The following is a 115,343-nucleotide window of genomic DNA, read 5'->3' as shown; positions in this document are numbered from 1 at the left end:
TTGACGTCTTTTTCAGATTTCGTCATGATTGATGCTATTGATGAAATGGGGCGAGACAAATGACACGGATTGGTTGCCATCTCAGTGTGGCGAAAGGCTTCACCAAAGCAGTCGAAACGGCACCAAAACTCGGCGCCAACTGCTTTCAATACTTTACGAAAAATCCTCGTGGATTTCGGGGGGCAAAACCGCTCAATATCGTGGACGCCGAACGAGGACGCGCTTTAATGACAGAACTCGACTTAGTGGCTATTGGCCATACCCCTTATTTAATAAATTTGGCGACAGCCGATGATGAATTGTGGCATCTTTCGATTGATGCCCTAATACAAGATCTGGTTATTGGCGAAGCACGCGGCAGCTATGGGGTCGTTGTTCATTGTGGCAAGCCCAAAGATAAGGGGATAGACTACGGCATTCAACGCATGCGCGACGCGATTGCCCAAGTCCTGGATCAAAACACCACGACCCAGACTATGCTGCTTTTAGAAAATACGGCGGGCCAAGGTTCTGAGATTGGCACCACGATCGAACAGCTATTAGCCATAGCCGATCCCTTTCCCGCCAACCAAGTCGGCTTCTGTCTAGATACCCAGCATGCTTTCTCTGCGGGTATCTTGGAAGCAGGCAATCTTGACGGCTTTTCGGGCTTTAAGCACCCGGAGTTCATGGCGCGCTTGAAGGCCATTCACCTTAACGACAGTAAAGTCCCCTTTGGCGGGCGCAAAGATCGTCATGAATTGATTGGCCGCGGATATCTTGGCCTGGAAATGATTGGTTCGTTATTGAATGACCCGCGTTTGCGAGACATTCCGTTCTATTTGGAAACACCCGTCGAGTCGGAAGCGCAGTATGCTGATGAGATTCGCGAATGCCGAGCACTTTTGACCCCAAGGCAGGAACTTGCGCCTTGATCGCGAATCTAAGGTAGGGAATTTGGTGAATTGGGGGAATCCCGGTAGTTATGGCAGCGCGGATCATTTTTAATCCGGCGGCAGGCAACGGCAAAGCCGTCAAGATACTCGAATCAGTCAAGCCTTATTTAAGGGATCAAGATATTGAAATTGTGACAACTAAAGGTCCAGGACACGCCACCGAACTGGCTCGAGAAGTCGCGAACGAAGAGGACCTGACCGTCATCTCGTTAGGTGGGGATGGCACCCATCATGAAGTAATTAATGGGCTCATGCCTATGGGCAAAACGATCTTCGGAGTGATTCCCGCAGGCACCGGTAATGATTTTGTACGCGTCTTGCATTATCCTGCCAGTCTTGAACAGATGGTACATACGGCGCTATATGGGCCTAATCGGTGGTTTGATCTCGGCGCCATTGACGACCAATATTTTTTGACGGTAGCAGGCGCAGGGTTTGACGCCGAGGTCGCCGGCTGGGCCAACAAACATAAGAAACAGGGCAACGGCACGTGGGTCTTCATTCGCGGCATACTATATAATGCGCTGGGATATCGTCCCCAGCCCATGACGGTTACCATCGATGGCCACAGCACAACGCAAAATACCTTTATGATTGCGATGGGTAACACGCAATATATCGCAGGAGGAATGAATATCTGTCCTCAGGCTGATCCCCATGATGGGCAGTTCGAAATCATGTGGGTTGAAGGGATCAAGCCGTGGCAAATTCTTCCGTTATTAACCCGTGTTTTTCGCGGCACTCATGTCAAAAGGTCTGTCGTGAAAACCTTCCCGGCGCGCGAATTGACGGTCGAGGGTCCCTCTGGCTTGTGGGTCCATGCTGATGGAGAACTTATCGGTCATTTGCCCGTGCACGTGAAGACTATTCCCAAAGCCATTCGGGTCCACATGGGAATTTAAGGCGAGGAATTCAGCACATGATACATTGGCCCACCGATCTACCCCCATTCTTATGGGGCGCTGCGACATCGAGCCACCAGATCGAAGGTAATAATCACAACAGTTGGACACAGTGGGAAGAGGCAGGACGGCATCAAGGCCGTATAGCGTCCGGGCAAGCCTGTGACCATTATGCACGATTTGCGCAAGATTTGCCCTTATTTCACAGCCTGGGCATCAATGCCTACCGCTTTTCTATTGAGTGGAGCCGAATCGAGCCTGAACCCGGACAATTTGATACGCGTGCTCTCAATCATTACGAGGCCATGATTGATTTATGCCATGATTTAGGAATGGAGCCGGTCATGACCTTGCACCACTTTACCCTCCCCATATGGTTCGCTCAGGCGGGCGGGTTTCTTCAACCCCAGGCTCCTGCTCTCTTTGAACGTTTTGTCCAACAGGTGGTCGAGCACCTTGGCCCCAAAGTACGTTTCTATGTCACGATTAATGAACCTATGATCTATGCCGTCATGGGTTATGGCATCGGCACCTGGCCGCCTGGGCACAAACGTTTACGAGACATCTGGGCACTGGGTCCCCAACTTATCAAGAGCCACCGCCGTGCCTATCACGTCATTAAAACCCGGCAGCCAGGCGCTCTCGTCGGACTAGCCCATCATATGGTGGCCTTTGAGCCCTTCGATCCCCACTCGGTGTGGGACCGTGCGAGCAGCAAGATGCTCCATTACTTGTTCAACCGTCGCTTCTTGCAAGCCGCAGATAGTACGCAAGATTTTATTGGCATCAATTATTACACACGCCAATACACCCATCGTCCGCACGTGCTGGTCCCTATTGCCTCGAAACCCGGGGCCTTCGTCACCGATATGGGATGGGAGATTTACCCCCAAGGGCTCGAACACTTTCTTAACGAGCTGAGGTCCTTTGGCAAGCCCATCGTGGTTACGGAAAACGGCATCGCCGCCGACGACACCGTTCGTCAACAATTTATTGCAGATCATGTGGCCGCTGTGAGCCGAGCCCAACAACAAGGTGCAGATGTCCGGGGCTATTTTTACTGGTCAGCGTTGGACAACTTTGAATGGGCCGAGGGCTTTCGGCCTCGATTTGGATTAATTGAAGTCGATTACTCGACACAAGAACGGACCTTACGCCCTAGCGCCGCCTTTTACCGTCAGCTGATTGCAACCAATGCTCAGGCCTGGCCCATTAGCGTACCATCAAAACTGGCACCACCGGCTTCTCATCCTTAAAGCATTGCACGTAGTCCTCCGGGGAGAGCTTCTGCTGCGCTCCCAACGTTTCTAACCACTCGGGCGTAATGACAGGACGTTGTCCCAAGGCCCCATGATAATACTTTTCCAAGGCCACCTGGGTCAAAGGCGGCATAGGCAAATCCACAATCGCCTGCCCTAGAGCCGAGCAGGTTGCCTCATCCAGCACATACGGCTCCCGGGGTGCCTCGTCTAAGAGCCCTGCCGCACGCAATATTTCCATCGCCGCATCATAATCCACCCGACCCTTCCGGTAGCTCACGCGCACAGCATGTACGCCCACCTTCAAAGGAAAGGCCTCGGGCGGCCATGACGCCAACTGACTTGTTAGCGTCTGCCGCAACTGCTGCTCTTCTAATTCCAGCTGTTTTATGGTGCGACGCACAGTAGCCAAACGCAGAATATCTTGCGCTATTTCGGGTGTTAAGGGGGGTATGTCCATGCGTGCCTCCTTGCTCTTTGTCCTAGTCAATGCATAGAAGGCAAGCAGAAGATTTAGACCAAAAACTTTTAAGGCTTTATTGTTTTAAGCAGTCAGCGCAGAGTAATTTGGGGAGGACATCGAGTTCATGCTCAAAACTGCGTAGGAGCCGCTAAGATTTTTTGGGGATCTAACACAAAAGGGCCGTCACGTTCCACCCGTAATGACACCGGTTCATCAGGGCGCAAGACTACGGTCCGTTCGCCATCTAAGGCTACTGATCCTCCTTGGGGCCGTGACCACACCACGGGGCTGTTCAGATCCACGGTAGCAGAAGCTTTTACATAAAAAGGCACCACGAGCCCAGGCGCCATCACCGCCAGAACCGGGCGCTGACCCATCGTCTCGTCTCCTAAGGTAAGATGTAATGCCACATCATCATCGGCATAGATGGGCTGAAAAAATCCCCCGACATTTGACAAACCGGGACGAACGGGATCGGCCATGCTCAAAAACAATTGTTCCACATCCTCGGGACGCCGTAATCCTGCTTGAGCCACGTTACGCTGCGTCCCGTCTCCCCCCACGGACACGACAACACGCGCTCCCTCATCTTGCAAGCGTCTCGCCCAATCTGTCGTCGACGCTCCATTACTGGGTTCCTTTTCTGCTGCGACTAGGCGTACGGGTAAGAGTTCGCCCAGTTCGTGTAATGCATAGCGCCCAAAACCCTCGTAGTCATTGACCATCACCACTTCGGTGTCTGGGACCGCGGCCATCCCCGACAACAAGCGGCGCGCGGTCAACATCTTCTCAGGTGCCGACTGCAATGATGCGGCCGCCACCAAACGCCGAATATCACGTCCCGCCATCGGATTGATAATCAGGCCAATTGTCGTCATCAACGTATCACCTGTTTTTCGCCATTGATTCCGGCGGAATCAGCTTGTTCAAAAGCCCAATCAATTGGTCTTGTTCCTCCGGCGTCAACCGTTCATCCGCGCGTTGTGCCAAAAACTCGACATGTTCACGCCGTTCCCGTGTCAACAACGCTTCTCCGCTTTCCGAGAGCCTAAGCCACACCATACGGCGGTCTTGAGGGTCACGGTCTTTAGACAATAACCCTTTTTGCGCTAAAGCATCCACCGCCCTTGTCGCCGTCGGAGCCGATACCTGCAAATGCTTGGCCATGTCCATAAGCGTCAATGTCCCTTGGTCTCGAATCATGTACAGCGTATGGTATTGAGTAGGGGTAATATGCCATGGGGCTCGGTCACGAGCAAACTGACGCCCCATCATGCGCAAGACGCGAAACGCCCCATCAAACAAAGATTCTGCCTTTTCTTGATCCACGGCCTTGTGTCTCACTCCTTCTGCATAGCATACCATCTGAGACGCATAAGCGGTAGATTTCCCGCCAAAAGAAGCCCGTTTTCTCAACAAAATGGACGGCGGAGGCATTGAGCCCCCGCCGCCATTTAGCCTGCTGTTTGGCTGTGCGGTGGCCGTAGGATATGGAGCACCTCTTTCTTATAGCGCAAAAATTCCGGAGAAAGCACCATATCCCAATTGCGTGGGCGGCCTAACCCAATATCAATCACCTGCGCAATCCGCCCAGGTCTAGGTGTCATAACGATAACACGGTCCGCCAACACAATGGCCTCTTCGACGTCATGCGTGATAAAGAGAACCGTGGGCCTTAAGCGGTCCCAGATGGTCAACAGAAACTTTTGCATGTCGGTTCGCGTTTGCGCGTCAAGAGCGCCAAAAGGCTCATCCATGAGAAGCATTTGCGGTTCTGTAATCAAGGCCCGCGCAATCGCCGCCCGTTGACTCAATTTGCGCATCAAAATCATCCACCGCCAGCACGGGCTTCCCCCCTTTTTGCGTGGGGGGGTAGAACTTGCTGACATTTTGCAGTGATATCACCGTCTTTCCCCCTTACCCCTGATGTTCTTGGTGATAGACCGTCTCGCAATAACTCGGATCGACGTATTGACTAAGATTGGGGGGGACGCTGGAAATTTGACCGGTCTGCTTCAACCACTGCGCCGCTGAAGTTAACGAGCGCGTCACAAGGGAATCTTTGACGGTACTGGCCGTCCCCAAGCGGCGGGGTGTCAATTCCTGGGCCAGCGTGGTAAAGCTGAGGCCTGCCGCCTGGCTACGCGCTTCGGCAGGAGAAATCCCATTGAGTTTAGCAATGTCTTCAAACGATTTCGTTGGGTGTTGGTAAAAGAATTTTACGCCGTCCTCTTCGGCCTTCACGAACTCATCGACTAGCTGGGGATTTTTAGCGGCAAAGTGCGCATTGACCACCGCTAAATTAAAAATCGGCGCTTTGTCCACCTGATCCTGGTCATAAATCAGAATATGTCCATCATCTTGCTGCATTTCATTGAGAAATGGCGCCCACACATAGGCGGCATCAATGCGGCCCGTTTTCCACGCGGCCACCATATCCGGCGGTGACATATTGTTGATTTGCACCGATGATACGGGCAGATGGTGCATGGCCAGCGCCGTATCTAGCTCAAAAGGCGAAGTGGAACCGCTTACCAATGCCACCGTCTTCCCCTCTAAATTTTGCAGCGAATGGATATGACTGCCGTTTTTCACCACCAATCCCTCGGCCGTCGTATAACGCTCCATGGCCCATACCACTTTAAGCGGCACACCCCGAGCAATCGCCGCTGCTGTTGGAGGATTGCCCAGGGTTGTCATAAAGTCCAAGGATCCTGATGCAAGTGAGGTCAGCGCGTCAGGGCCGGAGGAAAAATACTTCAACACCACGTGGGCATGCATCGTCTTTTGAAAAAAGTTTTGTTCTATCGCCACAGACTCCGGATCGGGCGCATTTTCGTAGCCAATCGTCACCGTCGGTTCACTGGCTGCCCCAGACGTGCCGCACCCGGCCACGATGGCCATTAATGGCAACACCATTAATCCGGCCAGAAACGGCTTCAAGGTCTTCTTTTTCTCCACATAACATCCTCCTTCATTTTATGGCTGTGGGTTTTTGCCATCTTGATTGTGTTTATGCTTTCCCCTTCCACGGTGTGACACGGTGCTCAATGGAGCGAATAATCAACTCCATGCCGTATCCCAACAACCCAATCATGACGATGCCGACAAAGACTACCCCAATTTGTAATTCATTGCCGGCCGACTCAATCATCCATCCTAGGCCCTTGGAGGCAGCAATCATTTCCGCTGCCACTAAACAGGTCCAGGCAATTCCAATGCCAACCCGCATGCCCGTAAAGATTTCTGGAAGCGCTGAAGGAAAGATGACATAGCGGAAAATCTGACGCTTGTTAGCGCCTAAGCATTGCGCTACGCGAATGCGCGTTTCTTGAACACTCTTAACGCCTGACATCGCGCTGATGATGATAATCGGGATGGTGCAGAAGAAAATCAAAACCACCTTGGACGTCTCCCCAATGCCAAACCAGACAATCATGACGGGGATGTACGCCAAGGGCGGAATCGGCCGCAAAAATTGCAACAGCGGATCAATCGCTAAGAACACCCAATCCGTGGACGCCATCCAAAATCCAATCGGCACGCCCACGACCACTGCTGCTATAAATCCGGTCGTAATCCTCCCCAAACTGTAAAGCGTACTGGTTAACAGTGGCTCCCCACTATAACCGACCGTCGCGACGGTGATAAAGTCATGGACAACGGCCCCTGGTGAAGGCAAGGCCGTTGGAGGAAAGAGATTCAGGGCCGTCACTCCCCACCACAAGGCTATCATGATAACGGCGACGAGCCATGGAACGTAGCCACGATAGGGCTTTTTGTCTTCCTTCCACACTTTTTGCTCCAGTGCGCCTTCGGCGCTTTCAGCGTCAAGCTCATCAGACGCCATATAGCTATACCCCATGTCAACAGCCTCCTTGCAAATGCATAATCTCTTCTCATCTCCTATCCAACTGAACAGTCGCCCCATCAAAGAAAAAACCGGGCTAAAGCCCGGGCATAGTCCAAGCCTTCCAAGCCGACGAGGTAAGCTGACGGGCTAGGGCGGATGGCTGCCCCCTTGCGTACGCCCCGAAAATTGGGTCCCCCGTTCGTGTGATGACACGATTTGGCGATTGATTCAATTGGCACGCCGCTCTCTAGCCTAGAATATGCTGTAGATGCAACGCTTGTGCTCTTTAAGGCTACCATGGATAAGCGGATGTTGGCAATTTCGACCTATACTGACAAATATCGCAACCGAAAATTTAAGCTCCCCATTCTTCCCCAAATTGGGTAAGATAATGGGCATACCTGATTTTCCAGGAGGTTCTGTGTTGCCCTCATTTGCAGATATCATACTCATTCGACATGGTGAAAGCGAAGCCAATGCCGCCGGTCGCTTTGCCTGTCGCTCATGGGATCCAGCCCTTACGGCAACAGGACGGGCTCAAGCACAACAACTGGCCCACCAATGGCATAACGCGCCCATACGCTATTTGGTTACAAGCCCGTTGCTCAGAGCCCAAGAAACGCTAGCCCCTTTAGCCCAAGATCATGACTTGACTCCCGTGATTTTGCCTGATTTAGCCGAAGTCAATCTAGGCCAATGGGATGGAAAGCGCCTGCGCGATCTTGAGGAAGCGGAGTCCCCGTCCTTTATCGCATGGCGTCAAGACCCTGATCGCAATCCACCCCCTGGCGGCGAAAGCATTCGGGCGGTGGGGCAACGCGTGTTGAATGCGCTGGCCCACTTTGTGGAACCCCGAGAACGCCATACCTTGACGATTGCTGCCACCCATGCGGACTGCATTAAAGGCGCGGTAAGTCCCAAGCAATACGCCGGATCATATCCGCGGTTTTCAGCATATCCTCGGTGCAAAGGCCGGCCCACAAGTAAAGCGGCGGTTGACCAGGAAGGCGATACTCGTGTACCCACCCCCGCTGAGTCAAGGCGGTTAACACGCGGGCAACCACGCTGGGATCAAGCCGTGCGTACCCAGCCAAGGTTCCAATTGCCGCTGCGCGCCTCTGAACCCATAGAGCCGCCAACACTTGCGGCATCTTTTGTGCGTCGCCATTTTCATCCCACATGCTCACCGCCTCCTTTGTGTTCTTAAGCAATGGATATGCGTCGACAACATGGTCCGTTCGTCCCTTTTTCTTGTGTTTACCAGCTATTCAGCATACACTTCCATTATGGCAAAGAATTCTTTGTAAAAATTCGTGATGTAAGGAGAAAGATCTGTGATTCGCTTGTCATTAGCATGGCGTTTAGCTGTTCTCGCCCTAGGATCCACCCTTATCGCCGGTTGCGGAACCACCCCAAGTGCCGCTGCCCCCAACCACGTGTCTCATAGCATCCGGATTGTAGATGACACCGGACGCACGGTAACCTTGCCGAAACCGGCAACACGGATCGTTACTATCGATCCCAGCAATACCGAGATTGCATTAGATTTGGGATTAAAATCGGACATTGTCGGCACCGATTCCTCGACGTTCCAGTATGCCCCAGCGCCTTGGGCATCAGAGCTCAAAGGGCTACATGACATTGGGTCCTCGTATCCTGGGGTCAGTGTCGAACAAATCGTTGCGACCAAGCCAGACCTCGTCTTGGCCATGCCCGGCATTAAGGGGCTCTCGGCGCTCAGCCGGTTTCACATTCCTGTTCTTATCTTGAGTCCTCAAAGCATCGCCGGTGTGTATCACGACATTGAGATTGTGGGTCAAGCCACGGGGCGCGTCCATCAGGCGAGCGCGATTGTCGCCCATCTCAAAAGCCAACTGACAACCCTTGAAGACCTGGTCAAAAAGAATACTCACCATACGCCGCGGGTTTTTCTTGACCTCGGGCAATTATATACCGCTGGGCCCAACAGTTACCTCAATAGCTTATTAACCATGGCCGGTTCTCAAAATGTTGCGGCAAGCTTTAGCCACACCGCCTATCCACAAGTAACACCCGAACAGGTCGTCAAAGCCGATCCGCAAATCATCATTTTTGACCCGGCTGATGGCAGCACCCAGGTTATCGATCAATTGCCCGGCTTTTCTCAACTGGCCGCTGTCAAAAATCACAAGGTCCTAGCCATTCCCCAAGACTCTTATGTCGATGAACCCTCCCCTGCCGTAGCCATGGGGCTGGTAGAACTGATTCAACTCATCCACCCGCATCTGGCGATTCCTCATGACCTCATCCAGAATTTTTAGGATCAGCATGGGCATCGCCCTGCTTGCGGCCGTGATCTTCCTAGGGCTCACCTATGGGCCCGTGACACTTTCCTGGCAACAAGTCGGACAGAGTCTCATTCATCCCTTCGGTTCCTCCATTCCCGCCATCATTATCTGGGATATCCGTTTACCGCGATTGATTGCCGCCGCCCTCGTGGGCGGCGCTTTAGGTACCGCAGGGGCCGTCATGCAAGCCTTGTTTAAAAATCCTTTAGCCGATCCCTATATTGTGGGGGCGTCAGCCGGCGCCGGATTTGGCGCGATGCTCTTAAGTCTCTTGCTGCCGGCATCGGGTCTCATGGGAGTGGGCGCATTTATTGGCGCGATTACAGCGGTTTTTGCGGCCTATCTACTGGCCCGCGGGCAAGGCCGCGTCCATATGCTCACCTTGATTTTAGCGGGATATGCCTTAAGTTTGGTCTTAGGTGCGTTAACCACGTTTGTCATGCTAGCGCATCAAAAGACATTGACGCAGGTTCTATCGTGGGAACTTGGCGGCATTCATGGCATTGGCTGGCATGAACTGTTATGGCCGTCCATTATGATCATCGTGGCGCTAGTGGCCACGTGGCCCTTTGCTCCGGAGTTAAACGCCTTTTATCTCGGAGAAGAACAAGCGCACTATCTTGGCGTCAACGTGATGCGTGCGCAAACGCTCCTGCTAATTCTGGCCAGCTTGTTAACCGCCGCCTCTGTCTATCTAGCGGGTTTAATCGGCTTTGTCGGATTGGTCATTCCCCACATTATTCGCAGGTTGCAAGGCTCGAATCACCATTTGCTGCTTCCCCTCTCGTTTTTTGCCGGCGCTATCTTTTTAGTCGGTGCCGACATTTTAGCTGAACAAATCCCGTGGATTGGCACGGTCCCGGTCGGCTTGGTCAGTGACTTAATCGGCGGTCCTTATTTCGTCTATATTCTCTTCAAAACTCGGGTGGTGTCAGGATAATGTCTTTTGAGAGACTCCATTGTGAAAACCTCCAATATATTTGGCCGTCATCCACGGCTTCTTTTGGACCATTAACCGGCTCATTTCAACCTGGCGCGATTACGGCCTTGATTGGGCCCAATGGAGCGGGTAAATCCACCCTCTTGCGTCTGTTAGGAGGTTACTTGAAACCAACCAGCGGATCGGTCTATTACGGCGACAGCGCCCTCTTGGATATAGCTGCATCAGCACGGGCTAACTTGGTGACCTTAGTGTCTCAATTGATGCCCTTGGGATTTGACCTGACGGTTGCCGAAATTTTAAATTTAGGCAGTCTCCCCAGCATGTCGTGGAAGACCCGCATAACCGGCGACACTGCCCCGCAGATTGGTCCCGTGCTCGAGCAATTGGGTCTGAGCGCTTTTCACGACCGATCCTACCGGTCATTGTCTGGCGGCGAACAGCAGCGCACCTTACTCGGCATGGCGCTGGTTCAAAATACGCCCGTGCTACTTCTTGATGAACCCACGGCCCATTTAGATCCCGGTCATGCTCAAGCCATCATTCATGTCCTCGAAGACCTCGCCCACGTTCACGGTAAGACCGTCATCATGGCTTACCACGATTTAGCCACAGTGGGCCTGTTTGCTGACCACATATGGCTGATGCAGCACGGGCAGGTATCCCTTGCGGCTTCCCCTGAACAGGTTTTGGTATCCCCCCTCTTAGAGCAGGTCTTTCACACCACGTTGCAGCGCATCAGCCATCCGGTGTCTGGCAAAATGATTGTGCTGGCTTTATAACAAATATCAAACTTAACCGTCCTTATTTTTTCTTCCCCAAGCGACCATGGCCTATCATAAAATCAAGACGTGTCAGATAAGGGAGAGATCGTGTGGATTTTGAGATTACCATCTTGCAGCCCGATAATTACATTCATTCGCTAGCCTTCGCTGAAGTATTGGAATCCTTGGCTTATGGGCTAGATTCCTTAGGCCACCGCGTGCACGTGACCAAAAACCACATTGACTCTACGCATCCCACAATTATTTTAGGGGCGAACTTGTTGCAACCTCAGCACATTGCCGCTCTTCCGGCTGAAGCCATCGTTTACAACCTTGAACAAATTACCCAGAGTTCTCCTTGGATGACCCCACAGTGGCTTCAATCCCTCCAAGGACGTGTAGTATGGGAATACAGCCTCCAGAATATGCCTTACTGGCAAGCCCATAATGTCCATGCTGTGCATGTGCCAATAGGCTATGTGCCTTCATTAACACGTATTAACCGAACTGGGGAAAAAGATATTGACGTCGTATTTTATGGGTCGCGCAACGAGCGGCGCACGAAAATCTTAGAGGCCCTTGCCGCTCAAAATCTTCGCGTGGTCCCCTTGCATGGAGTTTACGGAGCCCAACGCGATGGTATCATCGCCCGGAGCAAACTAGCGATTAACATTCACTTTTACGTTCCGAACATTTTCGAAGAGGTTCGCGTCAGTTATTTAGTAGCCAATCAAGTGCCGGTATTGTCTGAGCGCAATGCTGATACCTACGTCCCGGATCAGTGGGAAGCTCTAGCCTATTGGGCCCCGTATGAGAAACTCGTCGATGTTTGCCAAAACCTGCTCACGCATCCGGATTTAGAACTCGAAGCCGCCAAACGACAACATACCTTTATGCAAAACACCACGGCGCGCATCCTTCTCCGGGCTCTCGAGATATACAGTCCTTAAGATGACTCCTGCCTAGACTAAAAGCGGCACGATATTCTTGGCTTGATCATAAAACATATAGGACTCCAGGCGCGTATCAAAACCCACAACGGTCGCGTGGAAATTCTTTGCACTCGAACCCAAGAGGTCAACGGTCTCTTTACGGCTATGGGTGACTCTAACCACAACGGCCGAGGATACCTTGACCTCGCGCAAAACCGGGGTTAATAAGGAGGCAGGCCCAAGCAACAAGGTGGGCTCCGTCGCATTCGTCAGGCGCTCGATGGCTATGACGTTGTAAGAAAACATAGTCGATATGAGAAGAAAAAGAAACCGCGAATGCGCATGATTTAACAGATGACTTTTCCAATGCGCATCATGAGATTGTAGCAGTGCAATCCACGTCATTAAATCCAGGCGCAGTCGGCCCTGGTCATAGGTGTTGATATAATCGTCATTCAACACCGTTTGTTCTAGCATGTACAAGGCCTCTGATTCGCGGTGTTCTTGAGATGCAGCAGCGGCCATCAGTAAAAGAAGACCACAATGGGATGCAAAGGCTTGCCGAATGATCGGTGGTGATACCAAAGCCTCCTCGCGAATCCTGCGCAGCCAATAATAGCGCATATGAACTTCCGCATCATCAAAGCCGCCCGATGAAATCTGATTTTTGTGTCGGCGGTACTCCACGAGTTCCTCGGCCAAAAGGACCGCATCGCCTTGCTTGGCCACCTTCCAAATAGCATACCAATCAAAACCCCAGTCTCGGTGCAGCAAATCCTCTCCCGGATCCTCATATAACCCACATGCTTCAAAGGCATCCCGCCTGATAGCATGAGCCGAAGGTACCCATGCTGGATTCCAACCAAGGATATTCGCCACGAAAAACCGTGTAGATTCTAGAAATGTCTCACTCGCCACCGCTCGTGTCAGCCCAACTGTCTGTCCGCGTTCATCAATTGTCCTTGTCGCTGCGCCTACCACAACAGCTGACGGATATTGCTGAAATGCTCGGTAATAAGATTGCAAGGCGCCAGGTAGGAGACGATCATCAGCATGCAGCACCTTGACAATATCAGCCTGACTTTCGCGTATTCCTACGTTATGTGCCCCGATTTGGCCTTGATGGGCCGTTACGTTGATAAGGCGTACGCGTCCGTCGCGTACGGTATAGGCTTGCACAATCTCTTTGGTATTGTCCGTCGACATATCATTGACCACAATCAGTTCCCATGCATCAAAGATTTGCATGATGATACTATCAATGGCCTCGGCAATGAACGCTTGAGCATTAAAAGCCGGCATGACCACACTAATTAACGGCTTCACGGGAGCCCCCCAACGCTTGATCGATATTCTGAAGTGCTTGGATTCCTTGGGCAAAATAGTCGCTAATTTGATAAAGGTTGTGGATATGGTGTGCTATCAAGGCCTTAACATCGCTTCTCTTGACTTGAGCGGCTATGCCATATAGTTGGATTTGTTCAGAGATCATCAACGGATTTTTTGCAATGGCGTCTTTGGCAATCTCCAGCGCATCAGGCGTCGGCCCACTCACTAATGTAGCCGCCGCATATTTATACCAAATGGACGCCCAGTGCGGCATCATATGAAGTGCCAGCTGGTAGTCTTGGCGAGCTTGCGCCCATTGCTGCAAATTCTGATAGCAATCTCCGCGCAAGACGAGAATTCTGGAAAAAAAACTCGACCGTAATTTATCAAGATGACCGACTCTTAAATCGCTAAACACTGACTCGATGTCGCTTCGAAATTCGTCAAAACCGGCTAAGGCAATAGCGCCCGCAAACGCTTGCCGCGTATTGGCCTTTGTTATCGCATCGAAGGCGCTTGGAGCCGTGTCAATCACAACCTGATACTGACCTAAAGAGAAGGCTAACTGCAACTGATTGAAATAGACAGCAATATTCGTGGACCATTTTGCCAGAGCAGACTGCAGTAGCATGCGGACCCGTTGCCAATACTCACCCGGAATTGTTACCACAAAATTAGGCTGAGTAGCCGCGTAGCCAATTAAGCTTGCCGCCAAGCTGTTTAAAAATAGGGATTCATCTTCACTCGCCACCTCTTGCGCGATGGAATCGCGAGTCATGGAGCGGGATGTGATGGCATACTTATCTTGCGTCACAGACCAGAGTCTTTGTTCTTGCAATCCTATCTCGGCACGAAAGGTGCGAGTTCCTCTAGCCCGCGGCACCCGGTCCGTAATGAGGTCTATAATACGCGCAGCATGCGCCTTATACGATTCCGAAGGGACAATGCGTTCATGCCCTCTAACCGCCATTTCTTGAAGTTTTTCCTCATTAGAAAGTAGATTAGCCACCACTTCTTCAAAATTCTCCACAGTATATGTCTGATACTCAATGTTTGGTTGCATAACCCATGGGGTTTCATCATTATCTTCTTCTAACAACAACACACTACCGGCTGCTGGAGCCTCATAGCAGCGAAGATTCATTTCTGAACGGATGGTTAGATTAAATACCATCTTGCAACTTTGAAGAAACCGCCAATACTCTTCGCGGTATACGCCTGTGGCAACTTTAACAACCCATCCATGGCGCTTGTGAAGATAAGCTAATCGGTCGATCCAAATCGCACGCTGCCTTTGCACATGGCCATTTAAATTGCCAACAAATCCAATATCAATAGGGCGTTGCAAAAGATCATCCGGTGCGTGAACCATACCGGGTTCGTAACTATAAAGGGGCGCGTATTCCACGTTGGGGTATCCCAAATTCTTAAACCGCCTAGCACCTTCACGGTCCATGAGCACAAGGTCGTAGAGATCTAAATGGTTCAAAATGGCACGGGTCCCGAGGTTCCAGTCACTAATAGCAGCTACCACAGGCACTCCACACGCAAACAGCCCTTCCGGCAACGCATGAAACTCCGGCCAGAAGACAAAAATCAAATCCGGCTGAAATGTACCGAATACCTGCAAAACCTTGTCTATATCAAAGTTTTGAACAGAAAGAACCAAATCCGCATCAGAGTCCCACGACACCACACGAAAATCTACCAAATCGGCGAAAAAACTCGTCGCTAACGCCCTGGTTCCATTAATCACCAAATATTTAGGCCGCATCTCATCCTCCGGTATTCATACCGCTGATGTTTTGACTTGCTCTAGACATAATCTCAACAAATTCTCCTCAAGCGGCGTCCGGTGAAAGACCATTTGCAAGGCACCAGCGAGGGCCCTGGGCGAAAGCACAAGACATAACCGCTGGAGAATCGCCTGGGGTTCACTGGCTGCTAACATTTCAATATATTCGTGCAGGGCTGGATAAAAAGCCGTTTTCATTTGTATCGTCTTGAGATAGTAGGCTTCTGCTTGCGTCATCTTCCCCTGCATGCGCGACACACGCGCCATTTGCCATAATGCTTTAAAGGTCCCGACACCCAACTCGGATTGCAAATACGCCTTCGGCACGCCTAATTGCAGGGCGTGTTGAAAGGACTCCCAAGCCCGGTCCCAATTGCCCTCATTGATGTAAACCATGCCTTCCCAATACACAAAGTCGGTATAATCGGGAAAAAGTCGCAATCCTTCCCGAATTGTCTGATGCACCTTGCGAAAATCTTTTTTGACCGTATAGACCTTGGCCAACGTCAACCAAAATAGCGGTTGCAAAGGCGCGGTGGGATGCATGAGAGCGATGGCTTGTTTCATATCTTTGGCCGCATCATCTAACCTCTGCAAGGCCATAAGGGTTTGCGCTCGCTGCCAAAACATGTAGGCTTTCCAATCGCTCGTACCCCGTTCTTTGATACTCAGATCCAACAAATCAAGGTTGCGCTGTAACTTGTCACGGCTGGTCATAACCTCATTGAGGTAGCCATAATGCATCAGGCGCACATCCAACGGGCCTAAATTAAAGCCCGCTCGCCCTATCGAGGGAATAATCTGTTCATGAATCCGCCCTTCCCAGCGGATACGAGGATCCGTCCGAAAAAGGCGCGTCACCCGAGCTTCGGACAAATCTTCCGCACGGTCTGTTAAAGAGACAATGCGAAGATTGTATGCATCGGCGGTGGGCTGAGTCACCCCCGCTAAAAGGTTAGGGATGTCATCAGCCAACAGTACCTCATCGGCATCCAGCATTAACGTCCATGGAGTTTTGACTTCCTCAAGCGCCCAATTGCGGGCTCTGGCAAAATCTTTCGGCCACGGCCTTGAAAACACGCGAGCGCCCTCACGTTGTGCGATGCTAATGGTATTGTCGTCACTGCCTGTATCGATGACGACGATATCATCCGCTATGGCGTGAACCGATTGCAAACATTGTTGAATAAAGCGTTCTTCATTACGTGCAATTAAAGCTACGGTAATCCCACTCATCCGGACCAACCTAATACGGCAGGCTCTTGGGATACCGGCTTTTGTAACCGGTAGTCGAGCTGATGAATCAGCTCGGTAATGGTTTGGGTTAAATCCGCCAACGTCCCCGCATCATGTTTGCGAGTACTGTCACATCAGGAATCAAATTGGTAAAAAGATTGGTCGTGTTTTGCACCGTCGCCCCTTGGAATTGAACGACGGCAGGCTCTGCCACTTGCACCGAGTTCACCGTGTATCCTGACGATGTGCTAGTCAGAATGCCCACGCTTGCCAAGGCGGCGCTTCCCCCCGTATAACTAATCGCTTGGTCGGTGACCGTCCCGTAGAGTTTCAAATAATAATCGCTTCCCGACTGTGCGGCCTGCGCTTGAACTGGCGCCCCACTTTGATTGATATCCGTCACTAACTGGTCCAAAGTGGTCGTCGACGTGACGGCAATCGACACCGAAACGCCGCCAATCGAAAACGCCACCGTCGTCGCCGCAAGTCCTAGGGCAGCCGTGGGGTCGGTGATGGTCATGGCTGTCGACGCATAGCCATCAATTTCTGACGTAGCCAATTGGCTCACATCAATCGCATAAGTCCCGGGTGGTGCATTGCCATCCGCCGCGGCCGTGGCCACCGCCGTATTCGAAGACACCGCCTCCATGGCTTGCAAGGCGGTACTCGAGCCTAGGGAATTCAGCCCCGATTGAAACGCCGCCGCATCCCCTTGTAACGTAGTCCACGCCGCACTATTGTTTTGCAGGGCTGTTAATTGCTGTTCCAGCGTATTGAGTTGTTGCGTCAACGGCTCAATGGCCATACTTTCCATCTCGTTTAAGGAGAGATCCGATAACATTTGAGCCGCCACATTATTCGTGCCATAAACGGCCGTCCAGTTAACCGCTATCCCTGACATGGCCACACCCCCATGCCAAAGCTCGCATCACACGCCTTTGAAATCGTGACATTCATGGACAACTTCCTCCTTGAAGTGAAATACCCGGTCCATCGGGCATAGAATGACAGATTCGCTACTGCAATCAGTGTACATGGACCTCCATATGGAAACAAAATTTATATCAACAATTCCTCTCAAGAATTTGGTTTCCGCAAGAAAAGTGCGTATGATAAGCATGGGAATTGCACCGAAAGGGTTCCTAAGACAACGGTTTCGAAGGAACGAAACCTGACCATTCTCAAGGAGGAAAAACCCATGATTATCAACACAAACGTTTCGGCTCTCTTTGCTGAGAACGCGGTGAATAACACCACCAACGCCCTATCGAATTTAGAACAGGAAATGTCTACCGGATATCAAATCAACTCGCCGGGCAACAACCCTGCAGGACTCGCGATCTCCACGTTAATGAGCGGCGAGCTTGGCGGGATTAACGCCAGTGTCAACAACGCGAACCAAGCGCTAAACTTGCTTGACACGGCTAACGGCGGAATACAAAACGATGTACAGATTGTGACGCAGATTCAACAATTAGCCACGCAAGCTTCAAACAGCACCGAAACGTCTCAGGACCAACAAGATTTTTCGTATTAGGCACCTCGAATGACTCTAATGCGGTGAGCAATGCGTCGTTTGTGGTCAATTTTGACCCATCTGCAGTTTCTGCCTCGACGTCACCCACGGTTCTGAGTTTCTCGGTCGTGGCGGCCACCAATCCGTTGACCTTCCAGGTCGGTCCCAATGACCAGCCCGCAGACCAAGTCAGCACCAATTTGGGTACATTCAACAGTGTGACGTTAGGACTCTCCAACATCAACGTGGTGGGTACTCAAAATGCCCAATACGGCATTACCTTGGCGAACAACGCCTTGTCGATGTTGACCAACGCCCAAGGCCAAATTGGAGCTCAGCAAGACCAGTTGAATTACACCATTGAGAACCTCAACACCGAAAATACCAACCTGCAAGCCGCCCAGTCGACCATTATGGACGCCAATATGGCGGAGGTCACGAGCAGCTTTGCTAAAGAGCAAATTCTGCAGCAAACAGGACTGCAAGCCCTGGCTTCCGCAAATTCGCTGCCTGGCATGGTGCTAAAGATTTTGGGTTAATTCATCCCCATCCCAGCACGCACACAATAAAGCCCGCTGTTATCATGCGGGCTTTATTGTGTTGTCAAGACAGCAGATCCTCATCTTAAAAGTCGCCTCTCGCCATCAAAAGACGGGAGAAAAATCTCTCCCCGGTTCCATACGGTAGTCTCTGTAGGCCGTAATCAGTCCCCCATTCAAAGGCCTTTGCGCCTCTAAATGAAAAGCCTCGGTTGTCACGGGTTCCACCTGCTCAGCAGAAAATCCAAACTTACGAGCGATACGAACGGTCAACTCATACCGTGATAAGCGTTCGGGCCCGACCACATGCAAAACCCCTACAAAATCGTCGACGACGGCCTGCCATGCCATTTTCCCTAAGCCGTCACTGGGCGTCGGCGTATTCCACTGGTCCGTAACCGCTTTCACGACAGCGCCTTGTTTCAGCTGTTGCACCACTCGGTATACAAAGTTGCGCGGATTGGCATCTTGGCTATAAATCCAAGCTGGGCGGATAATCACACTACGCGGAACATTTGACAGTAAAAAGTTTTCGATTTCGGCCTTATGGCGTCCATAGACTTGCAGGGGATGGACCTCATCGCCTTCGGAATAGGGACCATTTTCCCCATCAAAAACATAGTCTGTCGAGAAGAAGACCACCTTAGCGCCCCTCTGCGCTGCAAGCTCAGCCACCCGCCCAGGCGCTTGAACATTCAAACGGTAGCTGACATCAGGTTCCCGCTCACAACGATCGACATCCGGCAATGCCGCGGGAATCCACACCACATGAGGGTGCTCCCCATCTAGCAGCTGGATGACTGCCTTCTCATCTTCCATATTTAAGGACCGCAGGCCCGGTGCCGTATGAGTCCAACTCGTTCCCACGACCGATTCGTGACGCGTGGCCAACTCCTTGAACAAATACCCACCGACTTGGCCTGAGGCGCCGATAATCACATGTTTCATCCTGACTGTCATTCCCCCGTCTCAGAAAACACAAGGGCGATGAGGATCGCCCTTGTGTTCACGCCTCTTTGGCTAAGCGCTCCACGACGGCGCGGGCATTTCCCTCAACACCCAGATACACCTTAAGCCGCATAGAACCCAACATGCGCTCCATTCCTGGCCCCATGTGATTAGCCGCCACGTCGGTCACATGGTGGTCCATGAGAAAGCGGGCAATACGCGCATGGTGTTTGCCCTCGCCTCCTTCATCATGGAGCGTATCCCAATGCACGTCTTCTTCAGTCCAATCCGCAATCTGGTGACCCTCGACAGTAGCCAATGCCACCCGAGGAGCTTTTCCCCACCTGGGCTCCACTTCACCCGATACGGTCACCGGAATACAAATGATACGCGCCATCATACATCACCCCTTCTATAATTTTCCAGCAGCTTTCTTCTGTATGTACACCAAAATCCCTTGGGCATCTAACATCATGTCCAAAGCGAGCGGATTCACGTTTTGGACATGATGCCCTTGCCGTTTAATGTCTTGCAGAACAATCTGCTGCAAAGCTTCATGAATCATAGAATACTCCACGTTATCTGGCAATTGTTCGATTAATGCGCGAATATACTCCACACCCCGCCGCGTGAAATGAAATGCCTCCGCGGCCGGCGTGGTCTCCCCAAAATGCGTGTGAAATATTCTTTGAGGCTTTAACTTTTCCATTCGGGCGAGCGACTCAAGCATCACCTCCGGATCAAAGTCGACCGGAGACGTCGTGGGAAATCCATAGACAAAGTCCCACCCGGTATATTCAGGACGGTAACGAATCCCCACCATATCCCCACTAAATAAGCCTTGACTTTCGCTGTCCCAAACACACAAATGATGCTTAGCATGGCCGGGCGTATCATAAAAGGTCAGGGTATGCCGTCCAAGCTTTAAATGCGCGCCATCCCCTTCAACCACAACCCGCCGCGCCTCGATCGGCACCAGTGTACCAAATAACTCATCGGTCCGTTCGCCATAAACAGCGCGCACTCCTTGAGCCAGCCGAGAGGGGTCAATCAAATGCGTTGCTGCCCGAGCATGGGCATGAACCACAGCGCGGGGACTTGCTTGCATCATTTGTCCGGTCCCTCCCGCATGATCTAAATGCACATGGGTTACTATGATGTGATCAATGTCTTGAGGGCTGACGCCCACTTCCTGCAAGCCCGCTAAAAGCGTCTCGTGACTTCGTGCAGACCCCGTGTCCACCAAAGCCAGTTGCTTGTCTTTAATCAGGTAGGCACTCGAGCGAAATGGCTTCCCTTCTTCCAACAGATCAATCGCGTAAATACCTGATCCATAGTCAATGACCGCCATAACTATCCCTCCCCCTCTATTTTCTCCTGCTGCAGCCTATCTGGCAATTCTTCGTCGCGTCAGGACATTTCACTGCCCTATTCTGTTCGAGTTCCGCGGTTTCGTGGCATAAGGCTCAGACATTGCAGCAATAAGAGGGAACGGTGATGAGGGAGGTAACAAGCCTGTCGTCTCTCACAGGGGATTGAAGTCTGCCCCTCCCGCCTTGTGAGAACGATCGATTAAGAATGCTATTCTTTATTCGCCAAAAGCCGCACACGGTCGTTGCAATTTTTGCCACAACTCCAAGGTCCTTCGCGCATCAAAGGCGTGACGGGCTTGCAAGAATCCGTCCATCGCTTGCAGGAAATATTTCTCGGCGTCATCGTGTTTGCCCATGCGCGCACTCTTCTGCATTTGCCGACGATGCGCCAAGGCACGCACCCGGACGGCATGAATCTCATCGGCAATCTTCATCATGCGCGCAATCGTTTCATCAGCCTTGCGCCAAAAACCCCGCAGAATATAGACATGGGCGAGATCATCTAAAATGTACGCCGCCGATGCACTCTCCTCGCCGAGATACTCCACCGCATTTTCAATCAAGCGCTGAGCCAAGCCAAGCTTTCCTGCATAGAGATAGTACGCGCCACGGTCATGCACTGCCGCTGCATAAACGGCCACATTGTCCATTTCGATCGCTAACTGCTCGGCACGGTCTAAGTAGGGTAAAATAGCCGGCACCGCCTGGTACTGTTCAAGCTCAACCGCTGCTAAATTAATATAGGTCCATGCCAACCAAAAGGGCTCTTGCAGTTCGTCAGCAATTTCCAAAGCCTGCCCATAAAGGTGGCGGGCTTGCTCAAACTCTCCCATATTCATATAGCACGTTCCGCTGTTGAGCAGCATTTTGATGGCCGTCACGGAATCTGTCGTCGGTTCATTAAGGACTTCATCAAACAAATCAATTGCCCTGGCAAAATCATTAATGCCCATCATGGCCGCCCCCGTACGAATCAACACATCACGGCGCGCCTGACAGAACCCAGGCGGCATACAGGTCACCGCGTGCATGCCGACACGTACAGCATCTTCTCCCCGACCCGATAACGACAAGACCTGTAATAACGTGGGGACACTTTGGGGCAGCAAGTCATAAAATTGATAGGCCATGATCATGTCATATGCCTTCATGAGCATATCCGCCGCGTTGGGCTGATCACCGCGTTCATTGCACTTTAGTCCTTCATCGCACAACAACTGGGCCGCATGGTACATCGACTGGTTAGACGTCTGACTAGAGAAGACCGGTAAGCCAAAAACTTGGGCAAAATGATTCAGCCACTCTTGAGGAGGCCAGCATAGATTCTTCTCAATGAGATCAATCACCTGAACCGGAATGCCATCGGTGGCCAAATCTTCCTGCTCTAGCCCCTGACCGAGGCGTATAGCGCGAATCGCGTCACCAACCGTCTGCATTGTCGCAATATCCACTTCTACACCTCGTGAGACTCGATTTGACACGTTGTGTGTCAATGATAGCAGATGCTTGCCAGAGGATAAAGATTTTACAGTCTTTTTCAAGACACTATTTTCCATTTTCGGCGTACATGTCTAATTTTCCCTGCATTTTGCCAGAAATGCACCGCTATCGTCTGCAAATCGCGCCAATTTTGAAAGCGTTGGCGCGATCCGGTCACCGCAAATAGCGTATAATACGCGCTTTGCCACAGCGCGACCTTGATCGGGTAATACTTCCACAACAACCGCAAACGCGCTAGTTCGGCGAGTCGCTGGCGCTCGCCTTGGTCTTTGGGATCTGAGTGCCCGGGATGATGGAGCACGGTAGCATCGGGATTGAACAGCACCTGATATCCCAAGCGCCTAATGCGCAACCCAATTTCGGTATCGTCATGCCATTTGGGAAGCGCATCATCGAGTGGCCAAACCGGTTCTAAACCATCACGGCGAACGACCATGCCGCATCCCATGGGATAGTCGACAGGTTGTCCTCGCCACTGTTCCAGCACCTGCCGGAACGGTTCTAAAGGTTCTCCCCAGAGGCGATCTCGCCCGTGCCCAGAAGAATCTAACACCGATCCTGCCCCATTAATCGTCGTCCCGTTGTTCATTAAGACTAAAGGCGCAATGGCCCCAGCCCTCGGCGCGTTTTGCAGCATGGCTAACGATCCAGGCAACCACGTGGCTGTAGCTTCCCCATCACTGTCTAAAAACGCTAAAATTTTCCCCGACGCTAGTGCCACTCCCGCGTTGCGTCCCCCTGCCACCCCATGGTTGGTGGGCAAAAGCACCCGTTTAATGAGAGGCTCATGCAGGCCCTTTACAAACTCCCGGCTATCATCGGTCGAGCCGTTGTCTACGATAATTAATTCCCCGGGCTGATGCTCCAGGCGTAAGATAGAGGCCACCGCTCTCGGCAGAACATTCGCCCCGTTATAGTTCACGATAATGACCGACACGTCTGATAGGTTCATGTCTGGGCGACCTCCCGGTATAACGCATAATGCAGACGCCTGGTCTCCCTCCATGTCGGCAGTGCGTCACGAACCCCAGCACGCGAGAGGGACGTCGCCTGCTGCATGGCATGCGCCCATACCGCCACGTCACGGGTCTCAACGACCTGTAAGCCGGCCACATGCACATCACGCACGGCTCCCGTAGGCGACGCCACGGTAGGCACCCCAAACCACAAGGCTTCTAAGGCCCCTAGACCAAATCCTTCATAATGGGAGGGCTGAACATAAACGGCCGCATCCTGATAGAGTTGTACGCTCTGCGAGTCATCTACATATCCCAAGACATGAACCCGGTTCGCCACAGGAGATTGGCGCAAAGCCTCCCAAAAATCTTCGTTGTTCCAGCCCCGCGCCCCTGCCAAGACCAAATGATGAGGAAGATGGCCGTCTTTTACCGCATAGGCGAAGGCTTCTAACAAAAACGTCAAGTTTTTTCGCGGTTCAATCGTGCCGATATGCAAAAAATAGGGCGCATCCAGCCGGTAGCCAGAGGTAGGGGAAACATGTGCCAACCGGTCCGCTCCTAAGGGAATAACTCGAATGCGAGAAGCCGTCTTCGGCCACAACTTGACTAAATCAGTCTCCACTTCGTGGGAGGGTACAATAATCGCCGCCGCATGATGCACAGCATATTTGACCACCCGCTGTAAATAATGAACGGTGTCCGCCCGCACCGTGTGTGGCATGCGCATAAATGCAACGTCGTGCACCGTCACGACTCTTTTGACCCAAAAAGACGGCGGAATGCTAAATGCGGGTCCATGAACGACATCGAATCGCTTCCGCACCAAATGACTGGGCAACAACACACTTTGCCATGGCACACCGGGCACCAGACGAATCACGTCAATGGGCACTTTCCCCACCCGGCACTGTTCTTGTTCATACGACAACGCGGTAACGGCAACATCAGAAACGTCTTCGCCATCCCTTAGAATTTCTGCAATATATTGCGCGACTCCAGCCCTTTGTACTTGTGCGGAGAGCACACGCGCATCCACGCCTACCCGAATCACCCTCGCCCGCCTTCTTCCTTCCGCCATTGTTTGACCCACCGTACAAGTCTCGGCGGCGCAAGGCGCGCCATACCTCTTAACCATGCGGGGCGCAAAAGACCATACGGCTGCGATGGATCCTTTACGGCAATGAGGGTTGCCAAGCCACTTTGACCCAGCAACTCGGCATGCTGCTCCCACATGAGCCCGATCTTGTCATCGTCTACCCTCAGGCCGCGGACACTCGTTGTCGGCAGCAGCTCCGCCTTTAAGCCCTGCATCGCCAAAGAAATCAGCATATCCCACTGTGGCAGTACGCCCGCTGGTGCGTCCTCTGCAGGAGCCGCCAATACTTTTTTACGCACAACCCCCCGAGCCCAAGCTTGGCTTGGCACCAGCACGCGCGTGAGGTCAAGATCCTCTGGCACCTCCAATATGCCTGCATCGGTTTCAACCCAACCGTACACCGCACTCAGCTCTGGGACACACGCCAAGGTCTTCACCGCCTGCTCTAGAAAATCCCATGCCCACTGCTCGCCATTGCCTATGACCACCACAAAATCTCCTAGCGCATTTTCTGCTGCACTCCACGGATCACGTGCCTCCTCACGCCACACGACATGATCGGGAAGAGAAAGCGCCTTAGGCCACTGCGCGACCATTGGGGTTCAATAATCACGCTCAAACGCTGGGGGTAAGGGGGTATGCCACCTTTTCGGGTTGGCGGAAGCTCCTTCACAATCTTGGCTAACACCGCATCCGGATCCGCTTGTAAGGCGACCACCCGAGCTTGAGCGGCTTCCGCCAATGTGTTCGCCAACTCGGAATCGGTCAATACCTGCGCAATGGCGACGGAAAAAGAGGGCTGGTGCTCGGGATTAATCAAAATGCCAGCGCCCTCCTCCAACATTTCTCGCATTCCCCCCCATTTCGACCCAATGATAGGCACGCCCATGCGCATCGCTTCCAAACAGACATTCGGCCAATTTTCAAAACGGCTGGGAAACACCACAGCATGGGCCTGAGCATAATAATCACGCAGAGCCTCGCGGTTCACCGTCCCGACAAACTCCACCCGGTCCCAAAACTCTGAAGGCAGGCTGGACAGCAAATACCGTTGAAAAGACTGACCTCGGTAATGGGTATCTTGACCGATGAGTTGGAGCCGAAAATCCATTTGGCTCTCCCACAATGGAAGGCATGCCCTGAGCAGTAAATCAATCCCTTTTCGGTATTCCAAGCGCCCCACATAGACCAACGTCGCCGGCCCTTTTCGCTCGCGTTTTCCCGCCAAGGGCTGCCAGTTGGGTAATGGGTGACGCGTGACCAAAACGTTCCGTTTAAATTGGTCTTCATAGATTTCAGCCAAACCAACGGAAGGCGCCGTCAGCACATCACAATACTGCATCGCGTAGCGCTCTAACGCATAAATCCGCTGTCTATCGCTACGGGGGATTTCTTGGTTAATGCGATCACACAGCTCCAAGGACATGTGTCCATGGACCCTTAATGTGGTGCGAGCAAATTGACCCAAGAGACGTTTGGCCTTAATGGTAAAATATCCCTCGGCCAGGTAGTCGGGAAACTCAATAAGATCCCACGGTTGAGAAGAGGTCAACGCTAAAATTTTTTCATATAAGGCAAAAGCGTAGCCCATAGCCTCATCGCGAAACCTGGGATCGGCTTGAACGAAGTCGACCGCGACTGAATCAATCATCGTGCCTTGGGACGCAAGTCCTTTACTCAAAATCCGCACCTCATGGCCCGCCTGCGCCAGATCCTGGGCCCACTGACGCACATAGACGCCAATGCCGCCCGATGCCGTAACGCCTTGCAATTCTCGACTGGCGATCAGGATATTCACCGATTCGCCACCTCATGCAGCACTCGTTCATAGCCTTGATGGGTCAATTCCGCCGTCTTTTTCCATGAAAACGCACGAACCCATGCTTGTCCTGCTTCAATCAGTTGCCGTTGCTTTACCGGATCTTGCACAATGCTTAAGGCCGCTTCAGCCAGAACCTGGGGATCGGAGGTATCTACTAATAAAGCGGCAGGCCCCGCAATTTCGGGAAGAGAACTGTTCTTGCCCGTCACAACTGGACATCCCAAAGCCATAGCCTCGAGCACGGGCAGTCCAAAGCCTTCATAAAGACTGGGATATAAAAAACATCCTGCCTGTTGATATAAATGCGCCAATGTGGCATCGTCCACCATTCCCAATACTTCCAAGCGCGCATTGCCAGAAGCCGCATCCTGCAAGGGTGCCAACGCTTGACGCTCGACCCCCACGATCTTGACCGCTATCCCTTGGGCCGTGATGTATCTTGCCGCTTTCACAACAGCCGCTGTGTTTTTGCGCGGGTCGGCGGCGCCTAATGCCAGCACATAGGGCTCTTTAGGCCATGAGGCCGGGCGTATCGGATATTTCGGTGCTAAAGGGGTCACCACAATGCGGTCGGCCTTCACCCCCAATACTTGATGAATATCGCTGGCCGCATGGTGAGAGACCGTAAAGATGAGAGGAGCCCGCCGCGCAAGCCACTGAAGGGCATTCATCCGGTACAATCGGCTGATATGATGGCGCAAGGGAATTCGCCCGCCAAAGACCTGGCCGCGTTTGAACTCAATCACGTCATGCACCGTCATGATGACCGGGACCCGTGACACCAACGGCGCCATATTGGCTGTGCCATGTGCCAGCGCATAGGCACGAATGGCTGCCGGAAATGCCTGCTGTTCCCAGAGAAAAAAATTGGGTGCCCGCAAAATGTCGACACGGTAGTAGCTTCGCAAGGCTTGAACCACTTGCATATCGGCACTCTCGTCGCCAAAGAGGTGAAGATCGTAGCGGCGAGGCATATCCCCTAAATGCTGCAAGGTTTGAAACACATATTCGCCGATACCGCGTCGGGGACTCTGCAGCCCATAGCGTGCATCCATGGCAATGGTCGTGGTCACGTCAATCCATCCTCCATGTGTGCGGCAACACCAAGAGCCCGGGACTATTGCGCAAGGCCTGAATTCGCACAGGCAATACGCCCGGCCATTCGTCGAGTCTGCGGCCATTTTGGTCATAAATGGCCACCGTCACATCATAGGCCCCGCTCGTGAGAAATAACTGCGCCATATCCACGCTCACCCGGTTCATTCCTGGCTTGAGGCGAATGGGGACGCCATCGAGCACCGTAGAAAATGTTGCTAACTCTAATCCATCGGGGCGCCTGAGCACTAAGCTCACGTGTCCCACAAATTCCTCGGCGCTGTCATTGCGCAGATCTAATGTCACCGATACCGGATCTCCAGAGACCAATGCATCCACTGCTTTGCCCTGGCTTTTCAAAAACGCCTGGGCGACTTGGATAGGCCCTGGATGCGCCACCGTAGCTTCTGGCTCTGGAGTCCCTTGCGAAGTTTGGCCCATCAAGCTTTGCCGGTAAGCCAAAACGACGTCTCGTGGGGCCCCCGTTTTCTGCATAACGCCTTTGTTAATCCATACCGCTTGGTCCATTAACCGTTCAATAGACGACAAGTCATGGGACACAAGAAGAATGCTCGTACCTTCGCGCTTCATATGAAAAATGCGGTCCATACATTTTTGTTGAAACGCTTCATCCCCCACGGCCAGAATCTCATCCACGATGAGAATTTCGGGATCCACGCTCGTCGCGACGGCAAAGCCTAGCCGCGCATGCATTCCAGACGAATAATATTTGACAGGCGTATCGATGAACGGACGAATTTCAGCAAAATCAATGATCTCTTCCATTTTCGCCTCAATGGCCTTGCGCCCAATCCCTAAGATCGATGAGCGCGTCAATTCCATGCCCAATAGCAATTGGTGCCAACCAGTCTTCCACCTCGATAACAGGCTTTGAATGGGAGATAGGCGGGGTGCCCTAGCCTCCTGATCCTCAATTCGTACAGAATGTGACACCATGTTCGCCCCTTCGCGTTGTCGCATCTTCGCTCAGATGATACATTATTGGACAATCGTAACCAACAGTAAAAAACCGGTTCAAGCCCTACTTTGATGCCAACACGCCTTATCTTGACGCTATGACGTCAAACACGACCACGCCGCCTTTGTCGAACACAACCCGTGCGCGGCGCTTGTTAGCCATCAATGCTGATAACGTGCGGTAGACCGAAGGGGGCGTCGTATCATCGTGAAATTGTGTATCCCAGATGACCGCTGACCCGATTGGTACATGGGCAAGATTGAAGCGTTGCAAAGGCACTTGGTTGATAATAAACCCCAAATGAGGCAACACATTATTCTGCGCATAAATGGGGTGGTTCTTCGGTACAGCGACTAAAGCTTGTTCGATGGCCATTGTGTTGTTCGGCCGCACTTTCCACGCAGAATGATAGAAATCAAAACCCATGAGAACCAACAAGCCCATTGTCGCAAAAATGCCAGCCGCTCGAATTTGAAATGGCCAAGGTCGACGATCACGTGCCGCGACATCTAAAAGCATCAGTAATAAAAAGGGGGCGATGAGAGCCGACTTTTGATCAAAGGGAGAGGTGGACGCGGGCAGGGCCGACAGCATATTGCCCCCTAAATAGAGCAAGGCCAAAACTCCGTAAAAGCTCCACGGAAACGCTTTTCTTTGAACACTCAAGGCTCCGAGTACGACCAGAAACGGCGCAAGCACCCAGAGGGCGTAAAGGACGGCGCGAATCGTTAGCGTGTGCGAGACCGGTACGGTTATCCAGCCCAGAGCACTCAAACGGTCTAAGCGGATGTTAAGTCCCCAGAACATCCATGCCAAGACGCCGCCTATCGCCACCAAGCCCACCCACCATGTTTGACGCCGCACGGCAGCGATGAGCGTAACCATCAGAACCGCGATCGCCGCTTTACTGCCACAACCAGTTAAGAGCACCAAAAAGGCAACGAACTGCCCCCAATGGCGTTCCATCAATGCCTGCACCGCATACAGCACCAGCGGCACGGCCAAAACACTCATATGAAAGTCATACAGATTACCGGCAATCACCAACGGGCTCAAAAGATAAAGCGCTCCCACAAACGCCGCCACCTCACGGGGCACCGTCCACGCCCGTGCAATGCGCATCAAAGGAAAATAACCCGACGCTAACGCCAGCGTTTCGACGAGAAATAAGAAACCGGTGCCCAACCACGTCGCCGGATACGCCAAGACCACCAACAACCACGCATGATTTTTGGCTAAAACCGCTTGCCCTGTGTATGTCGAACGCGCACCTAACCCGTCATGCACCAACGCCGCCATGCCTTGTTGATAGTAGCCCAAGTCAAAACCATGCGCGACAAAGAGGCCCCACCGCAAAATTTGCGCAGAAACGACGAGAGCGGCATACGCCAATATCCGCGTCCAGGCGCTAAGCCCCATTTCTTCTCCGCGTTTCTCCTGCTCCGGCCTTATCCAGACATCTTCAACCATGTTCCGCCTCTTTCAGTGCTTCAATCCATAAAAACGTAGCATACCGCCACAAGGGCGGACGCTCTCTGCCCGTCTTGAAAAGCTACGATTCCCACGCCACCGGATCGACACCTTATTTACATCCCACTTCTGTGATTCTGTCACAGGTCAAGCGGACCAGCAAGACGCCGAAAAATCCCATTTTCGATTTCGATATTTTTTAATACGCGTTGATCATTTTCGTAATCAGCGGTTATAATGGGTTTTACCGAGTTTAATCTCGGTTGATAAGCGTTCAATACGTCAAGACGAGAATCCAAAAACGAACTAGTTCTTTCGAAGTGGAGCATAGTGTCACATTTCTTACATTTAAGAGGAGGGTACCGTATGCCGCGTCCAATTGTGGCCATTAATGACGCCAAAATTGTCAATCAACCTTCGAGTTTTAACATGTTTGAATCAGTAGGTCCCAAGGTCTGCATGGTGACCGCCAATCATTCCGGATTTGTTGGGTTTCAAAACCACGTGCAAATCGGTGTATTCCCAATGGGCGGACGATACGGTGCCGCAAAGATGGACATGCACGCAGAGCTAAACCCGTTAGGCATTCGCCAGTACACGATGTGGAAAAACTGGCAGGACCATGAGGAAATGCACTACGAGCAATTCGACAGCATTTTTCGGCTCTGTGCTAACTGCTTAGGTATGATTATTGAAGGACCATGGGAAAATCTGTACGAAATCACCAGTTCTGATTTGCCCGATAACATGGCGATGACCGACGTCCCCTCCAGGCTCGGCGCGGCCTTTATGGCCGGGCAGACGCCCGATGCGGTTTCGATGCCTTACGGCCAACGCGTCATTGCGGGGTCTGACCACCGCATTATCCCTGGTCGTGAGCAAGAATTTGAAACGGCCATCGAGGACCTCATGCAAATGTTTAAAAAAGCTCCGGGCTTCTTAGGCTACATGGTGCTGAAACAAATTGGCGCTTCCGCTATCGGCAGTTTTCAGTTAAATCCCGAAGGTCTTCACCAAGCTCTGCAAACCACCGGTGAATACCCGCCGCGCAATAAAGAAGGCAATTTCCAGTTACTCGATGCCAAAGCCACGCCTACTGAATATATTGTCCACATGGAGTGGCAAGATCTGAATTCCGCCATGATGGGTATTTCTCGTGTGGTCATTAATACGAAATACCGTGCGCAACACGACCGCGTGTTAGCCACCCTCGTTCAAGGACCCTATGTGACGTTATGGAATCCCTTGATGGAGGACACCTCGTGGCGTGAGTATCTTCACGAATAGGAGTTAACCCTTTCATCCAAGCTCCCCAGAAATTCTGGGGAGCTTTTTTGCGTGTGTCCAATGGATGAGCGCCACACATTTCAAGGAATTTCGCTTCTGCCGTGACGAAGAAACTGCAAGAATTTCGTATAATGGACAGCGTAAATATCCATTACCAGCGCGTGATCTATTACAGATGTCAGAGAGGTCTGATTTTGATGAAACCCGCCGACCGGATTACCCGTCTGCCCCAGCAATTTTTTGCCGGATTGGTCAATCTTGCCGTCGAACTGAAAGCCCAGGGCCGTCCGGTCATTAATCTGGGCCAAGGCAATCCCGATCAACCCACGCCGGAACCCATTGTCGCTGCCCTAAAGCGAGCAGCTGACAATCCCCGGTACCAACGCTACATTCCCTTTACAGGCTTGCCAGAACTCAAGCAGGCAGTGGCCCGTTGGTATGCGAGACGTCACGGCGTAACCTTAGACTGGAAACGGGAAGTCGCCATCTTAATCGGCAGTAAAATTGGCCTGCAAGAAATCTCCCTGGCCGTTTTGAATCCCGGTGATATGGCCTTAGTGCCTGATCCAGGGTATCCAGACTATTGGTCCGGAATTCGCTTGGCTGGCGGTCAAATGATTCCGTGGCCTTTGTCGCCGGACTCTTGGCTACCTGACGTGGACTTCCTCACGGATCAGGTGCGCCTCGCCTTTTTAAACTATCCCAACAACCCGACTGGTCAACTCGCCCCGGCTTCGTTCTTGGATCGCGTCATTGCCCGTGCGGAAGCGACCCATACGGTCATTGCCCATGACTTAGCTTACGGCGACATCGTCTATGATGGCCAACAAGCGGTTAGCCTATTAGCGCGGCCAGGCGGCAAAAATGTCGGAATAGAGTTCACCACGGTATCGAAATCCTACAATATGGCAGGATTCCGGTTGGGTTTCGCTGCCGGTCATCCCGACCTCATTGCCTATTTGGAAACGCTACAAGATCACTTGAACTGCAGTCAGTACGGCGCCATTCAAGAAGCGGCCATCACCGCGCTCGACTCGCCCCCTGAATCGGTTGCTGCGCTACGCGACCTCTATCAAAGGCGCCGTGACCGCTTTCTTACCGCCCTAAGCGCTGCTCACTGGAATCAAACCCCAAGTCAAGGGTCCATTTTCCAATGGTTGGCGCTTCCTGCTGGCACCTCGTCCGTTGCGTTTGCAGAACAGCTTGCCATGCACACCGCCGTTATCGTCGCACCTGGACGTGGCTTTGGGGAACGGGGCGAAGGCTATATTCGTGTATCCCTGACGGAAAATGAAGACACCCTAGCCCACGGATGCACGCAGGGGACATCAAAGGAGGATATTTTGTGATTCCGACATTTTCATTTACCGTCAGTTTTCTGGAACCGGGACTCCACGTCTATCATCTCACTCTTAAAATTGACCAATTGCCCAAAGGACGCCACACGCTCTCGTTACCCGTATGGACTCCGGGATCCTATGAAGTAGAAGATTATGCCCGTCATCTCTTCGATCTCACCGTAAAAGCCAACCAGCAAGACGTTGGCGTTCACCACGCGTCCAAAAATACTTGGGAATTCGAACTGTTTGAAGACCAAGCGGTGGAGGTACGTTACAAAGTCTACGCCTTTGAACTAGGGGTTGCGACCAGCCATCTAGACCAAAGTCACGCCTACTGGAACGGCGCCCAACTCTTCTTGTTGGTCGATGATTATAAAGCCGCGCCGTACTATGTCAGCCTCGAGGCGCCGCCCAGCTGGCAGGCTTCGACAGGTCTGGACCGGGCAGATGATGTCTGGGGACAATACCGCGCCGCCGATTACGACGTCTTAATTGATAGCCCCTTTGAAGTAGGAACCCACACCGTATGCACATTCGAAGTGGATGACAAACCGCACACCATTGCCGTATGGGGTCACGGTAATGAAGATCTGGACAAACTCACGCAAGATGTTAAGCGCATTGTTATTGCCCAGCGTGATCTTTTTGGTTCGTTGCCCTACGAGCATTACACGTTCATTTTACATTTAATGGACAAGTCTACCGGCGGATTAGAACATCTCAACTCGACAACCTGCGGTGTGGAGCGGTTTGCCTTTCGTCCGTGGAAAAATTATCGGCGGGTTTTAGGTCTCATTTCCCATGAGTTTTTCCACCTTTGGAACGTCAAACGCATTCATCCCGACATGCTAGGGCCCTTTGATTACAATAAAGAAGTCTACACGCACCTTTTGTGGGCCATGGAAGGCTTCACCGACTATTACGCGTATTTGACTTTGCGGCGCTCAGGTCTTTACTCTGTCAAAGACTATCTTGACGGGCTAGGAAGAAAAATCGCAGCGTATGAAAAACAGCCCGGTCGATTCGTGCAATCGCTGACCGAATCGAGTTTTGATACCTGGATTAAACTGTATAAGCCCGATGAGGATTCGGTCAATCGCACCCTGTCCTACTATCTCGGGGGAGACCTTCTCGGCACCTGCTTGGATTTAGAGATTCGCCAACGCACGGACAATCAAGCATCGTTGGACGATGTCTTACGTAGACTGTATGATCGTTATGGCGCCCATGGCATTGGTTTTCCAGAATCCGTCTATCAAGAAACCGTGGAAGAAGTCGCGCAGAGTTCCTTTGAAGACTTCTTTGCGCGCCATATCCATAAGCCTAATCCATTGCCTTTGGAAGACGCGTTACTCACCGCTGGTCTGAAGATTGAACGCTCTTACACACCCGGCGACGATGCGGAAGAAAGCCATGAATCCAATAATACGCAAAGCCCTCGGCCGTGGCTGGGCATTGAAACAAAAATTGTCGATGGGCATCAGCTTGTCGTCAAATCCGTTTATGCCCCAGGACCGTCTCAGACCCTGCTCAATGCAGGAGACCACATTATTGGTTTAAATGGATACCGTATCGCCTCAGCAGATGATCTCAAACACCGTATCCAATACGACCATCACGTTGGGGATACCGTGGTCGTGAACTTCTTCCGCCGGGGCCAATTGCAGTCCGTATCACTGGTCTTAGGGACGCAGCCGTTTGACAAGGTGCAACTCGTGCCTGTTAAAGAACCCAGTCCCCGCCAAACAGCCATTTTTGAGAGCTGGATGGTCGCCACATGGGATTCCGGTCTATCCTCAAGCGACCGTCCTTTATAAGCCAGGAGGCCTTTTTGTGCGTGTACTCATGATTTCCAAAGCCTGCGTTAGTGCAAGCTACCGAACCAAGCTCGAATACCTCAATCAACTAGACAATCAGGTTGAAGTGGGGCTTGTCGTACCACCGGCGTGGGGTTCACTCACTTTCGAACCCCGGCCTCAAGATCATAGCTATCCGCTGTTCATTGCGCCTATCAGACTTAATGGACGCAATCATTTCCATTACTATCCCGAGCTCTTGTCGATTATCCGCCGCTTTCAGCCCGATCTTTTACACATCGATGAGGAACCCTATAGCAGCGTCACCTATCAAGCGGTTCGTATTGCCAAGAGGCTTGACATTCCCTCGATCTTCTTTGCCTGGCAGAATATCTACAAGAACTATCCGTGGCCTTTTTCGTTGATGGAACGAACGGTGTTTCAAACCGCCCGCGGCGCGATAGTCGGCAACCAAGAAGCACAAGACGTCATCCGCCGCAAAGGATTTGACAAACCCGTGTGGATTATTCCCCAATTCGGATGTGATGTGGGTTTGTACCAGCCGCATGATCCAGAGACGGCCAAACGGATCTGGAACCTTGATGGGCAATTCGTTATCAGTTACATGGGTCGGCTCATCGAAGAAAAGGGACTGGATGATCTGTGGATGGCCGCAGCTCCGCTGTTAGCTCAACATCCCCACATGACCCTGTTATTCGTAGGATCTGGACCGTGGCAAGCAACCGGGCAGAAACTGGCACACGAGGCGCATTTAGACAATCAAGTACGCTTTGTGCCCTGGGTCTCAACTGGTGACATGCCCCAAATCTTGAATGGGGTCGACGTGTTGGTTCTGCCCTCGCGAACCACGGCTCGTTGGAAAGAGCAATTCGGACGCATCTTGACCGAAGCCATGGCCACCGAGGTGCCGGTGATCGGGTCGTCTAGTGGAGAAATCCCGCAAGTGATTGGAGACGCTGGGCTGGTTGTGCCGGAGCAGTCTCCCACAGCCTTGGCGGAAGCTCTTCAGACGATTTTTGTTGATGGGGATTTGAGACGAAGCCTAGGAAAGAAAGGCCGCCTGCGCGTTCTGAACCATTTTTCTCAAGAAGTCATTGCGACCAACACCATGGCCGCTTATCATCAGCTATTGTCGTAAAAGGAGGAACCTGTATGAACGTCGCGGTTTTCGGCGCGGGCTACGTCGGTCTCGTCACGGGGGCGGTACTCGCCGAGCTTGGCCACCGCGTGGTCTTAGTGGATGTCAATGAACAAAAAGTCGAGTACATCATGGCAGCCGTCCCCCCCATTTTCGAACAGGGGTTATCAGAATTGCTCACGCGGGTGCGTGGTACCGACCGCCTGCAAGCCACCACCCAAGCCAGCCAAGCTGTCGCATCATCTGAAATCATCTTCATTGCTGTAGGGACACCCCCTCTTGCCGATGGATCTCCGAATCTGGAATATGTGCACCAAGCGGCGTTAGCCATCGGTCAAGGCATGGTATCTGGTGCCTCCTACGTCATTGTCAACAAAGCTACTGTACCCATCGGATCGGCCAACTTGGTTGAATTATGGATTGAAGAGATTTGGACATACGCTACAGTATCGATGGCTCCGCAAGTGGTGCTCACCGATACGAGTTCCCCAAGGAAGCGCGACACTTCGATGGGCATTCGCAAGGAAGCGCGCTTGGGGTATTGGCCGTTAACGAACCAAAATCATGCATTTGAGGAGATACTGACGATGAAAACTGCAATTGTCACCGGCGCAGCCGGCTTTATGGGAAGTCATCTGGTGGACAAGTTGGTCGCTGAAGGGTATTTTGTCGCCGCCATCGATAACTTGTCGACGGGAACTTGGGACAACCTTGAGCAACATGGACCAGAGCATGTGCTTAAACTGACCTGGGATATTACCGAATATCCCGATGAGACCATATTGCCTTTATCCGAGGTCGACGTAGTCATTCATCTGGCCTCCGCGGCGTCCCCCGTCCATTACAGGCGTCTGGCCCTGGAAACTTTGCGCGTCAATTCGATTGGGACCGAAAATGCTTTAAAATTGGCCAAACGATATCATGCACGATTCGTCTTAGGCTCTACCTCAGAGGTCTACGGCGACCCACAAATCTCACCGCAGGTGGAATCCTATTGGGGCCATGTCAACCCCAATGGCGTTCGCGCCTGCTATGATGAAGGAAAACGCTATGGAGAAGCCATTGCGATGGAATATCACCGCCAATTTGGCATTGATCTGCGGATTTTGCGCTTCTTTAATTGCTATGGTCCCCGCATGCAATCTGAAGATGGCCGGGTTGTTCCCAATTTCGTGCGTCAAGCTTTGGAAGGCCAAGCGTTGACGGTCTACGGAGACGGAATGCAAACGCGCAGCTTTTGCTATGTTTCAGACGAAGTGGCCGGAATTTATGCCGCAGCAACCCGCGAAGGGCTAGCCGGAGAAGTCTTTAACATCGGAAATCCTGAAGAGCGCACCATTATGAATTTTGCACAGGCCGTGGCGAAGGCCGGCGGTGTGCCCTTGCACACAGAATTTCGCCCGCTCCCGCCCGATGATCCCACCAATCGTTGTCCCGATATTACCAAAGCGCAGACGTTACTGGGCTGGTCACCTAAGGTGTCCTTGGAAGAAGGCCTCGAAAAAACGTTCGCCTACTTCCGGTCAAAAATCTAACAAGCATCGACCATGACGCGCGCCGCGCCAAGCCAAAAAGCCCCCTTAAGAAAGTTCGGGAACCGAACAAGCGGGAGGGTGTAACAAGGCTTGGCGCACCAGCGAGTCGGTCTCACACAGAGTTTTAAGCAGGTCCTCTAATCCTTGGCCCAAAGCAAACATGGCCGCATTCAGCCGGTAATAAATCCATTGCCCGTGGCGGGTTTCACAAATCAGGCGCGCCTCTTTAAGACGCGCCATATGCCGCGAAATGGCCGGTTGGGAAATTCCAAAAATATCCACCAATTCACAGTTGCAGTACTCTCTTTGGCTCAGTAAGGCCAAGATACGCAGCCGTGTCACGTCGCCTAACGCCTTAAATTGTGCTCCGATTTCTTCCGCTGTCATCATACGCTGCCCGTCCTTTAGTCGTGTTATACCCATACTATTATATAGCACGCCCTTCTGGACAGTAATCATTCTCCTAGCAGAGCAGCCCCTGTGCCAGTTGTTCACCAACTGGGCTGCCCCATCCCGTTACGGCGTTCCAGCCAGGGGTACACTCATAGCCCACCACCCCTGCATAAGAATTGTTGCCCTGCGTAATTGGACGAAAGGCAGGCGTAGGGCCTAACAGGTAAAGACGGGGATTCACATACCCTAACACCGTTCGATTCGCAACGAGGCCTTCTTGCGCAATACGGGCGAACAACGCTGCCCAAATGGGTGACGCGACAGACGTCCCCCCGACGATGGTCCATGCGCCCTGAAAGAGGACGGCATAGCCCGTGTCGGGATCGGCATTAAGAGCCACGTCAGGCACCCCGCGCCCTCTCTTGTAACCGGGTTTGACAGGCAATCGAATTCCTTCTTGGTAGCTGGGTACAGGAAAAATTTGGCTAATCCCTCCACCCGAGGCGCCATTGTTATTCGTATCGGTCCAGCCCGTCTCCTGCGCGATTTGCCCCGCTGCATTGACCACAAGGTGTGTTCCGCCTACGGCAACCACATGCGGGCAATTAGCTGGCGCATCCACATGGCAAATAGGGCGTCCGGGTCCTCGAAGGCCATAGGCCCCTTCATCACCAGAGGCAACAAAGACTGTCATGCCGATAGCCGCGCTATTACGAACCACGCTGTCCCAAGCGTGCATGGTGGCGATAGGAAAGCGGGTTTCACCATCGCCATAACTGATGGACAGAATGTTGGGATGGTTAACCGTGTCATTACGGGCATACTCCAAGGCCTTCAGCACCGACAGTGCAAACGCAGCATCCTGGTTGCCCGCGCTCGCCTCGTAAACCACCAGAGAAGCCCCCGGTGCCATGGCCCCACTCCATTCAATATCCAAGGTCGCTTCCAGATCCCATGAATTGACGCCTCCATCATTGGGTGTGCCATCCACTGAGACAAACGTCAAGGAGAAATTGGCGCAGGGAAAAAACGCACCGCCGCCTCTTTCACGAAGGCATCCCAACCGTAATCCTGCACCAATTCCTCGCGCGTTAAGGGTCTGCCCGACAGCAGCCGAGCCTCAAGGCCTGCTTCATCAGCGGACCTCCATACCATCGCAAACTCGACGGTCCTCTGTGGGTCAAGCCGATCATGATATGAGGCCAATGATTCTCCAGGCACGATATGGCCCGGCACTTCGCGTAAAATCTGTGGCATTTCCACACCCCTCCTCTCTAACCATATTATGCCATGTTAAAGAGGGATGCCCCACGGGGTCAGCCGGAAAATATTTGACGTCATGCATTTAGGGCACAGTACACGCACTTCGATTTCCCCTCGTGAATCGGGAGGCAGGGCATTGGCTAATCCTTCGAGCAATTCGCCTGCTGGCACCAGCTGCTGGCACGTTGGACAGCGTCTTAACGTCACGTCCCACGGTTCTTCTGCTGCGGGCCACACACCAGGTATGTCTTCGGGGGTAATGATGATACTTTGTGCGGTTTGTCCTTGTGCCAAACGCTTAGTAATAGCTACCTGCCCAATTTTCTCCATCAGTGTAATCTCAGAAGAAAAGGGATCGTGACGCGTCATTTGCATCCACAAAGACCGTGGAATAATCATGGACATCAGCACCGTGTCCTCGCCCCGTGATACGGAAAAGACACTCCATGGCCCTTCTGGGGCGTCTCCAATCACATGTAATAGATCAATTTGTATGCTTTCCACGTCCTATCCTCCATCTTGCGCGATGCATTGCTGGTTCATTTTTGAAGAACTGTTTAAACCCATTAGCCTTCAAAAAAGCGCAGGACAGATCCGGCTGGATCTGTCCGCTGCAAGAAATTAATGTGCGCCTTTTTGTTGCAACACAGCTGGTATGGTCTTAACTAAAATCTTAAAGTCCAGTCCCAAAGACCATGAGTCAATATATTCCATATCAAGCTGCATCCACTGATCAAAGTCAATGTCATTGCGCCCCGAAATCTGCCACAAGCAGGTGATACCGGGACGAACCGATAACCTTTTTCGGTAGTCATCTCCATAGCGTTCCACTTCTGTCGGCAAAGCCGGCCGCGGTCCCACAAGGCTCATATGCCCTAACAGCACGTTGACAAGTTGTGGAAGCTCGTCCAAACTTGTCTTTCGCAAAAACTTGCCCATGCGTGTAACCCGTGGATCATTGGGTACTTTAAAGACAGGCCCACTCATGACGTTGAGATGCTCAATTTGCGAACGCAACGCTTCAGCATTCGGCACCATGGTTCGAAACTTGAAGCAGGGAAATTCCCGTCCGTTGAGCCCTACGCGAGATTGAACAAAGAATACGGGACCCGTTGGATCATCGAGCTTAATCAAAATCGCGATGACCGCCATCACCGGGGACACGAGGACCAAGCTGATGGCCGACAATAACACATCCACCAAGCGCTTGGACAGTCTGCGCGCCGTTTGCGGGGACTTAACCCCATTGACGACTAAAACGGAGTTCCCATAGAAATCATACAAGGCCGATTTCGTTGCGTAGGCGCCCACCTCATCCAAAATCATGCGCACTTCCTTACCCTGCTGACGGGCCATCCCAATGGCCGCCATCATGACGTCATCGGCTACAGGCAAGGCTAAGACCACCGTATCGATAACCGTAGAATGCAGTAACTGCCGTAAGGTGTTCAAGGCTTTTTGACCCGCCTCGGCAGACCCCAAAGGAATGAGCAAACGATCTACCACGACCATGCCCGCCTGCGGAACCGTGTCCACGGTTCGTGAAAAAATGCGCACCCGCTTGGGATACCCCATCACCACAAGCCGACGTAAGTCTTTCTTGCCTACCCGCAACCGATTAATGCCGATCTTGGTCACAACGTGGATACCAAATTGCAGGGTAAAAGCGGTCAGGGGCATCAACACAAAAATCAGACGGGAGAACCACGTCGCTTTCATAAAGAAAATAAGCAGGGCCATCGCCAACGTGCTCTCGAGGTTGGACACCATAAGCATTTTCAATTCAGCTGGCAATTGATTCCATCGCCGTGAATAACCATTGAAGTTGAACTTCAGCACGAGCCAATTGAGTGCTAAGAGCACAGGTGAAAAGGAAAAATACAACGTCACGAGCTGCACGGTCGTCACATCAGGGTTGATCCACGTCAGATACACATGTACCGCCAGCAAGTAAGCCAAAAAGGCTGCCCCAGTATCAACCAGAACGGCCAGCTCATCCCATCTATTGGTCCAGTGTTTGAACACATTCACACCCCATTTTGAATACCAATATTATAGCAGGTATCATGGCGGTGAAAACCACCGAATTTTGGGAGCGAATGCTCTACTGGATCTGTAACTGAAAAGGATTGGGTGCGGAGTGGGCATTGGGAACCACCTCAATCCATGTTTGCCCCGGAACAAACCGAGCCAGCTGGCCGTTCGCATCATAATACTGCGTAGGCTGGCCCGAGCCCGCATTTTTCCATGTTCCTCGCTCGATTTTGTCTCCTAAAATTAATAATGCCGGGCCTGATCCGTGCGTTTGAATTTGAATCCATCCGGTCCCTGCCGGATCCGGAAGATATTCTTCCTTCGTATATTGAATGACAATGTTGGAGGCCACGACCGGTTGATGGCTATTCAGTCCCATGACTTGGGTATATTGATTGTCAGGACATTCCGGACACTTCACCCACCTGGTCCACCCCCGCCGTGATCCATCCCAGCGCCACTGCTCGATCGTGTTATGCGTATTCCATGTCAGGGTAATGGTCTGATCCTTCGGTGCAGCCGATCCTGGGGGCCCGCCGAACAGCCAATGAGGTGTGACAGGAGGATTGCCCCAATTTTGTTGGGCCATGGCCGCAGCTTGCGGAATCGAGACAAATAAGTTATGAGGCGCTGGCCGATTCGGCGAGCGGTATCCTAAACCGTAAGCATTGGCATCAACATCTAAGTTATGTATTTGATCTTTCTGAATGGAGACGTAGCCGGGATCGGACGCCCCAGCATGAACATAGGCAGCTTGCGGCCACCCGTGGACCCAACTCACGAAATAGGGCCGTGCTGACCTTACCGGCCCGACTTTATTGGGCTCATGGCCATAAAATAGTAGCAAGTAACGCGAGTAATAGAAAAACTCGGTATAAGCTTCATAGACCACGTCCGCTGATTCTAGTCCGTACTGAGGCCTACCATACTCGGTGTTTTCGACCATAATCGCCACCAAAGGCCCATGATCCGGTTCAGGAAGACCGGTAAGTGGGTCATCCCCTTTGGTAAATGTCGTGCGCGATGCCGCCTGCGCCTGCGGCGAAACGTGTTTGACGGGTGCCGTCGTTTTCACCGCGCCACACCCCGTCAACACGGCTGCGCCGATTGCGACAGATGCTATGTGTCTTGTTTTGACCATCATTAACCTCCGTATACCATGCGCGTCTAGTTTATGCCCGGTTCACATACAGTGTGGATAGGGAATGTGCACCGTCCCCGCCTGTCTTTCTCTCATGATACACTAAGGTGACACGCACTAGGTGCCAAATAACCCCTTTTTCAAGGAGGCTCTTTTTCATGGACGACGTCGTGATCATTGGCGCAGGGCCAGCTGGCTCTACCGCTGCTAGACTTTTAGCCCAGCAAGGATTTCATGTACAGGTCCTCGAACAATCCGCTTTTCCCCGTGTCAAACCGTGTGGAGGAGCCATTACATCTCGCGCTGTCGATTTGTTGCCTCAAGGTTTTTTCCAGCAAGTCCGCTCAGCCCCTACCCAATGGACGTTTCGCGGACGCACGGGAGCTCGCACCATTACGACCAAGACGCCTTATTGCTATACTGTCGAACGCCGCTCGTTCGATTCTTGGCTCGCTGAAAAGGCTCAAGATGCTGGTGCCCGCTTTGCCTTCGAGGAAAAGGTCACGAGCATCCACGAGGAGGACGGCTATTATACGGCCACAACCGCCCAAGGGCACAGATTTCAAGCGCCTTGGCTGATTGGAGCCGATGGCGCAAAAGGGGTCAGCGCCCGCTTTTTGGGCATTCCCCGTCCTCATCATGGAGCGGCTATTGAAGCAGAAGTGCCTGTCACTGGCGAACAATTTGCCGCGTGGCAACACCGTGTGGAAATTGATGTGACCCGCTACCCATGGGGCTATGCCTGGGTCATCCCTAAAGACGGAATCTTGAACATTGGAGTCGGGTCATTTAAAGCCGGTAAACTGCCTCCTTTAAAATCGTTAATGGGCCAGTACCTCCATCAGATTGTGCCGAATCCCCCAAAGGACGTCCCCATGCTCGCGCACCCTTTACCGTACCGAACCCGATATACGCCCTTAGCCACCACCCATGCCCTTCTCATTGGCGATGCCGCTGGCCTTATGGACAGCTTTTCCGCCGAAGGGATTTATTCGGCGTTGGCCAGCGCCCACATCGCCGCCAACACCGTTAGCCAAGCCCTTCGCCACAATATTCCCGACACATTGCCTTATGCGCACGCCATCCGGGAACAATTTTGGACGCAATTGCGGCCCGCGGTTAAAATGTCGCACTTGTTTTATCCCCTTGCCGGATTTTGGGCCGATTGGTTTGTCGGTCACACCCAGTTGTTAGAGGAATATCTACGCGTCACACAAGGGCAATCCACCTATGATGCGCTTCTACGCCAAACCGAAGCCACATTGTTGCACCAATTGCATCTGCGCCCTTTAAGCCGTTAAGGGCCACGCTCCCGCATAAAATCACAGGCCTTTAAAGGGAGAGCCTCTTGCGGAAATCGATGTCAAACAATCGTTTCGGTCACCCTTTAGCGTTGGGCTTCTTTTTCACGAAAATAATGCCATGTGGCTTCTAATCCGTCCGTCAGGGGGGTAATGGGCTCAAAACCCCATAGTTTGGCCTTGTGTTGGGATAGCAAGCTATCTGTAATGTCGCCCGGACGTTTAGCCCCCACCCGGTAACTCTGTGCCGAAACCCCTGCGGCTCTTGCCAGCATCTCAAACAACGCACGCACCGAAGTACGCGTTTGGGTGCTGACGTTGTAGACCGACACAGGCCCTGGGTCGGCGAGACGATGCAAAAACGCACGGGCCACGTCCCCTACATACACGAAATCGCGCGTTTGCTCGCCATCCCCATGGATTTCCACGGTTTCGTTACGGGCTAAAGCTTCACAAAAAACAGCGACGACGCCGCCTTCGCCTTGGGTGCGTTGCCGTGGGCCGTACACGTTGGCCAAACGAAAAATAATGGCTTGCATGTGATTGAGATCCGCAAAATGCTTGACATACTGCTCAGCCGTATATTTGGACCATCCATAAAAACTGATGGGCCAAGCAGGGCCGTCTTCTCTAAGCGGCAGTTGGTCAACGTTCCCATAGACCGCTGCCGACGATGCCGTGCGAAATTGCGACGCGCCCAATGTCTTTGCTACCGCTAGCATACGCAAGGTCCCTTCCAAATTAAGGCGCAAATCGGTTAGCGGATCGCTTTCCGACGCCGCCACGCTAATTTGCGCAGCTAAATGGATGACCGCGTCCACTGACCCCACTTGATCCACCCAAGACTCCGGCGACAAAATGTCCCCATAGACAAAGCGTGCGCCCGCAGGAACATTTTCACGCGTGCCATGACTAAGATTATCGATCACCACAACCTCATGCCCCATCTCAAGCGCCTGAACATTAATATGCGAGCCAATAAAGCCCGCACCTCCCGTTACAAGAATTCGCATCGTCTTCACTCCTATTTTGAAAACATCACCCGTTTAGGGGACAAGACGTTGGTATAAGCGATCATATTGCCGGGCGACTGTTTCCCAATTGAAGTCTTCGGCTCGAGCGCGGCCCCGTGCGGCCATTTTCTGCGCAAGGGCTGGAGTATCCAACACTTTATTAATGGTCTGCACCCACGCATCGACGTCTTGCGGAGGCACAAGCAGGCCAGAATCTCCTACCACCTCGGACACGGCCGGCGTAGACCCTGCCACCACAGGAACTCCCATAGCCAATGCTTGCGCTGGAGGCATGCCAAACCCTTCATAGGTGGAAGGAAATACGAAGAGATCAGCCGTCTGGTAAAGGGCCACGACTTCCTGCCGAGTGAGGTAGGGCGTTGTCACGACCCTTTCTTGCAAATGCAAATCGGCTATCTGATGCTGAATGGTCAGGTCCGTTTCCGCTCCAATCAATACCAATTCTCCTCCCGTATGGCGGGCAAAAACCTGTTGGCAAGCCTTAAGAAGCGTGGAGACATTTTTTCTGGGATCATAGCCGCCTATATAAAGCAGCCGTGGATGGCGCACAGGACGGTACCGGGATGACAACCGTTCCATTTGCTCAACGGGCACGGGTCGAAAAAAATCCGGGTGCACCCCATTGGGAATGACAGTAACTCGGGCGGTCAGTTCGGGGAAGAGTTCAGCAATGTCTTGGGCAGTCGCTCGCGAAATGGCCACAATCTGACTGGCATGCGGCAAGTATTTTCGAATTTGCCCAAAGTACAAGCGTTCTTTCCACCTGGCATGATAGGCGGAAAGACGGTACGGAATCACATCATGCACCGTCACGACGGTCGGTATCGACAAGGCTACTGGTGGATACATCATGTAGGGAATGTGAAGGAGATCGACATCCTGTGGCGTTTTGATAATACTCACATTTTCCCACCACAATTTTTCCCATAAAGGCCTTTTAGGACGAGACGCCAACCCAAGACATGGTTGGTCCGGCAATAACGCCTGGCCCCGGCGTCCGACTCCCACCACACCCGTTCCCAGGCGGCTTAGCCCCCATATCAGGCCTTCGACATACTCTTCCGTCCCCGTCCGGCATTGTTCAATAATGGACACGTCCATGGCAATCTTCATACCAATCGGTCAAAATCCCCTCTACGCATCGTTTCGGCTATCATACCGCATCATGAGCGCCATGGGTACTATCTACCGTCCGTCCAGCGCAGTTTGGATGATCTGCGCCATGCGCGTTTCGAAAACAGCCGGACGAAACTGCTCGGTATGCTGTCTAATGGCTTGGCTGTCCCATGTAATAGTTTCGGCCCGCCGAATGGCCGCAATGACCGCATCTATCTCCTGGCGGTCAAAAAAGACGCCTGTTTTCCCGTCAATCACGGTATCTTTAACTCCGCCTTGCCCATAAGCGATCACCGGACGACCCGCGGCTTGCATTTCCACCGGGACAATGCCAAAATCCTCTTCACCCGGAAAAATTAAGCCCTTGGCCCCCGTCATCAGAGCGGACGCCTTCTCATCATCGACCGCCCCCACAAACTCCACATGACGACTGGCCAAACGCGCTAATCGCTCTCGTTCCGGACCATCTCCGGCCACAACCAGTTTGATTCCTAACGCATTCGCGGCTTCTATCGCGAGGTCCACCCGCTTATACGCGACAAGGCGTGAGAGAACCAAATAGTAGTCCCCCGGATGGGGGGCAGGCTGAAATCGGTCAATATTGACCGGCGGAAACACAACCTCTGCGGAGCGGCGATAATGTTTGCGGATGCGCTGCTGCACGGTATGGGAATTGGCCACCAAAACATCGGCCCTGTCGGCCGACAGGCGATCCCAAAGGCGTACATAATGAAAAACGGGGCCCATCAGCCTTCGCGTCAGGCCTTTGGCTTCACGATTATGGTAATCGTGATACAAATCCCAGGCATAGCGCATCGGCGTGTGAATATAAGACACATGCACAGTCTCCGCCCGCGTCAACACGCCTTTTGCAATCGCGGCACTCGATGAAATGACCAAATCATAGCGCGATAGGTCGAATTGCTCAAACCCATACATAAGCAACGGCAAGTAGCGATTATACCAGCGCTTGGCCCGGGGCAACCGTTGAACAAACGTTGAATAAATGGTCCGTTGTTGCAAATATGGGGAGAGGCGAGAACGATCTAACACTCCCGTATAAATGGGAGCATCCGGATACATATGAGCCAAGGTCTCTAAAACACGTTCGGCTCCTCCCATCGTTACCAGCCAATCGTGGACAAGAGCCACTTTCATGATCGATGCCTTCCGTACCGTTCCCACGCCACACTCACCGCTGCCAACGCCAAAAGCAAAGGTAGAATTACTCCTTGGTCAATAAGAAAATCAACCCAGTTGTGAATCACGAAAGCCGTCATCGTTCCAAAGGCTCCGACCAAAAGCGCATACCAATAAGGAGACAAGGCGGCGGTTTTCTCCCGTACAAGGCGCACTGAAGACGCTAGCCACGACCATTCTAGCCACAGCGCAGCCACGATGCCGCCAATTCCCATATCCGCCCCCCACTCTAAATATAAATCATGGGCCATAGGCGGGATGCCCGCCAATCCCTTGGGCGGATGCTGCTGAATGAAGAGATGAAAGTTACCCAATCCTACCCCTAACAGCGGATGTTGACGAATGGCACTCAAAGCCGATTTCCAAATCAGAAGCCGTTGATCGGTATCAAAATGTCCCGCAGGATTAATCACAGCCGTAACCGTGGTTGTCAAACGTTCAAGGGTATTTTTATGAGCCCCGACATACAAAGCCGTATGACTTAAATCGGTTTTGCCCAACAAAAAGACCACGACAAACATCACAATCGGGACGAGAATACCGAACGATGCAAATCGCTTAAGAGCCTGACGTCCGCGTGTTAGGGCAATCAATACCCCCATAAAGAATACGCTGCCCGCATCCGCGACCCAAGAACCTCGCGAATAAGAGATCACGACGCCTAAAGCCGTCAAACCTAAAGCGACTTTCAGCCAGCCTTGACGCAGCGAGGGCGGACCTAATGCCACCAAAGCCGCTAATAACGGAAAGGTCTGGTCACTAAAGCCACCAAAAACATTGGGTTGCCCAAAAAATCCTGTCGCTCGAACATGGTGGCCGTCCACAATGTTATAAACGGGACCTAATTGCAGCATAAATTGATAGAGTCCGTAGAGAACCATGACGCTCACCACCACAAATAAGGCGGCTAAATACCAATTCCATATCGCGTTGTTGTCCCCATATTCCCGAAACACCGCCACCATGACAACAAAAAACTCGAGATATTCCAAGATTTTGATGACCGTTCCGAAATGGCTGAGACTACTGGCCAACGAAAGAATCGCCATGATAAAGAGAAATACCAACGGCCACCGGTACGGTTGTGGAAAGAAGCGGCGCGCCAATCCCGTTATGCCTTCAACCCAGTGGTCGCGAATTAATTTCAAGGCCATGACGATCGCCATAAAATCAGCCGCATAAAATTTGTGATGATGGAAAACAATCCCTAACGGAAACGGTGCGGCCACAATGTATAAAATGGCCGCAGCAGGCAATGAGACCCATGTCATCCAAATATAGCCCACAAAAAAAATAGCAGCTCCGATGCCCCCCCAGCGCACGGCAATCAGAGCCCCCAGTAAAGCGATTGCCAAAGACGGGAGCAGTTTCTTTGAAAAAAGCGGTTGATCACTCGACACTGCTTCGGCCTGCATGATTGGTTCCTCCCCGGTATCGTCGCCCCATTATTATCGTGCCACTTGTAAATAAACCGCACGTGTTTGCAAAGCCGTTTGGCTCCACGTATAAGACTTGATGTGCTCGAGCCCCTTCTGCGCCCAGATGTCGTGGTGCTCGGGATGCGTCCACAGTTGTTCCATGTGCGCTGCGATGTCTTCAACGCTTAAAGGATCGACAATCATCGCCGCGTTACCCGCAACTTCCGCCAACGCTCCCCGATTAGAGCATATCACGGGAGCTCCCCAGCCCATCGCTTCGAGCACTGGCAATCCAAAGCCTTCATACAAGCTCGGATACACCAAGGCAATGGCATGACGATATAAGGACGCTAAGTCGTCTTCGGAAACATAATCCAAGAATCGGACCTGTTCGGCAATCCCTAACCGACTTGGCGCTTCGAGGACAGGCTCGTAAAGCCATCCTTTTTTACCCGCAATTAACAGATCCACTTGTCCCCTTAACTTCTGCTTGTCCACTAATTGGGCAAAAGCTTCAATGACGCGTTGAAAATTTTTTCGGGGCTCAATCGTCCCCACGGCCACAAAATAGGGACGGGAATTCAAGGACATCGCAGACGGAATGCCGCGACGAATGACGCCATGCGGCACGACCGTCACTCGCTCTCTTGGCACCTTAAGAATCTCATGAAGATCATCTGCAGTCGCTTGACTCGGTACAATAATATGATCCGCAGCACGAACCGACCATGCCAGCATTCGCCTTTTCACTTGCGACTTAGCCCACGGAAACATTTGGGGATACTTATATGCCACTAAGTCATGCACCGTTGCCACACTGTGCCGAACGCGCCTGAGCACTGGCACTTGATAATCGGGAAAATGGACCACATCATAGGACGTCTGACGCAACCACTTATGCAACTGCCACTGTTCAAACATCATCCGTTCCCGACTGTGGTGAAGATTGCCTGGGGGCACCACCATCGTCCCGCCCGGAAGCACTTGGCCCGGCAAGCCAATGGCCATCACCTGATCGACCATGGCGAATTGCGCCACATAGGCCTCCACCAGCGACGCAATATACCGTCCAATACCCGCAGACTGTGGATGATACAGTAAGGCGTCGACCACGACTTGCAGCAATATCCCTCCCGTCGTCACATCCCACATTGGATTTTATCATACGTCAAGTCTGTGCATTTGTCTTACCGTATGTCCTAAACGCGGCCATCATCTGGCATCTCGTATTATTCGACATGCATTCCCCACAGATTGCAAAGTCTTGGCGCAAATAGAGGAGTTTGGCAGGAGCACGCCGTATAGATATTGCAGAGAACCTTTGACGTGTCGGCTTATGTTGTTTTGATGTTGTTTTGATGTTGTTTTGATGTTGTTTTGATGTTGTTTTGATGTTGTTTTGATGTTGTTTTGATATGGATCTTTTTAGGAGGCCTTTATAACCATGAGACAAACCCGGGCCCGGCGCCATCGCCATTCCCAGTTTTTACATCGTCGCCCCCGTAACCGAACCGCTAATCCTGCTTTAGCCTTAATTTCCTCAGCATTGCTATTCGCGAGCTTGCCCGCGGCGGCTTATGCGCAAAGTGCTGTCGTGCTCTCCAGCTATACCCTAAATGCTGGAGATACCACGATGACCTTAACAGGTCAAGACTTTGGCTCAACCGCTGCCACGGTCACCATTGACAACCAACCTGCGCCCGTTACGAGCTGGACCCCCTCGTCCATTACTGTCAGCATTCCTGCCGATGCGGGCCCTGGCCCGATTCAAGTCACAACCGCTCAAGGGATTGTCTCCAACGATTTGACATTTGCCGGCGTCAGCCGAGGATCGTATGCCCTCTCCAGCAATGGTACAGTTACTCCCTCTGGCAACGTGCCCTTTTACGGAGATCTGTCGTCCATCGGCGTATCGTCTTCCTCACCGGCCGTGCAACTCATTCCGACAGCCAATTACCAGGGATACTGGATTTTGACTCAAAACGGCCAAGTCTATGCGTTTGGCAACGCCACGCCTTTCACCTCGAACATTCCTGCTACATCCCCCGCAATTAGCATGGCGGCAACCCCTTCAGGTCAAGGCGCGTTTGTCTTAACGCAAAATGGAACGGTCTACGCCTTAGGAAATGCGCAGACGTATGGCAATGCCACAGGATCATCCCCGGTTAGCATTGCCAGTACGCCTAATGGTCTGGGTTATTGGGTTGTCAGTGCATCAGGCGTTGTCCAAAGTTTTGGTGATGCACAAAACTTTGGCAGCTTGCCGCAAACTGCTCAGCCACAAAGCACTTCCGTATCGTACCCCAATGGCACGTTACTGCGTCAAAACGGAACAAGTCCCGTTTGGGTGGTTGAAAACGGCACACTTCATCATATTCCCAATCCGACCATCCTTTTAGGCATGGGCCTGTCTTGGAGCCAAGTGCAAGTGGTTTCCTCGTTATCCGGTCTTTCGGTAGGAGCTCCATTAGTGACCCCCTACACGTCTGGGACATTGCTTCAACAAAATGGTCAAAGCGCCATTTATCTTGTGATGAACGGCATATTGCGCCATATTGCCAGCGCGTCGGTATTTACGCAAATGGGCCTTTCGTGGTCCTCTGTGGTCCATGTCAATGAAATCAGCCCCAATTGGCCAATCGGCCCCGCCCTAACGGTCCCCGTCGCGTATTACCCCTCGGGCACGTTATTAAAAGCTCAGAACAATCCTGCCGTCTACATGGTCAATAATGGGACCCTGGAACACATCATGTCAGGCTCCGTGCTTTCAGCCATGGGCTACCAATGGAGCGATATCACCGTTGTACCCACTTTACCGAATTTGCCTATCGGGCAGAATCTAACGACCCCGATGCGCGCCTTTCCCACCGGCACTTTGGTGAGACAAGCAAACGAAGCGGCCGTGTATTTGGTCCAAAACGGCACATTGCGCCATATTGTCAATCCCCAGGCGCTTTATGCCCTAGGATTTACCTTTGCTCAAGTTGTGGTCGTACCGACCCTAGAAGGGTTGCCCACCGGATCTCCCCTGGACAGCACCTCAGATCCCACGCAGGCGCCGTCTACAACCCCTGCGGCTTCAACCAATGATCCCCCCACAGTGGTCGGCTTTACCCCGACGTCTAATGGTCAAGGGTATTGGATTTTGCAATCCAATGGCGTTGTGACAACCTTTGGCAATGCCCAAAATTTTGGCGAGCCCCCGGCGGGCACACAAGCCACACAGCTTGTCGTCAGTGTGGACCAACAAGGGTACGACGTTATCACCGCCGATGGCCAAGTTTTGACATTTGGCGATGGCCCCGCGTTAAGCGTGCCTTCGTCACCCGTTTCCGTGATTGATTCACCCATGCCAGCCAATGTCCCCGCTGCCCCCTCGATTGCGCCCTCTGGCTTTTTATCCATGGGCTACGGGTTTTTTGTCGATAACTTCCCCAACGGCGTGAATAACTCATCGTACGAAGACTTGCTACAACACGGCAATTCATTGTCCGCCATTAATCCCGCCTGGTTCAACTTGGCCCAAAATGCGGATGGATCGTGGCAAATTACTAGTTGGTCAACCACAGGCCCCTATGCTGCGCCCGACATCAATGGCCTCAACAATATTCAAGTCGTCACCGCTCAGGCCCAACAAGAAGGCGTCATGGTTTTACCCTCTATTGGCAGCTATTATAATCCCGCCAATGGGCCCATTACCACGGCGGCCGACGACGCCAACCTGGTCCAACAAATCGTCTCCCTTGTGACCCAAGATGGATTTAATGGCATCACGATTGACTTCGAAAACAATGGATACGGAGGCTTAGGCGTCTCAGGGGCTTCAACCCAATACACGACCTTTATCCAACAGCTGGGTACAGCATTGCACGCCGTCAACAAACTGTTGATGGTCGCTGTCTATCCTTCGTCATATCCCAACACATTGTACAACTATCAAGCCATTGCCCCTTATGTCAATTACATCAATATGATGACCTACCCTGAAGACAACTCCAGTACGTTTCCTGGTCCCACAGCTGGGTTCCCTTGGGTTGAGTCCTTAGTCCAATCCGCCATAGCAGGCGGCGTGAATCCCCAGCAAATTATCTTGGGCCTAGCGCCTTATGGCCATGAATGGACGGTCACCAATCAAGGCGTGACCGGCGTCGGCGCTGTAAGCAACCGAGCCGTTCAAAGTCTTTTGCAGCAGCAAGGAATTTCCCCGTTATGGGATCCGACCCAAGATGAAATTGTCTTTACGGCGGGGCCGTTAGCCCAATTGCCTCCTGCAGGGTACTCGATCGCCGATGACAATCAATCCCTGCCGCAAGTGGCCAATTTGCAAAACCTATTAAATTTCGTTCTGCTCAAATATGCGATTGACAACAATCAAACGCCGCCGGCTCTCTTGCCGACTGACGGCTATTATGGGCCGCTTACCACGGCTGCAGTCACCGCTTTCCAGCAGGACTTCAATGTCCAAGGCGCCACGGCGGGCGTCTATGACACCGCCACAGCTCAAGCTTTGCAGCAGCTGATTACCCAGTGGAATATTGGCCAAGACATTTATTGGGATGAAACATCCCAGTCCATCGCTGACCGTGTGCAACTGGCCTTACAAAACAATTTAGGAGGCGTCGCCGCGTGGCGCTTACCCTTTGAAACCCCCGGCTACTGGACCGCTATCGGCCAGCTGACCCCTGTCGCCCACCTGCAGCCATAAATGGGCCCGTCATGGTATGATCGGGAAAGAACTCAATCGGTGGAAGGAATGGTGCCGTTTATGAATCCTCGAAAATCTGTCAAGTGGTCTATTCTTTTGTCATTGCCCTTGGCGCTCGCAGGGTGTGGGTTTCACCACGCCGCCAGCGCCCCCAATACGTCTCGTCCTAAGACGTTGCGCCAAACGTCACCCAGTCCGTCTCCATCCCCGTCTGCGTCGCCTAGCCCATCTCAGACGCCGTCATCACCTTCGACGTCATCATCATCATCACCCGCAACGCAGTCTGTCCAGGCCCCGCCTCCGCCAGGCGCGGGGCCCTACACGGGGTTAAAAGTCGCGGTGGTTGCGGCCGTACCAGAAGGCACGTCAACCGTATCGGGCCAGCGGCTCAATGTCTATCGCCTCACCGTAACGGTCGATAACCCAACATCAGGGATCATTGGCTTGGCGCTCGATGACTTAGCAGTTGATGCCAATGGTGCCTCTTACGCTTGGAACGATTACGTGCAGCAAGGCCTCACGGCGTCCAATTCGCTGTTTGCCTTTCCTCTCACTCCAAAGAGCCCCGCGTCAGACGTGACTCAGATTCTACCAGGTCGCCCTTTAACGGCAGAATTGACGATCCAAGCCCCTTCTGCTTCGCAATATGTTCTCGTGTGGAATGGTACGTCCACACCCACCGGGCCCCAGGCTACATTTCATTAACGCCATTCTTGGGGATGAGGAGCATTGACAATGGAAGAAAGGCTTTTAGGAAAAACCAAACAACCTGTCTCCCTGATTGGATTTGGCGCTCTAGAAGTAGGCCGCACGTGGGGATTAGGTTCGCCTCAGGACACCGAGCGACCCAACGAACAAGACGCAACGACACTGCTTCATCATGTGCTCGATTGCGGCATTACCTTAATCGACACCGCCGCCGCGTATCATGCCAGCGAGGCACGCATTGGCCAAGCGCTAACTCACCGGCGTGCGGAGTATTTTTTGGCCAGCAAATGCGGAGAGCATAACAGAGAACCCGGTACCTATTATGATTTCAGCGAAGAGGCGATTCGCACCTCGATTGACGAGTCCTTAATCCGCTTGCAAACGTCCCAAATCGATTTAATGCAAATTCATTTCGGCCCCGATCCCACCCGCGTATTACGCGAAGGATTTACGGTCAAAGCCATGCGAGATGCTCGCGAGAAAGGGCTCGTACGCTTCTTGGGCGCCTCGTGCGAACCAGATATTGTCCCTGCCATTATCTCGCTCCAAGATTTCGATGCCATCCAGTTAACCTACAACCTCTTGGACCGCCAAGCCGAAGACGCCATCAAACGCGCTGCGGATAACGAGTTGGGCGTCATGATTCGCTTTCCCTTAGCTATGGGCTTTTTAACCCCCAAACGCCACGCAATATCCCAAGACTCTCCTAAAGCGCAATGGGCGGCCCAATATTTGCAAATCGCCCATAATGACGATGCCCTCTTGATTGCGCTGGCATTGCAATTTATCGCCCGCATGCCAGAAGTCTCATCGATTCTTGTGGGAACCAAAAATCCTTTGCACTTGGATACAGCCATTCAAGCCCTGACGGTGCCGCTTCCTTCAGGCATGCTAGATGAGGCCATACGCCTTAAAGCGACGGTCTAGGCCTTCTCGCATAGGCGGTCTAGGTCAGCTAAGACGCTTTGGGCGCGGTGATCCCAGCTGTGGGCTTGATGTACTGCGTCGTAGGCATGCATGCTCAGCTCCTGCCGATATTGAGGAGACGATATGACAGCTATGAGCGCTGCGGCCAGCGCGCGAGCATTGGCTGCTGCATGAATTCCGACGCGGTAGCGCTCCACAAATCGCGCAGCTTCCGAACGATCCGTCACGACAACCGGAATACCATAAGAGAGATAGTCCATCAACTTCACGGGCCACGCTAACCGGGTATACGCCGTATCAGGTCGCGGGATCACGGCTACGGCAGCCTTTTCATACCATGGCAAAAGCGAGGGCCCTGCCGCTTCTGTCACGGTGATATACTCAGGAATCCTAGCTTGTGGCCATTCTGCACGCCGCATTATCAATGCCAACCGTGCTTCAGGGCATTGCCGATGAACGTGACCCATCGCCTCGATTAATAACTCTACCCCATCGTACGGGCCCCCAGCGCCGACATAAAGAATCCACGGGGCTGAGGAAGTCTCATGGGGTCGTAAGGAAACAGGTGTCACGGCCCCTGGTGGCAATAGACGGACTTGAGCAGATCCTTTAGGCAGCAAATCGCCCAAGCCCTGGGTGGGGACATAAAGAATGTCGGCCCAAGCCCCATACGCCCGTAAAGTCAGCCCATAGAGTAGTGCCATTATGTAGGATTTCGCACCGTGCAAGGGATAGAGATCAGGAAATTTTTGGTAATAGTCGCGCACAAATACCGCTACCGGCAGGTTTTTTTGCGCAGCATGGCGTAAAAACAGAAGGTCGCGGACCGTCGCCGTAGAACTCGCACTTTCCACGTACACGGCGTCTACCGCATTCAAGAGGTTGTGACGCCATGCTTCCGTTAACCATGGCCCACGTTGACGGCGTGTCCCTGTAATTAGCGTGACCTGAACATGCCGCGCAAAGGCCTCTGCCATTCGGTAAATGCGCACTTTGGGGGCGCGATCCAAGGCATCAAGCGGATAATGGCCCACCATCAGCAAATGCTTTATCGTCATACGTCGCTACCAGGCTCAAAACTTTTCAGCCACTTCTCCGCGATCCGTTGCCATGTATAGTGGTCTCGTACAAAGCTCCACCCGGCTTGTCCCATTGCGGTCCAAGCATCCTCAGGCATATCCGCCAGCTGCAAGACGGCTGCTGCTAACGCGTCCCCATTTTCGGGCTCGGCGACGACGCCCCCCTTAGCCCGGTGAATAAGATCAGCCATTTCCCCCTCGCCCACATAAATGACCGGCACCTGGGCCGACCATGCCGGAAAGACTTTAGAAGGCCTTGCCCCCTTAAACAACGAGTGGCGGCGCAGCGGCACCACAACAGCCCGTGCTAAACTGAAATAAGCGGGCATGTTCTCGACCGGCTGCAATGCCTCAAACCACACATTGGTCAACTGGGCTGCCTTGACCTGTTCCATTAAATGAGCTTTTACAGGGCCGTCCCCAACCAGCAAAAAGGCGATATCCGTGCGGTCCCGAAGCCGCTTGGCTGCTTCAATAATGACGTCCAAGCCTTGGGCATAGCCCATGGTCCCCGGGTAGAGAAACACCTTTTCAGTCCCCTTACCCCACCTTGCACGCAACGCGGTGGGCATCTCGACGCGTGGAAACTGCGCTAGATCCACCCCATTTGGAAAAAAGAGCACGCGCTCTGGAGGAATTTGCCCTGTTTCGCGAATGGTTTGTTGAATGCCCTCCGTGACCGCAGAGACATAGGCGGCATGAGCATACAACGACAACTCCAATCGCCTTGTTAGGCCGACAAGCCAAGGATTGCGCACCAATCCCAAGGCGACTGCCGATTCTGGCCACAAATCTGATACCGACAAGATATAAGGAACCTTAAACCAGCGTGAATACAGCCGCGCAGTCATCCCTAAAAACAACGGGGGCGATTCCACTAAAAGATAGTCGGGACGCGGCAGTTTACGCAAGCCCCCAAAACTTGTCACCACAAAGGAAAAATAATTCAGCAATCGCCACCAAAACCGTTTATTGGGGGGCACGCGCCAGATCCATGTCCGAATCACAGGAATTCCTTGCACTATTTCTTGCACGTGAAACGCAAAACGTCTGGAACCAGACGCCCCTAAATGGTGGGGCATTGCTGCCACCACCGAAACATGATGGCCTTGACGCATCAATTCATGCGCCATGGCCTGCAACCGTATGGATGCCGCTCCGGGCTCAGGCGGGTAATATTGCGTTAAAAAAATAAAGTGCCGTCCGCGCTGCGCCAATGTGTCTCCTCCGCACAATAATATTTGGTCTATTCATCATACCTGAATTAACGTCATTCTCCCATGGCTCATCCCTAAAATGCGCACGCAAAAAAGCGAGGGAGGCTCCCTCGCTCGCTTAGAGCATTGTACAAGGCTCCTCGCACCACCCTCGCGGTTACTTCGTCAGCAAATAGCCAACATAATCTAAGAGTTCTTGCGCACAGTGATCACAATAGCCCATGTCTTCAATGAGACGGCGCTTGACTTCCATCACACGATTCTTCTGTTGGTCATTCAACACTTTCGTCGACGTCGTCACTTTGACTAAATTCGCCACATCGGCAAATAGCTTCTTTTCGATCGCTTCTTTCATCTTGGGGTGTGAATCCCAACTCAGCGATTGGCCCCTGCGAGCCATGGCTCCCGATTTATTCACCATTTCCTGGCGAAAGGCGGTCGCTGCTGCGTCGCTGATCCCCAATGCCTTTTCCAAGTCTTGCAAGATCTTTTCGTTCGGCTCGACTTCTTCCCCGGTTACCGGATCTTTCACCGTCGTGTGCATAATCCGTGCCTCGGCATGCTCGAGATAGTTATCATAAAGCAATTGCGCCGCATCTTGAAATGAATCGACAAAAGCCCGCTGAATTTCATTTTTCGCAGCTTCGTCATATAACTCATGGGTCGCCTTCAACGCTTCAAGCAGATCCTGGTTCTTAACTTGAGTGATATGCTGTTCAAAGCTTTCGCGAATTGCGCGCAACATAGCTGTCGGTGTCACACACACATCTTTGTCACTCGCCATGGCGTACGACAAGGCGTCCAAAATGTGCCGCGGCGAGATGCCTTGAAATCCCTCTCCTTGCTTACGCGCAAGTTCCCGCACCCGATTGATTTCCCGCTGCTGCACATCAGGCAGTTCTTTGCCATCGTACAGCGTGAGCTTTTCTTTGACGGAGAATTTGGCATCGCGGCTTAGGCGGGTACCAACGCCAAACATCGCTGCCACTTTCAACGTATTAGGCGCAATATGCTTGCCTAAATCAGCCCCTGTCAAGTTCATCATTTTCTGGTATGTCCGCATTTCCTGACTCACGGTCAGATTATACGGCACCTTGATCAACAAGACCCGGTTATGCAAGGCCTCATACGCTTTGTTACTAACAAACCGCTCAAACTCGTTTTCGTTAGTATGCGCAATAATGGCTTCATCGGCATCAAACAGACCAAACCGTCCTACCTTGATCTTCCGCTCTTGCGCCAAAGTCAACAGCCCATGCAGGAAATCAGGCTGGGCTTTCAACATTTCAATGAACTCCATAATGCCCCGGTTCGCCGCATTAAAGGCTCCATCAAAACGGTACGCCCGAGGATCTGACTCCGAACCATAGCGAGAAATGGTCGACAGATCCATGGATCCCACCAGTTCACTGATATCTTGCACCTTGCTGTCGGAGGGGGCAAACGTGCCAATGCCAATCCGGCGGGATTCCGAAATTAAGACTCTTTTAACCGGCACTTCTTGCAAACGCCCTTGATATTCGTGATCCACCATCCACTGGCAATAGGGACAGAGGTCGCCTTCGATGCTCACCCCCGTCGCCTGCATAAATTCCCGGCGCGCCGCCTCAGGCAGCAAATGTAACGGTTCTTCCTGCTGGGGACAGAAGGAGATAGCAAATAAGGCGCCCGCATCCGTCCGCGAATATTCTTCCATGCCTTTTTTAAGAATGGCGGTAATGGTAGACTTCCCTGTGCCAGGACTTCCCATCATCAACAAGATTCGGCGACGAATGTCCATGCCGCGGGCCGCCGCGGCAAAGTACTCGACGATTTCATTTATCGTGTCATCAATCCCAAAAAGCTCTTGACTGAAAAATAGATACCGGGGTGTCTCCTGATTTTCCGGCTTTTCGACTCCATGAGACATAATCATGCGATAGATGCGGGCATGGGCGAGATCAGCGATGGAAGGAGTCTCTTGCACCTTTTGAAGGTAGTCGGCAAATGTTCCTTCCCATGTCCATGCCCCCGCCGGGGGTTGGTGCAGGCTAAGCCATCCCGTATCAAACTGTGCCATATCAATCCCTCCTTCTCCAATCCGCTTCGTTGCCGTACCAGATTTTGTGTAGGCTCGTAAGCATCACGTCGCCGCCCCACAAATAGGCAATGGCATTGAGGACGTCCTGGGTATATTCCTTGTGCAACGGCTTCTCGCCATGATACACAAGATCGAGGCGATGGTTTTGTGCATCAATCTGCTCGACAAAAATTTCTGGTGTGTCCGGCATAAAAGCCTTTTGCACGTCGCGAGCGAGATCTTGGGCCGGATAATATTCCATGCCCTTGGACGGGTCATTGGGATCGCGCGGCCGTTCTAGCGGCCAAACATTGCGGTCTTGGGCCAACTTCACGAGGTCTGGAGTAATCCATTGATTGACCCATTGCTGGTCCGTTTGGTCCTCCACAATTTGAAAACATGTCGCTAAGCCGTGCATCTCCGCAATGAGTTCCCACAAGGTCCATCCGAAATAATAGGGATTAAAGAAATGATGGCTTTGGGTCACCAACGCATGCATCCGCATAGCCTCAATATGGTCTTGTTCGTCCCAAAGGGAGAACTCTCGCGTCAACCGCACGTGCCAAAATGTCGCCCAGCCTTCGTTCATATACTTCGTTTGCGCTTGAGGCTGAAAGTAAAGCATTTCTTCGCGCAACATGCGTAATGCCATCCGTTCCTCTTCGCCTAAGTGGCCTAAATCCGCGACAATAGCCAAGACGTCCTGCGTTGCAGGCCACATCTTATATCGCGGAATATAGCTGCTGTCATCTTCCGTATCCGGTGGTTCCTCGTCGTAGAGCTGCTTGACCCAGTCAAATGAGGGAGAACGCACAGGCGAAGCTGGCGGCATGGTCTGCAATTCGGGCGCTCGGTAATAAGGGTCCACGAGTTGACTTAGGGTATGCGCCGCATCAATCAGTTTCTCCACCCGGGAAAAACTGCGTTGACGATGCAAATTTTCCAGCCACTCGGCATGTTCGCGAAACCACATGCCCACATTGGTCCTCCGAACACGGCTAAGATGCCGATTTCGTGCAAAGAAGTCCGTGTGTCCTAAGACATGACCGATCACTAAGACGTTATAGGCATCCGCGTTTTTGTCCAATAGATAGGCTAACGCCGGGTCTCCGTTAACAACCAGCTCATAAATGCGTCCCATGCCTTGCTCATCGCGCTGCTTGGCGATCCAGTACCGTTCCCCATGCGTCCAATGCCGATAACGTCCCGGCACAAAATACGAGGACAACGTATAAATGTCTTCATCGGACACCATGTGAAATTCAGTCGGCAAAGGTTGCAGCTGGTGCGTATGCACGAGCTGATCCATCTCTGCGACCCAGTCTTCAAGGGTTCCGTGGACCATTGCACTCACCTCCAGGTCCTGCAGACGGTCATCGCGTTATTGTAGACGGTTTTTCTCATCAATGACCATACGAATGGCGGGAAGAATGTGATCTTTGTGGTCAATTTTGGCCATTCTCATGGCCGGGTGAAAATGCCCTTGGTACTCGGCACTTTTGCGAAAGAGAGACCAAAGAGGGGAAACCCCTTTATGGCCTTCGACTTCAAAGTACCCCAAAATAGACGACGTCGCCAAAATCGCTTGAATCGTCTCGATTAATTCCCGGCCATAGTCGGACCAGATATCGCCATCCGAAAAGTGCAACAAATACCGGTTCCAATCATCATGGGGAAACTCGTCGTCCCATAACTGCAAGATTGTCTGATACGTGGAGAGGATTGCTGTACCGCCCGTAATTTCACGGTTGAAAAAATCCTTTTCGTCAACCGCTACAGGCGTTGTGGTATGCAAAAAATACCGTATTTCGGCGTGCTGATATTGTCTGCGAATCCATTGCACGAGCCACCACGCCGCCGACTTGGACAAATAGCGCTTCGACTCATCCATAGACCCCGAGGCATCACGCACTAAGGTAATCACGGCCGACGTAATCGGTTTGGGATAGGTTTTCCAACTTCGGTAACGCAAATCATCTTCTTGAAGGTAGTCTCGGCCTGCCTTTGCCGCCTCGTACAAGCTGCGGCGCTTGTCAATATTCGCCCACGGTCCATGGGTCGTGACATCGTCATAACGGTCTTCTTCGCCATGTAATACACCCCGAGGTTTATCTTCCAACCGCGGCAATTTGAGGTCATCCAGCAATAAGTCCATAATTTCTTCTGTGGTCAGCTCAATCCATACCACGTCTTCGCCACCATCATTGCCAGGCCCCGTTCCCTTCCCCTGGCCCTGTCCTGTCGGAGGTTGGTAGCGGAAATCCGGTTCTTCTAGCTTCCTAACCGCGATACGGATGCGCTGATCGGGAGCGCTGCCCATGACTGCCTCTTGTGTGATCAATTCCGGCAGTTTTGCCTTGATAGCTTGGTTGAGTTTACGCAAATACCACTGACGATCGAGCTCGCCTTTCTGATCATAAAGATTCATGGTCATCCCTCCGTTCACGGGAACAGAAACAGAGACCGGCAGAGTAAAGGAAAGAGGAATTTCACGAGGGAAGGTGCTACAGGTTGCTTACAGTATACCATACTATTAATAATTCCGACAGTTCGAAATCGGAATTCAGCCTCCCGCCCAAAGGTTGATTACCTGCGCTTTGGCCCCATCCTTCTAGCTGCGAGCTTCCTCCCTTTAATATATCGGAAGCGTGGCTTGTATTAGAATGCCTGTGCAAAGATAAATGTCACAACAGTGCCTGAGCCCATGCACATCGGGGCCAACACAAACATAGCGTGCAAAAAGATCTTGTTGACCGTTTTCGAAAGAAGGTGCTTGTCATGCTGACATGGTCGATGCTAGGAACAACCGCGGGCCTGGTTATTCTTGTCCATGCTATCCTCTTTTTGGTTCGCCGTCTTTGGCCCCACGCCTCCCCCACCTTGACCGCCATTTTGGCTTCAGAGGCCTTGGTCTGGATCTACGGCTTAACCACCCGTCTTGTGACCGCTCCCAACGCGCTGCTCTGGACCTGTGACGGGCTAGTCATTGCCGCCATTGCTTTAGGTGGCTTGTCTGCCATCAAAATTGAAAATCCCTCATAATGATGGATGAACCCCGCGACAAAAAAAAGTGAGAGCAGGCGCTCTCACCAGACTTCGCATGGGCTATTTCGCTTGGCGACGTAATGAGCGGACAGCGTCTGCTTTGTCGGCTCCTTTATCCTCGGGCGAAGACACCCGCGTCACCGACGAAGGTCCTAAAACGGCATGCAGTTCGTGTTGGGCCAACTGCACCAAGGCGCGCTCTCCCGCGCTTAACGCGTTCCACGATTTGGTCGACAACAACCGCTTGGCTTCTTGTCCTAACAAGATCGCTTCCACCAACCTTGGGTCCACCGCCTTCGTCTTGGACCCTGAACCGCGCAGAATGGATAAAATTGTGGCCAACAAGGCAATGCCCGCCATCACCCAAAACGCCAAGTGCAGTCCTTGAATAAAGCCTGTAACCGAAGCAGCGCGTGCCCCTTGAGGAATGCCTCGGACAGTGCCAGCAAAAATCGCCAACATCGCGGGACGAGGAATACTGCGCGTCACCAAGACTAACGAAAAGGCTATCGAAATCAACATACCGGTGTTGGTAGTTAACGACCGAATCCCAGAGGCCTCTCCACGGTGTTTGATGCCCACGGCATTCATAATGTTGCTGGAGTTAGGCGAATTAAAGAGTCCCGACCCAAAACCTGAAATCAGCATCCACAGCGCCAAGTGCCAATAAGGCGTGTCAAGACGGATGTCGAGGGCCAAACCGCCTAAGCCCACGACCGTTAATACCGTTCCTAAGGTTGTTGGCAATAACGGGCCAAAACGGTCCGACATCCAGCCTGAAATGGGCGACAAGACCAACATGCCCAAAGCCAAAGGGATGGCCAAGATTCCCGCTTTTAACGCGGTATCGCCCTTTGGTCCCTGGAAATAGAAAATTAACAAAAACAAGATGGCCATGCGGGCAATGGATAGCAAGGAAGCCGAGAGATTGCCAAATCCAAACGTCCGATTGCGAAACAGTCCTAAATGCAAAATAGGAGCAGAGGCCCTCGCTTCATTCCATAAAAACCATGGCATGAACACAATAAAAGCCCCAAATCCTACATAGACAGCGGGATCCTGCCAGCTTTTTACGGCTCCCCACGTCAAGGCAATAAGAAGGCCCGTGACCCCAATGAGGTATGTTATAACCCCCATGGTATCAAAGGTCTTGGGTTTTCCTTCTCCGCGCGCGTTGGCCCATCCCAGCACCAATAGCGCCAGAATGACCGCAATGATTCCAAATGGCACATTAAACCAAAACGTCCATTGCCACCCATAATCGGTGGTCAGCCAGCCGCCTAACACAGGACCAATAATCTGGCCCACAGCCACAACCATTACATTGATGCCCAACGCGCGGCCCAATTCTTCTTTCGGAAACGCATCCGCAACAATGGCGGCACTGTTTGCCATAAGCATGGCCCCACCAATGCCTTGAAACACACGCAACACGATTAACCATGGCGCCTGATCCACAAACCCTGCGGCCAAGGACACCACCGTAAAAATCATCATCCCCACAATGTACAAGCGCCGCCGCCCAAAGCGGTCAGCCAGGCTGCCCGCCATTAAAACCATCACTGTTTGGGCTACCATGTACGACATCATAATCCACATCGCGGATAATAAGGATATGGACAAACTACGAATAAGATCCGGCAAGGCAATAATCAAAGTGCTGAAATTCAATGCCGAAAGCAAGGCGCCCAAACTTGTGACCGCCAGTACATTGTATTTGCTTCCTCTGTTACCGGTCATACCGATCCCTCCTGGCTGCGGATATGTGCCGCCAATTCCTCCTCTAACTCCGCATACCGCGTTAGTTTCGCTTGAAGCCGCTGGCGCATTTGGGCAAGCCGATCTATGCGTTCTTCGACTCTCGCCAATTGTCCTTCAATGATGCCCGTGGCTTGTTTGACAACCGCCAACCGCTCCTGATCCGTACGAGACTGACGATACTGGCTTCTCAAGCTTTCTACCGCATCTTCTGCTTGCACGACTCCGCGCACTTCTTCTAAGGACCAGCCTAATAATTCCTTGAGCTCTTGAATATGACGGATACGCGTCACCGTTTCCGGTCCATAGACACGAAATCCGCCGTCGAGTCGCCGCAGTGGCTCGATAAGCCCTATGTCTTCGTAATATCGGAGGGTGCGTGTCGTAGTTTGACAAATCTGGGCCAGTTCCCCGATCTGCATTTCATGAGTGGGTTCCAACCCCAACACCTCCTGTTCGGCGCACTATCTTATCTATATCATACTCTAACGTTAAGGTTAATGAACACGCAAAAACACTACCGCAAGAACAATGCACCAGAGATCATGGAGGCCACAATGACCAATACTGGTGACAATTTCAGCCCCCGAATCGCAATAAACCCTACAATAAAAAACACGAGTGGCAGAATATAACGATGTTTCGGGAAGGTTCCAGGAATAAAATCCAAAATAATACTAAGCAACAAGACAATGACAATGGGCTTGACCCCGCGAATGATACCCACGACATAGGGATTAGACTTATTCGCCAGCATAAATTGATATAAGCCCAGCATCAGCAACAATGAAGGCAATATCACTCCGGCCAAGGCACTTATCACGCCCACAACCCCGCCAACCTGCCATCCAATGGATGCCGCTAACTTAGTCGCAATGGGGCCTGGCAAGGCATTGCCGATAGCCAGCATCTCTGCAAATTGGGTATTGTCCATCCAGTGATAACCATTCACGGAAATGGCTTGAATGAGTGAAATTGAACCGGGCCCGCCGCCATAGCCCAATATGCCCACTTTAAAAAATCCCCAAAACAATTGCAGCCATTTATCCATTGCCTGATATCCCTTCACTGTCTCATTTCGGCCAAAAAATGTTCACCGACCAAGATACCGTATAATGCGGTCGCTGGCTATAGTGGATTCCCACGCCGCCTGGTTAATACGCCCCTTGTCTTTTAAAGACCGAGGCAATGGTGCCGAATAAAATCCTCACGTCCAACCACAGCGTCCAGTGCTCACAATACCAGAGGTCCCACTGAAGCGTTTCCTCTAAGGTCAGATCGCCTCGTCCCATAATTTGAGCCAGCCCCGTAATCCCTGGCTGAACGTTATGACGAGCATGCGCATACGCCGGATACAGCGCCACCATTTCAGGAATTTCTGGCCTTGGTCCCACCAGGGACATGGAACCGGTCAAGACATTCCACAGCTGCGGCAATTCATCCAACGATGTGCGCCGCAACCACTTGCCAAGGCGCGTAATGCGCCAGTCCTGATGATCTTGAAATCGGTAGGTCAGCGCCTCATCAGGGCTGGGCGCCGTCCAATGGATATCCGCGCCAACTTGCATGGTACGAAATTTCCACATCTTAAATGGCTGCCCGTGGCGCCCAATACGCGTTTGGACGTAAAAAGCTGGCCCCTTTGAATCCCACCGAATCCATAACGGTGTGAGTTTTGCCAATTGTACACGTCCCAAGCTGGCTTGAATGTCAGTCATGTTATATTTAAATCCGGCGGCCTCCACGCTATACACCCATGATCCCGATTCGCCATACCGGTTCCACGCATGATGCGACATCCCGTGCAAAGACAAGACGCGGATTTTCTGGGCAAGCTCTTCATCTGGCACCACGAGTGCCCCCCCTTCGCCAGTGGTGAGGTTTTTCGTGGCATAAAAAGAAAATGAGGTCAGATTGCCAAATGTCCCCACCTTTTTCCCGTCATAGGTGCTGGCTAAAGCATGGGCCGCATCCTCAATAATGGGAAGATGATAAGTGTCACGCAAGCGGTTCAATGCCGATAGATCAACCGGATGTCCACTATAATGTACTGGCAAAATCGCTTTGGTTCGTTCGGTCAGCGCATCTTCGACCTGCGCCATATTAATGTTAGCGGTGTCCTCTTCGACGTCTACTAACACCGGCGTTGCGCCTGCATGAATAATCACATTGACAGATGCTGCAAAGGTATAAGGCGTGGTAATCACTTCGTCTCCAGGGCCAATCCCTAGTGCCAATAACGCCAAGTGCATACCTGCAGTACACGATGACAGGGCAACCACCGTAGCCCCTTGAAGATACGCCGATAAGTCCTGCTCAAATAAGTCGGTTTGCGGTCCCCGTGAAATCCAATGACTGCGCAAGGTCTCGAGTACCGCGGCTTCTTCGTCTTCTCCCAGGTCCGGCAAATTGTACGGCAAAAATTGTGCGCGCATGCTATTCCTCCTTGCGTAGTAAATCCTCGAGAATCATCGCCACGGGATCATAGGCGTGGATCGCAGGTTTTGGACGCGCCCGCTGTTCCAGAACGGCCGTAACAATGTCATGGGTCCGCCACCCGGTTAAGACCGCTTGCCCTGTTGCCACGAGCTCTCCCCACTCTGTTTCTTCACGCAAAATGTAAGTGGGGGTTCCCACGCGGCAAGCTTCGCGCTGCACGCCGCCAGAATCTGTCACAACCGCATAGGCATGCCGTTCGAGTGTAATCATCTCCTGATAGCCTACGGGGTCAACAACCATAATTGGCGGGGTTAATAAGGCGTCGAGCTGAAATTCGTGTATTTTTTGCCGTGTCCTTGGATGCATCGGCCAGAACACCGGCTTGGGTAAGGCCATAAAGGCTTGTAACAGGCTATGCAAGTGTCCGCTGTCATCCGTGTTCTGGGCGCGGTGCACGGTGGCTAAAATGTATTGCCCCGAATCTATTCCATACCGGTTAAGAACCGCAAGATTATCTGGGGTTTGGTCAACCAGGGTATCCATGACGTCTCCGGTGAGCTTGACCCCCGAGCGAATCCCTTCTTGCGCGAGATTGTGCACCGCCTGCTGCGTTGGACAATATAACCGTGTCGCGATATGGGTCATGACGTCATGGACGCGGTTGACTTCTTTCTCGACATGCGCTGGCATCGCCACGGCTATTGGTATTAGACAATCACCCAATCAGGCGCTTCCCGTTGTAAAATCGGATCGAGATCCACCAGCATCCGCCCTGTCTGAACACCGTGCGTCCCGGAGCCGGCTGTCAACGTATAATCCGGGTGAGGAATCGGAAGGTGCTCAAAGAAAACGGTCGAGAGAGTTTGATCATAATGCTGACCCGTATGAATCAACACTTCGTGGGCGACTTGCCGTAGCCTCGGTGAAACGACCGCCGCCTTAATAAACTGGGGCCTGGCGCCTACGATGGTGACCACTTTCATCATGCCTAACCACCCTGATAAAATGCCGCAATTTGTTGGACCACGTAATCGACCTCTTGATCGGTCAATTCCGGAAACATGGGCAAGGAGAGTACTTCATCTTGCGCTTGTTCGCTGCGCGGGAAGTCTCCTAGCCGGTAGCCAAGGTCTCGCAGAGCTGGCTGCAGGTGTAGCGACAAGGGATAATAGACCGTCGTACCAATACCCCGATCCTTTAGATAGGCGCTCAATCGGTCTCTGGCTTCGGCCCTTATCGTATATTGATGAAATACATGGCTAAATCCTTGGGGAACACTGGGAAGGTGAATATCGCTAACGCGCCGTTCCACAAATCCTTGACGATAGCGCTCGGCGATTTCCTGTCGCCTGGTCGTCCAGTGCGCCAAATAATTCAGCTTCACGTTTAATACGGCGGCTTGCACCGCGTCCAAACGCGAGTTGATGCCTAACCATTCATGGTGATATTTTTGGCGTGACCCATGGACGCGTAGCGACCGCAACATGGTTGCCCATTGGTCATTCGTCGTCGTCACCATTCCCGCATCTCCAAAAGCGCCTAAATTCTTCGTCGGGAAAAAGCTGAAGGCCGCCAGATCACCCACGCTCCCAGCAGGCTTATTGCGGAGTGTTGCGCCAATCGCTTGGGCCGCATCTTCAATAATCACCCCCGCATAGTGCTGGCGCAAGGCGTCAATGTCGGCCATCAGCCCAAATAAGTGGACCGGGAGCATCGCTCGGGTCCGGCGTCATTTGCGCGATGCGCTCTTCAAACGCTTGCACCCGACCAGGAGGCACCAATGTCTCCTTATGACTGCCATCGGGCCAAAAAATCCACTGTTCTTCTGGCACTTGGCGCACAACTCGTGCAGGAACGCCCATAACCAGCCGATACGCTGCGACGTCTCGCGTGACCACGGCTCCAGCTGCGATGAGGGCTTCTTGCCCCACGTGAATACCCGGCAAAATCACGGCGCCACCGCCAATGCGTGCAGCCCGGTGAATCGTCGGGCCCAATATGGCATCATGGCGCGCTTCCGTACGCGCCACATAGGGGTCATTCGTGGTGGTCACCATCGGCGCAATAAAAACGTGATCTTCCACGGTTGTGTGAGCCGTTAAATACACGGCCGTCTGCAATTTCGTATAATCTCCGATGGTGCAGTCATTTTCAACCGTCGACCGCTGTCCGACGACCACATACGCGCCCAATATACAGCGCTCGCGAATAACGGCTTGGTCCGCAATAAAACAGTCCCGTCCCAGCTTGGCTCCTCGATATAAAATCGCCTGTGCCCCAATAACCGTGCCCTCCCCAATGATTAGGGGTTCTAAGTTCCCGGTATGCAAATTGCTGGTTTTACTGCGGGCTGGGGCTTTCCCTAAAATTGCCCCATCGCCTATCACCACGTTGTCTCCAATCACCACGTCTTTATGCACGATGACATGATGACCTAATGTCACATTCTGGCCAATGCGTGCCCCTTCTTCAATGACACAATGCAGGCCTTGTTGATGGTTTGTCATGAGTCAACTCCTTGCGATTTCATCCATCTTGACTACTCGCCCCTCGCGTCCGGAGCGCATGAGTCCTTCAATGACCTGGATGCTGGGCAGCGCCGTGGCGGCATCCAACCGAGCCGGCGTCTGACGGACAATCGCTTCGGCAAAATCCTGCAATGCGTCATGATGACTTTGCCAGCTAGGTCGGGAAGGCAGGTCCAAGATGGCTTGACGCACAGCCGCTTCGTCATCCGTCCCGACCCGCCATGTTGCGATTTGCTGAACAGTTGGGCCAATCATCACGACGCCTTGGTCACCGACCACCGTAATGCGCTCTTCTAAATTGGTTTGCGGTACACACGTCGTGGCAACAACCGACGCCAAGGCCCCCGACACAAACCGCAAGCTGCCAGCTACCGTATCTTCCGCTTCGATAGCATGTGTCAACGTCGCGGTATGGGCAAAAACCTCATCAACGGGCCCCATCACTTGTAACAGCACATCCAAGGCATGAATCGCTTGATTAAACAAAACGCCTCCATCCATGGCAAAGGTGCCCCGCCAAGGTGCCTCGTCATAATACGACTGGGGACGGGCCCACCGAACGGCCACGCCGCCGTTCACCACTCGTCCCAGCCGTCCTTCTTGATGAGCGGCCAATAATTTGCTGACCGTGGGTAACATGCGATTAAACTGGGTCACGACAACGACCACGCCGCGCTGACGTCCATAGTCAACAATAGCTTGTGCATCGTGTACGCATCGTGGTCAACGACAATCCAGGGCAAGTGGCTCGATCGTGATATTGCACGACCGCCCCTTGCTGCTCAAGCAGTTCGAAAATCTTAAGAGCTGGCGATTCGCGTTCATCATTGATGTCCTTTTTATACGCCACGCCTAACAAAAGAATACGGGAGCCGTTCACCGCCTTTTTTTGTCCATTCATCGCGCGCACCACTTTGTCGACCACAAAGTAGGGCATGCGTAAATTGATCTCGCCTGCCAACTCAATAAAGCGCGTCGGGAAATCGTATTCGCGGGCTTTCCAGCTAAGGTAGAAGGGATCTAAGGGAATGCAGTGTCCGCCCACACCAGGACCCGGTTGAAAGATTTGAATACCAAAGGGTTTGGTCCCCGCCGCTTGCAACACTTCCCATACGTCAAGATTCATCCGGTCACATAGAAGGGCCAACTCATTAACCAAAGCTATATTGACCGCGCGGTAGGTGTTCTCGAAAACCTTAGACATTTCTGCCACGCGTGGGGAGGACACCGGAATCACGTGCGATATCGACTGTTGATATAACAGTGTCGCCGCTTGCCGACACTTTTCCGTGACCCCGCCCACAAGTTTAGGTGTATTGCCCGTCTTATACACCGCGTCCCCAGGATTGACACGTTCTGGAGAAAAAGCCAGAAAAAATTCATCCCCTACGCGTAAGCCGCTGGTTTCTAAAATAGGCTCAAGAACCTCTTCTGTTGTCCCCGGGTAGGTCGTGCTTTCCAGTGCAATCAATTGGCCTGGTCTCATAATACGGCGAACTTTTTCAGCTACCGCTAGAATATAGGAAAGGTCGGGCTCCTTATTCGTCGTCAAGGGTGTCGGAACACAGATAATGATGACATCGGCTTCTGTCAGGCGCTCATAATCCCCAGTCGCCTGCAGCTTGCCCGACGCAGTGAGGCTTCGCAAGAGATCCGAATCCACATCAGGAATATAATTGTCCCCCTTGTTGACTCGATCGACCTTGCTTAAATTGTCATCGAGTCCGATGACAAAAAAGCCTGCCGCCGCGTGCTCCACGGCCAAGGGAAGACCCACGTAGCCGAGGCCCACAACTCCCACCACCGCGGTGCGCGTGGCCAAGCGCTCCATTAACTGCTCAAAATAGGTTGTCTGCGCGTTTTCAGTGAGCACGGGCTTCTCCTCCTGTCGTCGACAATCCCATCCCCGGCAGCGCTGCCACATTGCTGTTTTGGGGCTGGTATTCGGGGACAATTTCTTTCAACAGCCGTCGAATTCGCGGTTCATCCGCTCTGCGCCCCGCCTCGACCAATTCTTCTAGCAGTGGCAGGAGGCGGCGTGCATTGGGGACGTCCCCTGTATGGATAAAAATCCGAGAATTTTTGGTCGCTTTGGTTTGATCTTCTGGCGTTAAGGGCTCTTCATATAGTTTTTCGCCCGGACGCAAACCCGTGAAGACAATATCCACATCCACCCCGGGCGTGAGGCCTGATAGCCGAATTAGATTTGTGGCCAAGTCCATAATTTTTATCGGTTCACCCATATCGAGCACAAACGTTTCGCCGCCCTTGCCCATAGCACCTGCCTGCACAACCAATTGGCAGGCTTCGGCAACGGTCATAAAGTACCGCACCATGTCGGGGTGAGTCACCGTCAGCGGTCCCCCTTGTGCAATTTGTCGTTGGAAGGTGGGCAAGACACTACCGCGCGAGCCCAAGACATTGCCAAAGCGCACCGTAACGAATCGCATATGCGTATTTTGAGCGTAAATAGCCCCGAGGATTTCTCCGATACGTTTGGTAGTCCCATAGACACTAGTAGGATTCACGGCCTTGTCCGTGGATATAAACACAAAGCGCTCGACATGCATCTTTTGAGCCATATCAAGGAAACCCCACAACCCTTCAACATTGTTGCGAATCGCCTCGGGAGGTTGGATTTCCATTAATGGCACATGTTTGTGAGCCGCGGCATGAAAGATAACTTCTGGACGATTCTGTTCCATAACGTGTTGTATACGGCCTAAATCGCGCAAGTCAGCCACCACTGGCGCTACCCGCATCTCCGGATAGCTGGCCCGCATTTCCTGTTCAATATCAAAAATTGACGTTTCATCAAGACCCAACAGCACAAGACAACGGGGATTAAAACGCGCCACTTGCCGGCAGAGTTCGGATCCAATCGTGCCCCCAGCCCCCGTTACCATCACCGTGCGATTCGTAATATATCCCGCGATCTCAGCCAAATCAACGAGCATCGCGCGAACCCGCATATTGCCACATCCGATGATAAATGCGTGTGACCCACAACAAAAGAATTGTCGTAAGGGTAAAATAAATGGCAATATGTTGGTAAGGTTGGAGATACTGGCGTGGAATATAGGGAACATCAAACCGCAAATACAAGGCTAGGTACACCGAAGCGTTAATCATAATCGCATCAATAACCATGGCCAAGACAATCTTGAAATACATACGGAATCGCGGAGCCATAGATTCCCCTCTTTCATAAATGGCACCTGGCGATAGGCCAGCAAGACATTGTACGCGCCAAAATTATAACACGTTTATTCAAGGCACAGGGGCGAGAACCACATCCGATATTCAGTCATTCGACGGAATTCACTAGACAAAAGCCTTTTCATTCATTTATAGTAACGCCCGCACGGTCACAAACGTTTATTATACAGGTGATCAATTGATGGCCAATAAGGTGTTTCCTTTAACGCGAATCCGGCGGCGTGAGGAGATGGCGGATGGGGGATTTACGTGGCGATACGAGTAAATGTTTCTGCCGATACACAATGGCTGCGAGTCGCTGTTCAAGACCCTAACTCAGGTCAAGAACGCTGGGTTCAAATTGACAGAGCCGCTCTTAACCTAATTATGCAGGAGGATCCCCGTCCTCCCGAAATTATCCTCGATGTGGTGGCTGAGCGTGCAATGAAGCGCATGCCCGTAGCCAACAGCGAGGACGGGGCCCGCGTTATTACCCCCCACAATCTTGAATTAGTCTGGCCCAAATAAGAAAAGAGCGCTTCTGCGCTCTTTTCTTTTAGGTTGTCGCCCGTAAGATCTCTTTTAGTTGTGCCGCATCTAACGTTTCTCGGTCGATCAATTCAATCGCAATGCGGTTTAAGGTGATGCGGTGCTGCAATAGTAACGATTTAGCGCGCTCATATTGCTGCATGACGATATGCCGAATCGCTTGGTCAATTTTTGAGGCCACTTCTTCCGAGTAATTACGCTGGCGCATCAAGTCTCGTCCGAGGAAGACTTGATCTTGGCGCGTACCATAAGTCATCGGACCTAGTTCCTCGGACATCCCAAACTCAGTAATCATTTGTTTGACCATCTTGGTTGACTTCTCCAGGTCATCGGACGCCCCCGTAGAAATCTCGCCAAACACAATTTGCTCTGCAGCGCGCCCACCTAAAGACATCGCCACTTTATCCAAGATCTGCTCTTTGGTAATCAGATAACGGTCTTCTTCTGGCATAGGCATGGTATAGCCCATGGCCATGCCCCGAGGGATAATCGTCACCTTATTAATCGGATCCCCGTGCGGCACCAACATTCCCACAAGCGTGTGACCCCCCTCATGGAACGCCACTACACGCTTTTCGAATTCAGACAACACGCGAGTCTTTTTCTGCGGGCCCGCCATCACACGCTCTGAAGCTTCTTCAAAGTTTTGCATCGTAATCTTCTTCCGCCGTTCCCGAGCAGCCAAGAGTGCAGCCTCATTAGCCAAGTTCGCTAGATCGGCCCCCGTGAAACCTGGCGTTCTCCGTGCAATCACGTCTAAATCCACATCAGAATCCAAGGGCTTGTTTTCCACATGGACTTCGAGAATCTTCCGTCGTCCTTTTTGGTCGGGCCGCGGCACCATAATTTGACGATCAAACCGGCCCGGGCGTAATAATGCCGGATCGAGAACGTCCGGACGGTTGGTGGCGGCCATCACAATAACGCCTTCGTTGACCCCAAAACCATCCATTTCCACCAGCAACTGGTTTAGAGTCTGTTCACGCTCATCATTGCCTCCGCCGTATCCCGCTCCACGCATGCGGCCCACCGCATCCAACTCATCAATAAACAAAATACAGGGCGAATTTTTCTTAGCTTGTTCAAAGAGATCGCGAACCCGAGATGCCCCCACACCGACGAACATCTCAACAAATCCTGACCCACTTTCCGAAAAGAATGGAACCCCCGCTTCTCCTGCCACCGCACGCGCAAGAAGCGTTTTACCGGTACCAGGCGAGCCAAAGAGCAAAACGCCTTTCGGTATGCGTGCGCCCATGTCCATGTACCGCTTAGGATTTTTCAGAAAGTCAACAATCTCTTCCAACTCTTGTTTTTCTTCATCGACACCTGCGACGTCTGCAAAGGTGACCTTGGGCAAGTTATCCGCCTGCAAATGGGCTTGAGTCTTGCCAAAGGACATCATCCGGTTGCCGCCCTGACTTTGCCGGAAAAAGAAAAACACAAATCCAATGACAATCAGCACCGGCAAAAAGTCACCGATTAAGCCGACCCACATCGCCGAACTGGACGGTTTGGTGACCGTGACGTTCGCACCATTAGCATATAATTGAGTACTCAGAGCACTGGTATCGCCAGGCGCATACACCGTTTCATAATGCTGCCCTTGCGCATTGGTCCAAGTCACCACATGCTGCGAAGAATTCACGTCGGCCGTCTTCACTTGATGCTTAAGGGTGGCGCTAATCAGTGAACTATACGCTTGTTCCTGGACAGGCGCGGTACGGGCGTTAAGTATGTCCATCAGGGTGGAAATAAACAAAACAACCAGGACAATCGTAATGACGCCTCGAAACCACCGGTTTTGCATCGGATCCCCTCCGCATTTTGCAAATTACTCGTCTTGTATATCCTCCACAGGGGAACGCCCCTTAATAACGCGGAGGTTTACCGCCTTTTACACCAAATCGCTGCGGGCTCCACGGGAAAAAGCGGCAAACTCTGTGATTCCCAATGTTCAACCGCCATCTTCGAAAAAAGAGTCCGTGACGGAAAAATTTTGCCCGATATATTACAATAGCACTTTTCTCATCCCCTGTGCTATAGGTTTCGTTGCTTGGGCTATTTTTACTCCTCTGCGGGCATACTGAGGGTAATTGTTCCACTAGAGAGGAGAGCGTGAAGGTGATGGTATGGAAAGCCCGCATTCCCTGGCTTATCTTATCGGCGTTGTGGTTGGAATCCGCTTTATTTCGGCCGTATCTAATCGCGAAAGTTCCTTTATTTCCTTTCTTTTATAGTCTTCCCGCTTTTTGGGCCGCATGGCTTCCCCCCCTCCTTGCGGTCTGGATGATGTTGGCGTTAAGGCGAATATTTCCTAAAAAATCATGGTTGCCCATTGCTATGAGTCTACCGCCTGCGCTTTATGTGGTGGCCGACGCCATTTTGTTCCTCATGCATGCCAATGCGCAAGCGCCTCAGCTCGATCTCCGTCTTCCTGCAGCATTTGGAGTTCTTGTTGCGTTCGTCTTAGCCGTAATCCCTCCTGCAACGCAAAAGACCCGCTTTCGCGGATCATGGTTGGCCGTCGTCGCGACTGCCGGTCTTATGCTGTCATTTTGGGGTAATCCCTATTGGGGAGGCGCCATGGCTCTGATTTTAGGGGCACTGGCTCTGATGCGCCATTATCGCCCCTTATCCCATCCCTCACCCAATTCGGGAGGTAACCCTCCCCCTAATAACCCAACGGAAGGGGTTTAAAAATACCCTACCATTGACTATACATCGCATAGAGACTCTCAATATTATCCACGTAGCCGACTGTATACGGCAACACGCGGTCCCCGCCTGCCTGCACAGCGCCAGGTCCTGCATTGTAAGCCGACAATGCCACAGAAAGATTGCCGCCAAACATGTTCAGCATCTCCCTTAAATAAAGGCACCCGGCTAAAAGATTCTCTTCAGGATTATAGAGCTCTGACGGTGAAATGCCTAAGACGGCTGCAGTGCCTGGTTCTAATTGCATGAGCCCAATTGCTCCAGCAGAACTGACCGCATTCGCGTTACCCCCTGATTCTTCCGTAATCACCGCAATGACAAGGGCTGGAGGCAAATTCTCCTGTTGGGCAATCGGTGTGACAAGAGGAAGCATCGCGTTATACAAGGCGCGTTGCGATAAGTTGCCTTGATTGAACTGAGATAGCAATGATTGAATCTGGGAAGCAATTTCACTAATGCGATTGCCCAGAGCCGCCATATTTTGTGACAGTTGCTGCTGTTGATTTTGCAACTGCGTTTCGGTTTGTCGCCGTACCGCGATGGTGCTGGCCGCACTTTGCGCGTCAGATACGGCTTGATTATGTAGTGCCAAGGCTTGGCTTTCTTGACTCGCTAACAAATTGCGTTCTTGTTGGAGGAGCGACTGATGCGCGCTTAAAGATGCCTGCGCGGCCGACAATAATTGCGCCTCTGCTTTCAAGCTTTCTTTTTCCTTGGTCTCTTGGGCTTCTTCAGCTTTAATCACATTCACTTCACTGGCCGCTTGTCCCGCGACTTGGCCCAATAAATCCAATCGGCTGACAAAATCATTGAAAGAATTGGCTCCTAGGAGCACGTCCAAATATCCAATAGACCCTCGTTCTTCAATCAGCTGCAGTTGTCCGCTTAATAGCTTACTTTCCTGGATAAGGCTATTTTGGGTCTGGGCAACCAGTGCCTTGGTTTTTTGATAATTGGCTTGCGTGGCATTCAATTCATTTTCTGTCGCACTCAATTGGGCTTGTGTGCTGGCTAATAGAGCGGCGGTTTTTTGCATTTGCGCATTCGTTACCGCTAATTGTTGATTTGTCGACCCTATCTGATTTTGGGCTTGAGCTAATTTTTGGTTCAAAGAGCTAATTTGATTCGTTGCCTCTTTCAACTCCGGACAGGACCCAAAACCGCCGGCGCTTTAGCAAAAGCCTTAGGAATCCGGGCCACCTCGCTGACCCGCCTAACCCAAGGGCTCGAAGCGCTACACTGGACAAAACGACGAAGTGACGTGCATGATCGCCGTCTGGTGGTCATTTCTTTGACACAAAAGGGACAAGAAATGCTGGCCGACCTCGACTTCTTTATCCATAGCAGCGCGGCACAGGCCATCGCCAGACTTCAACCCGCGGAACGGCAGGATTTTATTCACATTCTAATGCGCTACCTGGATTACGAAGCTGCGATCCGGCACGCGTGCGATTAACGCTAAGCCTGTTGGACTCTTTGACGGAGGTGGTGTAACGCACCCACTGCACGGAAGGCGCACCTTGGCAATGACATGCCAACGTCTGCACTTCCGGGCGGTTGCAGGCTCCATCCTGAAGAAGGCTTGAGCCTGCAACGGCGTAAACGTTCCTATAACGGGCCAGCCGGTTCTTTACCCCGGCGTAAGATATCATCGAATGCATCGGCGCCTTCAATGAATGATACGAATGTGTCGCAGTCACTAAACAATGAGCCAAGCCTTTTGGTGCAACTCCCGGCTTGGCTCATTGTTTAGGCAAAGCGCAAAGCGAAACTCTTGACCCCCCCTTGCCGTCGAAGGTAATCTCATCGTCAAGGACTGGCGTTTTCCCTGTTTGACCTCCCTATGCACTTCCGCCTGCCTGACCCGTCCGTTAGAGACTGGGATTGCAACGCAATCACCTGGTACCCGTCACCGAGCTTATAACCAAAAGATTCCACATCTACGAAGAAGCCACCGCGGTTCATCACCAAAGTATTCAGCGCTTTACGGTCCTCAGAAAATTCTGGTACCACAACGCACTATCTTTAAAGATGCGCTCTTGGGTTGCATAGTCAACGTACAATAAGCCAAAGCGTTTAGAATACCCAAAGGCCCACTCAAAATTATCCATAAGGGACCACACGTAATATCCTTGGACATCGGCCCCTTGTTTCATCGCTTCAGCCACCGCGGCAATATGCGATTCTAAGTAACGGATGCGCGCGGAATCGTGAACGCGCCCCTCAGACACCACGTCATCATAGGCCGCGCCGTTTTCCGTAATTATAAGAGGCACCGGGCCGTATTCGTGGGTTAGGCGCATCAACAGGTCGGTTAACCCCTGAGGCATCAAAGGCCATCCCATCGCCGTCACCGGCCCTTGAGGCGGAACGATGCGCGCGGGCCAGAGCTTGTCCGTCACAGCCTCAACCACTTGTGAAAAATAATAGTTAATCCCTAAAAAATCCAACGGCTGGGCAATGATACGCATATCGCGCGGCCCCATCTCAGGCATTTTGCCGAATAGAATTTCCAGCTCCTGAGGATAAGTTCCTCGAAACAAGGGATCTAAGTACCAACGGTTTGAAAACACATCTTGCAAATGCGCCGCTGCCTGATTTGGTGCCTGCTCGTTCTTGGCATAGGCCGGAGTCAAATTTAAGGTAATCCCAACTTGCGCCTTAGGCCTTGCAGCCCGGATAGCTTGCGACGCCAATCCATGGGACAGCAGCACATGGTGGGCTGCTTGCAACGCCTGTTCGGGATCACGCACTCCTGGCGCATGTTCCCCCAGCAAATGCCCTAAAACAGCGGTGCACCACGGCTCATTATGGGTAATCCAGATCGGAATACGGTCTCCCAAACGTTCGGCCAAAAATCCTGCATAGTCTGCAAATATCTCAGCCGTCCCGCGCTGAGTCCACCCCCCCTGAGCTTGCAAGGCACTGGGCAAATCCCAATGATATAAGGTAAGCGCGGGTGTAATGCCTCGGTCCAGCAAGGTGTCTACCAAACGGTCATAAAACGCCAGACCTGACGGATTGACAGTCCGCAGATGGCCTTGGGGAAACACGCGAGACCATGAGACTGAAAAGCGGTAATGGGACACGCCCACCTGAGCTAACAAGTCAACGTCTTGGACCATCCGGTGATAGTGGTCGCAAGCGATATCGCCCGTATCGTTGTGATAGGTCTTACCAGGTGTGTGCGAAAAGTCATCCCAAATGGAAGGGCCCCTGCCATCTTCTTGGGCGGCGCCTTCTATTTGATAGGCAGCGGTCGCCGCTCCCCACTGAAACGTAGGCGGAAACACCTTGCTCGCGTCTAACCCCATCATCGCTGTTCGTCCTTTCATTCTAGCTCACCGTGCTCCAGCGGCTGCGAATTTGTTCCATCGTCCAAAGCGTCGGCCACGCCACATCCCGTACCAACTGGATAGGCTCACTGACTCCTTGCATCACGGCATGGACATGGCGGATCATATCCGTAAAAGGTTTTTGTCCCTGCATGGTATATTCTTTGACAACACGCTGCGCCGTGCGAATTTCCACGGCATCGCGAGCAGACGGATGATACGTATTTGACAAACGAATTTCGCCTTCTGAACCAATGATTCGCGTTTGCGTGTCGTAGCGCCGAACAAAAGACACATTCATGATTAACTGCTGCATGCCAGCATAACGCAAAACGGCCCAAACCGACTCATCAACTTCCTGAGGCACATGCGCACGCGCCCACACATCCCCAGGCAAGTCTTTCAGCAACAAGGACGTGACATGAACAGGATAACAACCTAGATCATTCAACGCACCTCCTTGAAAAGCTTTAAACCACCGTGCATCCCCAGGCCGCCCCAAAACCGTATTAAAGGTCCCGTGGATTTCTACATGATCCCCAATAGCCCCTTCCCATACCAATTGCTGCACCCGCAACCATTGTGGTTGAAACTGAAAGGCATACGCTTCCCACAACAATGCGTGCGTCCGCTGTGCTTCCTTGATCAAGGCTTCTGCCTCGGACCACGACCCACTTAAGGGTTTTTCACACACGACCGGCTTGCCCGTTTTTAGCGCCTTCATCGTCCATTCATAGTGAGCATGATTAGGTAAGGGAATATAAATCGCGTCGACTTCGTCACTTTCCAAAATGGCATGGTAATCACCCGCAGCTTTTACAACCCCGTTTTGCGCTGCAAATTGGCGCGCTTTTTCCATATCACGCGATGCCACCAGCCACGCTTCACCGCCCCCGGCTTCCTGTAAGGCGGGGAGAAACCCACCTCGCGCAATATCAGCCGTGCCCATAATGCCCCAACGAATCATGATCTCGCCTACTTTCTCGTTCTCCTATTCTTTGGGCATTCTATCACCTTGTTCCACCAAGTGGCACCCAGTGTTAGGACAAACGCAGCGGTTTGCTCGCCTGATAGGCCAGCAACCCGGCCCCCAGCAATATAAACGCCAACAAACCCCAAGCGGGCCGAAAATGGTGAGTACTGTCAATAACAGCTCCGAGTATAGGCGGGAAAAAGGCCGATCCTAAAAACACCACCGTCCCGACAAATCCCATTGCCATACCTGCCTGCTCAGGGAGCACCGTTTCTGCCGCCCACGTTAAAGACAACGCATTCCAGCCAATAGCCCCCATCCCCATCAAAAACCAAACAAGACAAATCCACCCAAAACCGATATGCTGCGGGAGGAATACGACAAAGCCCACCATAATAAAAGCTAAAAGAGCAATCTGACTGATCGTCCGCGGACGGTTAGCCCCAGTCCGGTCACTATAGGCCCCAAAAACAATACGCCCAATGCCTCCGCCAATTTGCGCCAAGGCTAGAGCAAATCCCGCCTGAGATAACGTAAAATGGCGAAACCGATGCAAATACTCTAAAGTAAACGTAATAAGAAAGTATTGGCCGGCTACCATCAAAACGGACACGGTAGCCGGTGTCCATAAAGACCGAGGCAGTTTGCTCTGCACCTTGGGTACAGCCGCTGGCGCCTTAACAGATGGTTCGATGACACTCGAAAAAATCCAGCCCACCACAAAGAGTTCCACAGCAAACAATCCGTAGACCGCATTGAGCCCCTCATGCAGCGCTAAAACGGGCAAAATCATGGCGGCCAGTGCCGCCCCTAAAGGCACACCCGTTTGCCGAATCCCCATGGGCATACCCCGAGCACGATTTTGAAAGGCGGTGAAGACCGCCTTTGTCCCCGCCATGGGCACAGCGGCCAAACTGATACCCAGCAGGAAGAACATGCCTAAAAGGCTGTCAAAACCTCGTATCTGTGTTAAAAGAGCTGCAAGCACCGCCATAACCACTGCGCCCCAGCGCAAAAGCCGGCGGGGTCCCCATCGATCGGCTAACATGCCCATAAAGACCATGCTCGCCATCATGCCTAAGCTCATCGAGGTCGTGACCAGACCAATTTCCGCGAAGTCCAAATGATACCGCACGGCAAAAAGAAATCCCATCACGATGATTCCCTGTTGCACAAAAGACATCCCGGTTTGAGACAATGTCGCCCAAGTTAGATACCATGCGGGCTTGACTTTCGCATGAAATCCTTCGGCCGCAAACAAGCGCTGCATGTTTGTCACCACTTTGCCTAAAATTACCGCGCATGTCCCCACATTTCCGGCGTACATTGTGGTGACAGGCACCCAATGTACCCACTACCGATTTAAGAAAGAAGGCGGCACATTATGAAGCATACATCAGATCTTTGGCCGCGCGCGCTATTGGCAGGCGTGATAAGCACGACCGTCTTTACTGCTCTTCTGACCCTAGCCCCCGTAGCAGGATCCCCCACCTTGAATGTCGCACTATGGGACGGTACTTTGATCACCTTGAACTTACGCCTAGCCGCGGTCCTGGGCTACATCCTAGAAATTTTGGGAGCCACTCTCGTCGCTTATGAATACCAGAAGTGGCTTTCTCCGCGCCTCAAAGGATCGCCATGGAGCAAAGGCATGGCACTTGGTGGGGCATTATGGATCTTTTGGATGATTATCGGTTTACCGCTCTTTGATCTTGTAAGCCCTCTGGTCAACAACGGGCTCATGCTGGCCCCAGGCATTTTTGCCTCAAATTTTGGAGCTACGAGCTCCTTATTCTTTCTTTTAAGTCTTCTCGCCTTTGGTTTGGCCATTAGTTGGCTGGCCGATACGCCGGTAGGGTACCGCTCTTACCGTTAAGGAGCTCGGCTAAACCGGGCTCCTTGTTATGCCTCATGGCGATCATTGCTAAGGACAATGTCAAATTGTCCCGCTGTCGCTACAGGACGGGTGAGCGTCCAAAAACGAAACACGGGCCCGGCTTGCAAACTACGCAAAAACCTCTCGGCTTTGAGAATGGCCCCTGTGTGAAAATCACGTGGTGAAAACAAATAGCCTCGCGCCGTCCCACTATGCGCTGTCACCACACCCCATTGCTGCTGATGGGCTTGTTCAATCACCACGCCCAATAGCCGATCTTCCGGATTCCGTTCCCACTGCACCTCTGCGGAGATTAATCCCGCTTGTCCCATTTGCGAAACCAGCCGTGCATGCGCGGCTTCCCGTGCGATTTTTAACGCCTGCGCTAAGCGTTGTTGCTGATGGGCGGTGTAGGATTCGCGCATTCGGTGATGTAATGCCGTGTTTACCCGTCCGGGTCCGATAAGTCCGACAATCACGGCGTAAGGCGCCATCGGCCATTTTTCCAGTAAGATGCCTTTGACGGGATCAAAGACCACCATATGCGGATACATCACCCCATCCGACGGCTCGATCTGTGCGGCCAAACGCGCCATCGTCGATGGCAACAGACTGCGGTCATATGCCGCTGCAACAGCGCGCATGCTGGCAACAATGTCGGCGGAACTCGACGCCATGCCTTTACCTATGGGTATAACCGAAGAGATGCTTAGAATGCCTCCCGGTTTTTTCAAGGCTTGGCAAGCCAACAGGGCTGCCTTTTGCGCTTTCTTACGATGCCTCGGATAGACCACAACCTCAGAATTCTCACCCGGAATAAATTTGGCCCGGGTTCCCCACCGGATCGGTATCGTTACCAGGAATGGAGTCTGATCAATAACACCCTGCACCAGTTCGCCAAATGTTCCGGAAGAAAATCCCCAGCCAGCCTGCTTCATGGGGGCCCCCTCCTTGAAACTTGTTAATCATTGTACCATGCCTGCTACGACTGGGGACGTTCTGTTGCCGGGTTCCAGTAGATGAAGTATAAAGGGAGGCCTTTGGCCTATTATGTGCTCGGTGCGAGAGACGGCTCATTGCCCCAGGCATTTAGCAAAGTGTTAATCACGCTCGTCTCGCCTTCAACAATGACCTCCGTTTTACGCACAAGAAATGCTGCTTCCTCCATATTGTCGGGCAGCGCTCCTAAAAAGACCGTAAGCGCCCCCACATTCGCTGTCGTTGCAGTTAAGTCCTTATCCGGCAATCCGACCAAAGCGTGGACCTGCGCCTTCTCGGTAATAACCACCGGATTGGCATCTTGTGCGGTGAAACTCATTATCACCACCCGTTGACCTTGGGCATTGGTGCCAATATTGATGGCGTTGAGCGTCATATCAGCATTAGCCGGAGGCAGGGCAATAGGGAAGTCGACCGCACTTTTAGCGGCATTTAACGCAGTGCCTACCTGCGACAGGGCCACATCGGAGGTGACGCCCGCAGGAGGCACAAACGAATACGTCCCCGCTGCCACGGATGGATTCACTTGAAAATGGGAAAAATTTTCCGTAATCTGCGTCGAGCCCCACTTGGCCTGCCATTGAGTCAAGACATTAGTTTTTGTATTATAGGTCACGCGCATTTGTGCTGAATTGCTCGAGGTCGGAAAATTGACGGTCATCTGCAACGTGACGAGATTATGTTTGATGGCAGCCGCTGTGACATGTGCCTCCCGAAGTAGCGAAGGCATCTGGGCCACGACTCCCAAAGGCGCGTCGGCTGCGGGCAAACTGGGCAATACCGTATAATGGTGAGTGCTTTGCGGGTACCATATGGTTTCATGTTCATTGACATAAAAATCCATAGGCGTAGGCTTTGATAGAAAGACAACGTATTGCCCATGAGATAAATCACTGGTAACCTGATATTCCAAGGCTTTGGCGGGATGGTGATCGACCACGAATGATTGCCGGACGCGACCGCCCCATTTTGCAAGACAAACTCGACGCCTTAGGTTTTGGCTATTTCATTCCCTTTTTCTTTGTGACGGTCGGTTCCAACCTCAATTTACGCCCTGCGTTGTCCTCCAACCATATCTGGATCCTTACCGCTATCTTCTTAGGCGGCGTCGCAGCGATTAGCGCCGGAGCGGCCTGGTTGCTGACGCGGATTTTTCCTCGCTCCCGAGCTTTTGCCATGGCAACACTCTTAGCAACAAGACTCTCTGTGACCGTGGCCGGCTCGCTCATCTTATACCAAGCGCACATCATATCCCAATCTCTTTATCTGGCCATGGTCATGACTTCGGTCCTCTCGGCCTTCATTTTCCCACCGCTCTTTCATCGTTTGAGCCCAGCCCCGCCACCCGCGCGCCATGACATTGTGTTGGTGGGGCCCAATCATTGGACGCGTCCTATGGCAGCCCACCTCGCGGATGACGAATACCGGGTATTTACCTACGAGAATATCGAAGCCCTAGTCACCGCCGCGCGTGATTTAGCGCCACGGGTTCGTACGGCAGCGGTTTTGGGCACGGAAGCGTGGGAGCGCAATTTGCGCTGGGGCACTATCATTGCGGATACCTTGCAAATTGACCACGTGATTGTTGATGTCCCAATAGAAGGATTAGAGGAGGCGCAAAACTCCGGCCTTGTTCCCTTCGTGGCCGCCGTCGCCTCCATGCAGCTCTTAGAAACCATGATTCGTTCACCCGCAGCGAGCATCATTGACAGCAGGCTGTGGTCATCGACCCTCGACTTAACCGTCACCAATCCCGAGGCGCTGCACGTCCCCTTGCGCGACTTGCAATTACCGGAAGACACTCTGGTGATTGGCATCACCCGGGGCCGCGAACATTTGGTGCCCCGGGGGTCGTCTACGCTGCAGGCCGGAGACATTATCACCATTGTGTGCCCAGGCGCCAGGCGCCACGACATCCGCACGCTGTTTGAGATGCCCCAAAGCCTGTAGTTAGGCCTCAGGCGCCACTTCCTCTTGCATCACCAGTTGGCGGCGCAATTCTTCACGCTCTTTGTTGCCCGCATAATCAGCGGCCATTAACAGCGCTCCGGCCGCCGGGGATAACAGGGGAGTGTGCACCTCGCAAGCAGGATATCGGCGCGTTAACCAGTGGGTAAAATGCCTTTGCAAAATATCAGAGGCTCCGTTCCATAAGGAGCCTACGGTCACGACCTCCACGCGGTCCTTGTCTACCGGCCACGCGGCCGCCGCTGCTCTTACACTGTCCGCCAATGCCCGAGCCATGGTTGTCAAAAGATGAATCGCAACGCGGTCCTGCTGAGCTGCCGCTTCAAAACATAAAGGCACCAACGCCAAGAAGGCGTAGGGATGAATTTCCCTAAAATACATGGCACGGCGCAAAGCCAGATAATCAGGCTGGCCCATTTTGGCCAGCACTCCTTGTTCTAACAGCGTTTTAGGGCCTCGGCCTTCGGCGCTGCGAAATGCCACATGAAGCACCTCGCGCGCCAAATCTATCCCGCCCCCATAATCACCCATTTCATAGCCTAAGCCACCAATAGTCCATTCGCGGCCATCGGGATGTCTTGCCAGCACATTGGTAGCTGTGCCACAAATAACGGCAATGCCATATCCGCTGCGACTGCCTCCCACCAACGCAATTTGCGTATCGTTTACTACCCGCAGTCTAAGACCCGGCAAGCGCATCTTGAGCGCCTGAGTCATTTTGGCCACGTCTTCAGGAAAGTCTGCCCCAGCCAAGCCCAACACAGCGTAATCCACCTCGTTTGCTGCGAGGTCGGCTTGGTGCAACACCTCCGTCACAGCTTGGGTAATAGACTCCATCGCTCCCTCAAAGCCCACAGGACCTTGAGGATTTGACGGCCCAGTGCGGGCAAGCGCCACGATGTTCCCGTGACGCGCTAAAACCGCTTCGGTTTTGCTAGCTCCCCCATCGACCCCTATATAGACCATGCCCATCATGCGAATTGCGGCAGCCAGGCCGCATGCTCCTGCAAAATGTCACGGAGGATATACCGGGCTACTTCTTCTGACGGCACCAAGGGGTTATTCATTAGGGCTGCCAAAGCCGTTTGACGGCTTCCCGTTACCGCGGCATCAATCGTCAGTTCTTCATAGGCCTTCACGTGTTGGATCAATCCTCTCACAGATGCCGGCATCGGGCCGCAGGTCAAGGGGATGGCCCCCCGGCCATCCACCATCGCCGGAACCTCTACGACACTGTCTTCGGGCAATTCCGGCAAAGCCTGCCCAGTCCCATGACTAGTTCGGGTGTATAAGAACTGCCACCCCCCACAATGACTATACGCACTCCCGAAATCTTCATCATCTCCTCATCTCTTTCATTGATCATATAACGAAAAGACGTCAGACGCGCGTAAATTTCTTCGACCGCGGGTTTAATAAATACTTAGCGTTTCGCGCAGGATTAAGTATGATAGAAGTGGATCGCTATTTACCGTGTACAAGATAACCAATGAGGTGCGCGCAATAGAAAAGCATCTGAATCATGAGGGAGGACAACGTGGATTACAGCAATGAACGAGTCGCTATTTTTGTTGACGGCGCGAATATGTTTTACGCCCAGCGTGTGCTAGGATGGCATCTCGATTTTGCCCGTGTCATCGAATACTTTACCCGAGGACGGGAAATTTACAACGCTTTTTATTACACTGGGGTTCAGGTGCCTCCTGACAATTCCCAGCGTGACTTTCTTACGGCATTGCGTCACTTAGGCTTTACCATCCGGGAAAAGTCTATTAAAGAAACGATGGACCAAAGTTCGAGTTCCGTTATTCGGCGGGCGAATTTGGACATCGAAATTGTGATTGACATGTTTAGTACCGTCAACCGCTATGATGTGGCGGTACTCATGTCAGGCGATGGCGATTTTGAGCGTGCCGTCGAGCTCATTCGCTCACGTGGCAAAGAAATCATTGGGGTAGGCACGCGCGGAATGATTTCGGCCGAATTGGAAAATGCTTGTGACCGCTACGTCAAGCTAGAAGATATTCGATCAGAAGTGGAAAAAGTGCGCTGAAGGCCGGGTTTACCGGCCCTCCCCCCTGCTTTAGCCCCCACATAGGGATTACTCATGTTTTCACCGTCTAGGTTCCTAATACCCTAACATTGGTGAGTTTCCTCTTGGGCGCCCCGTCATTATAATAGTTATGTTAATCATTTAGGGGGATTGGCTTTGGGTGTCAAGCGTTTCGTCACAATCAGTCTTGTCGTGATGTTTTCGGGGGTTTTTACGTGGACTCCTGGGGTGTTTGCTGCGCAAACCAATCTCAGCATCGCCTCACCCGATGCAATCCCGACGCTGCCAGCACATTATACCTTTAGCCAAACGATTACTTTGACCAATACGCAGAATGCCGAGGCTTATGACGTGAAAGCCGATGTGGTCTTGCTGGCACCTGAGACGAGCTATTCACAAGTCCAATTAGTTCACACCAGCATCCAACCGGTCAGCACCTACCATGATCAATATGGCAATCTGATTGGCAGTTTTATGTGGAACCAAATTGCTCCACACCAGACCGTAACATTAGTTTTAGATTACACCGCCACTTCATCTGAGGTAAGTTACAAGCTGCCTGTAACCTATCCGCCTTATAATACCCATAGCAGCGTATACCAAACCTACACCAATCCGGCAGAAGAGGCCCAAGAGGTCGACACCGACTCCCCGGTTTTAGAGAACATTGTCAATTCCGTGATTACCCCTGGGGAAAATCCGGAACAAAAAGCGCATGCGCTTTTTGAGTGGATTGTGGCCAACATCCATTACAACTATACCTTGCAGGCTTCTGGCAGTGCTGTGGCAACGGCCGAAAGCCACCTAGGGATCTGCAGCGACATTGCCGATCTCTATGTCGGCTTGCTGCGCACGGCAAAAATTCCAGCGCGCTTTGTAGGAGGCTACGTGACAAGCAATGGCAGTGGGCAAGGAGGATTTCACCAGTGGACAGAATTTTACCTGCCCACGGTTGGATGGGTGGTAGCCGATCCCACATGGGGGGCCTATGGCTACTTTGCCTCGCTTCAAGACCACTGGCATATTGCCTTGTATGACGGCATCCGCAAAGACATCACCGTCAACTGGAATTACTCGCCTTCGGCCTTGACAGCCGCTGAAGCTTCTTCACAAATCGCCATCAATTATCATTACGTGTTTGCGCAAACGCCTATTCCCACGATTGGTGCGCACCCTAAAGTGACCATTACGCACCGTGTGACGAAACCGCGACCGCTTTTGGATCCTTCGACGATTTCCCACCGCGTGCACAGTGTGCCGCTGAAACCGTGGCAAGCTTGGTGGTTAGCCATCAGCCAATGGATTCGGCAAACGGAAGACCGCGTTGGTGCTTGGATTTCTGCTCGTCTTGCGCAAGTGGGCCTATAATCTCCTGCATAGTTTACGCCCATCCCAGCCACCTTAAATAGTGGAGGTGGGAATAATGAAGTCCATTGACATTCCAACCACGTTGGACACGGTGTGGGCGTACGTGCAGGAGCACTATGCTCCTGAAAGCGTGGATGATCTGCACAACCAACTCGTCAGCACAGGCAATCAAGTGGTCAAACATCAACATCAGTGGCAAAAGCCCGATGATTGGCTAGCGTATACCTCTTGGCGTGTGGCCGAAGACGATGAGAAAGAACAGCTTGCACACCTTTTCATCCAAGCGGTTGGTCAAGACCAAGATTCCGCCTCGCAAAAATAGCTGCTGCCGTAAGCGGGCCATCCTCTCGGGGATGGCCCGCTTACGGTTTGAGTGGACCCAATTTCCATTATGCTTTGCCCAGTAACAGCAGATACTAGTGGCGGAGGTGGTTTCATGCCAAGAACGTTTGGATGGTTTAAAAACCCCAAGACTCTGCTGTCCTGTATTGAGAGCGTCCAACGAAGTGCCGCTGTCTCCGTCTTAATGCGCCAGCAAGACTTAGAAGTCGTCGTCATGGGCCCATTAACCCGCTTTGTGGCACCCTATCCTTTTTTGGATGTGCAGCATCACATCTATCGCTTAGGTCTCAATCGAAGCTGGGCTAAAAAATATGCAGACATTCTTGAAAAGGGTGGTCTCGTGGTGTGTTTGGAATCGCCCGAACATGCCTTTACCGATGAGTTAAGCCGGTATCATGCCCAAGACCTACAACTGGTGCCCTAATCCTAACGCCACGGAACAGGCCGCCTCGGGTCTTGGAGGAATTCAAACTGTGACGCATTCATGCCCACCATTCGATATAACGGCTGCTGACTAGGACGCGCCATCACGTCACGCGCCGCCAAGCGCTTAACAGGGGGAATCCTCAAATAACTCGGATTCTCCCGCATGCCTTCTGGTCCAATCCACACCCCGGCACCTCGGTGCCGGGCCATGTCTTCATATTCTAAATAAATGTCCTGGGCATGCGCACATACAATGGCTAAAACTTCTTCCCCGACATTGACGCTGACATGGCCAAATCCTGGTGGTATCACCACCCAATCTCCCGCCTGGGCGGAGATGACGACCAAGTCATCAATTCGGTCCCGATTTCCCGACTGCAGAACAAAGAGACCCTGGCCATTAATCACTTCGATAACTTCCGCCCGCCATTCGTCATTGTCGGCTGCTGAATGCTTATGTCCAGCGGTTTTCGTCCATTCGTCCCGCAGAACTCCTGGCCAGATAATCGTGAGATCAACGCTAATGCCTTGCGCCCGGTAACGCGTTTCCTCACTTTTCAAATGAATGCCTTCATAAACATGATAGACATAGGGCGGCCCTGATGCGTCCGGATCTTCCAAAAAAGGACGAAGCTCTTCTAAACTCCTAGCCACATGATGGTCAACCGCTCCATCAATAAGAGGATACACCGGATTTTCCTGGTGTCCCGTCCAAGACAATGGCACGCCCAAATGCGTTGTCAAATCAAACACGGGTCACCTCACTACGCTTCATACTGTTTATCATAGCAAACTTCACAAAATCGCCAAGGCCATCCACGTCCATGCCACCACTTCCGTAATCTCTAGCGCAGAGCCTTTGCGCTGACAAGTCCACAGTCCGACAGTGACGCCTAATGCCATGAGAAAAACGGCTTGCGCCACCTGGGGCCATACGCCAGTAAAATACGCATACTCGGCAACCAACGCTAAAACCCGCCACACGACAGCAGTAGCGTGCACGTGGCGGGTCACCGTATATGTGGCAACAAGCGCCAACACCATTCCCACTTCTTGTTCCATCTTGGTTCACCCCTTGTATCGGCTCCCTCCTGTACGGTATTCGGAGGGCGCCTAAGGGTGCGTGCGAACGAGATTACCGAAATCGGGCGCCAAGCCATTCCAGACGCAACATACGCACAATGCCCATCACCAGCATGGCCACCGCCAAAGCGGACAGGGACAAAATCATCATGAGCAAGGTCACATGAAAGGCATCGACCATGGTGGGCGCGGTTGGCGCTACCACTAAGAAATCACGATCGGCAAAGGCCGGCAAAGTGATGCCGCCCAAGGCCTGTTCAACTGGATGAAAAAACACGACGGTCATGATGCCCGCATAGACCGCGTGCAACGCACGTGCCATAAAATACGGCTTCATGGAAATATCGGTATCAGCGAGCACTGATGCCACCTGCCCATGAACCGACAAGCCTGACCATGCAACAATCGCTGACACAATGACCAATTTTTGGAGCAAGGGGGCTGACGCATGGGCCGCAGCGGCTGACCCTAAATCAATTTCAAAGAGCCCTTTTACAGCCGCCGGCACCAATTGGGGGGAAAAGCCCAAGACATGAAAGACCGCGGTCAAGGGGGCTGTCAGGACCACCATAAGGCCTGTCGCGGTCAATACGCGTAAAAGCACGGCAAACAAGACCATAAAGCTCATAATCATGAATAACGTCCCCATACTCTCTCCAATAGCTTGATTGAAAACCTTTCCATATGAGCGGCCGTCTTCCATTCGACCACGAATCAATGCATCCATGGCCCGCTTATGAATGCCGCGCAGCACCACTCCTTCCTCCTGCCGAGGGTGGTCTGCCCGCCGCCCATAAAAGCGAAAGGTTAGTCCAACCATCAACACCGACGCATAATGGGCCATGGCCAGTACGGCCCCTAAAGCAGGCTGGCCAAACATTCCAACGGCTACGGCGCCAAAGAGAAATAACGGGTCCGCCGAATTGGAAAAAGCCAACAACCGCTCGCCTTCCACTTTGGTACACAAATTTTGCCGACGAAATTTGGCGGTCAACACCGCATCCATGGGGTATCCAGCCGCGAGCCCCATCGAAAAGACAAAGGATCCCACTCCTGGCACATTAAAGAGAGGGCGCATCAATGGCTCAAAATAGACGCCTAAATAGTGCACCATGCCTGTCGACAGGAGCACATCTGACAAAATGAAAAACGGTAGTAACGACGGGAAGACCACCTCAAAAAAGAGTTTTAAGGCATCGACCGTCGCGTGAAACCCATGCTCCGAAAATACGATCAGCGCAATCGTCAACAGCAGCATGGTAAACCCGGTAATCAACGTAGCAATGCGGCGTGGTTCTTGGTCCATGAGGCCACCTCATTTCTGGGACTTCCCTTCATGCTATGTCCCATACCCAGGTGCTATGACGAGCCAAGACATTTTCAGCGCGCCCTGTTTCTGCGCGGTTATTCCTCACGACACACCCAGGGAATTCTAAAGACAGCCCGAATTCTCCAAAGAATGCCGCCATCCGGATTCTTGCCATATTTTAGGTTGAATGCCCAAGACAACCATATCTACATATGAGATGATGAATAAATATTCATTAATCGTATTTTGGAGGGAGTGTCAACCATGGCACGGAAACTGATGTGGAGTATGATGTCTGTCTCTCTGTTGGCGGGGTTGGAACTCACGGCGTGTGGCACCACGTCCTCTCAGGCCGCGCCACCTGCTTCTGCCCCCGTAGTTATCGCGTTACCCGTGCAAACGAGTCCTAACTGGTTTTTCCCCGTCTTCTCCAGCAATACGTTTAGCGCCACCAACATCGAACTCGATGCCTTAATGTACAAACCGTTGCTTGATGTGACGCCTCACGATACGGTAGACTATCAACATTCTTTAGTCTCTTCCATTACCTGGAACAAGACGGCCAGCGTGTTTACACTGCACATGAATCCGCGCTACCATTGGTCCAATGGACAACCCGTCACGGCTCAAGATGTGGCGTTCACCTGGTCCATTATGAAAGGCGCCAGTAGTAACGCCAAAAATTTGCCTTGGAACTAAGGGCAGCGGCGGGGTCCCCACCGATTTCAAAAATGTCGACGTGATTAATGCCCGCACGCTCCAAGTCACGTTAAATTCCGGCGTGAATCCGCAGTGGTTTATTCTCAATGGATTAGGCCAAATCAATCCCGTACCGGCCTTTGTGTGGGATAAATATCCCAACAATATGATCAAAGAGCTCAAGTTTATTCAATCTGAAGCGAACAGCCCCACCAGTGCCCTGTTTAAAATAGTCGATGGAGCCTATCATTTTGGCCGGGTTCAACCAAACCAGTCATGGAGTTTTGTCGCACATAAAGACTATGGGGGACGCAAATCTCATCTATCTTCCCTTATCTTTCAGTGTCAACTACCCCGGCCTAAAGGCCGGAGCTTGCGACTCCCCGGAAGTGCGTCCGATGGCTGAACGCCATCTCCTTCCTTGGGTTGGGGTCGCATCGTAGGGCGGTTGACGTCGCCCTCACGACCGCGGGCCTGCCGCGATCGCACCTGTCACCCGGTACTCAATTCCCTGACGGTGCAGGTTCATGGCGCCAATCCGGTCATCGTTCGACCGGTAGTGGAATTGTTGGCACGCGAAGCGGTGTCGGCGCTTATCGCGATTTCCTCGGGCCACGTGCCCACAGTGGGGACAGGTTTGCGAGGTATAGCGCGGATCCACCGCGATCGTGCGGGACTGATATAGGGTCGCTTTATATTCGAGCATCTGGCGGAGTTGGTAAAAGGCCCACGACACGGACGTATACCGATCCCGTCGCCGGACCCGCTCCGTGGCCCCCCGCATCCCCGTCAGATCCTCCAGGACGAATAGCGTCTGAGCCCCATAGCGGACCACGAGTGCCTTACTGACCTGATGGTTCACATCGGTCATCCAACGGTTTTCTCGTTGTCCTAAGCGTTTCAGGCGCCGGCGGGCGGACGGTGTCTGCCGCCGTTGCAGGGTCTGTCGAAGGAGCTTGAAGTGAGCACGCCGCGCTTTGACGGCGCGGGGGAAAAAGGTAGTCTGCCCCTGGGAATCGTAGGCCGTCACCAGGAAGTTGATGCCGAAGTCGAGCCCGACCACCTGACGAATCTCCGCCCAATCGGTCTCGGCCACGTCTTTCGTCATCGGTACAGGGAGAAACCAGCGCCCATGGCGGTGCACAAGATGTGCCGTGCCACACTGCCAGGTCCCGTCGAAGACGCGTTCCATGCCCTGCCGGGCGAAGGGGATCGGCACGCGGCCCGCCAGCGTATTGAGAGAGAATGCGCCGGCCTTCAAGGAATAGTCGCGATTCCAGACGAGGTCGAAGGCCGGTTTGGTGAACTGCACCCGAGTCCAGGGATGCCCGTGGGCCAGCACACTCTTGTAGCGGGCCATCACGGTTTTGATCACCGATTGCGCCATTTGGGATCGCAAGCCAAACTGCGCCCGCAAGGGCCGGTAGGTCTCGGTGTGGAGAGCGGCTTGCTGAAGGCAGTGCGTGGTATCGACGACCCCGGAGCATCTCCTTCCTTGGGTTGGGGTCGCATCGTAGGGCGGTTGACGTCGCCCTCACGACCGCGGGCCTGCCGCGATCGCACCTGTCACCCGGTACTCAATTCCCTGACGGTGCAGGTTCATGGCGCCAATCCGGTCATCGTTCGACCGGTAGTGGCATTGTTGGCACGCGAAGCGGTGTCGGCGCTTATCGCGATTTCCTCGGGCCACGTGCCCACAGTGGGGACAGGTTTGCGAGGTATAGCGCGGATCCACCGCGATCGTGCGGGACTGATATAGGGTCGCTTTATATTCGAGCATCTGGCGGAGTTGGTAAAAGGCCCACGACACGGACGTATACCGATCCCGTCGCCGGACCCGCTCCGTGGCCCCCCGCATCCCCGTCAGATCCTCCAGGACGAATAGCGTCTGAGCCCCATAGCGGACCACGAGTGCCTTACTGACCTGATGGTTCACATCGGTCATCCAACGGTTTTCTCGTTGTCCTAAGCGTTTCAGGCGCCGGCGGGCGGACGGTGTCTGCCGCCGTTGCAGGGTCTGTCGAAGGAGCTTGAAGTGAGCACGCCGCGCTTTGACGGCGCGGCCGGGGAAAAAGGTAGTCTGCCCCTGGGAATCGTAGGCCGTCACCAGGAAGTTGATGCCGAAGTCGAGCCCGACCACCTGACGAATCTCCGCCCAATCGGTCTCGGCCACGTCTTTCGTCATCGGTACAGGGAGAAACCAGCGCCCATGGCGGTGCACAAGATGTGCCGTGCCACACTGCCAGGTCCCGTCGAAGACGCGTTCCATGCCCTGCCGGGCGAAGGGGATCGGCACGCGGCCCGCCAGCGTATTGAGAGAGAATGCGCCGGCCTTCAAGGAATAGTCGCGATTCCAGACGAGGTCGAAGGCCGGTTTGGTGAACTGCACCCGAGTCCAGGGATGCCCGTGGGCCAGCACACTCTTGTAGCGGGCCATCACGGTTTTGATCACCGATTGCGCCATTTGGGATCGCAAGCCAAACTGCGCCCGCAAGGGCCGGTAGGTCTCGGTGTGGAGAGCGGCTTGCTGAAGGCAGTGCGTGGTATCGACGACCCCGGAGACCCAGTTGCAGCCCTGACGGTAGGCCTCGACGGTCTGCTGGAGCAACGTCGCCTGATCCGGGTTCGGATACAATTGCACCTTCGCGGTCAAGGTCAGTACCGTCGCAGACGCCTCCCAACATTCACGAGACCTATCATATCGCAATGTTAGTGAGACCACAACATGGGAAGAAGGGAGGGTTCTCTGACGCGGCTCCTCCCCGGCCTGAAGGCCGAGGTCTCCGCCGCGCGGTATTTTGATGAAACGTCATCGGCAAGTGAATTCTCAGCCTTAAAGACGGGGGCTTTGACTATTGGTTACCTTCCGCTTAGCTTGTGGAAATCCCGCCATACATTAACGCATGATCGCATAATATCCGGTTATGTCTGGGGAATGACGTACCTCCAGCCCAATGAGTCGCCCACCGCCCCCAATGGTACCGGCATGCTCTTTCATCAACTCTACATTCGTCAGGCTTTAGCGTATGGCATTAATCAACCGGCTATTATCGCCGCGTTTTATCATGGTCATGGCATTATCGGAGACGGCCCCATTCCCGAACAGCCCAAGACCCCTTATTACGATACCGCCCTAAACCAACCTATCTATTCTTATAATCCACAGCAAGGACGGTCGATTTTGTTAGCCCATGGTTGGAAAGACAACCACGGCATCATGATGAAAAACGGAAAGCCTTTGGCATTTACCTTAAACTACAACGCGGGCAGCCAAACCGTCACAGATATTGTCCAGCTACTCAAGACCGATTGGGCGAAAGAAGGGATTGAGGCGAACCTTGTCTCCACCCCATTTGATAGCCTCATTGCCCTCCCCCAAGCAAATGGTCCATGATTTGGCTGGGGCTTGGCAGTTGGATCTATAGCCCCGATTATTATCCGACCGGCGGCGCCTTGTTTAAAACCAATGCCGCCCTCAACGGCGAGGATTATAGCAATACCACGATGAATTCCCTCATTGATCAAACCTATGCGCCTTACACTAGCACATCTCAAGAACTCTCACGGCTCGATCAATATCAAATGTTTGCCTCCCGCCATATCCCAGTCATTTGGATGCCGTATTCCGCAACGAACTTCGTGGTCAGCAATCATCTGCATGGCTTCTCGCAGTCCTTAAATTGGGTATCAGGTCTGATCTACCCCAATTTATGGACGAATTCCTGAATATGGCCGGACGGCTGCCGTCGGTGGTGCTATGTACGTCACCATGATCTTGAATCTCGTGCAGAACCCCCTAGTCTTGTCATAAGCCAGGGGGTTCTCGTCTGCGAATAGATGCTTGGGGTCGTTAGGATGTCATGTCCTCAAAGGTTTGTGCAAGAGAATCCCGTACATAGCAAATCGCGCGGGATAAACCCGGACGGCCTCGATAAGAGCTCGACAACGGGCGTTGTCTCTACTATAGCGGCCCAAGGCGTTTTATTATCCAGACTCTGCGACAAATCTCTCGGGTTGCTGCGTTAGCCCCCACTCTAACGCTTCCATTGCTGGTCCAGACAATTTCTTGCCCGCGTCGGGCCGCATAATCCCGAGGACTTCGCCTGTATCAAGCTGACGGCGATAGGGCCTAGCATGCGCTAGAGCATCATACACGTCAGCGACCGCCACGATTTGACCCACTAAGGGTAGAGTTTAGGTTGTGCCAGATTTTGTCTGAAAAAAACCGAATCCCATGGGGTCTGCCCTTTATATTCCTGCGGTCCCCAAAATTTGGACATTTGCCATCTCTTTTACGCGGATACGCATTGGGATATCATGTCAGCCTTACGGGATTGGGGGACAGGGGCGCTGTGACGCCCCTGTCCCCCAGTGCAAAAGGCTCGCTCTGCTATACTCTGACGAGCATCCATGTCGCTTGTCTTCCAGCGACTCGTTTTCGCATCGTCACCGCCGAGGAACAGGTTCAGTGCGTCGCGTGCCATCGTACGTTACCGGGCCAACCTCATTCGCCTCTAACCCAGCTCTTCGCCCGCCTGGTGCGGCACGCCGGATCTCGCCCAGCTCCCGCGGCGCTTGCGGGCGCATCTCACCGCTTACGGGCACTCCAGTACTTTGTGACTTATCCCGCGTAGATGTCCTGACCAGTTAGTTCGACCGCATAACGTGCTCCGTCAGCGGATTAGGATTCGCGGACTCACAGGCAACAGTCGTGCCGTCTGGCGGTTTGTGCTTGCCCATCGTTAGACCGTGTTAACGGGGGACGCGGCGCTGACCGCGCTTGAGGTCTTTAGACGGCATCCTTGATACCGTAGCTACAATGTAGCTATAATAGAGTATACACTTGGCAAAGCGAGGGATACTGATGAAAGCGAATACGATTGTGCGCGCACGCATACCCGCAGAAACCAAAGAAAAGGCTCTCGCGGTCTTAGAGAAAATGGGCTTGACTGCCTCGGACCTGATTCGTCTAACGTTTCTGCGCGTGGCTGAAGAAGAACGCCTCCCGTTTGCCGTCGCGGTGCCTAACCACACCACACGAGAAGCCATGGACGAAATTGAGAACGGCGGCGGTCATTCGTTTCAGAAGCTCGATGACCTGTTTCACCGATTTCCCCAGTAAACCGCAGATGTCTCTCAGCATTCGCGTCACTACGCGCTTTGAGCGGGATCTTAAAAAAATGGCACGCCGCCATAAAGAGTTAACCAAATTGAAAGCCGTCATTGCCTTGTTAGTGGCCGAAGAGCCGCTTCCTTCCCGTTATCGCGATCACGCCTTAACGGGGCGACCTGCACGGGTGGCGCGACGTCCATATCGAACCCGATTGGCTTTTAATCTATCGGATCAACCGCGCCATCTCAGAACTCATATTACTGCGCACCGGAACGCACGCCGATATTTTCGAGGAATGAGCCCGCCACCATACGGCCCAAGCTTAGCCGGGACCGGCTCTTCCGGGCGCCACATGATCGCTATCGCACACCGCGAGGTTTCTCATCGAACTCGGATATTTGGCATCGTGTTTTCAACATCGCAACAACAACGGCTTTAAGCGGTGGCAGGTCATGGATCACAACTTCCCAAACAATCTCTAAGTGGGGTCCCAGGTAGTGGTGAACTAAGCGGTCTCTCATTTGGGCAATCGCGGACTATGGAATATACGGTTAGGCACTAGCAAACGTAGCAGGCGCAACCAAAAAGACAGCGCCTATAACGGAACCCGCAACGATTAGGCGCTCTTTCAGACCCATGACTTCACCTCATTTATACTTTATTGCACCACGCATGTGCTGCAACCTGACCTTAGTCATGATCTGAATGACATACAGTATCCCATACACTCCCAAGTTTAGTATCAAAGAATTTCCTTGGAATTTTTCATCAGACATAAGTTCACAGGCGGATTCTAAATATTAGCCATGGAACCGTATTATCCTTGTGTTTCAGGGTCTTCTTCTTCGGTGTTCTCGAGTTCTTTATCCACGTCGCCTCGTTTTTCCATGGCTAGAGCATGGATAGCCGCTTGGGCAGACAGTCCTGTCGTCTCGCTTATCCATAACAAGCTCTTGGTCAGACGGTTTCGCTTATCCATCTCATCCACTCCTCGCATGCAATGTGGCTTTATGTTGCCCAAATGCCGCTGATTTATGACAAAAGTCGGAAAGCTCCACCTCTTTTTCCTTTCGTTGTATGGTATGCACAAGAATTAGGACGTTTTACGTGAGAATGCATTTTGTAATAAGATTTGGTATTAATCGCACCAACGGATTCGGGCCACTCAATTCTGGTTTAGATAAATCGGTCGTTTTTGTCCGTTGACATGATATAGTGAGAGACATCGGGTTATCCGGTTCGGTTAGAAAGAATGATTGTATCTTTTAAGCCGCTATGATTACAGGCAAGGGACATGGCGAACTCATTCGCGAACGGTTTGGACGCGGATGGGCGTGGTTGTCGGTCTCCACGCTGTTCTTATCCGTGGTGGGCGCTTTAATTACGGAATTTGCTGGCATAGCAGGGGTGGGCTCTCTAATTGGGTTGCCGCCATGGATCAGTGTCAGTATTGCCACTTTGGCACTCATCGCCATTGGCGTTTCCGGACGGTATCAACGCGTCGAATGGATTGGAATTGCACTTGGCAGTTTAGAACTCGCCTTCTTTGTAACCGCTATCATGGCTCATCCAGCGCTCCCTCAGGTCGCTCGCGGGTTGGTAACCATGCCCGTAAGTAATCCGCGTTACGTGTTCTTATTGGCCGCCAACGTTGGCGCGGTCATTATGCCTTGGATGATCTTCTATCAGCAAGGCGCTATTATTGACAAACGGTGGGACCAATCCCATGTCAAGGCCGCACGGTGGGATACTGGCATCGGCTCTATTATCACGCAGCTTTTAATGATTGCCGTCGTGCTCACCACGGCGGCAACGCTTGGGCACGAAAATCTTGGATCATTACAATCCATTGTGCAAATTGCCAACGCCCTGACTAGCGTTATGGGCACGACAGCTGGACGACTCATATTCGGAGCGGGCATCTTAGGTGCGGGTTTTGTCGCGGCTCTCGTGGCTTCGATTGCAGGCTCATGGGGGATCGGAGAAGCCTTTGGTATCAAGCATAGTCTCAACCACAAGTTTCGAGAAGCGCCTGCCTTTTACCTCATCTATACTTTAGCGCACGTCTTAGGCGCAATTATGGTCATTGCCAGCATCGATTTAGTTCAACTCACCATCGATGTGGAGGTCATGAACGCGATGCTTCTTCCTGTTGTCTTAGGCTTTTTGCTCCTTCTTGAGGCTCGCGTGCTTCCCCCAGCCCACCGCATGCATGGCGGCTACCGGTTAATGGTTTGGACACTGTCCGGCATTGTCATGGCGTTTGGTCTCTATATGATTGCGGCTTTCTTATAAAAGAGCGGGGGGACCGCTCATCTGGCAGTCCTCCCGCATTTCGATTCCGTATCTTACGAAGCCACCGGAATAAATTCCACTTGCTGATGCTGTATGTGCCCATTTACAACACCGTCGTTGCGCTGTCCACTTTCACCCACACGCCGCACTGACATAGTGGCGTTACCCTGTGACGGAAACACGCCCAACGTGGCCCAATGGGCTGCACCGGTTTCTGGCACACTTACCGTTTTGAATTTGTTGGCGTCATAGAGCACAACATACTGAGCCGTGCCGTTTCCGCTGGGTACCCAGACATTGATTTTATATTGGGCCGCTCCTCCCAATTCGGGATTTAAGTAGGCCTGCCCATAACGCCGTGATAAGCGCGCAACATGCACCGCCGATGTCGCATAGAACGAACCCACAATCACCACTAATGCGCCAATCACCCACAAAACTCCCTTGGTCGCTGTAGACATAGCCACCCTTCTTTCTTTGTAGATTAGTCGGCCTCCCAACTTGAAGTAACGCCCATATGTTATGGACCACTAGTCACTCCGCCGGACCGATATTGCAACACGTACGGAGTCTAAACTCGATACCTATGGGGACTAGGTCTAAATAACCTTCCCCTATTTAATTATAGTCAGCAATTTTTGCGCTGTCCCGGATCTTTTGGCAGATTTCTAATCAATTTCTAATAATGTCTTGGTAAATCACCGAAAGCCGTCCCCGCTTTTTTCGATTTCTATAGGTTACAAAGTCGTGTTAATTTCGTTGACAGGATCATTCAATGGAGAAATAAACCCGAAATTCCCCGTATGGGACAACAAAGGACTATTTAGACGGTATTTTGGACGAATATCCGATTTTTTCTCCCCATATCATACTTGGCCATTGACACACGCCCGCTTAGGCGCATATAGTGAGGGTAGAAAGTCAATTGATATCCTCGTTAGGCGAGGCGTCTGCATCAACATAGGCCACTGCTCCGACCCGTCTAAAGACGCTAAGGAGTAGACCAGAAGTTGCCGGATTAAGGCTTCTTCCAATGTGGCTGAACTCTCACGGGAGTTCTCACGTGATGCAGTGCCAAAGCTCCACCAGGGGGATTGCGTTTTTCGCGCGCTATCCTCTTGTGCAGACAAAGAGGATATTTTTATGGAGAATCTCCACTATAAGGAGGGAACGCGGGTGAATACAGACCCTGGAGGCCATAGAAGTCAAACCGTCTCAATTAATTCAGTGAACACGCTGTGCTCTCCCGAGTGCTCTCGTCTCCTACGTAATTTATTGCGTGCGTGACCTGCCTCGGGACAGCCGAGGGAGGGATAGATCGTGAAAAAGACAATTTCTGCAGTAACCCCGTTGGACGACACCCAGATCCGGGCAGAGGACCAGGCGCGTGTCGCCGCTTTGCGCGAATCCCGCGGCTGGCGCAAGCGGTTAATGTTGTTGCTCACGTTGATTGGTCCAGGGATTCTCGTTATGATTGCTGACAATGATGCAGGCGGTGTCATTACGTATGCACAAACGGGAGCAACCTACGGGATTGGGTTTTTTATTCCGGCTTTAATTATTGGCGGATTCATTGCCTACGTTGTGCAAGAAATGACTGTGCGTCTTGGCGCGGTCACACACCGGGGCCACGCGGAAATGATTTGGGGGCGTTACGGCGCATTTTGGGGCTGGTTCTCGCTCATTGATTTGGTAGTAGCCAACGTCCTGACACTGGTCACGGAATTTATAGGTATTACTATTGGCATGTCAGTCTTTGGCGTCCCGCCCATTTGGAGCGCGCTAGGTGGATTAGTGCTGGATGCGGTCATCCTCTTGGTCCTCCGGTACCGGACATGGGAGCGGGTCTCATTGTGGATTGCCGCCGGCAATCTCATCTTTGTGCCTCTCGCGTTAATGGCTCATCCGCATTGGAGTGCGGTCGCCAACGCATTTGCGCACTGGCAGGTTCCAGGAGGTTTTACAGCCGCTTTCTTATTTGTCGTGTTGGCGAACTTTGGTACCACCATCGCCCCTTGGATGCTATTTTTCCAACAGTCTTCGGTCGTCGACAAAGGGTTAACGGTCGAAGATGTCCGCCATGGACAAATCGACACCGCATTAGGCACTTTAGCGATGGTTTTAGTGGCGTTAGCCATCGTCATTCTGACAGGGACGGTAGCGTTTGGGCGGCCAGGGGCTTCGAATTATGACATTCAACAAATCATTCAGGTGATTGGCCAACGCGTTGGGCCTGTCGGACAAAGCCTGTTCGCCTTGGGTTTGGTAGAAGCTGGCACGATTGCCACTATTGCGCTGACGGCCAGCACCTCATGGGCCATGGGCGAAGCATTCAACTGGCCCAAGAGCATTAACCTGCCGTTCCAAAAAGCATGGCGGTTTTACATCCCGGGACTTTTGAGTGCGGTGTTGGCAGCCGCTGTAGTCTTGATTCCTAACACGCCTTTGGGCTTTTTGAACTTAACAGTGCAAGTCATTGCATCCATCTTCATGCCGGCTGCCATGCTCTTCTTACTGTTGCTCTTAAATGACCCGGGCATTATGGGAGAACACGTCAACCGCAAGTGGCAAAACATTTCGGCCTTTACCATTGTCGGATTGCTGGTTGTGCTGAATGGCATTTATGGATTGTCCGTCGTATTCCCGAAGTGGTTTTGAAAGGAGGCGCGATCGATATGAAGACCCCACAAAAGAATTTGCAAGTGCTCTCCGTCCCTGAGGATAGCCATACCCCGGTAAAACTGACGAAAGTTGTTCCCAAGGGTTGGATTCAGGTCGCGTTTTGGGCCTTACGCATCTATATTCTTGTCATGGTCGTCCTTGTCGCCATTGGCTTCAGCCGCGGCATCCATTGACAGTCCTGTGATATCCCTCCCAACACTAAGGTCCTGGCACTTCTGCCAGGACCTTAGCGTTAGCTTACAACTTTGGGCTCAGACCATGGGCCTTTGCAATATCTTGTGCTACAGGCACATCGATTTTTTCCGCTGCCGCATGAGCCAAAAACCGTTCCAGTCGCCTTTTGGCACTGCGTCCTCCGGCTTGATGTGCTGGATCCGCCTTGAGCGCGGCAATCACTTCATCCATCACGCGATCTCCATCAAATCGTTGCTGCATTACGGCTTCTTGCATCGCAAGTGCTTCATGGGACAAGGACCGAACCAAGGCAAAATGGTTTTTAACTAATTCGCCGGTAGTGCCTCCGACCCGCAAGCTGGCGATATTGGTCGCCCAAATATAGACATTTTTGATAACCACTTGTTCCATCGCCTCATGAAAACTGTCGGCTTGCTGGCAGGCGAGTCCCAACCGGTCCATGGCTTCTTGGATCGCTGCTTGCTGCGGCCCGAAGACCACAGAAGGGCGCAACACGCTTATCAGTTTGCCAAGTTTCCGCTCGAACCACACTACAAAAAGCGTCGGGTTCAAAATCCCCACGGGCTCCCATTGACTGGGTAACAATTCATTTTGCAACAACACTACCGACGACGCTTTTTTTATCGGTTCCGGAAGACGTTCGAGCGCTGGTGCCAAATCGTCTTCTCCCGTGGCAATAATAAAGGGCCGCAGTGCGTCATCGGTGGGATACCTTTGTCCGCGTAGTACAGGGGTGACCGTATATCCGGCCATTAAAAGGCCTTCTCCTAATGTTCTGCCTATTTGGCCCATTCCCACAATCACCGCGTGTGCTCGCTCCATTACTCGCCATCCTTTCGGTTAATGTCTCTTCTTATCTTCATATAATCGTTGATCTGCTACATCATAAATCGTATCCAAATCGTTGCCGTCAACGCCCCAAACGGCCCACCCCGCACTAACGGTAACCCGTTCGACACGGGCAGCGACTAATTCTTGCAAGCGGGCGATGACCGTGGAAGCTTGGGCCTGTGCGGTATTGACTAACACCACGAACTCATCGCCGCCCCAGCGTCCACAAATATCTTGAGGCCTTAACCCAGCACACAGAGCCTTCGCCACATCTGCTAATACACGGTCCCCTTCTGGATGTCCATATGCGTCATTAATGTATTTGAACCGGTTAATATCAAAAATGCCAAAAATCCAAGCAGTCCCTAGGGTCTGAGCTCCTTGTTGCGTTACTAGCGCCATTTGGCGTTCAATACCGCGGCGGTTATAAATACCCGTCAACTCATCGCGCCACCCGGCCTCTTCGGCGGTGCGCCGAAAGCGCAACAACTCCATCACTAAAGAGACTTGCCCTGCCACCATTCCCATCAGTTCGGCATCATCCGCTACTGGGACAGAGCGGCGTAATACCATGAGTCCTACCGGCTTTGTACCTAACGTGAGACGCCATGCGCCGCCGACTTTGATCCCCCATGATTGCCACTGTTGGCGAATAAGTTCGGGCGCGTCCGCCGTACGAATCCAACAGCCTGTCCTGTCTTCGAACCCCTCGACCGCTGCCACACCTTGCCGGTCTTCCTCGGCGGGATATCCGCCTTGGTGGGCAACCATTACTCCCCAGGGCGCGTAAAGGCGGCACGCCTCATCTTCGATTCGTTCCCAAAGCCCCGTCTTTTTATAGATAAAATACCCACTGTCTACCAAAAACGCTCGTTGCAACGCTTCACTCGCCCGCGTAAACAATTCCAAGCCACGACTCACCGACGCCCATTGGCGCGACTCTTGAATCAAAACCATCAATGACGAGGGAGTGTCAGGCATTGACTGCACCTCCTTTACCGATAGTCTCGAACAAGAATCTCTTTAAGCGCCATAGTTTGTTCGTAGCCGCGGCGAATGATTTGCGGAATCCGAGCCATATCGGCGCGGTGGTCCATCTCCAATCGCACCATCACATACGGCATCGTCACCGTGTTTTTCTTCAGAACGGTCATATGATGAATGGTGACGGCAAGACTTTCCGTCAAAACTTGCAACAAATGCGGACGGGGCGTTGGCACTTGCCAACGGACGGGTTCATCAATCCACAATCCCATGGCACTCGTCGCGCCCGCAGCTTGTGCCACATCGAGTGGGAAATCATCTGTCATTCCCCCGTCTACCAATATCATATCAGCCACTCGCTCAGCAGGGAAGAATCCAGGAATCGCCGAAGAAGCCCGAGCCGCAGGAAAGATTTCTTGGTGCGTCCCATCCACCCACAAAACATGCGGCAAGCGATAAAAGGTTTGGGGAATATAGGATCCAAACACTACGCTCATGCGATGCGTCAGCGACGTCGTCACCATAAATAGGGGAAGGCGGGTATCCGCAAATGTTTGCGAGCCAAAATATTTATATAATTTACTCCAAAAAGGCTCCGGATCTAAGATGGACTCGGCCAGGGTATGCCGCGTGAGCAATTCCCGGCCCATCCGTCGCCAGTTCCATACCATATCTCGGCGCCTTACCGAGAGTCCAATGTCTTTCAGTTCGGTTGGAGAAATGCCCAGCGCATACAACGCCCCAATCAATGCCCCTGAGGACGTGCCTACCACAATATCTGGGGCCATTCCCAGTTCTTCTAATGCTTCCAAGATACCTATGGCAGCAACGCCTAAAATGCCTCCGCCCCCTAGGACCACTGCCCGCATGGCCCCATTCCTCCTTTATGCTGTGTCTGCACACGACCATATGTCAGCGGTTGGTCACGATCCACGGCCCTAGTTTCTGACTCAGCGCCGAGTTGGCCCACAGCGTCTCAATTCCCTGGGCACGGGCCGCTTGAAATTGTTCGCGCGCGACATGAGGACCAAATCCTGCAATGTGTTGCACCGCTTCTAAGCACGGCGAGAGCCTCTGGTCCCATATCGATAAGTCAAGCAACACTAAAGGTGGTGGGGATGCTTGAGCCACGGCTTGGCACAACGTATCGGGTGTCGAGAACGTTTGGACACGCTCTCCGACGCTGCTTGCCGCGCGCATGACAACATCCGCAAAAAATAAATCAGAGACTAACGCATAGAGCACCTCAGCACGCCCTCCCTCACGCCTTATTTACGACATTGGCCGTCTTCCGGCCCACCCCTGGCAACGTCATGAGAGTCTCGCGATCTTCCGGAACGTGTTGATCAAACTGCGTCGCAATAATTTCCGCCGTCGCCCGCAGATTGCGGGCTTTGCTATGATACAGCCCACAATCTTTTATCAATGCTTCAATCTCCTCCACCGAGGCCTGCGCTAGCTCCGCAGGACCCGGATAACGGGCAAAAATACGCGGCGTAATCATATTTACCCGGCGATCTGTGCATTGGGCGGATAACATCGTGGCCACTAACAATTGCCATGGGCCGTCATGGACCAACTCCGTTACCGGATTCGGATACAACGATGCAAGGACGGTCAGTACGTCCTGGACCACGGCGTTAGTCACCTGCCAACTGGTCGACGAGCGCCTTGACTTGTTCGACATGTCCTGGCACCTTGACCTTGCGAAACACGTACCGGATAATCCCCTGTGCATCGATGATAAAGGTCGAACGTTCAATGCCCCAGGACACTTTGCCGTAAAGATTCTTTTGTTTATACACGCCATAAGCCTTCGCCGTTTCGGCGTCAGGGTCAGACAACAAGTTAAAGGGCAATTGATATTTGGCGGTAAATTTTTCGTGACTCGCCAAGGAATCGGTGCTGATCCCGAGCACAATGCCGTCGACTTGCGAAAAGTCCGCAATAGCATCGCGGAAATCACAGGCCTCTGTTGTACACCCTGGTGTATTATCCCGGGGATAGAAATACAGCACCACAATGTGGCCTTTCAGGTCAGCTAAGTGAACCGTTCCATTGGTCCCTTCGCGCGTGAAATCTGGCGCCACCTGCCCTACCATGCTATCTTGCGTTCCCATTTCCGCTTTGACTGTCATCGTTATCCTCCACTCCGTCACCGTTTAGGTCTTTAATCTAAGGGCACGTGATAGATGTCACGTGGGATTTTCGATAGAATTTCAGCCTGCTGATGTCTAACTACGACGACTTCTTCGAGCCTCACGCCAAAACGCCTGGGAAGATAGATTCCTGGCTCAATAGAAAATGCTGCCCCGAGCGGAAGCGGAAGCGGATTCCCTTCCATAATGGAAGGCGGTTCATGAACAGACAACCCAATCCCATGCCCTGTTCGGTGTACAAAGTATGTTCCGTATCCCGCTTCCTCAATCACTCGGCGTGCGGCATGATCAATCTGCTGTGCTTCTTGTCCTACGGCCACTTGGTCAAATGCGGCTTCGACCGCCCGATTCACAATCCGGTGTACATGCGCGAATTCGTCCGGAATCGCTCCTACATAAGCCATCCGCGTCATATCCGATGCATAGCCATCTTTATAGCAACCAATATCCAATAGGACGGGACCTTCAGCAATGACGGTTTGATCCGATGTATGGTGCGGCATGGCGCTGTGGGAACCCGCGGCAACAATGATGAAGGCTTCTCGGTCGGCTCCATTTTCCATAAACGCCCGGCGGATAATATCTTGCAGCTCCATTTCCGTCATACCTGGCCGAATGCTTTCCAACCCTTTTCGCATAGCCCGGTCATTAATCGCCTGACAGGCCATAAGTTTCTCTACTTCATCAGGATCCTTAGACATCCGCCATGGTGCCATCAGAGACGAGGCGACAGTGAGCCCATCATGCACATTAATAGCAGCCTTTAGCCGTTCCACGTGATCAAAACGAGCATCGTCCGAAACGTATAAGGTCTGGCAATCTGCCGCCATGGGACCAAAGATTTTTTGCATCACCGCATGGGGCCCGTCTTGATCGGAAAATGCCACAATGTCAACCATGCCGTTTAGATGCTCGTGAGCTTCTTGAGCATTGACGGAAGCAATAACCAAGACGACCCGGTCATGTGAAACCCCCAAGAATGTCACCCGCTCATCGGCCAAAGGTGACCATGAGAGCAGATAGCGGAAATCATCACCAGGAGCTAAAAACATTGCCGCATGCTCTTTGCCAAGGCGCTCACGCGCTTTGGCTAGTCGCTCGATACCCATTTCATCGCCTACCTCTCAACTACGTGCTCATGTTATCGTATCATACCAAAACGCGGCCTCCTACCGCTTTGTCCCCGCCTTTTTAGTGACCGTAGACGGTGCCTTTCTTTTCCGTGGGACCTTCTTGGCTGTAGCGGATTCTTGATCGAAATCGAATCGCACCGTTCCATTTTCCAACACAAGCGCCGCTTGAAAGGACTTGCCCGCCTTCGACTTGAACCCCCGGATAGTTCCTGTCCGGCCCTTCGTCAATAACGTTTGCACTTGCCGGGGCGTCAGAGTTTTGCTGGCAATGGTGGTCCATAAAATAAAGGCACACTGAGTATCCTTTTGCTTGGTGCACCGGTACCCTTTAGAAAATTTTTGCAGAGGCGAGGCGCACAAAGGACACGGATAGAGAGCCTCTTCGTCTAGTACTGCAAACTCGTTGACGGGAGCAGACCGCGCCTGCTCGACGACATCCCGGGTAAACCCATGGATGGCTTGGCGAAACTCTTGAACGGCTGCCCGTCCTTCTTCCACCGCTCTCAAGCCATCCTCCCATTGCGCCGTTAAGGTGACTTGTGTGAGCAAATCCGGCACTAATGTCACAAGGGTTTTACCTTTATCCGTGGGCACCAATTGCTTCTTTTCCCGTTTCACGTACCCCACCGTAATTAGTCGCTCGATAATCGCAGCGCGCGTAGCCGCAGTACCTAATCCTGCTGTTTTCATAGCGTCTTTTAAGGCGGGATCATCGATTTTTTTACCAGCTCGCTCCATCGCCCCTAATAACGCCGCTTCCGTATAGCGCACGGGAGGTTTTGTCACGCCTTCATGCACGTCATATTGGACAATGGTCACCCGTTCGCCTTCGTGCAACGACGGCAACTGATCGGTAGACTCTTTTTTATTAGGATCTTGCGCCGGAGGAAAGAGCACTTGAAAGCCTTCTTCCTGCCTTTGCCGCTGCGTCGAGCGAAACATGTCCCCGCGCTCAACATCTTCAGATAGCACGGTATACACCGAGTATTTCATTTCGGCGGGGATAATGGGCAAATCTTCGAGACGCCACACCCGGTAGCGTGGGTCATACCCTTCGGCATCTTCGAGCGACAACAAATGTCCCAAAGCCCAGGTAAATACCATGTCCTCGGCTTCGAGCCTATCAGGACTTTTACGCGTCCCGGGACGCAATACGTGGGCTAAATCCCGAGCAACGGACGGTTTTTCCGCAATGACTAGTGTTTTCATGAGGGCCTCCATTACCCGCTAAAAATCTTCCACACCTATACTAGCGTGCCATCAGGAAATCGCATAGCCTTAGCCGAACCCTTGCTCAATGCCTCCTGTCACGGTATGGTAAGGACAATTCCTTTCGGTAAAGGAGCCTAGCGAAATCAATGGCAAAATCAAATGCCCGGGACAGCATCTTGCATGCCGCCTTGCAAGAGTTTTCCGAACAAGGCTACGACCGCGCCACGGTCGACAGCATTGCCCAACGCTCACATGTAGCGAAGGGGTCCGTCTATTACCATTTCGCATCCAAAGAGGCGATTTGGGTGGCTTTAGTCCAATCACGCGCGGGACGCTTGGAAGCTTTGACCAAAGAGGTGCTGGCTCACGAGGGTGCATCGCTATCTGACCTTTTGCGACAATGGATTGATTTTTTTTGGGAGGAGCAAGAATTTCTCAGCCTTTTTCTTAGTGAAGCATGGCGCGACCGCTCGCGCGAACAACTCGTGGGACAATTTTTAAACCGACTCTTAGAACCTGTAGCCACCTACTTGCATCCCCATATCCCCGCCACAAACCGAGAATGGCTGGCTTATGCTCTCTTTGGTGCCATTGCCGTGCCCACCTTGCATGCCCTAAAAAGCGGACATGCCGACAAAAACAGTTTATATGCCATTATTCCCGTGATTCTCGGACGATTCACCTAAATCTACGTTCTGTCCTTACGATGACAACCCTCGACAAAATCATGGACAAACCCCCCTTATCCCTGGCACAATGAAACCGTTATCGCATTACAGCCAAAGGAGATTGCGTGGGTTGCCTGCGCATCATACATCATGTCGCTACCTGTCGTGGACATTGCACAGTGGCTTTACTCGGAGCCTCAATTCGATTTAGCTTTTCAGCCGCTCTTAGCGTTGTCAAGCGGCAACATTATCGGATTTGAGGTGCTGACCAGGCCGGTTGATCGCAACCACCGACCCCTGCTGGTCGAATCCTTTTTCCATGAAGCCAGCATACAAGGTCACGCCGTGGCCGTAGACCGCCTTATTGTGGGTCAGATTACGAAATTTTTGCAAGGTCACCCTCTCTCCTACCCGCTCTTTATCAATTTGCACCCCGACTCGCTCACAGATCCTGACATTCAGAGCATGGTCGGGAGCAGCCAGCATGGGGCCATTGTGATTGAAATTACCGAGCGGGGAAACTGGTTTGGTGACATTGTGGAACCGGTCATGCAAACCTTTCGCAATCAAGGCGGAACCGTCGCCCTGGATGATTTCGGCACGGGATATTCTGGTCTAGAAAAATTAGTCGCTGTACGCCCCAATTTTGTTAAACTGGACCGCTCCATTATTGCTCAATGCCATATGTATCCGGTCAAACGCAATTTAATCGCATCAGTCAGTCACATGGCCGAATTTCTGGGATTTCAGCTCATCGCCGAAGGAATCGAAACCCGTGAAGAACTCCTTACTTGCATTGATCTGGGCGTTGCGATTGGACAAGGCTATTATTTTGCTCGCCCTAGCGCGTGGAACCCCGGAGTACAAGCGCCTAATCACGTCATTCATGAAATCCAGCGCCGTCAAAATGAACTCTTAGAATCCTCGGCGCAAAATTTAATGGCATGGGATTCTTTTCGGTTGCACTGGTCATTACTGATGGAAAGCCTAGCCGACCCCCAGGCTACCCCCCATGAGCGGTTAATGGCCATCATGGCGTCGACTTTTCGCTTGCTACAGCCGACCGCCATGACGTTTCTACGCGCCACCAAAAAAGGCCTGGCCCCGGTGTTCAGCCTCGGCCACTCCTGACACTTCCCACTATTACTATCACGCCGCCTACGAAACCCGTGACAGCCACGGCATCTGCTTTGATATCCTCACCGGATCCCACAGTAGGTCCTAAAGAGAGCGCCACCGCCACATACCAATTTGTTATCCCAACGTCCCAGTTAGGGCCGTTAGGCAACGACTATACGATTGAACTCGTGTACCAACCTAAATCACCCATCGTATTTCATATGTATCAACCCCAAGATTCAATTACTGTAGCATCTTCGCCACCGGGACCATCTTCGCCCCCGCCGACTGCGCCCGTCTACGATTACGATCCCATAGTCAGTGTAGTCGGACAATTGCCTGAGGTCCCGTGGGCAGCAGCCCTGCCACTGGTTGCCTTGGGAACTGTTGGAGCTATTTGGGTGACAAGGCGCAACACACACCGCCGGTCGGCAGCGTCCTAATGATCAATCAACCCGCCCTCCCAAAGTATCTTAGCCGAAGCCACCTTGGGGGGAGCTTGGGTTGGATTCACGTCATGCGCCCTGGTTCAAGTCTGGAATCCTGACGTGAGTGTGTGTGACGAAATTACACAAGCCCTACGAGCTTTTTTCTCGAGTCAAACTCTTTTTATACTCACACGGCGGTTTCAACCAAAAGGGGCAGTCCTGTCTATCGTCATCATTCGCTTAGGGGGAGTCAACGAAGGCGAGTTGTGGTACCCTTAAAGCATATCAACAGATGGGGCAGGAGGATGTTGTGAAGCGTAGAGGGTGGATGACTGTGATCGTTGCAGTCGCCGTGGTAGCTGGGTTTGTCGTGGACGCCATCATGCACCGAGAGCAAATGAATCCTGTCAGCACGTGGCAAACGGCCAATCCTATTATTGCGCCAGATCATACTGTTGCTCTGACACTAGGCACCACAGCGCAAGACCGCACCCAACCGCAACCATTGCTTCCGGGCCATTTGGCAAACACAGATTGGTATTTGCCCATCACCCAAAGCAGCGCCGTCAGCTATGTTCTTCATGATGGACAAGCGAGGTGGCTGGTCAATGGATCTTATTACCCCTTAAGCAGCGCGCCCACCGATCCGGCCGGTTTTTTAGATTATGCGCCCGATGGGCACATGCTGGCATGGCAAAACGGCAACACCATTACCGTGCTCACCGCACCTCATTTACAACACCATCAAATCGATCATGCCATGACGCCATATTTTACGCCTAGCAATCATTTAGATTATCTCTCCGTGTCGGACAAGACGCTAAACGTACAAAGTACATATCCCCACCGCACACTCCCCTCGCAAGCACTCACCGGGCACCATCCGTTTGTGTTTAGGGGCCGCGACATTGTTTATGACCGCGATGGTCAAATCGCTTTGGAAAACTTGGAGACAGCCCACGTAACGACCCTCGCCACGGTTCGAGCGAAGCGTTGGCCGCTGGTGGTGGATTCTTTGTCATTTGGCCCGAGTCTTGCAGTCATGTTGGAACGCCCCACAGCGCTCCCTGCTTACCTCATTATTGTCGACACCCATGGCCATATCAGCTGGTACCGGTGGCAGACGGGTCTTAAACCGCAGATTGGACAAGCAGGCGGCCACTTAGTCATGAATAATGTTGACCCTTCGGGCCAACTCGTGGTCTGGGGTTCTCATCATCTTCACCCCCTGCCCCAGTCTTCTGGCCTCTTTAGTCAAAGCCCAGCGGGGATCATTTTCCAAACCTCCCAAGGATTTATCCGTCTGTCCTCCATCACCCCGTAACACAAAACGCGCGCGTTGTGCATATCCCTAAGTACGACGGGGAGGTGATCACAATGCGCACAGCCATGCGCAACTGGCTTATTGGCGTTGGTTTAGTAACCGGCTTGTATCTTTTGGGCCCGGTTATTTACTTTAACCGGGTCTATCCCTTTATTTTAGGCATGCCCGCCATATTGTTCTGGTATGCCTTAGTTCCCGTGCTTACCCCCATCATTCTGGGCGTCGTCTATTTGCTCGACCCCGTCCAACACTTCAAGGGAGATGACTAACGCATGGGAACCGTCATTGTCGTGGCTGCTATTGCCGTAGTCGGATTGACCATCTTAGGCATGATATCAGGAGCCAAGGAATCGCAGTCATCATTGTCCGGATGGCTCGTGAATCGCCGTAATATGGGCGCTTGGCTGGTCTGGTTTCTGTTAGGCACCGAAATTTACACCGCATTTACCTTTCAAGGACTGGCCGGCTATGCCTACGCAAAAGGCGGCCCGGTGTTTTACAACGTCGCCCTTAATGACGTCGCCTATTCCTTAGGATTCATGATTCTGCCTTTGATCTGGATCTTAGGGAAGAAATTTCGCTACGTCACCCAAGCAGACTTTGTCGCTGGGCGCTATCAGTCACGGGCCTTGGGAATGTTTGTTGCCCTTACTACCGCGATTATCATGATTGCCTATATCGACCTCAACATTACAGGACTCGGCGCCATTTTCCATGTCATCAGCAAAAGTCGTCTTTCTGTGATGTGGTCTGATATCATCGGTTTTGTCGTTTTAGCCACCGCCGTGTATGTGGGCGGGATTCGGGGCAACGCGTGGCAGTCTGTGATTAAAGATGTCTTTATGATCGTCGCATTAGGTGCGCTATTTATTGTGTTTCCCTACCGTGAGTTTCATGGCTTTGGTCCCATGTTTATGGTCTTTGGGCATGAGCTAGGCCCCGTTATGACCTTGCCTGGCAAAACCGCACACTCGGGACTACTTTGGTTGGTTACCACGGTCCTCATGACGGGCATGGGCCAATGGATGTGGCCGCAGTGGTTTGGTGTCGCCTACACCGCCCGAAATCCCAAGTCGTTGAAGATTCAAGCAGTCTTCATGCCGCTCTACCAATTGGTCAAAGTCGCTGTCATTATCGTGGGTTTTGGGGCATTGCTCGTCCTTGGCACCCATCAAAATGGCAATGACGTCGTGGTCATCTTAGCACGTCGTTTGTTCGCCACACCATTCTTTGCGTTTTTTGTCATCGCCGCCATTTTTGCCGCCCTCGTGCCAGCAGGTCCCATCATTATGACCTCCGCCTCTCTCATTGCTAAAAATGTCTGGGCAGAATATCGCCCCCAATCCGACGAGCGTATTTACCGCGTCACGAAATTGTTAGTATTTCCGCTCACATTTCTGGCCTTATTTTTGGCGTTGGCCACGCCATCGCTGCTTGTGGCCATTTTGCTCGTGGCCTATGATTTCATTGCTCAGCTTTTTCCCGCCGTCGTTATTGGCTGACTGTTTTGGCGTGGCGCGACCAAATACGGCGCATTCTGGGGGATGATGACAGGCTGGGTCTTGGATGCCTTTTTACTGCTAAGCGGCCATGGTACCTTGTGGGGCATCAATTCCGGCTTCATCGCCCTCGTGCTCAATACCCTCGTTTTTGCGATTATTAGTGCCGCAACCCAAGCATCCATTAAGCCTGGTGAGGCCAATCACTTTTCCATCCTCTACGAAATGCATGAGGATCCGGTCCATAGCGTGTAAGATTTGCGAGGGCCCGAAAATGCTGCAGCCGCATGCCATAGGGCAATGTCGACCGTCTTGAAGGGTTAGGAGCCACAAAGCGACCAGGGCTTTGATACCCCCACGCAACTGTTTGCGTCCGCTTTATTCCGTAAACTGCCCGGTAAATGTCCTTGCCCAAAAAGCAAACCACGCGAGGAGCGAAACGTGCTATCTTAGCGGCTAGCACCTTTCCTCCTTGCGCTAATTCGTCGGGCGTCAGATCAGCCGAACCCGGGGTCATGCGCTCCACAATGTTGGTAATGCCTAGGCCAAACAGCAACAAGGTCTGATCCTCTTCAGGGCTTAAACGGTACGGAGTCAACTGACTGTCCGCTAACAATGCCCAAAAAAGATTGCCAGGGCCCGCAAAATGATGCTGGAACTTGTCCGAATAGATGCCAGGATTGTATCCGACAAACAAAATTTTGAGATCCGGAGCAATAATGTCGGCAACCATGGGTGTCTCCCTTCCACGTTATGTCCCGAGTACCTTATCCTATGAACGCCACGGTGGATTCGACCTTGACTCGCTTGGTTGTTCTTGGTCCCTTGAGTACAACCTCCACACCGCCTTGAGTGGGCGTTATCGCCTCGACTGTGGTATTCACATGAACCGGAATGCCCAAAGCGCGAACACGTTGTTGAAAATCCGGACGCGCACGAAAATGATCACGGCGATGAATGAGGCGGACGGACTTTCCGGCCTCCGATAACCGCAATGCGGCTTCAAATGCACGGTCGCCACCGCCAACAATGAGAACTTCCCCTGCTAATGGCTGAGCCAATAAAGCCGATGTGGATAAAGACGTGACCCACTGTGCACCCGGAACCTTTAAGTCCCGCGTGCGCAGTCCCGGAGCATACACGACAGCCTGCGCATAATAGGTGGCACCATCGGCACAGGTCAATAGCTTTTCAGCCTCATCAAATGCCACCACATCGTGGCCTTCGTAGACATCAATCCCCATCTGATGCAACTGCTGCACGAGGTCCGCTAGCAATACAGAAACGTTAGCACCATAAAACCCTGGCACATCTTGCAAAGATAGGGTGATATCGTGCAACTGTCCTCCTAAATGATGCCGCTCAAAAATCTTGGGCAACATTCCCAAACGCTTTAGCCATATCGCGCACGCAATGCCTGCGGGTCCTCCGCCTACAACCGCGACGGTTTCTATCGGTTTCACCTCCTCGTTAAAAAAGAGCGCCTCCCGCGAGAGTCGCTCCTACCTAAGCACTACCATTCGGCTAAATGGCCGAACGAATTTCGTCGTCACGCCACGGCTCAATCCGCTCTTTAAGGCTAAAGAAAAAGGCAAAGATGCGAAGGGCTGCGAAAAATGACACAAAGCTACCCAACACATACAACTCCGGCTGCCAATTAAAAAAAGGCGGAGGAACAAATTGTCCATTCCACACCAGCAATATCGTATACACAGCGGTGGCGGTCAAAGACGCCCAAATTTGCCATGTAATTTCCCTAAAGGCGGTTACTAACCTTTTTCGAAACAGCCACCAAGGGCCCCATGCCGCCATGGCAAAAAGCGCCAAACCTAACGAGTCGGACACCGCCACAGGATGGAACACAGTATTCGGCACAAAGACCCACGGCAAGGAACACAGCACCGCAGCCAACGCTCCCGATAGAGCAGCCGTCGCCATAACCACCAGTCCTTGTGCCCAGGCAATCCGACTTAAACCAAATCGTACGTTGCGCATCGCCAATACAATATTTTGCCTCAAACCGCTATGATGAAACGTATTAAGACTCGTCGAGAAGAAGCCCCACGCGGTGAGCACCCTGCCCACGGCCATATCGGCCAAAGATTCCGTGCGGAAAGAAGCTACCAGCAACCCTAGGCCAGCTAAAAGCTGGGCTACAGAAACCAACCACAGCCACCCGCGTTGCTGACGCAAGGGTTCTGCTAATTTAACCGCCATGACCTCAGGATTTCCAAGGGTCGCCATCGCCATAACCGCGGCTTGCGCCCTGTCCGTTCCCTGCGCGATTTGGT

General features: G+C 52.4%; 122 protein-coding genes, 2 pseudogenes and 2 riboswitches (1 of these 126 only partly in view). Of the genes and pseudogenes, 46 read left to right on the top strand and 78 right to left on the bottom strand.

The features are described 5' to 3' along the window. Positions 1 to 59 precede the first annotated feature (59 nt). From ORD20_RS01915 to ORD20_RS01905, 3 genes are read left to right on the top strand one after another with little or no spacing between them, the layout of a single operon-like run. Complete coding sequence (locus ORD20_RS01915; RefSeq protein WP_103375751.1) at positions 60 to 914, top strand: deoxyribonuclease IV; 855 nt, start codon at positions 60 to 62, stop codon at positions 912 to 914. A 50-nt stretch (positions 915 to 964) separates the two neighbouring features. Further along, complete coding sequence (locus ORD20_RS01910) at positions 965 to 1,837, top strand: diacylglycerol/lipid kinase family protein (protein ID WP_103375750.1); 873 nt, start codon at positions 965 to 967, stop codon at positions 1,835 to 1,837. Between the two features lie 17 nt (positions 1,838 to 1,854). Beyond that, on the top strand, positions 1,855 to 3,093 hold the full coding sequence (locus tag ORD20_RS01905) for a glycoside hydrolase family 1 protein (protein WP_103375749.1): 1,239 nt from the start codon (positions 1,855 to 1,857) through the stop codon (positions 3,091 to 3,093). Here ORD20_RS01905 and ORD20_RS01900 read toward each other — a convergent pair. The 6 genes from ORD20_RS01900 to ORD20_RS01875 form a co-directional block, all read right to left on the bottom strand. Then, complete coding sequence (locus ORD20_RS01900) at positions 3,050 to 3,556, bottom strand: hypothetical protein (RefSeq protein ID WP_103375748.1); 507 nt, start codon at positions 3,554 to 3,556, stop codon at positions 3,050 to 3,052. The genes ORD20_RS01905 and ORD20_RS01900 overlap by 44 nt on opposite strands. A gap of 131 nt (positions 3,557 to 3,687) precedes the next feature. Further along, positions 3,688 to 4,437: a diacylglycerol kinase family protein gene (locus ORD20_RS01895; protein WP_430626466.1), complete on the bottom strand. Its 750-nt coding sequence runs from the start codon at positions 4,435 to 4,437 to the stop codon at positions 3,688 to 3,690. Positions 4,438 to 4,444: 7 nt separating this feature from the next. Next, positions 4,445 to 4,888: a MarR family winged helix-turn-helix transcriptional regulator gene (locus tag ORD20_RS01890; protein ID WP_158246290.1), complete on the bottom strand. Its 444-nt coding sequence runs from the start codon at positions 4,886 to 4,888 to the stop codon at positions 4,445 to 4,447. A gap of 125 nt (positions 4,889 to 5,013) precedes the next feature. Further along, positions 5,014 to 5,382 carry a hypothetical protein gene (locus ORD20_RS01885; RefSeq protein WP_430626465.1) on the bottom strand — a complete coding sequence of 123 codons (369 nt, stop codon included), beginning with the start codon at positions 5,380 to 5,382 and terminating at the stop codon, positions 5,014 to 5,016. Between the two features lie 94 nt (positions 5,383 to 5,476). After that, the gene (locus ORD20_RS01880; protein ID WP_242968548.1) at positions 5,477 to 6,520 is read right to left on the bottom strand and encodes an ABC transporter substrate-binding protein; all 1,044 of its coding nucleotides are present in this window, start codon (positions 6,518 to 6,520) and stop codon (positions 5,477 to 5,479) included. 52 nt (positions 6,521 to 6,572) lie between these two features. After that, positions 6,573 to 7,424 (bottom strand): ABC transporter permease, encoded by an 852-nt coding sequence (locus ORD20_RS01875; RefSeq protein WP_207654672.1) that lies wholly within the window; start codon positions 7,422 to 7,424, stop codon positions 6,573 to 6,575. Between the two features lie 96 nt (positions 7,425 to 7,520). Beyond that, a riboswitch (cyclic di-AMP (ydaO/yuaA leader) is annotated at positions 7,521 to 7,644 on the bottom strand. Between ORD20_RS01875 and ORD20_RS01870 the strand changes: the two genes are divergently transcribed. From ORD20_RS01870 to ORD20_RS01845, 6 genes are all read left to right on the top strand, one after another. Then, positions 7,629 to 7,799, top strand: coding sequence for a hypothetical protein (locus ORD20_RS01870; protein ID WP_158246289.1), 171 nt, complete (start codon positions 7,629 to 7,631; stop codon positions 7,797 to 7,799). (Overlaps the previous riboswitch by 16 nt.) Positions 7,800 to 7,836: 37 nt before the next feature. Then, positions 7,837 to 8,619 (top strand): histidine phosphatase family protein, encoded by a 783-nt coding sequence (locus ORD20_RS01865; protein WP_430626464.1) that lies wholly within the window; start codon positions 7,837 to 7,839, stop codon positions 8,617 to 8,619. Between the two features lie 127 nt (positions 8,620 to 8,746). After that, positions 8,747 to 9,712, top strand: a complete 966-nt coding sequence (locus tag ORD20_RS01860) for an ABC transporter substrate-binding protein (protein WP_103375742.1) — start codon at positions 8,747 to 8,749, stop codon at positions 9,710 to 9,712. A gap of 7 nt (positions 9,713 to 9,719) precedes the next feature. Then, the gene (locus ORD20_RS01855; protein ID WP_242968546.1) at positions 9,720 to 10,679 is read left to right on the top strand and encodes a FecCD family ABC transporter permease; all 960 of its coding nucleotides are present in this window, start codon (positions 9,720 to 9,722) and stop codon (positions 10,677 to 10,679) included. Next, positions 10,679 to 11,461, top strand: coding sequence for an ABC transporter ATP-binding protein (locus tag ORD20_RS01850; protein ID WP_103375740.1), 783 nt, complete (start codon positions 10,679 to 10,681; stop codon positions 11,459 to 11,461). Before ORD20_RS01855 ends, ORD20_RS01850 begins: the two co-directional genes overlap by 1 nt. 92 nt (positions 11,462 to 11,553) lie before the next feature. Further along, positions 11,554 to 12,393, top strand: coding sequence for a hypothetical protein (locus ORD20_RS01845; protein ID WP_103375739.1), 840 nt, complete (start codon positions 11,554 to 11,556; stop codon positions 12,391 to 12,393). A 12-nt stretch (positions 12,394 to 12,405) separates the two neighbouring features. Here ORD20_RS01845 and ORD20_RS01840 read toward each other — a convergent pair whose 3' ends face one another. The 4 genes from ORD20_RS01840 to ORD20_RS01825 all read right to left on the bottom strand — a co-directional run bounded on the left by ORD20_RS01840 (position 12,406) and on the right by ORD20_RS01825 (position 17,636). Beyond that, complete coding sequence (locus ORD20_RS01840; protein ID WP_103375738.1) at positions 12,406 to 13,701, bottom strand: glycosyltransferase family 2 protein; 1,296 nt, start codon at positions 13,699 to 13,701, stop codon at positions 12,406 to 12,408. Beyond that, the gene (locus ORD20_RS01835; RefSeq protein ID WP_103375737.1) at positions 13,685 to 15,478 is read right to left on the bottom strand and encodes a glycosyltransferase family protein; all 1,794 of its coding nucleotides are present in this window, start codon (positions 15,476 to 15,478) and stop codon (positions 13,685 to 13,687) included. Before ORD20_RS01835 ends, ORD20_RS01840 begins: the two co-directional genes overlap by 17 nt. 15 nt (positions 15,479 to 15,493) lie before the next feature. Further along, positions 15,494 to 16,735 (bottom strand): glycosyltransferase, encoded by a 1,242-nt coding sequence (locus ORD20_RS01830; protein ID WP_103375736.1) that lies wholly within the window; start codon positions 16,733 to 16,735, stop codon positions 15,494 to 15,496. Between the two features lie 88 nt (positions 16,736 to 16,823). Further along, positions 16,824 to 17,636, bottom strand: coding sequence for a flagellar cap protein FliD N-terminal domain-containing protein (locus ORD20_RS01825; RefSeq protein ID WP_430626463.1), 813 nt, complete (start codon positions 17,634 to 17,636; stop codon positions 16,824 to 16,826). 297 nt (positions 17,637 to 17,933) lie between these two features. On the opposite strand from ORD20_RS01825, the gene ORD20_RS01820 reads away from it, so the two are divergent. Both ORD20_RS01820 and ORD20_RS01815 read left to right on the top strand, forming a co-directional pair. Beyond that, a complete protein-coding gene (locus ORD20_RS01820; protein ID WP_430626462.1) occupies positions 17,934 to 18,272 on the top strand; it encodes a flagellin in 339 nt (112 codons plus the stop codon). Between the two features lie 23 nt (positions 18,273 to 18,295). Further along, positions 18,296 to 18,790: a flagellin gene (locus tag ORD20_RS01815; RefSeq protein WP_430626461.1), complete on the top strand. Its 495-nt coding sequence runs from the start codon at positions 18,296 to 18,298 to the stop codon at positions 18,788 to 18,790. 105 nt (positions 18,791 to 18,895) lie between these two features. On the opposite strand, the gene ORD20_RS01810 is transcribed toward ORD20_RS01815, so the two are convergent. From ORD20_RS01810 to ORD20_RS01760, 11 genes are all read right to left on the bottom strand, one after another. Next, the gene (locus tag ORD20_RS01810; RefSeq protein WP_242968545.1) at positions 18,896 to 19,738 is read right to left on the bottom strand and encodes an SDR family oxidoreductase; all 843 of its coding nucleotides are present in this window, start codon (positions 19,736 to 19,738) and stop codon (positions 18,896 to 18,898) included. Between the two features lie 58 nt (positions 19,739 to 19,796). Further along, complete coding sequence (locus ORD20_RS01805) at positions 19,797 to 20,138, bottom strand: NifB/NifX family molybdenum-iron cluster-binding protein (RefSeq protein WP_242968544.1); 342 nt, start codon at positions 20,136 to 20,138, stop codon at positions 19,797 to 19,799. A 12-nt stretch (positions 20,139 to 20,150) separates the two neighbouring features. Continuing rightward, positions 20,151 to 21,089 (bottom strand): MBL fold metallo-hydrolase, encoded by a 939-nt coding sequence (locus tag ORD20_RS01800; protein ID WP_103375731.1) that lies wholly within the window; start codon positions 21,087 to 21,089, stop codon positions 20,151 to 20,153. Between the two features lie 237 nt (positions 21,090 to 21,326). Continuing rightward, positions 21,327 to 22,562 (bottom strand): helix-turn-helix domain-containing protein, encoded by a 1,236-nt coding sequence (locus ORD20_RS01795; protein ID WP_158246288.1) that lies wholly within the window; start codon positions 22,560 to 22,562, stop codon positions 21,327 to 21,329. Positions 22,563 to 22,648: 86 nt separating this feature from the next. Continuing rightward, complete coding sequence (locus ORD20_RS01790; protein ID WP_158246287.1) at positions 22,649 to 23,563, bottom strand: glycosyltransferase family 2 protein; 915 nt, start codon at positions 23,561 to 23,563, stop codon at positions 22,649 to 22,651. Beyond that, a complete protein-coding gene (locus tag ORD20_RS01785; protein ID WP_158246286.1) occupies positions 23,560 to 24,621 on the bottom strand; it encodes a glycosyltransferase family 4 protein in 1,062 nt (353 codons plus the stop codon). The genes ORD20_RS01790 and ORD20_RS01785 overlap by 4 nt, the downstream gene beginning before the upstream one ends. Further along, positions 24,618 to 25,154 (bottom strand): hypothetical protein, encoded by a 537-nt coding sequence (locus ORD20_RS01780; RefSeq protein ID WP_430626460.1) that lies wholly within the window; start codon positions 25,152 to 25,154, stop codon positions 24,618 to 24,620. Before ORD20_RS01780 ends, ORD20_RS01785 begins: the two co-directional genes overlap by 4 nt. An 11-nt stretch (positions 25,155 to 25,165) precedes the next feature. After that, complete coding sequence (locus ORD20_RS01775) at positions 25,166 to 26,464, bottom strand: glycosyltransferase family 4 protein (protein ID WP_430626459.1); 1,299 nt, start codon at positions 26,462 to 26,464, stop codon at positions 25,166 to 25,168. Then, positions 26,461 to 27,561, bottom strand: a complete 1,101-nt coding sequence (locus ORD20_RS01770; RefSeq protein ID WP_158246285.1) for a glycosyltransferase family 4 protein — start codon at positions 27,559 to 27,561, stop codon at positions 26,461 to 26,463. Before ORD20_RS01770 ends, ORD20_RS01775 begins: the two co-directional genes overlap by 4 nt. Before the next feature lies 1 nt (position 27,562). Next, positions 27,563 to 28,540, bottom strand: a complete 978-nt coding sequence (locus ORD20_RS01765; protein WP_430626458.1) for an ABC transporter ATP-binding protein — start codon at positions 28,538 to 28,540, stop codon at positions 27,563 to 27,565. A 106-nt stretch (positions 28,541 to 28,646) separates the two neighbouring features. After that, positions 28,647 to 30,032 (bottom strand): DUF2079 domain-containing protein, encoded by a 1,386-nt coding sequence (locus ORD20_RS01760; protein ID WP_103375723.1) that lies wholly within the window; start codon positions 30,030 to 30,032, stop codon positions 28,647 to 28,649. A gap of 366 nt (positions 30,033 to 30,398) precedes the next feature. Between ORD20_RS01760 and sor the strand changes: the two genes are divergently transcribed. The 5 genes from sor to ORD20_RS01735 all read left to right on the top strand — a co-directional run bounded on the left by sor (position 30,399) and on the right by ORD20_RS01735 (position 37,149). After that, positions 30,399 to 31,319, top strand: coding sequence for a sulfur oxygenase/reductase (sor, locus tag ORD20_RS01755; RefSeq protein WP_103375722.1), 921 nt, complete (start codon positions 30,399 to 30,401; stop codon positions 31,317 to 31,319). Between the two features lie 197 nt (positions 31,320 to 31,516). Next, the gene (locus tag ORD20_RS01750) at positions 31,517 to 32,668 is read left to right on the top strand and encodes an aminotransferase class I/II-fold pyridoxal phosphate-dependent enzyme (protein ID WP_430626669.1); all 1,152 of its coding nucleotides are present in this window, start codon (positions 31,517 to 31,519) and stop codon (positions 32,666 to 32,668) included. Next, complete coding sequence (locus ORD20_RS01745) at positions 32,665 to 34,476, top strand: M61 family metallopeptidase (protein ID WP_242968543.1); 1,812 nt, start codon at positions 32,665 to 32,667, stop codon at positions 34,474 to 34,476. Before ORD20_RS01750 ends, ORD20_RS01745 begins: the two co-directional genes overlap by 4 nt. Positions 34,477 to 34,492: 16 nt before the next feature. Next, entirely contained in the window at positions 34,493 to 35,614 is a 1,122-nt protein-coding gene (locus ORD20_RS01740) for a glycosyltransferase family 4 protein (protein WP_103375719.1), read from the top strand. A 14-nt stretch (positions 35,615 to 35,628) separates the two neighbouring features. After that, positions 35,629 to 37,149: an NAD-dependent epimerase/dehydratase family protein gene (locus tag ORD20_RS01735; protein WP_430626457.1), complete on the top strand. Its 1,521-nt coding sequence runs from the start codon at positions 35,629 to 35,631 to the stop codon at positions 37,147 to 37,149. 45 nt (positions 37,150 to 37,194) lie between these two features. Here the strand turns inward: ORD20_RS01735 and ORD20_RS01730 are convergent, their stop codons facing one another. The 6 genes from ORD20_RS01730 to ORD20_RS01705 all read right to left on the bottom strand — a co-directional run bounded on the left by ORD20_RS01730 (position 37,195) and on the right by ORD20_RS01705 (position 41,983). Then, entirely contained in the window at positions 37,195 to 37,539 is a 345-nt protein-coding gene (locus ORD20_RS01730; protein ID WP_103375716.1) for an ArsR/SmtB family transcription factor, read from the bottom strand. Between the two features lie 73 nt (positions 37,540 to 37,612). Next, the gene (locus ORD20_RS01725) at positions 37,613 to 38,533 is read right to left on the bottom strand and encodes a S53 family peptidase (protein ID WP_430626456.1); all 921 of its coding nucleotides are present in this window, start codon (positions 38,531 to 38,533) and stop codon (positions 37,613 to 37,615) included. Between the two features lie 11 nt (positions 38,534 to 38,544). Further along, positions 38,545 to 38,799: a hypothetical protein gene (locus tag ORD20_RS01720; RefSeq protein WP_430626455.1), complete on the bottom strand. Its 255-nt coding sequence runs from the start codon at positions 38,797 to 38,799 to the stop codon at positions 38,545 to 38,547. A 36-nt stretch (positions 38,800 to 38,835) separates the two neighbouring features. Then, the gene (locus tag ORD20_RS01715; protein WP_242968542.1) at positions 38,836 to 39,309 is read right to left on the bottom strand and encodes a hypothetical protein; all 474 of its coding nucleotides are present in this window, start codon (positions 39,307 to 39,309) and stop codon (positions 38,836 to 38,838) included. Between the two features lie 117 nt (positions 39,310 to 39,426). After that, a complete protein-coding gene (locus tag ORD20_RS01710) occupies positions 39,427 to 40,830 on the bottom strand; it encodes a sugar transferase (RefSeq protein WP_103375714.1) in 1,404 nt (467 codons plus the stop codon). 79 nt (positions 40,831 to 40,909) lie between these two features. Beyond that, positions 40,910 to 41,983 carry a DUF3048 domain-containing protein gene (locus tag ORD20_RS01705; protein ID WP_242968541.1) on the bottom strand — a complete coding sequence of 358 codons (1,074 nt, stop codon included), beginning with the start codon at positions 41,981 to 41,983 and terminating at the stop codon, positions 40,910 to 40,912. Positions 41,984 to 42,138: 155 nt separating this feature from the next. Here ORD20_RS01705 and ORD20_RS01700 point away from each other — a divergent pair, with 155 nt between their 5' ends. Next, positions 42,139 to 43,281, top strand: coding sequence for a geranylgeranyl reductase family protein (locus ORD20_RS01700; RefSeq protein ID WP_103375712.1), 1,143 nt, complete (start codon positions 42,139 to 42,141; stop codon positions 43,279 to 43,281). Between the two features lie 86 nt (positions 43,282 to 43,367). Here ORD20_RS01700 and ORD20_RS01695 read toward each other — a convergent pair whose 3' ends face one another. The 5 genes from ORD20_RS01695 to ORD20_RS01675 form a co-directional block, all read right to left on the bottom strand. Next, complete coding sequence (locus tag ORD20_RS01695) at positions 43,368 to 44,294, bottom strand: NAD-dependent epimerase/dehydratase family protein (protein ID WP_103375711.1); 927 nt, start codon at positions 44,292 to 44,294, stop codon at positions 43,368 to 43,370. Positions 44,295 to 44,327: 33 nt separating this feature from the next. Next, complete coding sequence (locus ORD20_RS01690) at positions 44,328 to 45,428, bottom strand: glycosyltransferase family 4 protein (RefSeq protein ID WP_103375710.1); 1,101 nt, start codon at positions 45,426 to 45,428, stop codon at positions 44,328 to 44,330. Positions 45,429 to 45,500: 72 nt separating this feature from the next. Beyond that, positions 45,501 to 46,589: a glycosyltransferase gene (locus ORD20_RS01685; RefSeq protein ID WP_103375709.1), complete on the bottom strand. Its 1,089-nt coding sequence runs from the start codon at positions 46,587 to 46,589 to the stop codon at positions 45,501 to 45,503. Continuing rightward, positions 46,586 to 48,046 carry an O-antigen ligase family protein gene (locus ORD20_RS01680; RefSeq protein ID WP_103375708.1) on the bottom strand — a complete coding sequence of 487 codons (1,461 nt, stop codon included), beginning with the start codon at positions 48,044 to 48,046 and terminating at the stop codon, positions 46,586 to 46,588. The genes ORD20_RS01685 and ORD20_RS01680 overlap by 4 nt, the downstream gene beginning before the upstream one ends. 33 nt (positions 48,047 to 48,079) lie before the next feature. After that, positions 48,080 to 49,201: a glycosyltransferase family 4 protein gene (locus tag ORD20_RS01675; RefSeq protein ID WP_103375707.1), complete on the bottom strand. Its 1,122-nt coding sequence runs from the start codon at positions 49,199 to 49,201 to the stop codon at positions 48,080 to 48,082. 292 nt (positions 49,202 to 49,493) lie between these two features. Between ORD20_RS01675 and ORD20_RS01670 the strand changes: the two are divergent. The 4 genes and pseudogenes from ORD20_RS01670 to ORD20_RS01655 all read left to right on the top strand — a co-directional run. Next, a pseudogene (locus ORD20_RS01670) lies at positions 49,494 to 49,850 on the top strand (IPT/TIG domain-containing protein); the annotation flags it as partial. A gap of 600 nt (positions 49,851 to 50,450) precedes the next feature. Further along, positions 50,451 to 52,754 carry a glycosyl hydrolase family 18 protein gene (locus tag ORD20_RS01665; protein WP_369825261.1) on the top strand — a complete coding sequence of 768 codons (2,304 nt, stop codon included), beginning with the start codon at positions 50,451 to 50,453 and terminating at the stop codon, positions 52,752 to 52,754. Positions 52,755 to 52,793: 39 nt separating this feature from the next. Beyond that, entirely contained in the window at positions 52,794 to 53,459 is a 666-nt protein-coding gene (locus ORD20_RS01660; protein ID WP_430626454.1) for a hypothetical protein, read from the top strand. A 30-nt stretch (positions 53,460 to 53,489) separates the two neighbouring features. Continuing rightward, entirely contained in the window at positions 53,490 to 54,389 is a 900-nt protein-coding gene (locus tag ORD20_RS01655; protein WP_103375705.1) for an aldo/keto reductase, read from the top strand. On the opposite strand, the gene ORD20_RS01650 is transcribed toward ORD20_RS01655, so the two are convergent. From ORD20_RS01650 to ORD20_RS01630, 5 genes are all read right to left on the bottom strand, one after another. Then, positions 54,386 to 55,447 carry a glycosyltransferase gene (locus tag ORD20_RS01650; protein WP_103375704.1) on the bottom strand — a complete coding sequence of 354 codons (1,062 nt, stop codon included), beginning with the start codon at positions 55,445 to 55,447 and terminating at the stop codon, positions 54,386 to 54,388. The genes ORD20_RS01655 and ORD20_RS01650 overlap by 4 nt on opposite strands. Then, positions 55,444 to 56,685 carry a glycosyltransferase family 4 protein gene (locus ORD20_RS01645; protein ID WP_242968539.1) on the bottom strand — a complete coding sequence of 414 codons (1,242 nt, stop codon included), beginning with the start codon at positions 56,683 to 56,685 and terminating at the stop codon, positions 55,444 to 55,446. Before ORD20_RS01645 ends, ORD20_RS01650 begins: the two co-directional genes overlap by 4 nt. 157 nt (positions 56,686 to 56,842) lie before the next feature. Further along, entirely contained in the window at positions 56,843 to 58,744 is a 1,902-nt protein-coding gene (locus ORD20_RS01640) for a PrkA family serine protein kinase (RefSeq protein WP_103375703.1), read from the bottom strand. A 1-nt stretch (position 58,745) separates the two neighbouring features. Continuing rightward, on the bottom strand, positions 58,746 to 60,089 hold the full coding sequence (locus tag ORD20_RS01635; RefSeq protein WP_103375702.1) for a SpoVR family protein: 1,344 nt from the start codon (positions 60,087 to 60,089) through the stop codon (positions 58,746 to 58,748). A 36-nt stretch (positions 60,090 to 60,125) separates the two neighbouring features. After that, entirely contained in the window at positions 60,126 to 61,172 is a 1,047-nt protein-coding gene (locus ORD20_RS01630; protein ID WP_158246284.1) for a DUF444 family protein, read from the bottom strand. 350 nt (positions 61,173 to 61,522) lie between these two features. Between ORD20_RS01630 and ORD20_RS01625 the strand changes: the two genes are divergently transcribed. After that, positions 61,523 to 61,786 carry a hypothetical protein gene (locus ORD20_RS01625; protein WP_103375700.1) on the top strand — a complete coding sequence of 88 codons (264 nt, stop codon included), beginning with the start codon at positions 61,523 to 61,525 and terminating at the stop codon, positions 61,784 to 61,786. A gap of 63 nt (positions 61,787 to 61,849) precedes the next feature. Here ORD20_RS01625 and ORD20_RS01620 read toward each other — a convergent pair whose 3' ends face one another. The 12 genes from ORD20_RS01620 to ORD20_RS01565 all read right to left on the bottom strand — a co-directional run bounded on the left by ORD20_RS01620 (position 61,850) and on the right by ORD20_RS01565 (position 71,706). Further along, positions 61,850 to 63,529: an MFS transporter gene (locus tag ORD20_RS01620; RefSeq protein ID WP_103375699.1), complete on the bottom strand. Its 1,680-nt coding sequence runs from the start codon at positions 63,527 to 63,529 to the stop codon at positions 61,850 to 61,852. Next, complete coding sequence (locus tag ORD20_RS01615) at positions 63,526 to 63,987, bottom strand: MerR family transcriptional regulator (protein ID WP_103375698.1); 462 nt, start codon at positions 63,985 to 63,987, stop codon at positions 63,526 to 63,528. Before ORD20_RS01615 ends, ORD20_RS01620 begins: the two co-directional genes overlap by 4 nt. A 77-nt stretch (positions 63,988 to 64,064) precedes the next feature. After that, the gene (locus ORD20_RS01610) at positions 64,065 to 64,598 is read right to left on the bottom strand and encodes a chromate transporter (RefSeq protein WP_103375697.1); all 534 of its coding nucleotides are present in this window, start codon (positions 64,596 to 64,598) and stop codon (positions 64,065 to 64,067) included. Between the two features lie 103 nt (positions 64,599 to 64,701). Further along, complete coding sequence (locus tag ORD20_RS01605; protein ID WP_430626453.1) at positions 64,702 to 65,982, bottom strand: aminotransferase class I/II-fold pyridoxal phosphate-dependent enzyme; 1,281 nt, start codon at positions 65,980 to 65,982, stop codon at positions 64,702 to 64,704. 1 nt (position 65,983) lies between these two features. Then, complete coding sequence (locus tag ORD20_RS01600) at positions 65,984 to 66,709, bottom strand: UDP-N-acetylglucosamine 2-epimerase (RefSeq protein WP_430626452.1); 726 nt, start codon at positions 66,707 to 66,709, stop codon at positions 65,984 to 65,986. Further along, positions 66,694 to 66,972: a UDP-N-acetylglucosamine 2-epimerase gene (locus ORD20_RS01595; protein ID WP_430626451.1), complete on the bottom strand. Its 279-nt coding sequence runs from the start codon at positions 66,970 to 66,972 to the stop codon at positions 66,694 to 66,696. Before ORD20_RS01595 ends, ORD20_RS01600 begins: the two co-directional genes overlap by 16 nt. A 2-nt stretch (positions 66,973 to 66,974) precedes the next feature. Continuing rightward, the gene (locus ORD20_RS01590) at positions 66,975 to 67,700 is read right to left on the bottom strand and encodes a DegT/DnrJ/EryC1/StrS family aminotransferase (protein WP_430626450.1); all 726 of its coding nucleotides are present in this window, start codon (positions 67,698 to 67,700) and stop codon (positions 66,975 to 66,977) included. Then, positions 67,660 to 68,493 (bottom strand): acyltransferase, encoded by an 834-nt coding sequence (locus ORD20_RS01585; protein ID WP_430626449.1) that lies wholly within the window; start codon positions 68,491 to 68,493, stop codon positions 67,660 to 67,662. The genes ORD20_RS01590 and ORD20_RS01585 overlap by 41 nt, the downstream gene beginning before the upstream one ends. A 3-nt stretch (positions 68,494 to 68,496) precedes the next feature. Then, entirely contained in the window at positions 68,497 to 69,183 is a 687-nt protein-coding gene (locus ORD20_RS01580; RefSeq protein WP_430626448.1) for a Gfo/Idh/MocA family protein, read from the bottom strand. A 19-nt stretch (positions 69,184 to 69,202) separates the two neighbouring features. Continuing rightward, the gene (locus ORD20_RS01575; RefSeq protein WP_430626668.1) at positions 69,203 to 70,345 is read right to left on the bottom strand and encodes a nucleotide sugar dehydrogenase; all 1,143 of its coding nucleotides are present in this window, start codon (positions 70,343 to 70,345) and stop codon (positions 69,203 to 69,205) included. A 31-nt stretch (positions 70,346 to 70,376) separates the two neighbouring features. Beyond that, complete coding sequence (locus ORD20_RS01570; protein ID WP_430626447.1) at positions 70,377 to 71,471, bottom strand: UDP-N-acetylglucosamine 4,6-dehydratase family protein; 1,095 nt, start codon at positions 71,469 to 71,471, stop codon at positions 70,377 to 70,379. Continuing rightward, positions 71,461 to 71,706 carry a hypothetical protein gene (locus tag ORD20_RS01565; protein ID WP_430626446.1) on the bottom strand — a complete coding sequence of 82 codons (246 nt, stop codon included), beginning with the start codon at positions 71,704 to 71,706 and terminating at the stop codon, positions 71,461 to 71,463. Before ORD20_RS01565 ends, ORD20_RS01570 begins: the two co-directional genes overlap by 11 nt. A 276-nt stretch (positions 71,707 to 71,982) precedes the next feature. Between ORD20_RS01565 and ORD20_RS01560 the strand changes: the two genes are divergently transcribed. Further along, entirely contained in the window at positions 71,983 to 72,240 is a 258-nt protein-coding gene (locus ORD20_RS01560; protein WP_103375690.1) for a hypothetical protein, read from the top strand. Between the two features lie 28 nt (positions 72,241 to 72,268). On the opposite strand, the gene ftsH is transcribed toward ORD20_RS01560, so the two are convergent. Further along, positions 72,269 to 74,071: an ATP-dependent zinc metalloprotease FtsH gene (gene ftsH, locus ORD20_RS01555; protein WP_103375689.1), complete on the bottom strand. Its 1,803-nt coding sequence runs from the start codon at positions 74,069 to 74,071 to the stop codon at positions 72,269 to 72,271. 314 nt (positions 74,072 to 74,385) lie between these two features. Here ftsH and ORD20_RS01550 point away from each other — a divergent pair, with 314 nt between their 5' ends. Next, positions 74,386 to 74,961 (top strand): hypothetical protein, encoded by a 576-nt coding sequence (locus ORD20_RS01550; RefSeq protein ID WP_103375688.1) that lies wholly within the window; start codon positions 74,386 to 74,388, stop codon positions 74,959 to 74,961. Positions 74,962 to 74,968: 7 nt separating this feature from the next. On the opposite strand, the gene ORD20_RS01545 is transcribed toward ORD20_RS01550, so the two are convergent. Beyond that, positions 74,969 to 76,090: a transglycosylase SLT domain-containing protein gene (locus ORD20_RS01545; RefSeq protein WP_430626445.1), complete on the bottom strand. Its 1,122-nt coding sequence runs from the start codon at positions 76,088 to 76,090 to the stop codon at positions 74,969 to 74,971. A 9-nt stretch (positions 76,091 to 76,099) separates the two neighbouring features. Here ORD20_RS01545 and ORD20_RS01540 point away from each other — a divergent pair, with 9 nt between their 5' ends. Then, the gene (locus ORD20_RS01540; RefSeq protein WP_430626444.1) at positions 76,100 to 76,435 is read left to right on the top strand and encodes a MarR family winged helix-turn-helix transcriptional regulator; all 336 of its coding nucleotides are present in this window, start codon (positions 76,100 to 76,102) and stop codon (positions 76,433 to 76,435) included. 520 nt (positions 76,436 to 76,955) lie between these two features. On the opposite strand, the gene ORD20_RS01535 is transcribed toward ORD20_RS01540, so the two are convergent. The 3 genes from ORD20_RS01535 to ORD20_RS01525 all read right to left on the bottom strand — a co-directional run bounded on the left by ORD20_RS01535 (position 76,956) and on the right by ORD20_RS01525 (position 80,629). Next, positions 76,956 to 78,296, bottom strand: coding sequence for a GH1 family beta-glucosidase (locus ORD20_RS01535; protein ID WP_242968535.1), 1,341 nt, complete (start codon positions 78,294 to 78,296; stop codon positions 76,956 to 76,958). A 19-nt stretch (positions 78,297 to 78,315) separates the two neighbouring features. Beyond that, positions 78,316 to 79,281, bottom strand: coding sequence for a Gfo/Idh/MocA family protein (locus ORD20_RS01530; protein ID WP_103375685.1), 966 nt, complete (start codon positions 79,279 to 79,281; stop codon positions 78,316 to 78,318). A 73-nt stretch (positions 79,282 to 79,354) separates the two neighbouring features. Further along, positions 79,355 to 80,629, bottom strand: coding sequence for an MFS transporter (locus tag ORD20_RS01525; protein WP_146039053.1), 1,275 nt, complete (start codon positions 80,627 to 80,629; stop codon positions 79,355 to 79,357). 42 nt (positions 80,630 to 80,671) lie between these two features. On the opposite strand from ORD20_RS01525, the gene ORD20_RS01520 reads away from it, so the two are divergent. After that, positions 80,672 to 81,163, top strand: a complete 492-nt coding sequence (locus tag ORD20_RS01520; RefSeq protein ID WP_103375683.1) for a hypothetical protein — start codon at positions 80,672 to 80,674, stop codon at positions 81,161 to 81,163. 26 nt (positions 81,164 to 81,189) lie between these two features. Here ORD20_RS01520 and ORD20_RS01515 read toward each other — a convergent pair whose 3' ends face one another. Both ORD20_RS01515 and ORD20_RS01510 read right to left on the bottom strand, forming a co-directional pair. Further along, entirely contained in the window at positions 81,190 to 82,101 is a 912-nt protein-coding gene (locus ORD20_RS01515; RefSeq protein WP_103375682.1) for a GHMP kinase, read from the bottom strand. A gap of 110 nt (positions 82,102 to 82,211) precedes the next feature. Then, positions 82,212 to 83,102: a hypothetical protein gene (locus ORD20_RS01510; protein WP_430626443.1), complete on the bottom strand. Its 891-nt coding sequence runs from the start codon at positions 83,100 to 83,102 to the stop codon at positions 82,212 to 82,214. A 2-nt stretch (positions 83,103 to 83,104) separates the two neighbouring features. Between ORD20_RS01510 and ORD20_RS01505 the strand changes: the two genes are divergently transcribed. Continuing rightward, positions 83,105 to 84,112: a cation:proton antiporter gene (locus ORD20_RS01505; RefSeq protein ID WP_430626442.1), complete on the top strand. Its 1,008-nt coding sequence runs from the start codon at positions 83,105 to 83,107 to the stop codon at positions 84,110 to 84,112. Here the strand turns inward: ORD20_RS01505 and ORD20_RS01500 are convergent, their stop codons facing one another. Both ORD20_RS01500 and ORD20_RS01495 read right to left on the bottom strand, forming a co-directional pair. Beyond that, a complete protein-coding gene (locus ORD20_RS01500) occupies positions 84,113 to 85,105 on the bottom strand; it encodes an N-acetylglucosamine kinase (protein WP_103375679.1) in 993 nt (330 codons plus the stop codon). Next, complete coding sequence (locus ORD20_RS01495) at positions 85,102 to 85,386, bottom strand: hypothetical protein (RefSeq protein WP_430626441.1); 285 nt, start codon at positions 85,384 to 85,386, stop codon at positions 85,102 to 85,104. The genes ORD20_RS01500 and ORD20_RS01495 overlap by 4 nt, the downstream gene beginning before the upstream one ends. Before the next feature lie 281 nt (positions 85,387 to 85,667). Between ORD20_RS01495 and ORD20_RS01490 the strand changes: the two genes are divergently transcribed. From ORD20_RS01490 to ORD20_RS01475, 4 genes are all read left to right on the top strand, one after another. Beyond that, positions 85,668 to 86,183, top strand: coding sequence for an NYN domain-containing protein (locus ORD20_RS01490; RefSeq protein ID WP_103375677.1), 516 nt, complete (start codon positions 85,668 to 85,670; stop codon positions 86,181 to 86,183). 156 nt (positions 86,184 to 86,339) lie between these two features. Then, on the top strand, positions 86,340 to 87,551 hold the full coding sequence (locus tag ORD20_RS01485) for a transglutaminase-like domain-containing protein (RefSeq protein ID WP_242968533.1): 1,212 nt from the start codon (positions 86,340 to 86,342) through the stop codon (positions 87,549 to 87,551). 55 nt (positions 87,552 to 87,606) lie between these two features. Further along, the gene (locus ORD20_RS01480; protein ID WP_103375676.1) at positions 87,607 to 87,873 is read left to right on the top strand and encodes a hypothetical protein; all 267 of its coding nucleotides are present in this window, start codon (positions 87,607 to 87,609) and stop codon (positions 87,871 to 87,873) included. Between the two features lie 114 nt (positions 87,874 to 87,987). Then, positions 87,988 to 88,317: a hypothetical protein gene (locus ORD20_RS01475; protein ID WP_103375675.1), complete on the top strand. Its 330-nt coding sequence runs from the start codon at positions 87,988 to 87,990 to the stop codon at positions 88,315 to 88,317. Positions 88,318 to 88,319: 2 nt separating this feature from the next. Here ORD20_RS01475 and ORD20_RS01470 read toward each other — a convergent pair whose 3' ends face one another. From ORD20_RS01470 to ylbJ, 3 genes are all read right to left on the bottom strand, one after another. Then, positions 88,320 to 89,072: a glucose-6-phosphate isomerase family protein gene (locus ORD20_RS01470; protein ID WP_103375674.1), complete on the bottom strand. Its 753-nt coding sequence runs from the start codon at positions 89,070 to 89,072 to the stop codon at positions 88,320 to 88,322. A 42-nt stretch (positions 89,073 to 89,114) separates the two neighbouring features. Next, positions 89,115 to 89,381 carry a hypothetical protein gene (locus ORD20_RS01465; RefSeq protein ID WP_103375673.1) on the bottom strand — a complete coding sequence of 89 codons (267 nt, stop codon included), beginning with the start codon at positions 89,379 to 89,381 and terminating at the stop codon, positions 89,115 to 89,117. Between the two features lie 73 nt (positions 89,382 to 89,454). Next, the gene (gene ylbJ, locus ORD20_RS01460) at positions 89,455 to 90,708 is read right to left on the bottom strand and encodes a sporulation integral membrane protein YlbJ (protein ID WP_103375672.1); all 1,254 of its coding nucleotides are present in this window, start codon (positions 90,706 to 90,708) and stop codon (positions 89,455 to 89,457) included. 267 nt (positions 90,709 to 90,975) lie between these two features. Here ylbJ and ORD20_RS01455 point away from each other — a divergent pair, with 267 nt between their 5' ends. Both ORD20_RS01455 and ORD20_RS01450 read left to right on the top strand, forming a co-directional pair. Further along, on the top strand, positions 90,976 to 91,410 hold the full coding sequence (locus tag ORD20_RS01455; protein WP_103375671.1) for an ABC transporter substrate-binding protein: 435 nt from the start codon (positions 90,976 to 90,978) through the stop codon (positions 91,408 to 91,410). Between the two features lie 40 nt (positions 91,411 to 91,450). After that, positions 91,451 to 91,816 carry a hypothetical protein gene (locus ORD20_RS01450; protein WP_103375670.1) on the top strand — a complete coding sequence of 122 codons (366 nt, stop codon included), beginning with the start codon at positions 91,451 to 91,453 and terminating at the stop codon, positions 91,814 to 91,816. 54 nt (positions 91,817 to 91,870) lie between these two features. Here ORD20_RS01450 and ORD20_RS01445 read toward each other — a convergent pair whose 3' ends face one another. Both ORD20_RS01445 and ORD20_RS01440 read right to left on the bottom strand, forming a co-directional pair. Beyond that, positions 91,871 to 92,827 carry an RNA-guided endonuclease TnpB family protein gene (locus tag ORD20_RS01445; protein WP_430626440.1) on the bottom strand — a complete coding sequence of 319 codons (957 nt, stop codon included), beginning with the start codon at positions 92,825 to 92,827 and terminating at the stop codon, positions 91,871 to 91,873. Between the two features lie 117 nt (positions 92,828 to 92,944). After that, the gene (locus tag ORD20_RS01440) at positions 92,945 to 94,132 is read right to left on the bottom strand and encodes an RNA-guided endonuclease InsQ/TnpB family protein (RefSeq protein WP_430626439.1); all 1,188 of its coding nucleotides are present in this window, start codon (positions 94,130 to 94,132) and stop codon (positions 92,945 to 92,947) included. 3 nt (positions 94,133 to 94,135) lie between these two features. Between ORD20_RS01440 and ORD20_RS01435 the strand changes: the two genes are divergently transcribed. Both ORD20_RS01435 and ORD20_RS01430 read left to right on the top strand, forming a co-directional pair. Next, positions 94,136 to 94,804 (top strand): ABC transporter substrate-binding protein, encoded by a 669-nt coding sequence (locus tag ORD20_RS01435; protein ID WP_103375669.1) that lies wholly within the window; start codon positions 94,136 to 94,138, stop codon positions 94,802 to 94,804. Beyond that, positions 94,801 to 95,136 (top strand): hypothetical protein, encoded by a 336-nt coding sequence (locus tag ORD20_RS01430; protein WP_103375668.1) that lies wholly within the window; start codon positions 94,801 to 94,803, stop codon positions 95,134 to 95,136. Before ORD20_RS01435 ends, ORD20_RS01430 begins: the two co-directional genes overlap by 4 nt. Before the next feature lie 258 nt (positions 95,137 to 95,394). Here the strand turns inward: ORD20_RS01430 and ORD20_RS01425 are convergent, their stop codons facing one another. Then, on the bottom strand, positions 95,395 to 95,580 hold the full coding sequence (locus ORD20_RS01425; RefSeq protein WP_430626438.1) for a hypothetical protein: 186 nt from the start codon (positions 95,578 to 95,580) through the stop codon (positions 95,395 to 95,397). Between the two features lie 694 nt (positions 95,581 to 96,274). Here ORD20_RS01425 and ORD20_RS01420 point away from each other — a divergent pair. Beyond that, positions 96,275 to 96,532, top strand: a complete 258-nt coding sequence (locus ORD20_RS01420) for a type II toxin-antitoxin system RelB/DinJ family antitoxin (RefSeq protein WP_103375666.1) — start codon at positions 96,275 to 96,277, stop codon at positions 96,530 to 96,532. 58 nt (positions 96,533 to 96,590) lie between these two features. Further along, positions 96,591 to 96,962 carry a type II toxin-antitoxin system YafQ family toxin gene (locus tag ORD20_RS01415; RefSeq protein WP_430626437.1) on the top strand — a complete coding sequence of 124 codons (372 nt, stop codon included), beginning with the start codon at positions 96,591 to 96,593 and terminating at the stop codon, positions 96,960 to 96,962. 34 nt (positions 96,963 to 96,996) lie between these two features. On the opposite strand, the pseudogene ORD20_RS01410 reads toward ORD20_RS01415, so the two are convergent. Together ORD20_RS01410 and ORD20_RS01405 are read right to left on the bottom strand one after the other, a co-directional pair. Then, positions 96,997 to 97,044 (bottom strand): annotated as a pseudogene (locus tag ORD20_RS01410) (hypothetical protein); the annotation flags it as partial. A gap of 296 nt (positions 97,045 to 97,340) precedes the next feature. Continuing rightward, entirely contained in the window at positions 97,341 to 97,502 is a 162-nt protein-coding gene (locus ORD20_RS01405) for a hypothetical protein (RefSeq protein WP_158246281.1), read from the bottom strand. A gap of 296 nt (positions 97,503 to 97,798) precedes the next feature. Between ORD20_RS01405 and ORD20_RS01400 the strand changes: the two genes are divergently transcribed. Beyond that, the gene (locus tag ORD20_RS01400; RefSeq protein ID WP_430626436.1) at positions 97,799 to 98,818 is read left to right on the top strand and encodes an NRAMP family divalent metal transporter; all 1,020 of its coding nucleotides are present in this window, start codon (positions 97,799 to 97,801) and stop codon (positions 98,816 to 98,818) included. A 53-nt stretch (positions 98,819 to 98,871) separates the two neighbouring features. On the opposite strand, the gene ORD20_RS01395 is transcribed toward ORD20_RS01400, so the two are convergent. Then, on the bottom strand, positions 98,872 to 99,279 hold the full coding sequence (locus tag ORD20_RS01395) for a hypothetical protein (protein ID WP_103375663.1): 408 nt from the start codon (positions 99,277 to 99,279) through the stop codon (positions 98,872 to 98,874). A gap of 465 nt (positions 99,280 to 99,744) precedes the next feature. Further along, a riboswitch (M-box (ykoK) riboswitch) is annotated at positions 99,745 to 99,917 on the top strand. Positions 99,918 to 100,138: 221 nt separating this feature from the next. On the opposite strand from ORD20_RS01395, the gene ORD20_RS01390 reads away from it, so the two are divergent. Then, the gene (locus tag ORD20_RS01390; protein WP_242968530.1) at positions 100,139 to 101,476 is read left to right on the top strand and encodes an NRAMP family divalent metal transporter; all 1,338 of its coding nucleotides are present in this window, start codon (positions 100,139 to 100,141) and stop codon (positions 101,474 to 101,476) included. Between the two features lie 17 nt (positions 101,477 to 101,493). After that, a complete protein-coding gene (locus ORD20_RS01385; protein WP_103375661.1) occupies positions 101,494 to 101,673 on the top strand; it encodes a hypothetical protein in 180 nt (59 codons plus the stop codon). 64 nt (positions 101,674 to 101,737) lie between these two features. Here the strand turns inward: ORD20_RS01385 and ORD20_RS01380 are convergent, their stop codons facing one another. Genes ORD20_RS01380 through ORD20_RS01345 form a run of 8 tightly spaced genes read right to left on the bottom strand, consistent with a single transcriptional unit; the run spans position 101,738 to position 108,011 of the window. After that, the gene (locus ORD20_RS01380; RefSeq protein ID WP_103375660.1) at positions 101,738 to 102,517 is read right to left on the bottom strand and encodes a hypothetical protein; all 780 of its coding nucleotides are present in this window, start codon (positions 102,515 to 102,517) and stop codon (positions 101,738 to 101,740) included. Between the two features lie 18 nt (positions 102,518 to 102,535). Further along, complete coding sequence (locus ORD20_RS01375) at positions 102,536 to 103,507, bottom strand: GGDEF domain-containing protein (RefSeq protein WP_103375659.1); 972 nt, start codon at positions 103,505 to 103,507, stop codon at positions 102,536 to 102,538. Positions 103,508 to 103,521: 14 nt separating this feature from the next. Further along, on the bottom strand, positions 103,522 to 104,379 hold the full coding sequence (locus ORD20_RS01370) for a patatin-like phospholipase family protein (RefSeq protein ID WP_103375658.1): 858 nt from the start codon (positions 104,377 to 104,379) through the stop codon (positions 103,522 to 103,524). Positions 104,380 to 104,422: 43 nt separating this feature from the next. After that, positions 104,423 to 104,755, bottom strand: coding sequence for a hypothetical protein (locus ORD20_RS01365; RefSeq protein ID WP_103375657.1), 333 nt, complete (start codon positions 104,753 to 104,755; stop codon positions 104,423 to 104,425). Between the two features lie 16 nt (positions 104,756 to 104,771). Then, a complete protein-coding gene (locus ORD20_RS01360) occupies positions 104,772 to 105,146 on the bottom strand; it encodes an endonuclease III domain-containing protein (protein ID WP_430626435.1) in 375 nt (124 codons plus the stop codon). A gap of 4 nt (positions 105,147 to 105,150) precedes the next feature. Beyond that, positions 105,151 to 105,648: a peroxiredoxin gene (locus ORD20_RS01355; RefSeq protein WP_242968528.1), complete on the bottom strand. Its 498-nt coding sequence runs from the start codon at positions 105,646 to 105,648 to the stop codon at positions 105,151 to 105,153. Between the two features lie 32 nt (positions 105,649 to 105,680). Then, entirely contained in the window at positions 105,681 to 106,778 is a 1,098-nt protein-coding gene (locus tag ORD20_RS01350; RefSeq protein ID WP_242968527.1) for a M24 family metallopeptidase, read from the bottom strand. Between the two features lie 60 nt (positions 106,779 to 106,838). Continuing rightward, positions 106,839 to 108,011, bottom strand: a complete 1,173-nt coding sequence (locus ORD20_RS01345) for a DNA topoisomerase (protein WP_430626434.1) — start codon at positions 108,009 to 108,011, stop codon at positions 106,839 to 106,841. A gap of 149 nt (positions 108,012 to 108,160) precedes the next feature. On the opposite strand from ORD20_RS01345, the gene ORD20_RS01340 reads away from it, so the two are divergent. From ORD20_RS01340 to ORD20_RS01315, 6 genes are all read left to right on the top strand, one after another. Then, positions 108,161 to 108,700: a TetR/AcrR family transcriptional regulator gene (locus ORD20_RS01340; protein ID WP_103375654.1), complete on the top strand. Its 540-nt coding sequence runs from the start codon at positions 108,161 to 108,163 to the stop codon at positions 108,698 to 108,700. Between the two features lie 132 nt (positions 108,701 to 108,832). After that, entirely contained in the window at positions 108,833 to 109,813 is a 981-nt protein-coding gene (locus tag ORD20_RS01335) for an EAL domain-containing protein (protein WP_430626433.1), read from the top strand. 38 nt (positions 109,814 to 109,851) lie between these two features. Next, positions 109,852 to 110,244, top strand: a complete 393-nt coding sequence (locus ORD20_RS01330) for a hypothetical protein (protein ID WP_430626432.1) — start codon at positions 109,852 to 109,854, stop codon at positions 110,242 to 110,244. Positions 110,245 to 110,539: 295 nt separating this feature from the next. Continuing rightward, entirely contained in the window at positions 110,540 to 111,553 is a 1,014-nt protein-coding gene (locus ORD20_RS01325; protein WP_146039051.1) for a hypothetical protein, read from the top strand. Between the two features lie 53 nt (positions 111,554 to 111,606). Beyond that, entirely contained in the window at positions 111,607 to 111,822 is a 216-nt protein-coding gene (locus ORD20_RS01320; protein ID WP_103375650.1) for a hypothetical protein, read from the top strand. 3 nt (positions 111,823 to 111,825) lie between these two features. Next, positions 111,826 to 113,055 carry a sodium:solute symporter family protein gene (locus tag ORD20_RS01315; protein WP_207654668.1) on the top strand — a complete coding sequence of 410 codons (1,230 nt, stop codon included), beginning with the start codon at positions 111,826 to 111,828 and terminating at the stop codon, positions 113,053 to 113,055. Positions 113,056 to 113,236: 181 nt separating this feature from the next. Here ORD20_RS01315 and ORD20_RS01310 read toward each other — a convergent pair whose 3' ends face one another. The 3 genes from ORD20_RS01310 to ORD20_RS01300 form a co-directional block, all read right to left on the bottom strand. Continuing rightward, positions 113,237 to 113,785, bottom strand: coding sequence for a mismatch-specific DNA-glycosylase (locus ORD20_RS01310; protein ID WP_103375649.1), 549 nt, complete (start codon positions 113,783 to 113,785; stop codon positions 113,237 to 113,239). 34 nt (positions 113,786 to 113,819) lie between these two features. After that, positions 113,820 to 114,515 (bottom strand): NAD(P)/FAD-dependent oxidoreductase, encoded by a 696-nt coding sequence (locus ORD20_RS01305; protein WP_430626431.1) that lies wholly within the window; start codon positions 114,513 to 114,515, stop codon positions 113,820 to 113,822. 61 nt (positions 114,516 to 114,576) lie between these two features. After that, a protein-coding gene (locus ORD20_RS01300; RefSeq protein ID WP_103375647.1) for a hypothetical protein crosses the window boundary here: on the bottom strand, positions 114,577 to 115,343 show its 3' portion. It continues 106 nt past the right edge of the window; 767 of the gene's 873 nt are visible here — the last part of the coding sequence; the start codon falls outside the window, past its right edge; its stop codon occupies positions 114,577 to 114,579.

The sequence above is a fragment of the Sulfobacillus thermotolerans genome (assembly GCF_039623705.1).
GTDB classification, from domain to species: domain Bacteria; phylum Bacillota; class Sulfobacillia; order Sulfobacillales; family Sulfobacillaceae; genus Sulfobacillus; species Sulfobacillus thermotolerans.
Note: the sequence above shows the minus strand (reverse complement) of the source record. Positions and strands in the feature narration are given on the sequence as shown.

Coding starts and splice junctions, on each gene's coding strand:
- ORD20_RS01915 (WP_103375751.1), top strand. CDS start 60: ATGACACGGATTGGTTGCCATCTCAGTGTGGCGAAAGGCTTCACCAAA.
- ORD20_RS01910 (WP_103375750.1), top strand. CDS start 965: ATGGCAGCGCGGATCATTTTTAATCCGGCGGCAGGCAACGGCAAAGCC.
- ORD20_RS01905 (WP_103375749.1), top strand. CDS start 1,855: ATGATACATTGGCCCACCGATCTACCCCCATTCTTATGGGGCGCTGCG.
- ORD20_RS01900 (WP_103375748.1), bottom strand. CDS start 3,556: ATGGACATACCCCCCTTAACACCCGAAATAGCGCAAGATATTCTGCGT.
- ORD20_RS01895 (WP_430626466.1), bottom strand. CDS start 4,437: ATGACGACAATTGGCCTGATTATCAATCCGATGGCGGGACGTGATATT.
- ORD20_RS01885 (WP_430626465.1), bottom strand. CDS start 5,382: ATGCGCAAATTGAGTCAACGGGCGGCGATTGCGCGGGCCTTGATTACA.
- ORD20_RS01875 (WP_207654672.1), bottom strand. CDS start 7,424: ATGGGGTATAGCTATATGGCGTCTGATGAGCTTGACGCTGAAAGCGCC.
- ORD20_RS01855 (WP_242968546.1), top strand. CDS start 9,720: ATGGGCATCGCCCTGCTTGCGGCCGTGATCTTCCTAGGGCTCACCTAT.
- ORD20_RS01850 (WP_103375740.1), top strand. CDS start 10,679: ATGTCTTTTGAGAGACTCCATTGTGAAAACCTCCAATATATTTGGCCG.
- ORD20_RS01835 (WP_103375737.1), bottom strand. CDS start 15,478: ATGCGGCCTAAATATTTGGTGATTAATGGAACCAGGGCGTTAGCGACG.
- ORD20_RS01830 (WP_103375736.1), bottom strand. CDS start 16,735: ATGAGTGGGATTACCGTAGCTTTAATTGCACGTAATGAAGAACGCTTT.
- ORD20_RS01825 (WP_430626463.1), bottom strand. CDS start 17,636: ATGTCAGGGATAGCGGTTAACTGGACGGCCGTTTATGGCACGAATAAT.
- ORD20_RS01820 (WP_430626462.1), top strand. CDS start 17,934: ATGATTATCAACACAAACGTTTCGGCTCTCTTTGCTGAGAACGCGGTG.
- ORD20_RS01810 (WP_242968545.1), bottom strand. CDS start 19,738: ATGAAACATGTGATTATCGGCGCCTCAGGCCAAGTCGGTGGGTATTTG.
- ORD20_RS01805 (WP_242968544.1), bottom strand. CDS start 20,138: ATGATGGCGCGTATCATTTGTATTCCGGTGACCGTATCGGGTGAAGTG.
- ORD20_RS01800 (WP_103375731.1), bottom strand. CDS start 21,089: ATGGCGGTCATTGACTATGGATCAGGTATTTACGCGATTGATCTGTTG.
- ORD20_RS01790 (WP_158246287.1), bottom strand. CDS start 23,563: ATGAACCTATCAGACGTGTCGGTCATTATCGTGAACTATAACGGGGCG.
- ORD20_RS01765 (WP_430626458.1), bottom strand. CDS start 28,540: ATGGTGTCACATTCTGTACGAATTGAGGATCAGGAGGCTAGGGCACCC.
- ORD20_RS01760 (WP_103375723.1), bottom strand. CDS start 30,032: ATGGTTGAAGATGTCTGGATAAGGCCGGAGCAGGAGAAACGCGGAGAA.
- sor (WP_103375722.1), top strand. CDS start 30,399: ATGCCGCGTCCAATTGTGGCCATTAATGACGCCAAAATTGTCAATCAA.
- ORD20_RS01750 (WP_430626669.1), top strand. CDS start 31,517: ATGAAACCCGCCGACCGGATTACCCGTCTGCCCCAGCAATTTTTTGCC.
- ORD20_RS01735 (WP_430626457.1), top strand. CDS start 35,629: ATGAACGTCGCGGTTTTCGGCGCGGGCTACGTCGGTCTCGTCACGGGG.
- ORD20_RS01730 (WP_103375716.1), bottom strand. CDS start 37,539: ATGATGACAGCGGAAGAAATCGGAGCACAATTTAAGGCGTTAGGCGAC.
- ORD20_RS01720 (WP_430626455.1), bottom strand. CDS start 38,799: ATGCCACAGATTTTACGCGAAGTGCCGGGCCATATCGTGCCTGGAGAA.
- ORD20_RS01705 (WP_242968541.1), bottom strand. CDS start 41,983: ATGATGGTCAAAACAAGACACATAGCATCTGTCGCAATCGGCGCAGCC.
- ORD20_RS01700 (WP_103375712.1), top strand. CDS start 42,139: ATGGACGACGTCGTGATCATTGGCGCAGGGCCAGCTGGCTCTACCGCT.
- ORD20_RS01695 (WP_103375711.1), bottom strand. CDS start 44,294: ATGCGAATTCTTGTAACGGGAGGTGCGGGCTTTATTGGCTCGCATATT.
- ORD20_RS01690 (WP_103375710.1), bottom strand. CDS start 45,428: ATGAAGATTGCCATGGACGTGTCCATTATTGAACAATGCCGGACGGGG.
- ORD20_RS01685 (WP_103375709.1), bottom strand. CDS start 46,589: ATGAAAGTGGCTCTTGTCCACGATTGGCTGGTAACGATGGGAGGAGCC.
- ORD20_RS01680 (WP_103375708.1), bottom strand. CDS start 48,046: ATGCAGGCCGAAGCAGTGTCGAGTGATCAACCGCTTTTTTCAAAGAAA.
- ORD20_RS01675 (WP_103375707.1), bottom strand. CDS start 49,201: ATGTGGGATGTGACGACGGGAGGGATATTGCTGCAAGTCGTGGTCGAC.
- ORD20_RS01665 (WP_369825261.1), top strand. CDS start 50,451: ATGGGCCTGTCTTGGAGCCAAGTGCAAGTGGTTTCCTCGTTATCCGGT.
- ORD20_RS01655 (WP_103375705.1), top strand. CDS start 53,490: ATGGAAGAAAGGCTTTTAGGAAAAACCAAACAACCTGTCTCCCTGATT.
- ORD20_RS01650 (WP_103375704.1), bottom strand. CDS start 55,447: ATGACGATAAAGCATTTGCTGATGGTGGGCCATTATCCGCTTGATGCC.
- ORD20_RS01640 (WP_103375703.1), bottom strand. CDS start 58,744: ATGGCACAGTTTGATACGGGATGGCTTAGCCTGCACCAACCCCCGGCG.
- ORD20_RS01635 (WP_103375702.1), bottom strand. CDS start 60,089: ATGGTCCACGGAACCCTTGAAGACTGGGTCGCAGAGATGGATCAGCTC.
- ORD20_RS01630 (WP_158246284.1), bottom strand. CDS start 61,172: ATGAATCTTTATGATCAGAAAGGCGAGCTCGATCGTCAGTGGTATTTG.
- ORD20_RS01625 (WP_103375700.1), top strand. CDS start 61,523: ATGCTGACATGGTCGATGCTAGGAACAACCGCGGGCCTGGTTATTCTT.
- ORD20_RS01620 (WP_103375699.1), bottom strand. CDS start 63,529: ATGACCGGTAACAGAGGAAGCAAATACAATGTACTGGCGGTCACAAGT.
- ORD20_RS01610 (WP_103375697.1), bottom strand. CDS start 64,598: ATGGATAAATGGCTGCAATTGTTTTGGGGATTTTTTAAAGTGGGCATA.
- ORD20_RS01605 (WP_430626453.1), bottom strand. CDS start 65,982: ATGCGCGCACAATTTTTGCCGTACAATTTGCCGGACCTGGGAGAAGAC.
- ORD20_RS01595 (WP_430626451.1), bottom strand. CDS start 66,972: ATGATGAAAGTGGTCACCATCGTAGGCGCCAGGCCCCAGTTTATTAAG.
- ORD20_RS01590 (WP_430626450.1), bottom strand. CDS start 67,700: ATGCTCCCGGTCCACTTATTTGGGCTGATGGCCGACATTGACGCCTTG.
- ORD20_RS01585 (WP_430626449.1), bottom strand. CDS start 68,493: ATGACAAACCATCAACAAGGCCTGCATTGTGTCATTGAAGAAGGGGCA.
- ORD20_RS01575 (WP_430626668.1), bottom strand. CDS start 70,345: ATGGAGCGCTTGGCCACGCGCACCGCGGTGGTGGGAGTTGTGGGCCTC.
- ORD20_RS01570 (WP_430626447.1), bottom strand. CDS start 71,471: ATGCTCGTTGATTTGGCTGAGATCGCGGGATATATTACGAATCGCACG.
- ORD20_RS01565 (WP_430626446.1), bottom strand. CDS start 71,706: ATGGCTCCGCGATTCCGTATGTATTTCAAGATTGTCTTGGCCATGGTT.
- ftsH (WP_103375689.1), bottom strand. CDS start 74,071: ATGCAAAACCGGTGGTTTCGAGGCGTCATTACGATTGTCCTGGTTGTT.
- ORD20_RS01535 (WP_242968535.1), bottom strand. CDS start 78,296: ATGATGGGGTTAGACGCGAGCAAGGTGTTTCCGCCTACGTTTCAGTGG.
- ORD20_RS01530 (WP_103375685.1), bottom strand. CDS start 79,281: ATGATTCGTTGGGGCATTATGGGCACGGCTGATATTGCGCGAGGTGGG.
- ORD20_RS01520 (WP_103375683.1), top strand. CDS start 80,672: ATGAAGCATACATCAGATCTTTGGCCGCGCGCGCTATTGGCAGGCGTG.
- ORD20_RS01515 (WP_103375682.1), bottom strand. CDS start 82,101: ATGAAGCAGGCTGGCTGGGGATTTTCTTCCGGAACATTTGGCGAACTG.
- ORD20_RS01505 (WP_430626442.1), top strand. CDS start 83,105: ATGATTGCCGGACGCGACCGCCCCATTTTGCAAGACAAACTCGACGCC.
- ORD20_RS01500 (WP_103375679.1), bottom strand. CDS start 85,105: ATGATGGGCATGGTCTATATAGGGGTCGATGGGGGAGCTAGCAAAACC.
- ORD20_RS01480 (WP_103375676.1), top strand. CDS start 87,607: ATGAAGTCCATTGACATTCCAACCACGTTGGACACGGTGTGGGCGTAC.
- ORD20_RS01475 (WP_103375675.1), top strand. CDS start 87,988: ATGCCAAGAACGTTTGGATGGTTTAAAAACCCCAAGACTCTGCTGTCC.
- ORD20_RS01465 (WP_103375673.1), bottom strand. CDS start 89,381: ATGGAACAAGAAGTGGGAATGGTGTTGGCGCTTGTTGCCACATATACG.
- ylbJ (WP_103375672.1), bottom strand. CDS start 90,708: ATGGACCAAGAACCACGCCGCATTGCTACGTTGATTACCGGGTTTACC.
- ORD20_RS01455 (WP_103375671.1), top strand. CDS start 90,976: ATGGCACGGAAACTGATGTGGAGTATGATGTCTGTCTCTCTGTTGGCG.
- ORD20_RS01435 (WP_103375669.1), top strand. CDS start 94,136: ATGGGAAGAAGGGAGGGTTCTCTGACGCGGCTCCTCCCCGGCCTGAAG.
- ORD20_RS01430 (WP_103375668.1), top strand. CDS start 94,801: ATGATTTGGCTGGGGCTTGGCAGTTGGATCTATAGCCCCGATTATTAT.
- ORD20_RS01420 (WP_103375666.1), top strand. CDS start 96,275: ATGAAAGCGAATACGATTGTGCGCGCACGCATACCCGCAGAAACCAAA.
- ORD20_RS01415 (WP_430626437.1), top strand. CDS start 96,591: ATGGCACGCCGCCATAAAGAGTTAACCAAATTGAAAGCCGTCATTGCC.
- ORD20_RS01405 (WP_158246281.1), bottom strand. CDS start 97,502: ATGGATAAGCGAAACCGTCTGACCAAGAGCTTGTTATGGATAAGCGAG.
- ORD20_RS01400 (WP_430626436.1), top strand. CDS start 97,799: ATGATTACAGGCAAGGGACATGGCGAACTCATTCGCGAACGGTTTGGA.
- ORD20_RS01395 (WP_103375663.1), bottom strand. CDS start 99,279: ATGTCTACAGCGACCAAGGGAGTTTTGTGGGTGATTGGCGCATTAGTG.
- ORD20_RS01385 (WP_103375661.1), top strand. CDS start 101,494: ATGAAGACCCCACAAAAGAATTTGCAAGTGCTCTCCGTCCCTGAGGAT.
- ORD20_RS01380 (WP_103375660.1), bottom strand. CDS start 102,517: ATGGAGCGAGCACACGCGGTGATTGTGGGAATGGGCCAAATAGGCAGA.
- ORD20_RS01375 (WP_103375659.1), bottom strand. CDS start 103,507: ATGCCTGACACTCCCTCGTCATTGATGGTTTTGATTCAAGAGTCGCGC.
- ORD20_RS01370 (WP_103375658.1), bottom strand. CDS start 104,379: ATGCGGGCAGTGGTCCTAGGGGGCGGAGGCATTTTAGGCGTTGCTGCC.
- ORD20_RS01355 (WP_242968528.1), bottom strand. CDS start 105,648: ATGACAGTCAAAGCGGAAATGGGAACGCAAGATAGCATGGTAGGGCAG.
- ORD20_RS01350 (WP_242968527.1), bottom strand. CDS start 106,778: ATGGGTATCGAGCGACTAGCCAAAGCGCGTGAGCGCCTTGGCAAAGAG.
- ORD20_RS01345 (WP_430626434.1), bottom strand. CDS start 108,011: ATGAAAACACTAGTCATTGCGGAAAAACCGTCCGTTGCTCGGGATTTA.
- ORD20_RS01340 (WP_103375654.1), top strand. CDS start 108,161: ATGGCAAAATCAAATGCCCGGGACAGCATCTTGCATGCCGCCTTGCAA.
- ORD20_RS01335 (WP_430626433.1), top strand. CDS start 108,833: ATGTCGCTACCTGTCGTGGACATTGCACAGTGGCTTTACTCGGAGCCT.
- ORD20_RS01320 (WP_103375650.1), top strand. CDS start 111,607: ATGCGCACAGCCATGCGCAACTGGCTTATTGGCGTTGGTTTAGTAACC.
- ORD20_RS01315 (WP_207654668.1), top strand. CDS start 111,826: ATGGGAACCGTCATTGTCGTGGCTGCTATTGCCGTAGTCGGATTGACC.
- ORD20_RS01310 (WP_103375649.1), bottom strand. CDS start 113,785: ATGGTTGCCGACATTATTGCTCCGGATCTCAAAATTTTGTTTGTCGGA.